This is a genomic window from Streptococcus sp. ELY_90 (assembly GCF_058314475.1).
In genome coordinates, this window is the sequence record NZ_JBZFUJ010000006.1 from 1 (window position 1) to 115,343 (window position 115,343).

Sequence of the window (115,343 nt, forward strand, 5' to 3'; positions counted from 1 at the left end):
AAACTCTCATTGCTTCTTAAGTTTGAGCGCTTAACTCGCTTTTGTCATCGCTGACTTATTGTTCTTGACAGGTTACGTCTTCCGTAACCCGCACTTGGTTCGTCTTGTTCAGTTTTCAAAGGGCTTCACCTCTTGCGAGGCAACTACTATATTCTATCAGCTCTTCCCCCCTTTGTCAACTCCTTTTCCTTACTTTTTTTAAACTAAATATTATTTATGAAAAAAAGAAAGACATTTTTGAAAAACGCCAAAATGTCTTCCTATTAATTCATTGAAATCGTTGAATGTTTGTAGCCATAAGTGAAGTAAATCAAAACACCAATCACTGTGCTGACACCAAATGCAATCCAGGTAATTGTCATATACTGGCTCATCAGCGCTAAGCATATAATTATCGAAACAATCGGCAGTACGGGGATAAAAGGTGTTTTAAATTCTCCAGCCTCAGGCTCCCCTTGATCTTTTCTCAGCTTAATGATAGCAACTGCCAGCATAATAAGATAAGCTAAAGTACAAATATTTAGGAATTCTGCAATACTGGAAAGAGGAAATACTCCTGCACAGATCATGGATGCAAATCCTACTAGGAGGGTCGCATTCTTGGGAACTTTACTGTGTTTCGTAACAACACTGAGTTTTTGCGGCAGCAGGCCATCACGGCTGATACTGTAAACCGTTCTTGCCAGAGCGTAAGTCATTGAAATACAAACGGTTATCAGTGTTAAAATAGCAATAATGGAAATGTAGTCAGCGGCCCAATTCAGACCTGTCTGACGAAGAGCATAGGCAACTGCATCAGCTACATTTAATTTTGAATAGTGAACAATTCCTGTCAGTACCAAAGTAACACTGGCATAAAGGACAGTTACAATGGTTAAGGAGGTTATAATCCCTTTAGGAATCGTTTTTTGCGGTTCCTGAACCTCATCAACTGCCATTGAAATAGATTCAAATCCTAAAAAGGCGAAAAACATCAAAGAAGCGCCAGCCATTATGCCTGTCTGGCCGCCGTAAATTTGACCAAAACCAAAAGGAGAAAAGTCAGACCAATTTTCAGGTTTAAGATGAAAAATCCCTACAATGATAAAAAGAGCCAAGGCAGAAAACTTCATGATAACAAGACTGCTGTTAAAGCGCAGAGCAATTTTAGAATTCAAAAGAACAATTCCTGTAACCAAAAGAACTACTAAAACCGGCAGCAAATCAATATAATTGCCTTGATCAGGATTAAAAGTCCCGTTCAAAGCTGCCGGCAGCCTTATATCGTAGCTCAGCAGCAACCCCTTAAGATAGCTCCCCCAGCCCGAAGCAACGCTTGATACCGCAGTCAGAAACTCCATAATAATATACCAGCCGGCCAGCCAAGCAGGAAACTCTCCCAAAGTGGCATACAGATAACTGTATGCTCCTCCATTTGCCGGAATTCTTGACGCAAATTCTGCATAAAAAAGAGCTGAGATGCCAACTGCTATTGCTGCAATAATAATCGAAACAACCAAAGCCGGACCGGCATATTTGGCCGCACCGATACCAGTAACCGTAAAGATTCCTGTTCCTACCATTGAACCCAGACCAAGGAAAATCAGGTCTGTTACTTTGAGATGGCGCTTCATCTCTGTCTTATCTAATTTTGTATTTTTTTTCCTGAAAATAGTCATCATGTCTCCTAATCGTTTTAACAACCATATTAGTTTATCATAGTAGGCGGTCCTTGTAAATTTAAACGGACAAAAAAATTCCTATTACTAGTAATAGGAATTTTGTAACGATCAGTCAGCCTTATCCTCAGTCATTTTTTCTTTGATTTCATCATAAGACAGGGCATGAGCTTCTTCTGAATCATCTTCTGATTTTTCAGGAATCTTGCCTGTTTCATAGATAGATTTGATTTGTGCTGCATCAAGTGTTTCATACTTAAGCAGAGCTTCAGCAATCAATTTATGTGTTTCACGATTGCCATTGATGATATCAGCTGCCTTATTGCGAGCTTCATTAAGGAGATCGCGAACTTCTTCATCAATAAGAAGAGCTGTCTGAGCCGAATAGGTCTTTTCAGGCGCAAACTGACCCGGCATCATTGAATGATTGCCTTCGTATTGGACAGGGCCGAGTTTGTCACTCATACCATATTCTGTTACCATGGCACGGGCTAATTGAGTTGCCTGTTCAAAGTCATTGGATGCGCCGGTTGTTTGAGCGTTAAAGATAATCTCTTCAGCAACACGGCCTCCCATAAGTCCTGCCAACTGCTCTTTCAAATCATTTTTAGACAGAAGGTTCTGATCTTCCTTCGGAAGTGCAATCATATAACCGCCGGCACGTCCGCGCGGAACAATAGTAACTTTGTGCACAACACGGGCATTTGATAGAACGAGTCCTACAATCGTATGTCCGGCTTCATGGTAGGCAACCATCTGACGCTCATGTTCAGAAATCGTTTTATCCTTCTTGGAAGGACCGGCAATAACACGGTCTTCTGCTTCATCAATGTCGCTGGCATCGATCGTTTTCTTATTGCGGCGGGCTGCGACAAGAGCAGCTTCATTTAAAACATTTTCTAAGTCTGCACCGACAAATCCCGGTGTTTGCTGGGCAATAACTTTTAAGTCAACATCTTTGGCCAGCGGCTTATTCTTGGAATGAACACGAAGAATGGCTTCGCGGCCTTTGACATCAGGTCTGCCGACAAGCACCTTGCGGTCAAAGCGTCCGGGACGAAGAAGGGCAGGATCCAGAACATCGCTGCGGTTGGTTGCTGCAATAACGATGATATTTTCATTACCTTCAAAACCATCCATTTCAATCAACAGCTGGTTGAGGGTTTGTTCCCGTTCATCGTTTCCGCCGCCCATTCCGGCTCCGCGCCTACGTCCGACAGCATCAATTTCATCGATAAAGATAATAGCGCGCTCAGCCTTTTTAGCATCCTCAAAGAGAGAACGAACACGGCTGGCTCCGACACCGACAAACATCTCAACAAAGTCCGAACCTGAAATACTGAAGAAAGGAACACCGGCTTCACCGGCAACAGCCTTAGCAAGGAGGGTTTTACCGGTCCCCGGAGGCCCTTCAAGGAGGACACCGGACGGAATACGGGCTCCCAAAGCTTTATAGCGTTTTGGCTCTTTTAAAAAATCAACAACTTCAATAAGTTCCTGCTTTTCTTCTTCTGCTCCGGCCACATCTGAAAAACGTACCTTGACATCACTTTTAGAAGACGAGCGTGCCTTATTTTTGCCAAAGCTCATGGCTCCGCGGGCTCCGCCCCCACCCTGATTCATTATCATAGTGAAGAAGAAAATCATGATGAGAATCGGCAAGAAGCTTATCAGGAAAGAAATCCAAGCACCGCTTGAGCTCTCCTGTTTAACAGAAATTTTTGTTCCGTGATTTTCCGCCAACTTTTCAATTTTATCAATAGAAGTACTGTTAGGCAGAACAATGGATGTAAACTTCTTAACTTTTGCAGTAGCACCGTTAAAGAAGGCTAGCTCATTATTTGCTTTTATTTCTTTAGCTTTTTCATACTCACCTGTTACTTGGAGAATGCTGCCGTTGGGCTGATAGGTAATTGACTTTATATCGCCTGATTTGACATGCTTAACAAGGGTCGTGTAACTGATTTTTTCACTCTGTGAGCCTGTCCCTCTAAAAAAATACTGAAAACCAGTTACAATAGCCAAAATCAGTATAATGTAAACAAAGGAGTTTCTCACAAATCCATTATTTCGATTATTTTTCATGTATTAATTAACAACCTTTTTCTTATTTTGAATAAACTTCTTCTTTCAAGACTCCTACGTAAGGAAGATTACGATAATTTTCAGCGTAATCCAAACCAAAACCGACGATAAATTCATTGGGAACATCGTAGCAGACATAATCAGCATCAATGTCAACAACACGGCCTTCCGGCTTATCAAACAATGTTGCAATTTTAACAGAGTTTGCCTGGCGATACTTGAACATGTCACGCAAATATTTTAAAGTACGGCCGGTATCGATAATATCTTCAATAAAGACAACATCACGGCCTTCAATATTGGTATCAACATCTTTTAATATCTTAACTTCACCGCTGCTTGTGGTGCCGCCATAATAACTTGATACAACCATGAAATCAATTTCAACCTGAGTATCAATATGTTTCATTAACTCAGCCATAAAAGGAACAGAGCCTTTTAAAACACCGACTAAAAGAGGATTTTTTCCTGCATAGTCTTTGGTTAACTGAACACCTAACTCTTTGGTTTTAGCGATAATTTCCTCTTCAGAATAGAGGACCTTTTTAATATCTTGTTCGAGCATTTCTCACCAGTTTCTATTTTGAATATACAGTCTGCCTTTCATTATATCATCTTTAAAATCTTTTCTCAAATAAGTAACATCATCTAAAAGAACAAAAATGATTTCGCCGTCTTGCTCAGCAACAACTGCTTCCGAGCGTTTGGCACAAGGAATTTTCTCATCAATGAACAGGCGCCGCAATTTTTTGGAATAAGAGCCCAGCTGAATTTTATCCCCTGGCTTGCGTTTTCTGATTACAACAGGAGAGTCGGTCTTTAAAGGAATCCCTTCTTTAGAACCTGACTCTCTCTGAAAAGAAAAAGTGTACTGACCATATTTGACCATACCGCCATATTCTAGCACTCTTTCCTCGTCATCTCCATCCGTCTTGAGACCTATTTTGTTAATTTCAAAGGTTTTAGCATCTTTTTTTAAGTAATAACCATTTTTCAAATAATGATGATAGCTGCTCTTTCTTCTAAGGATATGCAGGAGGTTGTTAAACTGTGCCTTACTTATATTTAAATCAGGAAATTTTTCGAGGTAATCCTGCAGCAGAAAATACTGAACTGGTTCACTTTGTTTTTGAAAAACCTGACAGTCCTGAGGGTCTAAATGTTCACTTAAATCACTAAAAGCCTGAAAGAGTTTCTCTGTTTCTGCACCCAAATCAATTAAATGCCGGGCCAGCTGAGGATTTTCCTGCTTTAAAGCCGGCATATAGGTATTTCTGATTCTGTTTCTTAAATAGCGGTCTTCATTGTTTGAACTGTCGTCAAAATGAAAGATATCCGGTAAATCTTTTTTAAAAAAGGTTAAAAAAGGGCGAATCAGCTGACCGCCGGCAAAAGGCTGAACTTCCTTTATACCAGTTAAATACCGCAGACGCGACCCTCTCAGTAAACGCAAGAAAACCGTTTCAGCCTGATCGTCAGCATGATGAGCCGTTACAAGCCCTGTATAGCCATCTCTAAGCATAACCTGCTTAAAAAACGCATAACGAAAATCACGCGCTTTTTTTTCAGAAAATTCTCCTTTATAAGTGTCGCTGTAAAAAGGAAGGGCTTCTTTTTCAGCCCAATTTTTAAGATAGGCCTCCTCTTCATCAGACTGCAGCCGCTGTTTATGATTGATGTGTGCCAGACCTATTTTGATATTCAGCGGCCTTTGATAAGCATGCAAAAAGTGCAGCAGATTCATGGAATCTACTCCACCTGATACAGCTATTAAAACTTTGTCATGCCTGTCAAAAAATTTTTTTTGACAAACGTATTTAAAAATCTTGTCGTAGGTCATTTTAAGATACCATATACATCATCAGCAATTGCTGAGATATTATTATAGGATGCTTTATCTGTAAAAATAGATAAAACAAAGGGTTCACCGGCATAAATAACAGCTACATCATGCTTATAGTCATAGGCATCCCCGATTTTATGAGCGACAGGAACGGCAATATCACGGGAAATACGATTGCTGTCAAACTCAGTTGTTTTTAAGTAATTTAAGGCTGAGCCGCGCTGATTGTAAAGAGCTTCCATAACATTTGCTGCTGTTCTTGATGACACTTTTCGATTGTCCATATTCCACTGGGATTCAGCAGCTCTTTCAATCGTTTCTTGGTAAGCTCTGTCATATTTATGGGCAACATAATAACCTAGAATATTGCTGGCAACGTTATCTGAATGCTGAGTTACCGCTTTTAATAAAGCATCTACTGTATAAGCCTTATTATCAGCTTTTTTAGGCATTTTACCGCTGCCTTCTGTCTTATAAGCTCCCTTAAATTCATTGACTTGTTTGGTATAAGTCAGCTTATCCGTTAATTTTACCTTTCCGTTTTTAATTTGTTTTTCAACAAAATATAAAATAGGGAGTTTTGTAACACTGGCAGAGTACATTGCTTTGTCTTCGTTGATTCCGGCTGTTTTTTGCGTATCCAGCTGCTTAACATAGATGGAATAATTAGCTTTATTATATTTACGGTTCAGCAGAGCCTGAACTTTTTCCATACGATTGTCCTCGGGCTCTAAATCGTTTTTATCAATCCAGCCTTGACCGTCAGCCTTTAAATAGATTCCATGTCTGGTAACAGCTGTTTTGGAAACATGCACTTTTTGATAGCCTGTAAGTTTTGTTTTGACTTTTTTGACGCCTGTCACATAAGGACTTTGATAGATAGTGAAGCTTTTTTTGAGCCAATAATTTTTGGAAAAATAATCCTGCCGAAGAACAATATCGGCATAGACACTGTCCTGACTGGCCTTTATAAAGCGGCCGTCTGACAGCTTAAAGACCGGTGTCTCGACATTTTCTGTAATCAGGGCTTTGATTTTCAAAGCAGAATTCGGTTTAATCTTTTGAGCTTTTCCTGTCAGATCAGCTTTTGGATAACTGGAAACAGCACGATAAACATTAGGATTTTCCGGAATGCCGGTAAAGAATTCTCCGGGTTCTTTTTCCGTACTGATTGCCAAAATAGGAGCAGAAAAAACAAACATTAACATGACGGCTAATAGTTTTTTCATTTTGCTCCTCCTACTTTATTTTGATTCTTCGTTTTATTAGACGGCTCTTCTTTTAAAGCCTGATTTTTGTGAGCCAATTCTTCCAGTTTGTCATCAGAATAAGCTAAAAATTTTTCAACTGTTTCAATTAAATGTTCCATTATTTCGGTAATAAACTTGGTGCAGGGTAAATATTTTCTCCATCGATGGAATAATAATATTTAGCGCGTGCATACTTTTCAACATAACTGTCATCTTTCAGACGCCGGGCAAATTTTTGTTCAGCCTCTGTTTTTTCATTTAGCTGCTCTTGCTGTTTTTGCAGTTTAACAATCTGCTCTTTTTTCTCCTGTAAATTCATATAACTGGCAACAAGATTATAGGCCGGTAAAATAAACAGCAAAATGATAAAGACCAGTATCCAGCCGATGAAGCGATGGCGCCGCCTCATCTCTTCTTCTTCATAACGCTTTTTGCTGTTTTCATCATTAATGTATTTATTATTAAGCTGAACAATGTTAGGCTTCTCCATCTGGTTCAATCCTCGACTCACTTATGATTTCATACATATTGGTAGCATCGTCTTTTTTGGTGCTGTCTTTCATTTCTAAAACACGAACTGTCAGCAATTTATTGCCAAAGCGTATTTCAATAGTATCATTAATTTTTAAATCTGTTGAACTTTTAGCCAAAATGCCGTTGACTTTGATACGTCCTTTATCAGCAACTTCTTTGGCTACCGGGCGGCGTTTGATAATACGGGATACTTTCAAATACTTATCTAATCTCACCTAATCACCTCAAATCTATTTTTTTATTCTATCATTTTTCTTTTTAAAAAGATAGGAAGAGCTTGGCTGTAGGCCTGTATTTTTCAGTTACTGGTCATTAAAAATCTGTTAATAATAACTTACTGACTGGTTTTTCTCATTTTAATCTCATTTAAACCATCTCCAAATTTGAGCAGCTCTTCTAAAATTTCGTAATCTTTCTTTGCTTTTACATTAAAGATAATCTTAATTTGGCCTTTTTCTTCACTAATCTGGGCTTTAAGATTCGTCTTGGACAGAGCTTCAAAATAGTCTTGAGTCAGGTAAAATTTCTGAGAGGCTTTTTCGAACAAAACATTGATTTTATCGGCTTTTTTCTCCAATAAAGCTACAAATGCTTTGTCCATATACGATTTGACAAGACCAATTTCCAGCAGATAGGCTACCTGATCCGGATACTCCCCAAAGCGGTCTATCAGCTCATCTTGAAGCTCCTGATAATCTTCATGGCTGTCAATTTCACGGATTCTCTTATAAATTTCTATTTTTTGCCGTTCATCAGTAATGTAGACATCCGGCAGATAAGCATCAATTTGCAGATTGAGTTCTGCATTGCCTTTGGAACGTGTCTGTGATTTTCCTAATTTTGACGCTATGGCTTCCTCCAGCAGCTGTGAATACATTTCAAAACCAACAGAATCAATAAAACCGCTCTGTGAGGAACCTAAAAGATTCCCGGCGCCGCGGATAGATAAATCCCGCATGGCAATTTTAAAGCCTGAGCCAAGCTCTGTAAATCCTTTAATTGCTTCCAAACGTTTTTCTGAAACCTCAGTTAATATTTTATCAGGGTGGTACATCAGATAAGCATAGGCAATGCGGCTGCTGCGGCCGACACGTCCCCGAAGCTGATACAGGGTTGACAGTCCCATGTGATCAGCATTTTCAATAAAGAGTGTATTAACATTTGACATATCAACACCTGTCTCAATGATTGTAGTGGTCACTAAAATATCATATTCTCCATTGATAAAGTCCATCAATGTGTTTTCCAGCTGAATTTCACTCATTCGTCCATGAACAAAACCAATGCTGGCTTCAGGAACCAGCTCCTGAAGTTCTGAGACTTTCTTGTCAATTGTGTCAACCTTATTGTAAACATAGAAAACCTGGCCGCCGCGGTCAATTTCACGGATAATCGCCTCACGAATGACTCCCTGATTATTCTCCATAACGTAGGTCTGCACGGGATAGCGATTAGTTGGCGGCGTTTCAATGACTGATAAATCGCGTATGCCAAGCATAGACATGTGTAAAGTTCGCGGAATCGGAGTTGCTGTTAAGGTTAACACATCAATTTTTGTTTTGAGCTTCTTCAGAGTCTCCTTATGTTTCACTCCGAACCGCTGCTCTTCATCGATGACAAGAAAGCCTAAATCTTTAAAGCTAACATCTTTGGAAAGCAGGCGATGTGTTCCAATAATAATGTCAATTTGGCCTTTCGCTAATTTTCTCAGCGTTTCCTGCTGTTCTGCTTTTGTTTTAAAACGGCTCATGACATCAATGTTGATTGGAAAATTTTCAAAACGCTCTTTGAAATTAGTATAATGCTGCTGAGCTAAAACAGTGGTCGGAACCAAAACAGCTACTTGTTTACCGTCATTAACAGCTTTAAAAGCTGCCCGCATGGCAACTTCTGTCTTCCCAAAGCCAACATCGCCAACAAGCAGCCGATCCATAGGCTGCTCTTTTTCCATGTCTTTTTTGACTTCCTGAATAGACCTCAGCTGATCTTCGGTCTCAACATAGGAAAAATGATTGTCGAATGCTTCCTGACTCTCATCATCCGGAGAAAAAGCAAAGCCTTTTAACTGGCTGCGTTCAGCGTACAGTTTTAAAAGGTCCTCAGCAATATCTTCAACCTGCCGTGATACTTTTTGTTTAGCCCTTTGAAAACGGCCGTCATTCAGCTTATTGATTTTGGGCTCTTTCCCATCACTGGCAACATATTTTGACAGCAATTCTATCTGTTCGACAGGAATGGAAATCCGATCAGAATTTTGATATTGGATAGTTAAATAATCACGATGGATACCTGAAACCTCAATAGTCTCAATGCCCAGAAAGCGGCCGATTCCATGAACATTGTGAACAACATAATCCCCTTTTTCCAGCTCATTGTAATCTTTCAGGCGTTCGGCATTGCTGACAGCAGTTCGGCGAATTTTTCGCTTAACCTTTTTATGAAAAATCTCGCGCTCAGTGATAAGAGCAATTTTTTCATCAGCAAAATAAAAACCGCTTGACAGATTTCCGATAACCAGCTGTGCTTGATTTTCAAGGAGCTCGTCAGGTTTACTAATTGGTAAGGTTAAATGATACTCCTGTAAAGTTTCTTGTAAACGTTCTTGACTAAGCTGTGAATCTGTCTGCAGAAGAACTGTGGCGTCCGATTTTTGATAACGCTCGATTTCACTGACTAGTAAAGGAAATTGATTAAAGAACTCCTGCATAGGGTATTGTGTGAAGTTATAAATACCGTCAAACTTCAGATTTCCCAAACCCTTGTGGAAATTGGAAAAGAAAGTAGCTGGCTGGTACTGCCGTAGATATCTGTAAGTATCGGCAAAATAAGATAAACTTGACACTGCTTTACTATTTTGTAAATCCTCTGTCAAAAGACCGGCAGCGTCCAAATCAAAACGGCTGTTACGATCCAGAATCTTTTGAAAATCATCAAAAAAGATTGGTGTCTGCTTGGGCAGATAATCCAGCAGTGTCCACTCTTTTTGATAGAAAAAAGATAAAAATTTTCTAATATACTGATGCCTGTGACGGTCTTTTGTAACTGCTAAAACTTCTTTTAAATAGGATTTCAAATTCTCACCAGCAGTAATAGGAACTTTCTCCAGCTGTCGGCAGGCACGCTCAAAATCATTTTCAGTAAGAACAATATCATCGGACGGTGTTAAAATGAAAGAATCAATATTAGCAAGGGATTTCTGGCTGTCAACATCAAAAGTTCGAATACCATCTATTTCATCACCAAAAAATTCCAGACGATAGGGAAGTTCCTGCTCAACTTCATAGATGTCTAAAATATCTCCTCTTTTGCTGAATTCTCCTGGATTATAGACCTGAGAGACTTGTTCGTAGCCAATATTTGACAACTGCTTTACAAGATTGTCAAGGTCATATTCGTCGCCAACAGTTAGTTTTAATCTGGCAGCTTGATAGTTTTTGGGATTGGGCAATAAAATTCTGGTTCCTGCAATACTGGTAACCAGAATGCCTCCTTTTTGCTGATCCAAAAGAAAATTTAAGCTCTTTACTCGAAAAGTTGTTTTGTCTTGTGAAGCAAAAATGAATTCAGCTGCTGCTGCATCGTCAGCAAAAAAACGATAGACGTTGTCATCACCAATAAGAGCAGATAAATCGTCAGCTAATTTTTCAGCTTCATTTTGAGTTGAGGTAATAACTAACAATTTGCCTTTTTGACTGCTTTCAGCTGCTGCTATTGCTAAGGCTTTACTGGTATTGGACAAGCCCATTATTAACTGCCTGCCGGAATCAGATAAGCACTCAGTCCACTTTTTGATATTGCTGTTTTGTTTAAATAAATCTATTATATTCATTTTATCCATTGAATTTTTGCATTGTCATATTGAAATCTTTAGTCTGTAAATAATACTTTACAGCTTCGTCAACTTTAGCGATTGTCGTCTGAATAGTCAGACGGTCCTCTTTGTCAAACTTCCCAAGGACATGCTGAACAACACTGACGCCGTTTTTTGGACGGCCAATTCCAATTTTAACACGGTCAAATTCCTGTGTTCCAAGTTCTTTAATAATGCTTTTAATGCCATTATGCCCCCCGGCAGAGCCTTTCTGCCGAAAGCGGATTTTTCCTACTTCCATATCCAGATCATCGTAAATAACAATCAAATCACTTGGACTCAGATCATAGTAAGCTAAAAAAGCTCTGACCGCAAGTCCGCTGGCATTCATAAATGTTGTCGGTTTGATAAAATAAATCTTCTCACCATCCATAAACGTGCTGGCTGCTTCTGCTTTGAAAACTTTATTCTCTGTAAAGTTAATATTTAAAGAGTTGACAATACTGTCAACTGCCATAAAGCCAACATTATGTTTTGTATCCTTGTACTTGCTTCCCGGATTTCCTAATCCAACAATTAATTTTGTCATTTTTTCCTCTCAAAGACCAAAAGGGAGCTGGGAAAATTTCCCAACTCTTTTTAGGTTATACGCCATTTTTAGACATTTTCTCACGTGCTTTTACACATTAAACCGAAATTCCATGATGTCGCCATCCTGAACAAGGTAATCTTTTCCTTCTTCACGCAGGCGGCCAGCTTCCTTAACAGCCTTTTCAGATCCATAGTGAATTAAATCATCATAAGACATCGTTACGGCACGGATAAAGCCCTTTTCAAAGTCAGAGTGGATAATTCCTGCTGCCTGAGGTGCTTTGATGCCACGTTTGAAAGTCCAGGCACGCACTTCTTTTTCTCCGGCAGTAAAATAAGTTCCAAGCCCCAAGAGATGGTAAGCAGCCCGTGTCAGCTTATCAATGCCTGACTCTTCCAATCCCATCGCCTCAAGAAACTCTTGTTTGTCATCATCATCAAGCTCTGAAATTTCTTCTTCGGCACGCGCTGAAATAACAACAACTTCTGCATTTTCAGTTGCAGCAAAATCACGAATCTGTTTAACATAGTCAATACTGTCCGGATCTGCTACCTTATCTTCATCCACATTAGCCACGTAAAGTACCGGTTTTGTTGTCAGTAAAAACAGACCCTTGACAATTTTTTGTTCGTCTTCTGTAAAGTAGATCGTTCTGGCAGATTTGCCATCCTCAAGAACCGGTTTGATTTTTTCAAGAACATGAAACTCAGCGACAGAATCCTTATCTTTTTGTGTTCTTGCAATCTTTTCAACACGCGCATAACGTTTGTTAACTGATTCCAGATCAGCCAGGATCAATTCTAAATTAATCGTTTCAATATCTGCAATGGGGTCAACAAAATCAGACTCACGGCCTTGCTCACGCATGACATTTTCATCATCAAAAGCACGCACAACATGGACAATGGCATCTACTTCACGGATATTGGCTAAGAATTTATTGCCCAAGCCCTCTCCTTTCGAAGCGCCTTTAACAATACCCGCAATATCGGTGAATTCAAAAGTTGTCGGAACTGTTTTTTTAGGTTTTATCAACTCTGTCAGTTTTTGGAGACGTGCATCCGGCACTTCAACCATGCCGACATTTGGATCAATAGTGGCAAAAGGATAGTTGGCAGCCTCTGCTCCTGCCTTAGTGATTGCATTAAAAAGGGTTGATTTACCGACATTAGGCAAACCAACGATACCTGCTGTTAAAGCCATATTTTATTCTCCGTTACATTTATTAAGTCCACACCATTATATCATAAAAAAACCTGCCATAAACAAGCTTTTTATCTTACGAAATAAAAACAAGTAAAAGATACACAGCAATCAGAAAAGACAAAACTAAGTTTTTCTGTGATTACAAGACTTTTTTTATTTTTCGTTCAAAATCATGCCGGCTCATCATGACAACATGGTCACAATTGGTACAGCGAATCTTAATATCTGCTCCCAAGCGCATGACTTCCCAGCGATTAGCCTTTTTGCCTGTTGACTTAATCGTGCAGGCATGAGGTTTTTTCATTTCAACAAAACTTCCTAAATCATACATTTTATTTTCCCTTTCAACGATATATTTTTCTCTCTTGGCATGTGAAGGTCTCACTGGAAAATTCAGCCAGTTCACCGTCAATCTGAGCAGCTGTCGGTTTATAGCAGTCCAAGGTTAATGCCGTGTAAGACTCATGTTTTAAACGAGCACTTTTTTTATGTTTTTTCAGGACTAAAGCCAGCAGTCCTTGGATATTTTGAAAGACCGTTCCTTTCTTCAGATAAACCAATTCAAGCTGCTGCCTTTTGGCGGAAGCCTCCGGCCAAGTCATAATGCCGCCTCCAAAATAAGCAGTATTGGCCACAACAAACAAAAACAAATCAGATAGCTTTTGGGAACGCCCTTTAGCATCCGTAAGTGTTAAGGAAACGCTGTCGCGGCTGAAAGCAGAGCGAATGCCAAACAATAAATAGGTCAGCTTTCCCAAATAAAGCTGGTTTAGACGTCTTTTCAAAGATGAGTTTTGCGAATAAGAGATGACACGCGCATCAAAACCAAAACCCAGACTGTTTAAAATCAAATAGTCATCCGATCGAAAGACAAAAATCGTTTCTGTCCTGCGCTTTTGCAGTGCCTCCATAACTCTTTTCGGGCTCGCCGGCAAACTGCGGCAAAAATCATTGCCCGAACCCGAAGGCAGATAGGCAAAAGGGATTTCTTTTGGCAAGGCAAAAAGAACTTTTGACAGCGTACCGTCTCCTCCGACAATCAAGAGCTGGTCTTGATCAGATTGGTAATCAGCCAGAATTTTAGTCAATTGGTTAATCTCATCACCAGCACACTGCGTCAGATAAATCGCTGTCCTAAACTGTGGATAATTTTTTTGAATTGTTTTTGCTTTTTTTAAGCCGCTTTTATCTCCTGCATTAGGATTTACCAGAATATAAAGCATAAAATCATTATATCATATTGCAAAAAAATAACGCTCAAGGCGCTATTTTAATTGGTACGTACAGGTGTAATCAGCTGAATAAAGTTTTCACTGTCATCGCCCGGTGTCAAAGTAAACGGACGGATCGGTGAAATAAAGCGAATCGTTACGGTTTCGCTCTTAAGCGCTTTAAGTGCTTCAATCAGATAGGTTGGGTTAAAGCTAATGGTTAAATCACTGCCGGAAATCTTTTCAGTATCCAATTCTTCATTAACTTTACCAACTTCAGGAGAGTTAACATGGGCAGTTACTTGATTGTTGTCAATTTCTAATTTTACCGTACCGTTTTGGGTTGCATTGGAAATAAGATGAGCCCGTTCCATGGCGTAGCGCAGCGAATTAGTATTAAAGACAACCTCAGTTTCAAAGTTATTTGCCAATAAACGGTCAGTATCCGGATAATTACCTTCTAAAAGGCGCGTGTAAAAGCTAATAGTCTCGCTTCTGAAGAGAATTTGACTGCTGGAGAAGAAAACTTCTACCGATTCCACATCTTCTGTGAAAACAGCTGAAAACTCACGCAAAGAACGGCTGGGGATGACAACATCGAAATCATCTGTTGAATTGTCCAAAGTCAGTTTACGCTGACTCATGCGGTGAGAGTCTGTAGCCACAGCTTTAAATTCTTTATGATCCGTTAAAACGAGATGGACACCTGTTAAAATCGGACGGCTTTCTTGTGTACTGGCAGCAAATGCTGTTTCTGAGATAATGGTTTTCAACAGCTTTGTTTCCAAAATCAAAGGATTGTTGGTGATAACTTCCTGCAGACGCGGATACTGTTCAACATCTTTTCCTTTAAGAGTAATTTCTGATTTACCACTGTTTAAAACGACTTGATGCTGTTCGATTTCTTCAAAATCTAAGGTGACATCCGGTAAACTTGAAACAATATTAATAAAGAAATTAGCCTCAAGCAGGATTGACCCTGGAGAAGTAATTAACAGTCCTGCATTTTCATCATCAGCTGAAATAGTATTTTCAATAGAAATTTGTCCGTTAGAACCTGTTAAAACAATTGATTGGGAATGAACTTCAATTTTTAAACTGGAAAGAATAGGAATAGCATTTTTAGAACTGATTGCTCGTTTAGTGGCATTTAAAGCTTGCAAGAAGAAGGCTTTATTGATTGAGAATTTTATCATGGAATACTCCTTTATTTTATAAGTATTAAGTTAGTGGTAGTAGTAGGTCTTGTGTATAGTGCGGATAAGTATCAGAATTTGAGGTACTGTCTGGCTTAAGAGTTGTTCACAAGCTGTGGATAAAAAGTTACTTTTACGAGACTTATGCACAGAGCCTATTTTATTTTATTTTTGATGGTCTCTAATTCAATTTTCAGACTGTCATCCTGAGCCAGCATATTTTTTATTTTATTATAAGCATGGAGAACTGTTGAGTGGTCCCGTCCTCCGAATTCTTTTCCGATTTTTGGAAGGCTGTTGTCAGTCATTTCACGCGCCAAATACATGCCGACCTGACGTGCCAGAACAATATTTTGCGTCCGTTTGGTTGATTTAATTTCTTTGACTGTTACGCCGTAGAATTTTCCGACCTGCTTTTGGATTTCTTCAATAGGAATAACAATCATCTTAGGACTGCTGTCTTGCTTTCTGGCTCTGATTGCTTCTGCTGCTACCTCGACGGTTATCACGTCAAGATTTCTGTAATTGGCTACCAGACTGATGTCTTTTAAAGCCCCTTCCAAATCCCGAACATTGGAGTCAAACTGTCCTGCCAGATATTCAATTGTTTCTGATTGGAAACTGTAATTGTATTCTTGAATTTTATTGTTCAAAATGGCGACACGTGTTTCAAAATCAGGCGGTGTAATGTTGACCGTCAGTCCCCATTTAAAGCGTGTAACCAAGCGCTGCTCCAAGTCATTGAGATCATCCGGCGTTCGATCGCTGGTTAGAACAATTTGTTTATTATTGTCGTGAAGAGCATTAAAGGTATTGAAAAATTCTTCTTGTGTGGCAGCCAAACTTTTCTTGGCCAAAGATTGGATATCATCAATCAGCAGCAAATCTAAGTTGCGAAATTTCTGCTTAAGCTCATCCATATTCTGCAGCCTGATGTGGACAACAAATTCGTTTATGAAGTTTTCAGCAGAGATATACTTGATTCGGGCCTTAGGATTATTAGCCAAGACAGCATTGCCAATGGCATTTAGCAGGTGGGTCTTACCTAAACCGGGTCCTCCGTAAATAAAAAGAGGATTGTAGGTTGTTCCCGGAAGGTCTGCCACAGAAACAGAAGCTGTAAAGGCCCAGCGGTTTTCATCACCAATTACAAAATTATCAAAACTGTATTTTGGATTAAGATCGTTTTGCACAATTGGCAGAGGCTGGGCGGACGGTCCGGATACCGCAGTTTGGAAATGTGTGTCCGACTGCAGCTCTTCCTCTTCAGAAACATAGTCAATGGAAATTTCAGTATTGAAAACTTCAAAACCGGCTGTCAGCACAACAGGCTGCAAATTTTTTTCCCAGAACAGCTTTTTCATATCGTCAAGCACAATGGTTGCGGTACTTCCTTCAACTTTTTGCAGTTTAGCATCTGAAACAAAAAAATCAAACGTTGCTTGTTTTAATTGACTTTGTGCAAGTTCTAAGACCCTATTCCAAAAAATTTCTTCATTTTTTGTCATAGTGTGCTCCTATCAAGATTTGTAATAAGAAAATTTTACCACAAAAAGCAAAAGTTTTCCACAGCTGCAAATGAAAAATCCACATAGTGGACAAAAGTTTTCCACAACTTGTGGATAAAGAGATAAAAACTGTTAATTCAGCTATCTGAGCTAGTTTTAGCTGTGGAAAAAAGTGCCAGAAAAAAATGAAAATAAACAGGCTAAAAAAACCTGTTTATTATTCTGTTGAATTCTTCCTCTGAAGAAAAGGAAATTTTCAGCTGCCCCTGATGCTGTTTACTGTAGGAAATAGAAACAGGGAGGCCCAGAAGCTGACTGATTTCCTTTTCCTTTTCTGCAATAAAAATATCTTTTGCTGGTTTTTTCTTTTTTTCTTTCTTTGACAGGTTTTTCAAAGCTTTTTCAAGCTGACGGACACTTAACTGCTGATCAAGGATGCTGCGGAACCACTTATCCTGCAGCTCCTGTTTATCGATGCTTAACAGCAGACGCGCGTGCCCTTGAGAAATTACCCCTTTTTCAAGAGCCTGTTTGATGTCAGACGGCAGATTTAAAAGTCTGACGCTGTTGGTAATATAGGGTCGGGATTTTCCGATTGCCTTGGCGATATCGTCATGGGTCATCTGACTTTTACTGATGAGATTTTGATACGCCTTAGCTTCTTCAATCGGATTAAGATCAGAGCGCTGTAAATTTTCAATAATGGCCTGCTTCATACTGTCTTTATCGGAAATATCTTTGACAATGACAGGAATTTTATTCAAACCAGCCAGTTTCACGGCTTTTAGCCGCCGCTCCCCTGCAATCAAATCATAGCCGAAAATATCTGATTTTCGGACAATTACAGGCTGAATCAGACCGTTTTCTTTGATGGACTGCGCCAGTTCTTCCAGTTCTTTGGTCTTAAAGCGGAGCCGTGGCTGATAAGGATTGGGATTAATATCTTTAGGATCAAGGTATTTTAATTCTTCAGGCATAACTAACTCCATAAAAAAGGGAAGGACAAAATGTGCCTAAGTTCAAAAAAGCAGCTTTTTTGCCCATCCCAGATACAGTTGAAACATATCTTTAGCAGTGAAGATTTATTGTCAAAAGCGGCAACATTTAATCAAAAGGCTTCACAGTCAGTCTTTTAAGTCAGTTTTAGCAGCATTTGCTGCTTGGTGGGATTTGTGCGATTAATTATTTAAATCCTGACTTGTCTTTGTCAGCTGAATATCAACTGTCTTTTTATCTTTGCCGCGGTAGAAGGTAATCTTAATAGTATCACCTTTTTTATGCTTGTAAAGAGTACTTTGAAGATCGCTGATGGAAGCTACTTTTTTGCCGTCAATTTCTGTGATGACATCGTATTTTCTCAGTTTACCGTCAGCCGGCATGCCATTTTGAGTTGAAAGAACAACGATACCGCTGGTAATGTTACTTGGAAGTTTTAAGGACTCTCTGCCGCTGGTAGATGCTTCGCTCAGATTAGCCATTGAAATACCGAGAGCCGGTCTGATAACTTCACCATTTTCTTCTAATTGGTTAATGATGGAAACCACATCGTTTGATGGAATGGCAAAGCCCATTCCTTCAACAGAAACACCGCTGCTTGAATTGCTGCTGGATGCAATTTTACTTGAACTGATACCGATGACCTGCCCTTTGATATTGATCAAAGCTCCGCCGGAATTACCCGGGTTAATAGCCGCATCAGTTTGGATAGCATTGGTTGAGATGGTTTCGCCGTTTTCATTTTGTGTGGTTACTGTTCGGCTGAGGCTGGAGACAATGCCTTCTGTTACCGAATTAGCATAGTCGCTTCCCAGAGGACTGCCGATGGCAATAGCAGGTTCACCGACCTTAATCTTATCTGAATTTGCAAATTTTGCAACAGTGCTGACTTCTTTAGAGGAGATTTTCACAACCGCTAAATCAGAATAGGTATCGGAGCCGACTAATTTCCCGACGACTTTTTTTCCGTTAGCCAGCATGATTTCAAGCTTTTCAGCATCTTTTACGACGTGATTGTTGGTTATCAGGTAGGCTGTATCACCGTCTTTTTTATAGATAACGCCTGATCCCTCACCGTAGACATTTAAACCATCTTCGGATTGATTTTCGTCCTGTGAGTCACCGTAATTATTGTAGTAGCTGGTATCCGTGTCTATTTTTTGGTAATTGATGACCGAAACAATAGCATTTTTAACATCTTTGACAGCTTCAGTGGTGTCAGACTTGGTGTTATAGACGACATTGCTGACAGTTGTTTTTCCGCCGTCAGAAATGGACTTGCTGCCTGATACCCAGTAAAAGACCACTGTTGAGATAATCCCTAAAATAAAACTTAAAAAAATAAGCAGAAAAGGGATAAACCATCTTAGGAAGGTATGGGGTTTTGCATTATTCACTTTTAGGACCTCCGAATTTTCAATAATTAGTCTGGAACAGTCTAAGAAATTTGACTTAATTATACCTTAAAACACTAAAAAAAGAAAGAATCCACAAGTTGTGGAAAACTTTCTGAAAATGTTGATCTCTTTCTGCAAACAGCTGCTTTTTTTAAAAACAGTTTATTTTAAAAACTGTGGATAAGTCTGCTGAAAAAGGTGTTATAATAGAAAATATGAAAGTAAAAATAATAGCAATCGGTAAAATTAAAGAAAAGTATTTAAAAGACGGTATTGCTGAATACAGCAAGCGTTTAAGCCGTTTTACTAAGTTTGAAATACTAGAGCTGCCGGATGAAAAAACACCTGACAATGCCAGTCAGGCGCAGAATCAGCAGATTCTTGAAAAAGAAGGTCAGCGGCTTATGTCTAAAATTTCCAATCGGGATTTTGTCATTGCTTTGGCCATTGAAGGCAAACAGTTCTCATCTGAAGCTTTCAGCAAGGTTTTGTCTGATGCAAAAGTAAAAGGTTACTCCAACCTTACCTTTATTATTGGAGGAAGTCTCGGGCTTTCTAAGGAAATAAAAAACAGAGCTGATCTGCTTGTTAGCTTTGGTCTTATGACCCTGCCTCATCAGCTCATGCGTTTAATACTAACTGAGCAGATTTACCGAGCGTTTATGATTCAGGAAGGAAGTCCTTATCACAAATAGGAGACATGATGACTTATTCTGAAATGTTTAAATTGTTTGAAGAGAATTCTGATTCAGAAAAAGCTGCAAAAATGGCTAACTATCAGAAAGACCATTTTGCATTTTATGGGATTCCAACGCCTTTGCGGCGCCAATTGTCTAAGACATTTTTGAAAGAGAAGTCTTTAGAAGAGGCTGTTGACTGGAAATTTGTTTTTGCAATGTGGCAGGAAGACTGCCGTGAATGCCAATATCTAGCCTGCAATTATCTCCAGATGCCAAAAATCAGGTCAAAATTGATTCTGTCTGATCTAAATAAAATAAAGGAGCTCATTGTCAGCAAATCATGGTGGGATTCTGTGGATAATTTGGATGAAGTTGCCGGAGCTATTGTTAAAAATGATTCTCAAGCTAAAGAAATTATGTTAGAGTGGTCTTTAGCCGATAACTTTTGGCTGCGGAGAGTGGCTATCGATCATCAGCTGACTTTTAAAAAAGCTACTGACGAAAATCTTTTGGCAGTTATCATTGAAAATAATCTGTCGGGTTCTGCCTTTGCCAAAGAATTTTTTATCAACAAGGCTATCGGCTGGGCCTTGCGGGAATATTCAAAAACCAATCCTATTTGGGTTCATCAGTTTATTGAACAACACAAGGAACAAAAGAACCGTTTATCTGTCCGAGAAGCCAGTAAATATCTGTAAGAGCGTTTCACGTGAAACAAAGGGAGAAAGTTTGAAAAATGACAAAAAATTATCAAAATTTTGAAGGATTGAGAGTGGCAATGCTGTTAACTTTTGTCAGCGGCTTTATTGATGCTTATACTTTTATCACTCAAGAAGGGCGCTTTGCCAGCATGCAAACGGGAAATTTGCTGTATATGACAATCAATCTTGCAGAAGGGCATTTAAAAGAAGCCGTTAGTTTTTTGATTCCCATCATCTTTTTTGTTTTAGGTCAGTTTTTCTATTATTTTCTTAGAAAATGGGTGACGCCTAAAGATGTCGGTTGGCATAAGCTAAGCACTTATGTGATGCTGTTTTTGCTGGCAGCAATAGCTGTTGTGAGTCCTTTTTTGCCTTCTATTTTTACGATTGCCGGTTTGGCATTTTTTGCTTCCATTCAGCTGGCAACTTTTAAGCGGGTCAGAGGTTATACTTACACCAATACGATGATGACAGGAAATATAAAAAACGCCGCTTATCTTTTTCTTAAAGGAAGTGTCGAAAAAGATAAGCAGATACTAAGACAGTCGATTTATATCATTACGGTTATTGTTACTTTCATGGCAGGTGTTTTGCTGTCTACTGTTATGTGCCGCTATTTAACTGAAAACAGTCTTTACGTCTTGCTTTTGCCTATGTTGGTACTGGTGTATTTCTTAAATATAGAAAGAAAAGAAAAAGACCTCAAGGACTTGTGAAACTGCTTTTGATGACTAACGTTAAAATACAGCAATAAGAAAAGGATCGGTAGTTGCCCGATCCTGTTTTTGATCCCAGCAGGATTCGAACCTGCGACCGTTCGCTTAGAAGGCGAATGCTCTATCCAGCTGAGCTATGAGACCTCATAACTTCATTATTTTACCAAAAGTTATAGGCTGCTGTCAATCTTTACAAGCATAAGTCTTGTTAGTTTGTCCTGAGTTTTTTTCTGGCAGCATGGAGGGAATATTCTTATAATTTTTTTGAAAAAAAGCTAGACAAATAAAAGATATTTGTTATAATAATAAGAGTGTTATGGTCCGTTGGTCAAGGGGTTAAGACACCGCCTTTTCACGGCGGTAACACGGGTTCGAATCCCGTACGGACTATCCATTCCGGCATAGCTCAGTTGGTAGTAGCGCATGACTGTTAATCATGATGTCGTAGGTTCGAGTCCTACTGCCGGAGTGATAAGACACTAATCCTGCAATTTGTGCAGGGTTTTTTATTTGATGAACTTCAGTCCGTTTAGCGGTCTTTGGTACAAAGCAAATAAACCAGCTGAAGTCAGAGTGTGTGTGACTTGCGATTACGTTACAATTTTTGATATGGACTAAAGGTGTCTGCGCAGATATTATATTAAACGTAAAAAGAGCCTGTAAATGGCTCTCTTTTTAGTATTTTGAGGTTTTAGCGGCTCTGTTGGATTTTTGGCAGTAAAATTGATACAGCATAAAAAGAAGGACGCCAAAGGCAGAAATCAGAATTCCCAGATACAGGCCTTGAGGAAGAAATGTCATGGTCAGTTCGCCTCGGCCTTTTTTAACATTAATTTTCATAAGGCCGTTTTGAGCTTTTTTAATATCCAGTTTTTTCCCGTTCTGTTTTGCTGACCACCCTTTGTCATAAGGGAGAGTATAAATCAGTGAGCTTTTCTTTTTAGCTGTGTAAGATGTAAAAATTTGATTTTTTCGAACTGAAACTTTGGTTGTCGCACTTTTTAATTGTGCTGCTGCTTTTTGGTAGGCTGTTAAATTTAAGGCATAAACCTGCGGTAAATCATAACTGACTGTTTTATTATCAGGAAAACCGACTGTGAAAGTCAGCAGCTCTTCTTTTTTATAATGGCCTAAATTAAACAAATAATAACTGTTATCCGCAATTTGTTTTGTCTTTCTGCCCTTAACGGTTAATAAAATATTTTTTTCGTTTTCACTGCTAAAACTGATATTAGGAAGATTGATATAAAGCTGGCTGTTAGCAGGAACCTTTACAGTATAGTAAACTTTTGCTTGACTTCCCTTTAAATCAGTAACAGCTGTGCGGCCGTTTAAAACCTGACTGTTTTTACTTGAAAGAATGGGAACTTCTGTAAAGAAGGAATCTGTTATTCCTGTCAATTCTTTGACAAATTTTTCCTGATTGGCAAGCGGATCAGAATCTAAATTGACATCCTTGTAAAGGCCGTTTGCCATAAGTGCCAAGGGCAGCTGATAAGAATTTTTGTAAAGACTGTAATGGCTGCCCTTTTGTTTGAGCTTAAATCCGAATTTATGGGGATTTTGTGTGCTGATATTGTAAGCAACTGAGAAAAGGCTGTCCATTAAAATGGTGTTGTTATGGTAGCTGATGAAAGCATGATTGCCTTGGGAGTAATAGCCTAAAGCGTTTAATAATTCGGCAGACAGCGTGTTTTTGACGGATGAAAATTGAGAAATGCTGTTATAGTTGAATTTCATGCCGTCATTTAAAGTCTGGTGAATCAGTTTTTCCAGACGGAAAAAACTAGGTGTTTCTTGGTCAGCTAACTTGACATAATTGTCAACTTCTTTTACATTATCGTCGTAAACCGTTCTGGAAGGAAAGTTCCAGTCATTTTCAATACCTTCGATTTGAAAAAAGCTGTTGAAAGACAGTTCAAAAATAGTAAAGATAAATGTAAAGGAGAAGATTAATTTTTGAGAAGCCCCCTTAGTGAAAAAGAGGAAGAGAACTAAGCCGTACCCAGTCAGAAAAAGGCCTGTCAGAATGAAATGTGCCGGTGTCAAAAAGTCATAGTTCTCCCTAAAAAAGAAAACTCCCGTAAATCCAAAGATCAATAAAATAAAGGCCGGGAAAAAAGCGTTAAAGGTCAGCTGCGCTATTCTGGACAAAGTTTCAGCTGCCATCATGATTATGACAGTGGATAAAATCCAGGAATAACGGTGAAGAAACATGTTGGGAGCATGCATACCCTGCCAGAAAAGATCAAGCGGCTGAAAGAAAAAACCGGCAATGATAAAAATGACAAGAAGCAGATAAGCCAGCTTGACTTGATGCTTAATGGTTTTAACAAAAAAGAAAGTGAGAGCTAAAAGTAGGGGTAATAATCCGGCGTAAACTGTTGGAATAGAGCCATATTTTGTGGTATCGTAACTGCCAACAATATTTTTGGCAAAGAGATCAAAGATCCCCATTTCTGGGGTTAATATGCTAAAATGTTCAGCTGTTTTTTCTCCGTGGCTGCTTAAATCAAGCAGAGCCGGAAGGAGCATAAAAGCGCTGGTAAATGCTGAAAAAACCGAAACCAAAGCAAAATCAGCAAATCTTTTTATTCTTTCCCTGAAATTCCATGATGTCTGGACAAAAAACCAAAGCAATAGAAAAACAGCCGTCATAAACCCAAAAAAGTAATTCTGGATGAACAAGCAGCTTAAGCTAAGAAAATAAAGCGACAGTCCTTTTTTATTAAGTAAGCGATCGAGCCCCAGTAAAATGAGAGGCAGTAAAATGAAAATATCCAGCCAATTATTTAACTCCAGCTGACTGGTGGTAAAACTCATAAGAGCATAGGATACTGACAATATCAGAGTCAAGTATCTGTTTAAATTGGGATAAATCCGGTCAAGACTGTAAAAAGCTGACAAGCCAATCAGGCCGAATTTAATCAAAGTAAAGAGGTAAAAGGCATCGGCCATGTTTTGGACATTAAAAAAATAAGTAAAGGGTGTCAAAAAGCTCCCTAAATAATAGCTCATAAGGGCAAAAACATTAAACCCCAGTCCGCCTTTAAAGGAGTAAAACAGACTGTCAGTTCCATGGAGGATATTGCGAATGAGCGTATCAAAAATGACGTACTGATGAAAGCCGTCACTGGCTAAAAGGGTTGTGTCGCTGCCCCAATAAATGTTTTTTGAAAATAGGACAGTAAACATGATAAAAGCGGGCAGTATAAAACTAATGCTATAAAAAGCAAAGCTTTGTTTATGGTTTCTCAAATAGTTCATCATAATTTTTCTTTGTAAAAAAATAAAAAGCGTTTCCGCTTTTTATTGCCAGAGCTTGGCAACTTTTGCCTGGACTTCTTCATTTTCAAGGAATTCATCATAGGTCTCATCGATACGGTCAATAACACCGTTTTTAGAGATGACAACGATGTGGTTGGCCAATGTTTGAATGAATTCATGGTCGTGGCTGGCAAAGATGATGGATTCTTTAAAATCTTTGAGACCGTCATTGAGGCTTGAGATGGATTCTAAGTCCAAATGGTTGGTAGGATCGTCCAAAATAAGGACATTAGATTTAAGCAGCATGAGCTTGGACAGCATCACGCGCACTTTTTCCCCTCCTGAAAGGACATTGACAGACTTGTTAACCTCATCGCCTGAAAAGAGCATGCGCCCTAAGAAACCGCGAAGAAAGGTATTATCGTCTTCTTCTTTGCCGGCAAACTGCCGCAGCCACTCTAAAATAGATTCGCCGCTTGCGAAATCACTGCTGTTGTCCTTTGGAAGATAAGAGCGGCTTGTCGTAACTCCCCATTTGATTGTGCCTTCGTAGTCAATGTCTCCCATCAGTGCCCGCATAAGTGCTGTTGTCTGAATGTCATTTTGACCGATAACAGCGGTTTTATCTCCCGGATTTAAAATAAAACTGATGTTGTCAAGAATGGTTTCACCGTCAATTTTAACAGAAAGATTTTCGACAGTTAAGAGATCGTTGCCGATTTCGCGTTCTGCTTCAAATTTAATAAACGGGTATTTACGGCTTGAAGGAACGATTTCTTCGAGTTCAATTTTATCCAGCATTTTTTTGCGAGAAGTAGCCTGCTTGGACTTAGAAGCATTGGCTGAAAAGCGAGCAACAAACTCCTGAAGTTCCTTAATCTTCTCTTCTGCCTTAGCATTGCGGTCGGCCTGCAGTTTTGCAGCCAGTTCGCTGGATTCTTTCCAGAAATCATAATTGCCGACATAAAGTTTAATCTTACCGAAATCAAGGTCAGCCATGTGAGTGCAGACTTTATTAAGAAAATGCCGGTCGTGAGAAACAACGATGACTGTATTTTCAAAATCAATAAGAAAATCCTCCAGCCAATTAATGGACTGGATATCAAGACCATTAGTAGGCTCATCAAGCAAGAGAACGTCCGGCTTGCCAAAAAGAGCTTTGGCAAGCAAAACCTTGACCTTATCGCTATTGGTCAGCTCGCTCATATTTTGATAGTGAAGATCCTCAGCAATATTAAGATTTTGCAGCAGCTGAGCTGCTTCGCTTTCTGCTTCCCAGCCTCCCAATTCAGCAAACTGACCTTCTAACTCAGCAGCACGGACACCGTCTTCGTCGGAAAAATCAGCTTTCATGTAAATAGCGTCTTTTTCTTTCATAATGTTATAGAGCTCTTGATTGCCCATGATAACAACATCAATAGCCCGCTCTTCTTCATAGTCAAAATGATTTTGACGAAGAACAGACAAACGCTCATTAGGACCCAGTGCCACATGGCCTGTTGTGGGTTCAATATCACCAGCTAAGATTTTTAAAAAGGTTGATTTTCCGGCCCCGTTAGCCCCGATCAAACCATAAGTATTTCCCGCTGTAAATTTAATATTGACATCATCAAAAAGTTTACGATCGCTGAAACGCAGCGATATATCTGATACAGTTAACAATTTTTCACCTCATCTTTTAATACTACTACATTTTACAGGAAAAGCCCTTATTTTTCAATTAAATCCCTCAGCTGTAAATTTTTGACTGCTGCTTTGTCCTCCTGCTCTTGATAATTATGTTATAATTGAACTAATTGTAATTTAGGAGAATAGAAATGACAAAACCTATTATTTTGACAGGTGACCGTCCGACGGGAAAACTGCATCTGGGGCATTATGTCGGCAGCCTGAAAAACCGTGTTCTTTTGCAAAATGAGGACAAGTACCGCATGTTTGTTTTTTTGGCAGATCAGCAAGCTCTAACCGATCATGCTAAAGAATCTGAAATCATCAAGGAGTCTGTCGGCAATGTTGCCCTTGATTATTTGGCAGTAGGCCTCAATCCGGAAAAGGTGACGATTTTTATTCAGAGTCAAATTCCTGAACTGGCTGAACTGACCATGTACTATATGAACCTGGTATCACTTGCCCGTTTGGAGCGCAATCCGACGGTCAAAACAGAAATTGCTCAAAAAGGTTTTGGTCAATCTATTCCGACAGGTTTTTTGGTCTATCCTATTTCACAGGCCGCTGATATCACAGCTTTCAAGGCTGATTATGTGCCTGTCGGCAATGACCAAAAGCCAATGATTGAGCAGACACGCGAAATCGTCCGTAGTTTTAACCATACTTATAAGTGTGATGTTTTAGTCGAGCCGGAAGGCATTTATCCGGAAAATGAAGCTGCAGGCCGCCTGCCGGGACTTGACGGCAATGCTAAAATGTCCAAATCTCTGGGCAACGGTATTTATCTGTCTGATGATGCGGATACTGTTCGCAAAAAAGTGATGAGCATGTATACGGATCCCAATCATATCCGTGTGGAAGATCCCGGTTCTGTCGAAGGCAATATGGTTTTTCATTACCTTGATGTTTTTGGCAAACCTGAGGATGCCGCTGAAATTGCTGCTATGAAAGAGCATTATCAAAAAGGCGGTCTTGGTGATGTGAAGACCAAACGCTATTTGCTTGATATTTTAGAGCGGGAACTAAAACCTATTCGTGAACGGCGTTTGGAATATGCCAAGGACATGGGCTATGTTTTTGAAATGCTGAAAAAAGGCAGCGAGAAAGCCCGCCAGACAGCTTCAAAAACATTGGACGATGTCAAAAAAGCTATGGGCATCAATTATTTTTAAAAAGTTCCGTATAAAAAAAGCAGAGGAGATGCTGTAAAAATCAGCTTTTTTCATCTGTTTTTTTCTTGGGCAAATTTCCCTGAATTTATTGACAAATGATTTTAGCGTGTTATTATAGTAACAATTAAACTAGCCGACCGGCAAAAATGTATAGAAAAGAGGATTAGATAATGTCAAATTGGGACACTAAATTTTTGAAAAAAGGTTATACCTTCGATGATGTATTGCTTATCCCGGCTGAAAGCCATGTTCTTCCAAATGAAGTTAATCTGCAGACCAGATTGGCTAAAAATTTGACATTAAATATTCCAATTATCACAGCAGCTATGGATACTGTTACTGACAGTAAGATGGCGATTGCTATTGCGCGTGCAGGCGGTCTTGGCGTTATTCACAAGAATATGTCCATTAAAGAGCAGGCTGAGGAAGTTCGGAAGGTAAAACGTTCAGAAAACGGGGTTATTATTGATCCTTTCTTCTTAACGCCTAAGCACAAAGTTTCTGAAGCTGAAGAATTGATGCAGCGCTATCGCATCAGCGGAGTTCCAATCGTAGAAACGCTTGAAAATCGTAAATTAGTCGGTATCATTACAAACCGCGATATGCGCTTTATCTCTGATTATGATACACTGATTTCAGAGCACATGACCAGTGAAAAGCTGGTGACAGCTCCGGTCGGAACAGATCTTGAAACAGCAGAGCGCATCTTGCATGAACATCGTATTGAAAAATTACCTTTGGTTGATGAAACGGGCCGTCTGTCAGGTCTCATTACAATTAAAGATATCGAAAAAGTTATTGAATTTCCAAATGCTGCTAAAGATGAGTTTGGCCGTCTGTTAGTTGCCGGTGCTGTCGGTGTCACTTCTGATACGTTTGAGCGTGCAGAAGCCCTTTTCGAAGCCGGAGCAGATGCCATTGTTATTGATACAGCTCATGGTCATTCTGCCGGAGTTCTTCGGAAAATTGCTGAAATCCGCGATACTTTTCCTGATAAGACTTTAATTGCCGGAAATATTGCTACTGCTGCCGGTGCCAGAGCTCTTTACGATGCCGGTGTTGATGTTGTTAAAGTGGGAATCGGTCCGGGCTCTATCTGTACAACCCGTGTTGTTGCCGGTGTCGGAGTTCCTCAGATTACAGCTGTCTATGATGCTGCCGGTGTTGCGCGTGAGTATGGCAAAACCATTATTGCAGATGGAGGGATTAAATATTCCGGAGATATTGTCAAAGCACTTGCTGCGGGCGGCAATGCTGTTATGCTCGGTTCAATGTTTGCGGGTACTGATGAAGCACCCGGTGAAACAGAGATTTATCAAGGCCGCAAGTTTAAAACTTACCGCGGTATGGGTTCCATTGCAGCAATGAGGAAAGGTTCAAGCGACCGCTACTTCCAAGGTTCTGTCAATGAAGCTAACAAACTTGTCCCGGAAGGTATCGAAGGGCGTGTAGCTTATAAGGGTGCTGCGGCAGATATTGTTTTCCAAATGCTTGGCGGTATCCGATCCGGTATGGGCTATGTAGGGGCTGCTGATTTGCAGGAACTTCGTGAAAATGCCCAGTTTATGGAGATGTCAGGGGCAGGGCTGATTGAAAGCCACCCACACGATGTTCAAATTACAAACGAAGCGCCTAATTATTCTGTACAATAAAGAATCAAAAAAGAAACTGCCGTCATTAAAACAGTTTCTTTTTTGATTTTTCTAAAATTGAAGTCTTCTTTAAGACGGGAATTCGACTGTAGACCATCACTTGACAATAGATTTAATTATAAATGCTTTAAAAACAGTGTTTGTTGACATGCTGTTTACACTTTTTGTAAAGAAAATTGACAGATTTTTTACAAATGTGTTAATCTGTGGAAATTTTTCCCTGACGGATAGTAAAGAGTTTTAAATCCTCAGGAAGCTGCTGAAGGTGCTCAAGGCTGGTTGTGGTGATAAAGGTTTGGACATTTTCCTTAATACCTTCTAAAAGTTTGGTTTGTCTGTGATTGTCAAGTTCACTCATAACATCATCCAGCAAAAGGATAGGGTAGTCTCCGGTGACAGATTTGATGAGTTCGATTTCAGCTAACTTTAGCGATAAAATCAAACTGCGATGCTGTCCCTGGCTGCCAAAACTGGCATTCATATCATTAATAAAAAATGACAAATCATCACGATGAGGTCCCAAACCAGTATTCTTCTTAAAAATGTCTCGCTGACGATTCTTTTGCAGCTGGGACAGGAAATTTTTCTCAATGTCTTTTTTATCATCAAATTTAACGGAAGACAGATAAGAAATGCTTAAATGTTCCTGCTGATTTGAAATGGTAAAATGATGTTTATCGGCTTCTTTGGCCAGATCACGGATAAAATCAAAACGATGCCTGATAACTCTGGCTCCGTAATCCGCCAGCTGTTCATCTAAAACGCCTAAAAAATCGGAATCAACTTTGTCAGCTTTTTTTAGATAGGAATTTCGCTGTTTTAAGACGTGATTATAATTTGATAAATCAGCCAGATAGACAGGTTTAATCTGCCCTAAATCAATATCAATGAACTTTCTCCTAAGGCTGGGAGAGCCTTTTACCAACTGTAAATCTTCCGGCGCAAAAAGAACAACGGTCATCATGCCGATATAATCTGACAGTTTGGATTGCTTCAAATGGTTAATTTTCGTTGTTCTTCCTTTGTCTGACAAGGTGATTTCCAAAGGAATTTTACCATTGATGCGATTGAGTGTTCCTAAAACATGCAGTTCGTTTTCGCCAAAGCGAATCAGCTCCTTGTCTGAGCGTGTCCGGTGGCTGCGTGTCAAAGACAGAAAATAGACAGCTTCTAAAAAGTTTGTCTTTCCTTGGGCGTTCTGACCGACAAAAACATTAAGTTTTGGAGAAAATTCAGCTTCAAGATTCTGGTAATTGCGATAATTTGTCAGTTTAATTTTTTCTATCCACATAGTTAAGTGCCGGGAAATTTAACAGCCCGTTTAGTTTTAGAGACTGTTTTTGGTCCTTTATGCTGATTGGTTTTCTTGTTCTTTTGGCTCAATTCTTTGACGAGAGCTGCCACTCTTTCTTTTTCCGCCAGCTGGCTGAGATGCTCCGCTTTTTCTTCAGGCGAAGGTTCAACAACAGTAATAACAATGTCCGATGCCGGAATAGCAACTTGATCTCCTAAGCGAATCTTTTTTCCGCGGCGGGTCTCTGCCTGGCCGTTAAATAGAACTTGTGTGCTGGCTAAATAAGACTTGACAGCTCCTCCGCTTGAGATAATGCCTAAATTTTTCAAGAGTGCCTGCAGTGTAATATAGTCTCCAAAAAGTTTGTATTCCATAAATTCCTCAACTTTCTCTAAGGATAATTATAGCATAAAATGATATAATTGAACGGAATAACATATTGAAGGAAGTCCCATGAAATTAGCCCAAGATGTACATTTACACTTGATTAAAACGACCAAATTTAAGACTAATCATATTACCTTTCGGTTTTCCGGAGAATTAAACAGCAAAACGTTAGCCCGACGTGTTCTCGTTGCTCAAATGTTAGCCACAGCGAATAATGCCTATCCGACGCCGCAGGCATTCAGAGAAAAATTAGCCGATCTTTACGGAGCTCGCTATTCAACGCAGGTTTCGACGAAAGGACGGGTTCATATTGTTGACATCGATATTTCTTTTGCAGCGGATCAGTTTATACCGGAAGGCGGTTCTGTTTTGGGGGAGATAGTCGCTTTTTTGAGAGAAGCCCTATTCAACCCTTTAGCGTCAGTAGAGCATTATCAGAGTAAGACTTTTGATCTTGAAAAGGCAAACTTAATGAGGTATTTAGAAACTGATAAAGAAGATGCCTTTTACTACAGCCATTTGGAGCTGCAGAAACTTTTTTTCAAAGAAGAAATTATGCAGTATGCAAAGGATGCGACAGCTGATTTAGTGGCTGCTGAAAATTCTTATACTGCCTATCAGGAATTTCAAAAAATGCTCAAGGAAGACCGCATTGATATTTTTGTTTTAGGCAGTTTTGATGACTATCATGTTTTACAGTTGATTGAAGAATTTCCTTTGAGAGATCGGCAAAAAGAATTGACCTTTTTTTATCAGCAGAATTATTCAAAAGTTGTTCAGGAAAAGGTTGAACAAAGAGAAAACCAGCAGTCTATTCTGCAGCTGGGCTACCATTTGCCAATAACCTATGGTGACAGCAATTACTATGCTTTGCTTGTTTTTAATGGCATTTTAGGCGCTTTTCCGCATTCAAAATTGTTTACTGAAATCAGGGAAAAACAAGGCCTGGCCTACAGCATCGGCAGTCATTTTGACAGTTTCAGAGGTTTACTGCAGCTTTACACTGGGATTGACAGCAAAAAAAGGCCCCAGACATTTCAGCTAATCAATAAACAATTTAATGATTTGAAGTTAGGGCGTTTTTCCGGCCATTTATTAAATCAGACCAAGAAAATGCTGATCAGCAACATTCAGCTGTCAGAAGATCATCCTAAAAGTATGATTGAACATAATTACCATTGTCAATTTTTAAAAGAGCGCTGCTTAGAAACAAAAGAATGGATTGACAAGATTGACAAAATCAGTAAAGAAGATGTTGTCAAGGTGGCTAACCTTATTAAACTACAGTCTATCTATTTTTTAGAAGGAGAGTAAATGGCTGCAACGAGATTAAAAAGGCGTAAATTTCCGGATATCGGTGAGGAATTTTACTTCAACCAGCTGGATAATGGCATCACTGTTTTTTTGCTGCCTAAAAAAGATTTCAAAGAAACTTTTGCTCTGATCAGCAGCCAATTTGGTTCAATTGACACAGAGTTTACAGCAGACGGTAAGTCTAAGAAGTATTCAGAAGGTATTGCTCATTTCTTAGAACACCAGCTGTTTGAAATGGAAAACGGTAAAGACGCTTCTTATGAATTTACAAAATTAGGCGCGGACAGCAATGCTTATACAGATTTTAATAAAACAGTCTATTACTTTTCGGCAGCTGACAGGATTAAAGAGAATCTTGCCTTACTGCAAAATTTTACAAGTAAAGTTTCCTTTACAGCTGCGTCAATCGAAAATGAAAAAGATATTATTGCTCAGGAAATTGATATGTATCAGGACGATGCCGATGATTTTTTATACCAAGGTATTTTAGCTAAGCTTTATCCTGAGACACCTCTGGCAAAAGATATCGTTGGCAGTCAAGAGAGTATCGGCAGCTTAACTCAGCATGATCTGGAAGAAAATTTTCACTATTTTTACCATCCTTCCAATCTTGTTCTTTTGGCGGTCGGGTCTTTTGATGTCAAGCAAGTTTACAAGGATATTGTCACTTTTCAAAAAGAGCTGCCTCAGGCGAAAGCACCTCACATTGAACGATCAAATTTAAAACTGCTTCCTGTTGCAACAGCAGGTTCACTGCAAAAAGATATTACACTTCCAAAATTGGCTGTAGGCTTTCGTTTTGATTTTATTGGAAAGAAAACCAAATCTTTATTGAGGGAAAAACTGCTTTTGAAGCTCTTTTTCTCCCTTTTGTTCGGCTGGACTTCTCAGCGCTATCAAAAATGGTATGCAGATGGGAAGATTGATGATTCGTTCGATATGAAAATTGAGGTGTCGGCATCTTACCAATTTGTTGTCATCATGCTTGACACAAAAGAGCCCATTGCCATGTCCAATCAGATCCGTCAGGCAGTCAAAAAATTTGAAGCAGATGAGAATTTATCAGAAAGCCATTTACAAACGCTGCGAAATGAGCTGTATGGTGATTTTATCAGCAGCTTAGATAATGTCGATACACTTGCCAACCAATTTATTAACAACCTGTGGGAAAAAGAAACTTACTTTGATTTTCCAAAAATTTTGCAAACTCTGGAAATAAAGGATGTCATGGAATTTGGGCGAAAGATCATGGCAGACATGCAAGTGACAGATTTTACACTATTTCCAAAATAAGCAGAAAAACAATCTAAAATTTGTTATAATAAACAGGATTAGTAGAGACGGAAAGGACTGAGGTAAATTAAAATGAATAAAATAGGGGATATTTTACGTGATGCACGGGTTGAAAAAAAACTGAGCTTTGATGATGTGGTTGATAAAACAGGCATTGCGCCTCATTACATATTGGCTATGGAGCTCGATCAGCTCAAATTATTACCGGAAGGAAAGACCAACGAGTATTTAGAAAAGTACGCTCAGGTTGTCGGTTTAGATTCGGTTTCTATCATTCACGGCTATCGCAATCAAGAGTCAAATGATGACTTAATTCTTCCTTCTTCAGTAGATGAACCTGCGCTTTCTTCATCTTCAGCAGATACAGCTATTGAAGATGAGGCCAACCTTCAACATGAAAACGACGAAAAGCAGGCAGAAACGCCTCAGGATCTGTCCATTGATTTAGATGTTACTCAAAATATCAGTTTGACAGCAGAAACGCCGCAACTGGCAGATACCGCAGAAGAACCCGAGAAAACCACTGCTGCAGTCGAAAAAATACCATCTCGTCTCAGTAAGTATGATTATGATGAAGAACCCGGCAGACGTTTTCCTTGGGCGCTGATTTTGCTGGTGCTGCTGGCTTTGGCTATTGTCAGCTATGTAGGCTATATTGCTTATAACCAGCTGCATAATGATTCTAATAATACCGAGCTCAGCACATCTTCTAAACAAAAAGATGATACGACCAGTGAATCAACTTCAACGACTGCGCAAAGTCAGACAAACGTTACAACAGATTTCGCAGAAGGCGGCAATAATGTCACTTTGAGCAACACAAACGGCAAGGTAGAAATCACTTTCACCCTGACAGGAGAAGAAGAAAGCTGGGTTTCAGCTACCAATACCGATACCGGAGAATCCGGAACAACGCTGACAGCAGCTGAAAAAACCTATACCGTAACTTTAGCAGAAGGTTCAACAACTTCTATGCTGACAGTTGCCGTGCTTAACGGTGTTGATATAACCATAAACGGTCAAAAACTGGACACGTCTAATCTCATTAATGCCGGTTTGACGAACATTAATGTGGCAGTCCAATAAAGGAGTTTTTAATGACTAAAAAAGAAAATATTCCCAATTTACTAACGCTTATTCGCATTTTACTGATACCGGTTTTCTTGCTTTTAACCTCTGTAACCAGCAGCACAGCCTGGCATATTGTTGCAGCAGTTATCTTTGCAGCAGCAAGTTTGACGGACTATCTGGACGGATACTTGGCTCGTAAATGGAAGGTTGTGACTAATTTTGGTAAATTTGCTGACCCTTTAGCAGATAAGATGCTGGTTATGAGTGCATTCATCATGCTTGTTGGTCTTGATTTAGCACCTGCCTGGGTTTCAGCTGTTATCATCTGCCGCGAATTAGCAGTGACCGGTTTGCGTTTGCTTTTGGTTGAAACAGGCGGGGAAGTCTTGGCTGCTGCTATGCCCGGAAAAATCAAAACAGCAACTCAGATGTTTTCCATCATCTTTTTGCTCTGCCACTTTGAACTCGCAGGAACTGTTTTGCTGTACATCGCTTTGTTTTTCACTCTTTACTCAGGTTACGATTATTTCAGGGGAGCGGGCTTCCTTTTCAAGGATACCTTTAAATAGATAATGGCAGATAAAACGATTGAATTAAAAAACGTTACCTTTCGTTATGATGATCATCAAAAAGAACCGACCTTAAATAATATTTCGTTTCACGTGAAACATGGAGAATGGTTAGCTATTATCGGCCATAATGGCAGCGGCAAATCAACAGCTGTTCGTTTGATTGACGGACTTTTGGAAGCTGAATCCGGACAAATTTTCATAGAGGGCGAAGAGCTGTCAGACAGCAATATTTGGGATATTCGCCATAAGATTGGCATGGTTTTTCAAAATCCGGACAACCAATTTGTTGGTGCCACTGTTGAAGATGATGTTGCTTTTGGACTGGAAAATCAAGGTGTGCCTCTGAAAGAAATGCAAGAACGTGTCAGAGAAGCGTTAAGTCTTGTCGGCATGCTTGATTTTAAGACACGAGAGCCTGCCAGACTATCAGGAGGCCAAAAACAAAGAGTGGCTATTGCCGGTGCAGTAGCTATGCGGCCGAGTATCATTATTTTGGATGAGGCAACCAGCATGCTGGATCCGGAAGGCCGTCTGGAATTGATTAAGATTATTCAAAAAATTCGTGATGACTACGGCATGACGGTAATATCCATTACTCATGATTTAGACGAGGTTGCTTTGAGTGACCGGGTTTTGGTGATGAAGAAAGGTCAGATAGAATCCAGTTCAACCCCGCGAGAATTATTTTCCAGAGGAGATGAGCTGCTGAGTTTAGGGCTTGATATTCCTTTCACCTCAACGATTATTAAAGCTCTTGAGCAAATAGGTTTTACATTTAATGAAGATTATTTGCTAGAAAAGGAATTAGAAGAAAAGTTATGGGCATTATTCTCCAAAAAGTAAGTTATACTTATCAAGCGGGAACCCCTTTTGAAGGGCGTGCCCTTTTCGATGTTGATTTGGAAATTAAAGATGGCAGTTTTACGGCTTTTATTGGCCATACAGGCAGCGGTAAATCGACTATTATGCAGCTTTTAAACGGGCTTAATACACCGACTGAGGGAACTGTTTATGTTGATGATGTGGCCATCAAGCCCGACTCAAAAAATAAGGATATCAAAAGTATTCGTAAAAAGGTTGGTTTGGTCTTTCAATTTCCGGAAAGTCAGCTTTTTGATGAAACAGTTTTAAAAGACGTTGCTTTTGGGCCGCAAAATTTCGGTATTTCTCAGGAAAATGCTGAAAAAACAGCCCGTGAAAAATTGGCTTTAGTTGGTATTGATGAAGATTTATTTGAAAAAAATCCTTTTGAATTATCCGGCGGTCAGATGCGCAGGGTAGCTATTGCAGGTATTTTGGCTATGGAGCCGAATATTTTAGTCTTAGACGAGCCTACGGCAGGGCTTGATCCCAAGGGTCGGCGTGAGCTGATGAATTTGTTTGAAGAGCTTCACCGGCAAGGGATGACTATCGTATTAGTCACTCACTTAATGGATGATGTGTCTAACCACGCAGATTGGGTTTATGTTTTGGAAAAAGGGATGATTGTTCTGTCGGGCAGTCCTAAATCCGTTTTTCAGGAAATTGACTTTTTAGAAAGCAAGCAATTAGGGGTTCCTAAAATTACTCAGTTCGCTGCCAATTTAAGAGAAAAGGGAATGGCTTTTGATTCTTTACCCATCACCCTAGAAGAATTTGTGGAGGCTGTTAAGAATGAATAATCTTATCCTTGGCCGCTATATTCCGGGTGATTCTTTCGTTCATCGCCTGGATCCGAGAAGCAAGCTGCTGTCAATGTTTATTTTCATTATTATTGTTTTTTGGGCCAATAATGCCATCACCAACCTCTTGATGTTCGTCTTTACAATGGTTTTAGTCGTGCTGTCTCGCATCAAAATCAGCTTTTTTCTAAAAGGATTGAAGCCGATGATAGGACTGATTCTGTTTACGACTTTATTTCAGGTTCTGTTCACTCAAACAGGAGAAGTCTTGGTTCAATTGTGGATTATCAAAATCACTGATTATGGTCTGGGGCAGGCAGCGCTGATTTTTATGCGCTTTGTGCTGATTATCATATTTTCTACGCTTTTGACCCTGACAACAACTCCTCTTAGTTTGGCGGATGCAGTAGAATCTCTGCTGAAACCTTTAGAACCTTTAAAAGTTCCTGTGCACGAGATTGGTTTGATGCTGTCATTGAGTCTGCGCTTTGTACCGACACTGATGGATGACACAACGCGTATCATGAATGCTCAAAAAGCGCGCGGTGTTGACTTCGGGGAAGGAAATCTGATTCAAAAAGTAAAGTCTATCATTCCTATTTTAATCCCCCTCTTTGCTTCCAGCTTTAAAAGAGCTGATGCTTTAGCGACAGCAATGGAGGCACGCGGCTATCAAGGCGGATCGGGCCGCAGTAAATATCGATTGTTAAGATGGACCTATAAAGACAGCCTGGCCATTATTGGTATCTGCTGTCTGGGTTTAATATTATTTTTATTAAAAAAATAAGAAAAACGTTTGACTGATGCGGAAAGGTATAATGATTTAACAAAGGTTGAATAGTTGCCAACAAAGCAAAAGAAGGCGTTTTCTTTTTTTAATTAAAATCTAATTGTAATATATTTAACCTTACTCTAAAAAGCAAGTAATATATCTACTGTATGATGGGTAATATAACGCTAAAAGGAGTAAGTTATGTCATTAAAAAATATTTTAGAAAATAAAAGTAAAACAGTAAAAACCGGCTTTGCAGGACTTGCCACAGCTGCCAGTCTAATCTTGCCTATTGCAGCGCATGCAGAAAGCTATACCGTAAAATCAGGAGACACTTTGTCAGGGATAGCTTCAGCTCATGGAACAACAGTCAAAAAGCTTGCTAAATTGAATAAGATTAAAGATGTCCATCTTATTTATGTTGATCAGGTTTTAGAGCTAGATGAGAAAGAAACATCCGCACAAGCGCCTCAAGCATCAGAAGCACCAGCACCGGCTGCTTCAGAAGAAACATCTGCGCCGGCAGTTTCTGAAACGACTCAAGCCCCTGAAACTACGACAGCTGTGCCTGCTGCCCCTGCTGAATCGCAGACAAGTGAGGCCACAACAGTGGCACCTGCAGAAACACAAGTGAGCGAAGCGACGACAGCAGCTTCTTCGCAAGCCGCCTCTCAAACTACTGAAGTGACGACAGCAGCCCCTGCAGAAACACAGACAAGTGAGGCCACAACAGCGGCATCTGCAGAAACACAAGTGAGCGAAGCGACAACAGCAGCTTCATCACAAGCCCCTCAAACCACTGAAGCGACGGCAGCCGCCCCTGCTGAATCGCAGACAAAAGAATCAACATCATCGGCTTCAACAACCGGCAGCAGTTTGAGTGCATCAGATGCAGCAGCGAAAGAATTTATTGCTCAAAAAGAATCAGGAGGCAGCTACAGCGCCCAAAACGGGCAGTATTACGGCCGTTATCAGTTGAGCAGCTCTTATTTGAATGGCGACTTGTCAGCTGAAAACCAAGAACGCGTGGCAGATGCATATGTTACCAGCCGCTATGGTTCATGGACAGCAGCTCAGGCCTTCTGGAATGCTAATGGTTGGTATTAATTTTAAATAGATGTCTAAAATGCTCAAAATTTCAATAGTTTTGGGCATTTTTTATTTACTTTAAATCTAATTGTAATATTTTTAATATAAAAATAAAGCTAAAGTAACAATTAACCTATATGATAGAGAACGAGATAATGAAAGGAAACAAATTTTTTATGTACAGTAGAGTCAAAAAATCGAAATTCAAAAAAGTTGTTAAAAGCCAATTTTTAGTTTTACCTTTTTTTGTAGGATTTGCGACCCTTTTTACAGGAGAATCTGTAAATACAGAAGCACATATTAAGAAATCAGAATCTGTTCTCGCTCAAGCTGCAGTGGTGGAGCCTCAAAATACTGAACAAACTCAGGTTCAGACTGTTGCGGCACCTGCAGAAACTCAGCCTGCTGCTGAGGAAGTTTCTTCTGCAGAGACTGTGACAGAAACAGCGGCACCAGATGCAGCAGCTGTTCAAAATACAACCAATGCAGCAGCTTATGACACTGCCTATGCTTCACAGCAAGCTCAAGCATCCAACGCCTCCAATACAGTTTCTAACGGCAGCCTTGCTAATGGCAATACTGCAGGGGCAACTGGGTCAGACGCAGCGGCAAAAATGGCATCAGCCACCGGTGTTCCGCAGTCAACTTGGGAATACATTATTGCCCGTGAATCAAACGGCCAGGTAAATGCGGCTAATGGTTCAGGAGCTTCAGGACTGTTCCAAACGATGCCTGGCTGGGGCTCTACAGCAACCGTTCAGGATCAAATTAATTCTGCCATTAATGCATATAATGCTCAGGGCTTATCAGCTTGGGGCATGTAGATTTTAATTTTTAGTAAACAGAAAAGTCATTAGTGAACTGATGGCTTTTTTAGTGTTTTATACAGCTGTTCATGATGGCCTTTAAAGGATTAGAAACAGGTATAAATATTACTTGACAATATATTGACAGGAATTAAGCCTTGCTAAAGTTGTTTTTACAAGATATTGGTCTTAATGTATTGACAGGACTGTCAATTTCCTTAGTTGGCTAAATCTACAGGAGAAAGAGTTTTTCTTGAAATTATCTGCTGGTTATTAGGGCCTGTTTTGTGATATAATATGTTTTGCGCCCAGGCGCTTCAAAATCGACCTTCAAATCGACTTTTGAAAACTAGACCCTTCAAGTCTATGTTAGAAAAATTGACTATTAGCGAAGCTTCAAAAATAATAGCGGCCGAAAGATCAGTATTTTCTGTCAGCGTTCTATTTTTATCGAGTATTTTAGCTAATATATCTTAAAATTTGATGGGAGGATTATCTATGAATGATAATTCAAAAACACGTGTTGTTGTCGGCATGAGCGGCGGCGTTGATTCATCAGTGACAGCTCTTCTTTTGAAGCAGCAAGGTTACGATGTTATCGGTGTTTTCATGAAAAACTGGGACGACACAGATGAGTTCGGTGTCTGTACAGCTACTGAAGATTATAAAGATGTAGCTGCAGTAGCTGATCAGATTGGTATACCTTATTACTCTGTCAACTTTGAAAAAGAGTACTGGGATCGCGTTTTTGAGTATTTCTTAGCAGAATATCGTGCAGGACGTACGCCAAATCCAGATGTCATGTGCAATAAGGAAATCAAGTTTAAAGCTTTTCTGGACTACGCTCTGACCCTCGGTGCTGATTATGTAGCAACAGGGCACTATGCTCAGGTCGAACGCGATGAAAACGGCCTTGTTCACATGCTTCGCGGCGCTGACAATAACAAGGATCAAACCTATTTTTTGAGTCAGCTGTCACAGGAACAGCTTCAAAAAGTGATGTTTCCGCTGGGACACCTTGAAAAACCGGAAGTGCGTAAAATTGCAGAAGAAGCAGGCCTTGCTACGGCAAAGAAAAAGGACTCTACTGGGATTTGTTTTATCGGTGAAAAGAATTTTAAAGAATTTTTGAGCAACTACCTGCCAGCTCAAAAGGGCCGCATGATGACTGTTGATGGACATGATATGGGAGAGCATGCCGGACTTATGTATTATACTATCGGTCAGCGCGGCGGTCTGGGTATTGGCGGTCAGCGCGGCGGCGATAACGCTCCTTGGTTTGTTGTCGGCAAAGATTTGAGTCAAAATATCCTCTATGTTGGACAAGGCTTTTACCATGAATCGCTTATGTCAACCAGCTTGACAGCTAGTGAAATTCATTTTACGCGGGATATGCCTGAAGAGTTTACAATGGAGTGCACGGCAAAGTTTCGTTACCGTCAACCTGACAGTAAAGTAACTGTCAAGGTATCAGGTGACAAAGCAGAGGTTGTCTTTGCTGAACCTCAGCGTGCTATTACACCGGGTCAAGCAGTTGTCTTCTATGATGGAGATGAATGTCTTGGCGGCGGTCTCATTGACAATGCTTATCAAGAAGAGAAGGTTTGTCAGTATATTTAACTTGACAGTTTTGTCAACGATCTTTTAATAACAGGTTTAAGGGATTATTGACAAATTGTCCTAAAGTGTTAAAATAATTCTAACAATAATCATGATGGTCAAAGCTCATGAGAATTGTGCGTCTTTTGACGTACAATTTTCGAGGGTTTTGGCTGTTTTTGTGTATGGACACAATTTACAGAAAGGAAATAAATACGGTCAGAAAACGTTGAGAAGAATCCAACTCTTTTTGTTTTCTTAGTACCCTTGTATCTTAATAATTATGACACACGAATTTACTGAAAACTACGACGTAATCGTTATCGGCGCCGGTCATGCCGGTGTTGAGGCTGGCTTAGCAACAGCTCGCATGGGCTGCAAGACTTTGCTTGCAACCATCAATCTTGAAATGCTGGCTTTTATGCCCTGCAATCCTTCTATTGGAGGGTCTGCCAAAGGAATCGTGGTTCGCGAGATTGATGCTCTTGGCGGTGAGATGGGGAAGAATATTGATAAATCTTATATTCAGATGAAGATGCTCAATACCGGCAAGGGTCCTGCCGTACGTGCGTTGAGGGCGCAGGCTGATAAGGCACTTTATGCTCGCAACATGAAGCATACGGTTGAGCAACAGGAAAATCTGACTCTTCGCCAGTCTATGATTGAAGAAATTTTAGTGGAAGATGGCAAAGTTGTCGGCGTTCGGACCGCTACCAATCAAAAATTTTCGGCCAAAGCTGTTATTGTCACGACAGGGACAGCCCTGCGCGGAGAAATTATTCTGGGGGAACTCAAGTATTCTTCCGGCCCCAATAACAGCTTAGCGTCTATTGGGCTTGCAGATAATTTGAAAAACTTAGGTCTTGAAATCGGCCGCTTTAAAACAGGAACACCTCCGCGAGTGAAGGCTAATTCTATCAATTATGAAGAAACCGAGATTCAGCCCGGAGATACAAAACCGAATCATTTTTCTTTCATGTCAAAAGATGAAGACTACCTGCAGGATCAAATTCCCTGCTGGCTGACTTATACCAACCAAACCAGCCACGATATCATTAATAAAAATCTCTACCGTGCGCCCATGTTTTCGGGTATTGTTCAAGGGGTGGGTCCGCGCTATTGTCCGTCTATTGAGGATAAGATTGTACGGTTTGCAGATAAGGATCGGCATCAGCTGTTTTTAGAACCTGAAGGGAGGGAAACAGAAGAAGTTTATATTCAGGGGCTGTCAACCAGTCTGCCGGAGGATGTCCAAAAAGATTTGGTTCATTCCATTAAAGGGCTCGAACAGGCTGAAATGATGCGTACGGGTTATGCGATTGAATATGACATTGTTTTGCCGCATCAGCTGCGGGCAACCTTAGAAACCAAAAAAATTTCCGGACTTTTTACTGCCGGACAGACCAACGGAACCTCAGGTTATGAAGAAGCTGCCGGTCAGGGAATTGTGGCAGGAATCAACGCTGCTCTTAAAATCCAAGGAAAACCGGAACTCATCCTCAAGCGCAGCGATGCCTATATCGGTGTTATGATTGATGATTTGGTGACCAAAGGGACCCTGGAGCCTTACCGGCTTTTAACATCGCGTGCGGAATACCGCCTCATCTTGCGTCATGACAATGCAGACATGCGTCTGACAGAAATCGGCCATCAAGTTGGGCTTGTTGATGAGAAGCGCTATCAGCAGTTTGCCGTTAAAAAGGCTCAGTTTGACAATGAGCTCAGCCGATTAGATTCTTTGAAATTAAAACCGGTGCCTGAAACGAATCAGATGGTTGAAGCATTAGGCTTCAAGCCTTTAACGGATGCTGTGACAGCGAAAGAATTTATGCGTCGCCCAGAGGTAACCTATGCTGATGCTGTCAGCTTTATCGGTCCGGCAGCAGAAGATTTGGACAGCAAGCTGATTGAACTTTTAGAAACAGAAATCAAATATGAAGGCTATATCAAAAAAGCGCTCGATCAGGTTGCTAAAATGAAACGTATGGAAGAAAAGCAAATTCCTAAAAATATTGACTGGGATGCGATTGATTCTATCGCAACTGAGGCGCGTCAAAAATTTAAGAAAATCAATCCGGAAACAATCGGGCAGGCCAGCCGTATATCCGGCGTCAATCCGGCGGATATTTCAATTTTGATGGTCTATCTTGAAGGAAGAAGACACTCGGCTAAAAACTAACCAATAGCAGGCCGGCAACCTTCTTTACCCCCTATATTTTATAAAGCTTTTATGGTATAATTAGGGCTTAAGAGGTTTAGATAATGAAAAGATTTCGTTTTGCAACCAGCCACCTGATCATGATAGGCATGATTTTATTTGGAATTTTGGCTATCAGTACCCGTGTTTTTCCGGATTCTCCGCTGCTGATGTTCATTGTTTTTTTAACGTGCGCAGCTATCGTCATATTACTTTATTATCAAAAAAGTGTCTATGAACTTTCTGAATTGGAGCAAATTGAACTTTTAAACAGCCAGACGGAAGGCAAGCTGATTACGATGCTTGATCAAATGCCGGTGGGTGTTGTTCAGTTTGATCCTGAAACAGACAAGATTGAGTGGTTCAATCCCTTTGCAGAATTGATTTTTACCAAGGAAGACGGTGAATTTGACAGTGACTTTATCATGTCTGTCATCAAAAGTAAAAAAGAAGGCTCCGCTGATCAGACAATGGAAGTCGGAGATAACAAGTATTCTGTCTATTTAGATGTAACTAACGGCATCTTTTATTTCTTTAATCTATCCAGAGACAATGACAGCCAAAAGCAAGGTCCGGATTTGCAGCCTGTCATCGGTGTTATTTCCATTGACAATTATGATGACACCGTCGAATCTTTGGCTGATGCAGAAGTGTCTCAGATTAATGGTTTTATTGCTAATTTTATTTCTGAATTTGCTCAGAATAACGGCATCTTTTACTGCCGTGTCAACATGGATCGGTTTTATTTCTTTACGGATTACGGCACTTTAAATCAGCTGATTCAAAATAAATTTGATGTGCTGGAACAATTTCGCAAAGAAGCTCAGGAGCGCCAGCTCCCTTTGACCCTGAGCATGGGAATTTCCTACGGCAGGACCAATCATGATCAGATTGGCCAGATTGCTCTTAAAAATCTTAACATTGCTCTGGTTCGGGGCGGCGACCAAGCTGTTATCCGTGAAAATGAGGACAATAAAAGGCTGCTTTATTTCGGCGGCGGCAGCGTTTCAACCGTAAAACGTTCTCGAACAAGGACACGCGCCATGATGACTGCCATCTCAGATAAGATAAAAACAGTTGACAGTGTCTTTGTGGTCGGACACAAAAATCTGGATATGGATGCTTTGGGAGCTTCTGTCGGCATGCAGGTTTTTGCTAATAATATCATTGAGCATGCTTATGCCGTTTATGACGATGACAGTATCGGCCACGATGTCAAAAGAGCAGTTGAGCGTTTGCAGTCTGATGGCAATACACAGCTGCTGACTGTCAAGGAAGCCCTTGAACAGGTGACGGAAAATTCTCTTCTTGTCATGGTTGATCATTCTAAGCTGCAGTTGACGCTGTCAAGAGAGCTTTACGATAAGTTTACAGAAGTTATTGTTATCGACCACCACAGAAGAGATGATGATTTCCCGGAAAATGCGACACTAACCTTCATTGAGAGCGGTGCCAGCAGCGCCAGTGAGTTGGTGACAGAGCTTTTACAGTTCCAAGACAGTAAATACCGCTTGAGCAAGATTCAAGCCAGCATTGTCATGGCAGGAATTATGCTTGACACTAAGAATTTTTCTACACGTGTGACTAGCCGTACTTTTGATGTTGCCAGCTATCTGCGGACACTGGGAAGCGACAATGTGGAAATTCAAAACATATCGGCTCTTGATTTTGATGAATACCGATCCGTTAATGAGTTAATTTTACGCGGCGAACGTATTCTGCCGAATGTCATTGTGACAGCCGGATCAGAAGATGCCAGCTATTCTAAGGTTATCGCCGGCAAGGCCGCTGATACTATGCTCAGCATGGCAGGTATTGAAGCTACATTTGTCATTACCAAAACCTCTGAAGGGTTTGTCTCTGTGTCAGCACGGAGCCGCAATAAAATCAATGTTCAGCGGATTATGGAAGAAATGGGCGGCGGCGGCCACTTTAACTTAGCTGCTTGTCAAATACAGGATATGACTGTTAAAGAGGTTCGCGAGCTCTTGTTAGAAAAAATTAAAGAAGAATTTAAAGAAAATAAGGAGTCTTAGTGATGAAAGTTATTTTTTTGGCAGATGTCAAGGGAAAGGGTAAAAAAGGCGAAGTCAAGGAAGTTCCTACAGGCTACGCTCAAAATTTTTTAATCAAGAAAAATTTAGCCAAAGAAGCCACCAAACAGGCCATCAATGAGCTTAAGGGCAAGCAGAAGTCCGAAGAAAAAGCTCAGGCAGAACTGTTGGCTGAAGCTAAGGCCATCAAGGCAGAGCTGGAAAAAGAAGCAACTCTTGTTCAGTTCACAGAAAAAGTCGGTCCGGACGGTCGAACGTTTGGTTCTATCACAGCTAAAAAAATCTCTGAGGAATTAAACAGACAGTTTGGAATTAAGCTTGATAAGCGCCATATTAAGCTTGATCACTCTATCCGTGCGATTGGGGTTATTGAGGTGCCTGTAAAGCTTCATAAAGATGTTGACGGTATTATCAAACTTGAGGTTAAGGAAGCCTGAATTCATGATCAGACAAAATAAGGTTAGGGGGTGAGAAGTTTTGCCAGAAGCTCCGGAATTACGAGTTCAGCCTCAGGATTTGGTAGCAGAACAATCTGTCTTAGGTTCTATTTTTATATCGCCTGATAAACTCATTGCTGTTCGAGAATATATTGAGCCTGAGGATTTTTATAAATATGCGCATCGAGTTATTTTTAAAGCGATGATAAGTCTTAATGACCGAAATGACGCTATTGATGCAACAACTGTCCGCGCCGTTCTTGACAGTCAGGGGGACCTGCAAAATATTGGCGGAATCTCTTACCTTGTTGAATTGGTCAACAGTGTGCCAACCAGTGCCAATGCTGAGTATTATGCCAAGATTGTGGCTGAAAAATCTATGCTGCGCCGGATTATTGACCGCTTAACAGAAACGGTCAATCAAGCCTATGAGGGAGCGACAGATTCTGAAGAGATTATTGCAGGTGCTGAGAAAGCTCTGGTTGATGTCAATGAGCGCAGCAATCGCAGCGGTTTTCGCAAAATTTCTGATGTTTTAGCCATCAATTATGAAAATCTTGAACTGCGGTCAAAACAGACTTCAGATGTTACTGGGCTGCCAACAGGTTTTCAGGATCTTGATAAGATTACAACAGGCCTGCATCCGGATCAGCTGGTTATTCTGGCTGCCAGACCGGCAGTCGGTAAGACAGCCTTTGTTCTTAATATTGCGCAAAATGTCGGAACAAAAAGCAACCGCCCGGTTGCCATTTTCTCGCTTGAAATGGGGGCGGAAAGTTTAGTTGACCGGATGCTTGCATCAGAAGGTATGGTAGATGCCCATCATTTGCGGACCGGTCAGCTGAGTGAGCAGGAATGGCAAAACATTACGCTGGCTCAGGGAACTCTTGCTGAAGCTCCCATTTACATTGATGACACCCCGGGGATTAAAGTCACAGAAATTCGGGCGCGTGCCCGCAAACTTGATCAGGAACTTGAAAATGGACTGGGTTTGATTGTTATTGACTATCTTCAGCTGATCACAGGAACACGTCCGGAAAATCGTCAGCAGGAAGTTTCTGATATTTCCCGCCAGCTAAAAATACTTGCTAAAGAGCTTAAGGTTCCGGTTATTGCCCTCAGCCAGCTGTCTCGCGGTGTTGAGCAGCGTCAGGATAAAAGGCCGGTTCTGTCTGATATTCGGGAGTCAGGTTCTATTGAACAAGATGCTGATATTGTTGCTTTTTTGTATCGTGATGATTATTATGACAGAGGTGACAAGGAAGACGGACAGGATCAGCTGGAGGACAATACTATTGAGGTTATACTGGAAAAAAATCGGGCAGGTGCCAGAGGAACAGTTAAACTGATCTTCCAGAAGCAGTATAATAAATTTTCGACCATAGCCCCATTTGAGGAAAGATAGGAGAGATACATTTAATGAGTGATGCATTTGCAGATGTCGCAAAGATGAAAAAAATTAAAGAAGATATTAAAAATCATGAAGGTCAGTTGGTTGAACTGACGCTTGAAAACGGCCGTAAACGGGAAAAAAACAAGGTCGGCCGTCTGATTGAAGTTTATTCGTCATTATTTATTGTTGAATATAAGGATGAAGCAAGTATTCCGGGTGAAATTGACAATACCTATGTTGAATCGTATACTTACTCGGATATTTTGACGGAAAAAACGCTGATTCACTACTTTGATTAGATCCATGGCAGGCTTGATCTTTTATGGTTGACAGAAAATTGACAAAGTTGTAAAGTTTGCAACAAGTCTGCCAACACGGTACAGATTTTAAATCGCGCCCTGCAAAACACCAATGGCTAGGTCTATTTGAGACAGTTAAGCTTTGGACTGCGATTAGGCTAGAAAGCACCTTGCAGGAAAGGCAAGGAGATTTTGCCAGATGGTAAAAGCCGATAATTGGTTTTAGCTGCTTTGTCACAATAAAATATTATGCGAAAAGGCTTTACAAAGCCTTTTTTCTGTGTTATACTATCGTTTGTGTGAAATAGCAGCAGAGCAAAATAAAGCTCGTCAACAGGTGTCCCCGGTGGCTGTTTGCACTGCATACATTGCTTCTTAGGCTAAACTTTTATTTAATGTTGCCTTCGTGCTTTGTTTTTCGGTACAAATGATCTACTAACTTTTATCAGTAACCTTTGCTGTTTAGGCGAAGGGCATCTGCACGAATTAGGTTTGCTTAAAACGTTATTTCCTACAAAATATTTATTTTATAGGAGGACATCAAATGTCACGTTATACAGGTCCATCATGGAAACAATCCCGCCGTCTCGGTTTGTCACTTACAGGTACAGGTAAAGAACTGGCACGCCGTAACTACGTACCGGGTCAGCATGGTCCAAACAATCGCTCAAAACTGTCTGAGTACGGTTTGCAGTTGGCTGAAAAACAAAAACTGCGCTTCTCATACGGCCTTGGTGAAAAACAATTCCGTAACTTATTCGTTCAAGCGACTAAAGTCAAAGAAGGAACACTTGGTTTTAACTTTATGATTCTTCTTGAACGCCGTCTTGACAATGTCGTTTACCGCTTAGGTCTTGCAACGACGCGCCGTCAAGCACGTCAGTTTGTCAACCACGGACACATTCTTGTTGATGGCAAACGCGTTGATATTCCTAGCTATCGCGTTGAAGTGGGTCAGGTCATTTCAGTTCGTGAAAAATCAGCCAAGGTTCCAGCTATCCTGGAAGCAGTTGAAGCTGTTGTCGGACGTCCGGCATTTGTTTCTTTTGATGCTGATAAATTGGAAGGTTCACTGACACGTCTTCCCGAACGTGATGAAATCAATCCGGAAATCAATGAAGCCCTTGTCGTTGAATACTACAACAAGATGCTCTAATATAGGATTATTGCTTATCAAAAGGCTGGAACTAATCGTTTCAGCCTTTTATAATGGTTCTTTTTAATTAATTAAAGGTAGATCAGTCAGCTTATAATAAAAAGGCAGGTACGGCTTCACGATAAAAAAAGCGATTCAAATCGAACCGTTTTTTTGCTTTTAAGAAGAATTAACATACGTTAATGCATCATTTTAATAATAAAATCTGTCATCTGTTCAGGGCTTTCAACCTTACCGCGGGCAATCCACATTTGGCAGACGCCAAAGAGGGCATTGATAATATAGATTGTTCCGTATTCTCTTTCAACATCCGTCAAGTTTTTGTTTTGAAAATTATTTTGAATGGTGATGGAAAGACCGACTTGCAAATCTTGAGTGATTAACAGCCGAAATTTGTTTTTCAGGAATTCCTGAATTTCTTTGGTGCCATTCTCAGACAGCAAGGCTGCAAACAGCGGTTCTCGATTGAGAAATTCAAAGACTTCTAAAATAGCTCCTTCCTGGTTGGCTGAATTTTTGTCAAAAATATACTCCAATTTGCTGAAGAGTGTCTGCTGATAGATGTCAATCATTTCATATTTGTCTTTATAATGCGTGTAAAAGCCGCTGCGGCTGATATGGGCTGCTTTGGCTAACTCAGTTGTTGTAATATCGTTAAAACTCTCTTTTTCTAATAAATGAGCCATAGCTGTTTCCAAGGCTTGCTTTGTTTTTTCTTTTTTTAGAGATTTTGTCATGGTCAAACTCCTTTTGAACAGAATTATACACACTGTCTAAAATTCTGATTTTTATCTTGTAAAATGCTTATTTATGAGTATAATCTATTATATCAAATATTTAGACATAATGTATAAAAAGGAGAGAAAATGTTAGCGGAATTAAAAGCAGTCTTAAAAAAGCCTATGCTTTGGATTACAATGGTGGGGATAGCCCTTGTTCCTGCTTTATATAATATTATTTTTTTGCGTTCAATGTGGGATCCTTACGGCCATGTGTCAGACTTACCGGTTGCTGTAGTTAATGAAGATAAGCCGGCATCTTACAACAATAAAGAAATGACCATTGGTGAAGATATGGTTGACACCATGGCGCGAAATAAGAATCTGGATTATCATTTTGTCAGCAGCGAGAAGGCCCAAAAGGGACTAAAAGAAGGTGATTATTATATGATTATTACTCTGCCGCACGATCTGTCCCAAAAGGCAGCCAGTGTTTTGACAGATGACCCCAGACAAATCACCATTTCCTATCAGACGTCTAAAGGGCACAGCTTTGTTGCTTCTAAAATGAGCGAGACGGCTGCTAAAACTTTAAAAGCATCTGTCTCAAAAAACATTACAGGAACCTATACAAAATCTCTTTTTAAAAATATGTCAACTTTAAAAACTGGTCTTGGTGAGGCCAGTACCGCCAGTCAAAAGATAGCAGGAGGATCCAGCCAGCTGGAAAAAGGAAGTCAGTTGATTGGCAGCAATCTGGCAACCTTGGCTAATTCCAGCCAAACATTTAATCAAGGGGCTAACAGCTTGTATTCAGGTTTACAGACCTATACAGGAGGAGTGGGGCAGTTAGCTGCCGGGACAAGTCAGCTTAACAGTAAGTCACAGGAACTTCTGGGGGGAGTGTCTCAATTAAGCAATGGTTCAGGCCAGATTCAGCAATTGGCCAATGCTGCCAGTCAGCTCAATCAGGGACTGGCTGCTCTCTCAGCCAAGACAAACCTCTCAGCCCAGCAAAGTCAGCAAATTACTCAGCTGATCGGCTCTTTAAATGGCCTCAATACAGCTATCCAAAATTTCAGTGCGGCTCCTGCAGCAGCGCCCAGCAATGTCAATATCAGCAGCTATCTGTCAGCTATAACGACAGCAGCACAGAATATTGTCAATTCGGCCGGTACGACTCAGCAGACGCCAGCAGGCAGTCAGCAGCAGAATCCTTTAACTGCTGTGCAGGCGACCAGCGCTTACCAAAAGCTGTCTGCATCAGATCAGTCTGAAATTGCTGCTGCTTTAGCCAATACAGGTAATTCAACGGCAGCGACAGCAACAGGTCCTGATGCGGCAACCGTTTCTCAGGCAAAGGCCATTTTAACCAGTGTTCAAAGTATTCAAAATTCACTGCCAAACGGACAGACTGCAGCAAATACTGACAGCAATCCCAGCGCAGCTTTAACTCAATTAAAACAAACAGCAAATCTGGTGCTGCCGAGTGCATCTGCAAGCTTAACAACTTTGTCACGTGGATTGACACAGATCAATACGGCTTTAAATACACAGATTATCCCGGCCAGCAGCTCGTTAGCTAACGGCGCAGGTCAGCTTGGGAACGGTCTGTCAGCAGGAACTGCTGCATTGACAAAGGGGTTAAATGCTTATACCAGTGCAGTCGGCACGCTTAATAACGGTGCTAATACATTGGCTGCAAGCAGCAGTCAATTAACTGCTGGAGCCAGCCAGCTGGCTAGCGGTGCCAGCCAAATTTCTACAGGAGCCGGTAAATTGTCAGAGGGAAGCAACACCTTGACAAAGAACTTGACAGAACTGTCAAGCGGAAGCAGCCAGCTTTCTAAAGCTTTATCACATGCAAAGAATAAACTGTCAATTGTATCGGTTGCTGATACTAACGCCAGCACTTTAGCAAATCCTGTTTCTATCAAGCATCAGGATAAGGATCACGTAAAGAATAACGGTGTAGGGATGGCTCCTTACATGATGTCAGCAGCCTTGATGGTTATGGCCCTATCAACCAATACGATCTTTAGGGAGGCTCTTTCAGGTAAAAAGGCAAAAACTCTTAAAGAATGGCTTGAGCAAAAACTTGCCGTTAATGGTTTAATTGCTGTAGCAGGAGCCGTCATCCTTTATGCTGGAGTCCGTATGATAGGTTTGACGTCCAATTTTGAGCTTAGGACTCTGGGCTTGACTATTCTTACAAGTATCACTTTCATGACGCTGGTAACAGCCTTAGTAACCTGGCATGATAAATTCGGTGCCTTTGCGTCCTTAATTTTACTCTTGCTGCAGTTAGGATCCAGCGCCGGAACTTATCCTCTTGATGTAACAGATAAGTTCTTCCAAAACGTCAATCCTTATTTGCCAATGAGCTACTCTGTATCTGGCCTGCGAGAAACAATTTCAATGGCTGGTACAATCGGCAGTCAGGTCTTGGCTTTAGGCGTATTTTTCGTCATCTTTGCTGTTCTGGGGCTGATAGTCGGAAAACGAAAAGTTGTTTTGCAAAGAAGAGCGGCCTGAAAAGGATAAACAGAGTTTGACAGCTTACCCTTTTAATTGACTGAATCAAAAAACGAAAAAGATTGGAAAACCTGACTTCCAATTTAATTGACTGAATCAAAAAACGAAAAAGATTGGAAAACCTGACTTCCAATCTTTTTTACTGTTAAATTAAATGGTAGTGTGCCAAGGCATGCTTAATTCCGTCTTGATCGTGATGGTGAGTTATAAAGTCTGCTATCTCGCGAACTTCCTCAACGGCATTCTCCATTGCAATTGAATAATCAGCAGCCAAAAGCAAAGGAATATCATTTTTACCATCTCCGAAAGCATAAGTTGGAACATGCTGCAGATTGAGAATATCCTTGACGATATTGACACCTGTTCCTTTGTCAAATCCCGCCTTGGTAACGTCAATAGAATAAGGGCTGTTTCTGAAAAAATGGAGCTGAGGGATGGCTTTTTGATATAGGGCATCATGGCTCTTATCAAGACTGCCGACTAACAGCATGTTGACAGAGTTGTCAAGATAAAAATGTTCATTAACTGGCGGCAGTTCCTCATTAAAATAAGTAAAATGTTCTTTCAAGCCTTGGGAATTGCCTGACAGGCGGATGTCAAAGGGCGTGTAATAGGCGATTTCCTCTTCAAAACTGCGAGCCAAATCCAGCAATTTATCAGTAATTTCGCTGTCAATGTTTTGTGAAAAGACTTCTCTTCCTTCAATATAGATAGACATACCGTTCATCATAATAACAGATGTGATGCCTGACTGTTCAAGCACCCCGTTAAGCTCCTTTATCGAACGTCCGGTAGCAATAATAGGAAGATAGCCGTTTGCAGTCAGCTCCTTAAGAGCCAGCTGATTCTCAGATGAAACTTGTGACTGCTTGTTCAAAAGCGTCCCGTCAAGATCAAAAAATACTAAACCTTTATAATTCATGGTAATAGTTTACCATAAAACCTGCATATAGAAAAGCCTATAAAAGATAGGTATCTGCTGACAGGTTGACAAATTTGTAAAAAAGTAAACTTGTAAGGCTAAATTAGAAGAGCTCACTTGATCTATTAATATCGAGTATCAGGCTGAAGAGAGTGTGCTTTTTTATACATGGCAGGTTGACACAATTGTAAACAAGACTGACCGCTGCAGCTGATACCTGTCAAGCAGAAAAAACCTGCCTGATCCTACTGGATTGACAGGGAAATTTATTTTTAGCTGTCAGTAGCCTTGCTGTGAAACAAGAACTTTAGATAGTGAATAAAGACGAAGAGAACCAGCAAAACAGCCAGTATCTCCTCGAGTTTAACCAAGAGTTGAAACAAAGGATGCTGCACATTCAGATAAAGACCGGTCGCACGCAGTGAAGTGATGGATATGACAAAGGGAAAGGTAAAAGCGGAAAATCCCGGGTTGAAATCTCGTTTTAAAAGAACAGGTAATTGGACAACAACAAAGAAATAAAGGAGCTGTGAGGCTAAGAGTAAAAACCAGACAATCTTGATATTTGGATGTTGTCCGTCTGGGAAAGTTTTCAAATAGCCCGCAAGCAGGAGCGATAAAGGAGCACAAAATGTAGAAATATTAGGTTTGGCACTCTCAGGAAGCCCGATGCGGTAGGCTTTAATCGTCATAAAAGGCAGGACCAGCAGAGTCAAAATCAAGCAAATCCAAAAGATCATTTGCCCCAGCAAATACTGTCCGCTGATAGGAGCTGTCAGAGCAGCTACCGCAATGCCGACATAAAGAACTGACCATGAAGGAAAGACGTAGTCCCAGCTGAAATGCAGGACAAATGTAAAAGTAAAATAAATGATTAAGCCGGCATTTCCCAAGAGGGCCAGCCACCAGACAAGCCGGCTGGCGGCAGTAATCCAAGAACCCAGTCCGGAAAAAATTTGAATATAACCTGCAAGCAGCATGCCTGACATAAAAAAGGTCGGAAAGACGGAAGCAACCAAGGGCTGCTGCAGCTGCTCTCTTGCCTGAGAGAGATTTCTCAAAATCCCAATGATTAAAAGCAGATAAATAAAGACGGCAGCTATCCCCAGCATGTAACGTAAAGCCGGATGGTAAAGCTCCAGCAGATTGCCAAGAGCAAACAAGCCAAGACTCAGACCTGACATCACAAGGGGTGGATTTTTCAACGCTTTCATATCCTTTACACTCTCGCTTCTTTTATAATTTTTCTTATTTTAACATAAAAAAGCCTGTTTTTAGAGAGAAAATTTTCTTAAATGGAAAAAATCGTTCATTAAACATTGAAAAAAGGGGCTATTTATGGGAAAATATAGCCAAATCACTTTGTGAAGGAGAACATAGATGAGAGATGACATCAAAATCAATAAGCGCGCTGCAGCCATCAGCGATCAGCTGATTGAAAAGCTTGAAAAAATATATGACCCGGAGATTGAGCTGGATATTTATAACCTGGGTCTGATTTATGAAATCAATCTTGATGAAGAAGGTTTTTGCAAACTGGTTATTACCTTTACTGAAATTAATTGCGGCTGCGTAGACACGCTGCCGGCAGAAATCATTGATTCTCTGTCAGAAATTGATGGAATTAATAAAGTTGGTGTGGAAGTCGTTTGGTCTCCGGCTTGGAAGATGACTCGGATTAGCCGTTTTGGCAGAATCGCACTGGGTATCAGCCCCAAATAAGAACAGCTTTTTTAAAAGAGTTCTTCTTAAAATGGTTTAAGTGAAGATTATAAAAAAATTCATCGTTTTCAGACGATGAATTTTTTGTATTTCAACAGATATTTGTTGAATTATAGATTTTGAAAGGCTATTTTTTACCGGTTTCTTCGGGTTTCCAGAAGTCTGTTACAGCACCTTTGGAAGCGGAGGAAACGATATGAGCGTATTTGCCTAGAACTCCGCGGGAATAAAGCGGCGGAATTTCGGTTTCAGCCTTGCGGCGTTCCAGCTCTTCTTCTGAGACGTCCATGGTGATTTCTTTGGTATCTTGATCCACAATAACTGTATCACCGGTACGAAGGTAGGCAATTGGTCCGCCGTCCTGAGCTTCAGGGGCTATATGTCCGACAACCAGACCGTAAGTACCGCCTGAAAAACGGCCGTCAGTGAGCAGGGCAACCTTGTCTCCTTGACCTTTACCGACAATCATAGAAGAAAGAGAAAGCATTTCCGGCATACCTGGTCCGCCTTTTGGTCCAACGTAACGTACGACAACGACATCGCCGTCAACAATCTCATCTGTCAGTACTGCTTCAATGGCAGCTTCTTCTGAATCAAAGACCTTAGCCGGTCCGACGTGACGGCGGACTTTAACACCTGAAACTTTAGCAACAGCACCTTCCGGAGCGAGATTGCCGTGAAGGATAATCAGCGGGCCGTCAGCACGTTTTGGATTTTCCAGCGGCATGATGACTTTTTGTCCCGGTGTCAAATCGTCAAATTCGGCTAAGTTTTCAGCGACGGTTTTACCGGTACAAGTGAGGCGGTCGCCGTGGAGGAAGCCATTTGCCAAGAGGTATTTCATCACTGCCGGTACGCCGCCGACATTATAAAGATCTTGGAAGACATATTTGCCGGAAGGTTTCAGGTCAGCCAAATGAGGAACTTTTTCCTGAATGACATTGAAATCATCAAGTGTCAGCTCAACATTAGCTGCATGGGCAATCGCTAACAAGTGGAGGGTTGAGTTGGTGGATCCGCCCAGAGCCATGGTTACCGTAATGGCATCTTCAAAAGCTTCGCGTGTCAGGATATCTGATGGCTTAATGCCCATCTCCAGCATCTTCACAACAGCACGGCCGGCTTCTTCAATATCTGCTTTTTTCTCAGGAGATTCGGCAGGATGCGAAGCAGAGCCCGGAAGGCTCATTCCCAAAACTTCAATGGCTGTTGCCATGGTGTTGGCTGTGTACATACCGCCGCAGCCGCCAGGGCCGGGACAAGCATTGCATTCGAGAGCTTTAACTTCTTCTTCGGTCATGTCACCGTGGTTCCAGTGGCCGACCCCTTCAAAGACAGAGACAAGGTCAATATCTTTACCGTCTAAATTACCGGGAGCAATAGTACCGCCGTAGGCAAAGATAGCCGGAATATCCATATTGGCAATGGCAATCATGGAACCTGGCATGTTTTTATCACAGCCGCCGATAGCGACAAAGGCATCGACATTGTGTCCGCCCATAGCCGCTTCGATCGAATCAGCGATAATATCGCGTGATGTCAGCGAGAAGCGCATTCCTTGGGTTCCCATAGCAATACCGTCTGAAACTGTAATGGTTCCGAATTGAACGGGCCAGGCTCCCGAATCTTTAACCCCGACTTTTGCCAGTTTGCCAAAGTCGTGCAGGTGAATATTACAGGGTGTATTTTCGGCCCAAGTGGAAATAACGCCAACGATAGGCTTTTCAAAATCGTCATCCTGCATGCCTGTTGCTCTGAGCATAGCACGGTTAGGTGATTTAACCATTGAATCGTAGACAGAACTGCGATTTCTTAAATGTTTAAGAGTTTCTTTGTCAGTCATTTGACCGCTTCCTTTCATCTCATATATAGTTATCTGAAGCAGAATGCTATAACTTTATAAAACATTATAGCACAAATCTTGCTTGTAATCAGTATAATTGTTGCAAAATTCTATTATTTTCTGAAAAATTCTGTATCAATTTAAAGCTCATGTGTGCGAATGCTTTCTGAGCCAGACCTTGCGAATTTCTTCCAAAGCAAGAATAGGAAGCGGGCAGCAAATCAGGTAAAGCCAGTTCACTGCTTCTAAAGGGGCTGTATTAAAAATATGGTTAAAAAGAGGCAGGTAGCTCAAAAGGATAAAGAGCAGGATTTCAGCCAGCATTCCCAGATTGATATAAGAATTTGAAAAGAGTTTAAGATCAAAGACAGACTGCTTAGTTGTCCGGCAGTTTTGCACCATGCCGATTTGGCAGAATATGATAGCTCCCAGCGTCATGGTTGTGGCTTCTGCATAGTAGGGGCCGCTAAAAGCAAATCCCTGACCGTGAATCAGATAGGTGAAAAAGAAAGCTCCCATGGCAAGAACAGCTTCCAGCAGACCGTACCAGACAAAGGCTTTAACCAGCAGCTTTTTAGTGAGGAGCGGATCCGATTTGCGTCTGGGCGGTCTTTCCATAATATCTTTTTCAGCATTTTCAATACCCAGACCTAAGGCGGGCAGCATGTCACTGCCAAGGTCAATAGCGAGAATCTGCATAACGGTTAATGGCAGAGGAATGAACCCGCGGGAGAACAGAAAGGTGGCTGAGGGCACTGCTTCAGAGGTATTGGAGTTGAAGATGTAGGTTAGAAACTTTTTAATATTTTGATAGACTGTCCGTCCTTCTTCGATAGCATTAACGATGGAGGCAAAGTTATCATCGGTTAAAATCATGTCAGCTGAGGATTTGGCAACATCTGTTCCGGTAATTCCCATGGCAACGCCAATATCAGCTTTTTTCAGGGCGGGAGCATCGTTGACACCATCGCCGGTTACGGCAACAACATGGCCTAGTTCCTGCAGATTGGTCACGATGCGGTATTTTTGTTCAGGAGCGATACGGGCAAAGACCACTTCGTCTTTAAGAATCGTCTGAAGGTCACTGTCAGAGAGCTCTCCTAATTCCTGACCTGTGACCAATCGGGGGTTGTTTCCTTGAACAATGCCGATTTTCTTTGCGATGCTGAGAGCTGTCAAACCATAGTCGCCGGTGATCATGATAATTCTGATATTGGCTTTATGGCATTTTTCAATAGCCTTGGCAACTTCCATACGCGGGGGATCCTGCATGACAAGGAGTCCCATGAAGATGAGGTCTTGTTCAATGATTTCAGGGGTATAATCCGCGAAATCCTTCGGCAGGTCAGCTGTTTGATCAAGCTGGCGGCAGGCCAGAGCCAAAACGCGCAGCCCGTCTTTGGCATATTGGTCATTGGCATTTAAAATGTCAGCTCTTTCCTTATCAGTCAAGGGCCTAATCTGATTTTGGTCGTAAATTCTGCTGGACAGCTCTGCGATTTCTTTAGGCGCACCCTTGGTAAAACTAATCAGATGGTTACCGGCCAGCGCTGTTTCAAGCTGGTGAACGGTTGTCATGCGCTTACGGTCAGAATCAAAGGTCAGCTCATGGAGCCTTGGAGCTGTCTTTTCATTGTCGGTTAGGTCAATTCCAGCTTTTTGAGCAAGGACGTTTAGGCAGGCTTCGGTCGGATCGCCAAGGACAGTGTAGCGTGTTTGATCCCCGTGAGGCGGTTCAATGGAAGCATTGCCGCAAAGAGCAGCTCCTCTGATAAGCCAGTTTAGACTGGGATTGTCACTGACTTGGACAGCTTTTTGATTAGCCTCAATAGTACCTTTGGGAGCATAACCCAAGCCGGTCACCTCATATTCTTGCTGCGGCGTCCAAATATGATTGACCGTCATTTCATTTTGGGTCAGTGTTCCGGTTTTATCAGAGCAGATAACGGAAGTTTCTCCCAAAGTCTCTACAGAAGCCAGCGTTTTGACCAGCGCATTTTTCTTAGCCATCTTTTGAACAGCCATGGCAAGTGACAGTGTCACGGTTGGCAAAAGACCCTCAGGAATAAAGGCCACAATCATGCCCAATGCAAAGACAAAGGCCTGTGCCAAGGGTTCTTTAATGAGTAAAACGGACGTGAGCAAAAAGAAGATACCGACCGATACAGCGATCAAGGAAATCTGCTTGGTCAGACGGTTGAGTTCTTTTTGCAAAGGACTGGTGACATTGCTGACGCCTTGTGTTAAATGGGCAATCTGTCCGAATTCTGTTGCCATACCGATATTGGTGATTAGAACTTTAGCATTGCCCTTGCTGACAGATGTGCCGGCAAAGACAAGATTGTCCAAACTGAGAAGATCGGGATCTTTCTCAAAAATAGCACGGTTATTTTTATTAACGGGATTAGACTCGCCGGTAAGAGCAGACTGATTAACCTGAAAATCATCTGTAGCAGAAATAATACGGGCATCGGCAGAAATACTGTCGCCTTCTTCAATCATCATCAAATCACCCGGCACCAGCTCTTGGGCAAGAATTTTTTCTTCTTGATTTTGCCGCGTAACGCGGGCATAGACAGGCAGCATGTGCTCAAGTGCTTCTGTTGCCTTGCCGGCCTTGTATTCTTGGAAGAAAGAAAAGCATCCGTTGATAATGTTGACCAGCCAGATAGCTATTCCCAGCTCAGGTGTTCCTGCAAAGAAGAAGGCGACCGCTCCGCCAATCCAGAGCAAAATTGCCATCAAAGACAAAAAGTTTTTGGCAAATTTGATGATTAAGGGTTCTCCTTTGATTTTTTCCAGTTGGTTAGGGCCGTATATTTCCTGCCTTTTGGCAGCTTCATCAAAAGAGAGTCCCTGAGGACTAGTCTTTGCCTGTTCAAAGACAGTCTGTATATCGTATTGGTATAAATTAGGCTGTCTGTTAATGTTTTGCTGATTGCCTTTTCTAATCACGAAAAACACTTCCCATCTAATGTAAGCCTTTTACTTTATAAGATGATTATACGCCTATTTTCAGAAAGTGGTGCAAAAAAAGTTTAACTTTTCTGGAAAATACAGGCAAATAAAAAAACTCCTAAATGCAAGCGCATTTAGGAGTTCAGAAAACGTCAGCTGACTTTATTGATGAGGCGTGAACACAAGGTGTTCGTTGACGAAAGCATCAAATCCAAGATTGCTGAGTTCGCGGCCGTAGCCTGAGTTTTTGATACCGCCAAACGGAACTTCCGGATGAGATGTCCAGCCGGAATTGATGAAGGACATACCTGTTTCAACTTTAGCAGCAACTTCTTTGGCGTGCTCAAGATCTTTGGAGAAGACAGTACCGCCCAGTCCATAACTGGAATCATTAGCGATAGCGATAGCTTCTTCTTCGGTATCCACTTTGTAGATAGATGCCACAGGGCCAAAGATTTCTTGGTTGTAGATTGGGTTGTCTTTAGTAATATCAGTCAAGACAGTAGGCATGATAAAGTTTCCCGGATGGTCAATCGGTTCATTGCCATAAACTACATGCGCTCCATTATCTACCGCCAATTTAATTTGGCCAAGAACATCTTCTTTGGCTTCAGCAGATGACAGCGGTGCAAGTGTTGTTTCAGGATCCATTGGGTCGCCCCATTTAGCTGTCTTAAAGGCTTCAACAACGATATCAACGAATTTCTTATAGTTGTCATCGCCAACAACGATAAAGCGTTTCGATGATGTACATACCTGACCGGCATTGTAGAGACGGGCAAAGAAGACAGTATTCTTCAAGAGATCAAAATCAGCGTCTTCTAAGATAAGGAAGGCATCGTTACCGCCAAGTTCAAGTGCAGATTTTTTCAGATTTGCTCCTGCTTCGGCAGCGATTGAAGCACCGCCGCGTTCAGAACCGGTCAAGGCAACACCTTGAACCCGAGGGTCTGCAATAGCATTGTTTACTTGGTCATAAGTGAGGAAGAGGTTCTTGAAAGAGCCCTCAGGAGCGCCTGCTTCCCTAACCAAGTCTTCAAATGCTTGGGCAGAACCCGGGCAGATAGACGCATGTTTTAGGACGGTCGGATTGCCGATCATAAAGTTAGGAGCGAACACACGCATTACTTGATAGAATGGGAAATTCCAAGGTTCTACCATAAAGAGCACGCCGACTGCCTGTTTGATATAATAGGCATCTCCGTGGATAGGTTCAAATGACTTAGGCTGCAGGAATTCTTCAGCTTTATCAGCAAAGTAGTCGGCAATTTCTGCACATAAATCAACTTCCCCTTGAGCTTCTGTAAAAAGTTTACCCATGTCTTTGGTCATCGCTTCAGCATATTTGTCACGGTCCCTGCGAAGAAGGTCAGCTACTTTATGCAGTTGAGCTTTGCGTTCTTCCAGACCGCCTTCAGCACGCCATTTTTTATAAAGAGCGTGTGCTGTTGCCAATGCCTTTTCCAAATCTGCATCACTGTTGTTTGCAAATTCTTGTAAAACCTCATTCGTATACGGGTAGGTTGTCTTATAGGCCATAGTTGTTCCTCCAATTTTTATTTAATTAAATTCATTATAGCACTTTTGAAACCGATTTCAAGAATTGCGCGTGTTTTTTTGCTGTCCCTTGCAAAACAAATCTTACTTAAGCCTTGACATGTTATAATAAAGCTATGCTAACAAATGAATTTAAGCAGTTAATGGAAACAGACACCATCGGCACAGCCAAAGCCTTGCTGGGCATGCAGCTGTGTTTAAATGGTCAGCTGCTGGGCAGAATTGTAGAAACAGAAGCTTATTTGGGCAGCAAGGACAGTGCCTGCCACAGTGCTAAGGGGCGGCGAACGCCGAAAAATGAAGCCATGTATCTGCCGGCAGGGCACTGGTATGTTTATCAGATTTACGGCCATCAGATGCTCAACTTGGTGACTAAGGAACAGGATGTTGCAGAAGCAGTTCTTATCCGGGCTCTGGAACTTCCTGACGGTGAACTTTTGGCCAACGGTCCCGGGAAATTAACAAAGTTGGCAGGGATTGATAAGCGTTTCAATGGAGATTTTTTAGAGGCTTCTCACCTGCAGCTGCTAAAGGACAAATTACCGCACCGTATTGCCGTAAGGCCCCGCATCGGTGTGACCTGCAGCGACAGCTGGCGCACAGAGCCGCTTTGTTTTTATGTAGCCGGCAACCGGCACGTCTCTAAAATTTCTAAAAAAAGCCTCTTACCGGATGAAGAGACTTGGTTAGACTGACAGCTGCCTCATCAGGCAGCTTTTTTATTGATGTAATTTTTGCTTCTGTTTGTGCACGTAGCTGTAAAACAAATAAACCACCCGTTGGCAAACGGATGGTTATGAGTTTAACGGTTGGTTGACATACCTTTTGGTTCCAAATAGTGCTGGATAGCTCCGAGAATTAAATCGGAGACAACAGCCATAAAGGCGGTTGGCAGGGAACCTGCAAGAATGATAGCACCGCCGTTGGTTGCATTGGTACCGCGTATGATAATATCTCCAAGACCGCTGCCGCCGACAAAGGCTCCGATAGCCGTAATCCCGATTGCCAGCACCAAGGCATTGCGGATACCGGCCATGATGACAGCTAAAGACAAGGGCAGCTCAACCATCAGCAGTTGCTGTTTACCAGTCATTCCCATGCCCTTGGCAGCGTCAACTAGGTCAGCATTGACATTTCGAATACCAGCATAGGTATTGCCGATAATAGGCAGCAAGGAGTATAAAAAGACGGTCGCAATAACAGTTTTGGTGCCCAGACCCAAAGCCAGCATGATAATGGAAATCATGGCTAAAGAAGGAATGGTTTGTATGACATTGGCGATGCCCATAATAAATCCTTTGAGCTGCCCCTTCTTAGCAATCAGTATTCCTACCGGAATTCCTATAAGGGCAGCAAGCAGCACGCCGTATATAGAAATGAGGAAGTGCTGCAGGAACTGTGTCAGAACATAGCTGCTGTTGTGCTGAAAATAGTAAATCAGCTGCTCTGTAATACTCATATGACTCATTATTAATCCCCTCCTTCACGGAAGTAATGATGTTTTTTCAAAAAATTATGTGCAACGACAGATGGCTCCAGCAGTTGGTCATCTACTTGATAATTGAGCTCTTGCATGGTCTCAAGGTCGATCTTTCCGTCTAAGCGGTGCAAAAGCGGCTTTAATTCAGGATACTGTCTTAAAATCCGGTTGTTAGCAACCATAGACGCATCGTAAGGCGGGAAGAAATGCTTATTGTCTTTAAGAATGGTAAGGTCATAGCTTTGGATGCGGCCGTCTGTGGAATATCCCAGAACCACCTGCATCTTATCATTTTCAACAGCGTCGTAAACAAGGCCTATCTGCATCGGATAGATGCTCTTAAAGGAAAAACCGTAGGTGCGGCTGAATTCCTTGTAACCGTCGCCTTCGCGTCTCATCCAGGTACTGTCAACACCCGCCTTAGCAGTCGTTGCGATTCTTTTTAAATCCGCTACGGTTGTAAGATTGTTTGCCTTGGCAAATTTAGTTGTCACCATAAAAGCGTAAGTATCGGCAAAACCGTAGCTTGGGAACCAGGTTTGATCAAAGCGCTTGGTGAATTCTTTTTTGATAATTTTGCTGGCCTTGATATTGTCCTTTTCAGCCGGCAAATTCAGCGTTCCTGTCAGGTCTGTTCCTGTATAGCGGGTTGCTGCAACATCCGCGTCTTCTCGCATCAGCGCCTGATGGACTACATTGGTGGAGCCGAGGTTGGAAATCAGGGTCGTTTTATAGCCCAATTCATGAGTAATCAATTCGCTGATCATATTAGCCATAATACTGGATTCCGTCGTACTTTGTGCGGCGATTCTTATATTAGCATCGTCCTTATTTTTCGCATTGTTGCTTTTGCTGCAGCTGGCTAAAGCAATTAGTGGAATTATTGTAAGGATTGCTAAAAAATATAGTCGTTTTTTCATGTCATAAATTCCTCTTTTGTCGCGGTGTCAAATGATCTTCAAGGCGCCCGAGCAGATAATCAACAATTAAAGAAAGGAGAATAACAGGAATGGTTCCCCCGATAATTAAAGAAGGCTGAAAGAGGCTTAAACCGCTGAAAATAAGATCTCCAAGGCCCCCGGCACCGATATAGGACGCCAAGGTAGCCCAGGCAATGACATAAATAGCAGACAGCCTGATTCCTGTCATAATAACCGGCACTGCCAAGGGCAACTCAACTTGAAAAATTGACTGAATCGGGGTCATTCCCATGCCCTTCGCACTGTCTTTTAAAATGGGGTCCACACTGTTCATTCCGATATAGGTATTTCTCATGATTGGCAGCAAAGAATAAATGAAAAGAGCGATGATTGCAGGCGTTCTTCCAACACCAAACAAAGGAATCATCATGGCTAAAAGAGCCAGACTGGGAACGGTTTGCAGGATACTGGCCAGACCGATAAAGAACTTAGCCAGTTTAGGAAACCGTGTCAGCGCAACGCCGATAGGAACAGCGACAATAATTCCCAAAAACAGAGCCATTGCCGAAATATAAATCTGTTCCCAAGTCTTAACGATTAATTCACTGCCGTATTGTGCTAAAAAGTCACTCATAGCGTGTCCTCCGTATCTTGGCTGCCCCAGATGATATCATAGAGCATATCAACCAATGATGCCCGCGTTACAATTCCCTTAAGGTGGTGTTCTTTGTCAACCACCGGAACATATTTTAAGCCGCGCTTTAAAATACGGTGGGCTGTATCGCGCAGGAGCTGGTCTTCTTCTAAGTAGAAAGTAACTTTGTTTAGGATATCGCCGACAGAAAGATCCTTCTTATAGTTGTTGTTGAGGGTTTCAATATCAATCAGGCCGAGCAGTTTATTGTCCTTATCTGTGACTAAAAGAGAGTCAACACGTCTTTGTCTCATCAAGGAAACGGCTTCATGCAGGGATTGTTCGGGCATAATGGAAACCGGATCTTTTAACATGATTGTCTTAACAGGCGTGACATCAGCGCGTGCCTGAATCAGGCGGTCTTCCCCAATCATCTTTTGCACAAAAGGTGTTGCTGGGTGTCGCAGCAATTCAGTAGGACTGTCCTGCTGAACAGTATGGCCTTCATCCATAACAACAATTTTGGTTGCAAGCTTTAAGGCTTCATCAATATCATGGGTAACCAAGACAATGGTTTTTCCAGTCTTTTCCTGCAGCGATTTGACAAGATCCTGCAGTCCTTCTCTTGTGATAGGGTCCAAGGCTCCGAAAGGTTCATCCATGAGGATAATCTCTTGATCGGCAGCCAGTGCTCTGATAACACCGATACGCTGCTGCTGCCCGCCGGACAGCTCATAAGGGTAGCGATCCAGAAAATCTTCCGGCAGCTCAACTAATTTTATCAGCTCTTTTGCCTTGGCTTTTTTCTTTTCTTCCGGCCATTTCAAAAGCTTTGGCACCAGCGTAATGTTTTCATAGATGGTCATGTGAGGCATGAGACCGATATTTTGAATGACATAGCCGATTTTTCGCCGCAGCTGGACAGGGTTGAAGTGTGAAATTTCCTGACCGTTGATCAAGATTTCGCCGCTGCTTGGTTTTAACATTCGGTTAATCATACGCAGGATAGTTGTTTTGCCGGAACCACTGGTACCGATCAGGCAGACAAACTCTCCGGGCATAATTTTCAGATTGATATGCTCAACAGCAACATTGTCTCCATAAATTTTATTGACCTCTTTAAACTCAATAACAGGTTCTTTTTCCATACTGACCTCCTTTGGTTGTTTTCGATTATCAGTTTGAACAGTAACAGACGGAGAAAAATTCTCTAGTTACTAGTAGTGTATCAAATTTATGTAAAAAAATGAAATATTTTTATGAATCAAATCATTTTCAGAAAATAGTTTCAATTTATTTAAATGATTATTGGAAAAAAATTAGGAGAAGACTTGACAAGAAACTGTGGTGGCTAAAGATACCAAAAGTCCGTCAAGCTGGAGTTCGGAACAAGCAGCTATCCTGACTGCCTGTCCCGCAGTCGAGTTTTTGTGTGCTGTTCTATCAAATTCCTCTTCTTTTGCGTTATAATAAAGATAGCACCTAGAGTTCACTAGAGGTTGACAGCGGAAGGGGAAAAAATGAAGGAATCAATAGGAGAATTTGCAAAACGCAGCAAGCTCAGTATCCATACGCTTAGATATTACGAAAATCAAGGCTTATTAAAGCCGCAGAGAGATAGTAGCAACAGGCGCTGCTATACTGATGATGATTACCGCTGGCTGCTGTTTATACTGCGTTTGAAAGCTGTCGGCATGCCGCTTAAAGAAATCAAAAGGTATTCTGAACTGAGAGAAAAAGGAGCCGGCACTTATTTGGAAAGAATGCAGTTGCTGGAAAATCATTTAAAAGTACTGGATAAAACGATTCAGTCTCTTTTAGACAATAAAGCTCAGCTGCTTGACAAAATTCAGTTCTATAAAGAGCAGATAGGAGATTCAGCAGACTCTTAAACAAGAGCAGCGATTTAGGTTTTTGTTTATAGTATTGAGATCGGAGGGACAGCCATGGCGCAAACATCTTTATTTGACCAAGATATGGATATGACAGCACCTCTAGCCAGCCGTGTGAGGCCGACCAGTCTGGATGATTTTGTCGGTCAGAAGCATCTGGTGGGAGAAGGAAAATTTTTGCGGGAAATGATTGATAAAGACCAGGTGTCGTCCATGATTTTCTGGGGACCGCCCGGAGTGGGAAAGACGACACTGGCTGAAATTATTGCCAAAAAGACCAAATCCAAGTTTATTACCTTCAGCGCGGTGTTAAATGGCATCAAAGAAATCCGTAAAATCATGAACGAAGCAGAGGAAAACCGCCAGCTGGGTGAGCGCACTATCGTTTTTATTGATGAAATCCACCGTTTTAACAAGGCTCAGCAGGATGCTTTTTTGCCCTATGTGGAAAAGGGCAGTATCATTTTGATTGGAGCGACAACTGAAAATCCCTCTTTTGAAGTTAACTCAGCTTTACTGTCACGCACCCGGGTCTTTGTTCTCAAGCAGCTAAGCGAAAGTGATATTACAGACTTGCTCAAACGGGTTCTCAAATCCCCTCAGGCTTTTCCGGATTTGGAGATTAGTATCAGCGATGAGCTCCTGAAACAAATTGCCATTTATTCTAACGGGGATGCCAGGACAGCTCTCAATACACTGGAAATGCTGGTCATTAACAGTGACATAAAAGATAAAACAGTCACCATCTCCGGTGACCTCTTGGAAGAACTGCTGGATAAGAAAACGGCCTATTATGATAAGGCCGGTGAGGAACATTATAATATCATCTCTGCCCTTCATAAATCCATGCGCAACAGCGATGTGGATTCAGCCATTTACTGGTTAGGGCGGATGATTGATGGCGGTGAGGATCCTATTTATATTGCCCGGCGTCTGATTCGCTTTGCCAGTGAGGATATCGGACTGGCGGACAACAGTGCCCTCAATCTGGCGATTAATGTTTTTCAAGCCTGCCGCTACATCGGACTGCCTGAGTGTGATGTACATCTGACCCAGTGTGTGATTTATCTGTCTTTGGCTCCAAAGTCCAATGCAACATATAAAGCCAGAACAGCTGTGCAAAAGGACATCAAACAAACCATTGATGAACCGGTGCCCTTGCAGCTGCGCAATGCAACAACCAAACTCATGAAAGAAGTCGGTTACGGCAAGGGGTATCAGCTGGCGCATTTTTATAAAGATAAACTGACTACAATGCCGACACGCCCTGAAAGCATAGCTGATCATATTTATTACAAGCCGACCGAAGAAGGCCATGAAGCCAGAATCAAACAGCGGCTTAACTATATCAAAGAATGGAAAGAAAAACACCATACCAACTCTAGTGAAAAGTAAGAAAAAAGCTTTTTTCGGTGATATTTCCTTAGCTCGCTTGCGCTCGTGAAAATTTATATGGTATTTTTGCTTATCAAAATAAGCAAATAGAGGGCTGTCTATAGTCTAAAAGCTCCGGCAAGCGCAGGCCGGAGCTTTTTGTACAGTTGAGGCCTGAGCCTAAAATGCTGCTTCACTGCAGCCTCAAGCTGACAGTAAGAAGATGGTTTTTGAAGGTTGAAACGGATTAAGAGTTAAAGGGATGAGCCTTAACAAAGTCGGCTAAAGCTTCAAGCTTATCCTCAATGCTGTGAAGTGTTTGCAGAAAGACTTGGTCTGGCTGACCTGTGGGATCATCCAAACCCCAATCTTCTCTGTGTTTGCAAGGCAGATAAGGACAATGGACATTGCAGCCCATGGTAATAACAATATCAATGACCGGCAGCTCTTCCAGCAGTTTAGAATACTGTGCGGCCTCCATGTCAATGGCATAGTGCTCTTTCATGATTCGGACAGCATCTTGATTCATATGCGGTTTGGTTTTTGTCCCAGCTGAATAGGCCTCGAAAACATGAGCGTAACGAGACTTGGCCAAAGCTTCAGCCATCTGACTTCTGCAGGAATTATGGACACAGATAAAGGCAACCTTGGGCTTTGAGGTCATGATAATTTCTCCTGAATAATAGCCTTCACGTCCTCGGCAGACAAGACCTTACCAGCAGAAACGACTTCTTCGTTTAAAACGAGAGCCGGTGTGGACATAACACCGTAATTAGCAATTTGGCTGAAATCTTTGACGTGTTCGACAACAGCTTTGAGCGCAGTTTCCTCACAAGCTTGCTTGACATTAGCTTCTAAAGTTTGGCATTTCTTGCAGCCGGAGCCCAGCACTTTAAAAACAGCAGCCTCGCTTTTTGGCGCAGCAGTCTTGTGAAAATCTTGATTTTCTTTTTTTCTGAACAATGACATCGTTATACCTCCTAAAATATGAATGTCTGCAGGATATTAAAAGCATATCCTACTAAGATAATACCAACAGTGCAAATCAGGATAAAAACGGCTAAGAGCGGAGCTTTGACAGCTTTTTTTAACATGATGAGAGAAGGCAGGCTCAAAGTGGTGACAGCCATCATAAAAGATAAAACCGTTCCCAGCTGGGCTCCTTTGCTCAGCAGAGCTTCAGCAATCGGAATAGAGCCGAAAATATCCGCGTACATAGGAATACCAATCAGCGTTGCAAGAATAACGCTTAAAGGATTGTGGCTGCCGAGCACCTGAGTGACCCAATGTTCCGGTATCCAATTGTGGATAAGAGCGCCAATGCCAACACCTGCCAGAATATAAGGAAAGACCTTCTTAAAGGTGTCAGCGACTTGTTCTTTGGCGAAAGACAGCCTGTCAGGCCATGATAAGCTTTCTGCCTCTAAATGAATAGCCTGAGCATTTTTGACGAAATCCTCAACGTATTTTTCCATGCCCAGTTTTTCAATAACAGAGCCTCCGATAACAGCAACTACTAAGCCAAAAATAACGTAAATGACAGCAATTTGACCGCCAAAAATACTCATCAGCAAAATTAAGCTGCCCAAATCAACCATCGGAGATGAAATTAGAAAGGAAAAGGTCACGCCGACCGGCAGACCGGCACTTGAAAATCCCATGAAAAGAGGAATGGAGGAGCAGGAGCAAAAGGGGGTTACCGTTCCCAGCAGGGCAGAGATAATATTTGCTGTCAGACCGTCAAAGCGGCTTAAAATCTTTCGGCTGCGCTCTGGCGGAAAATAGCTTTGAATATAGGAAATGATAAAAATCAGAACACATAAGAGAATGGTAATCTTGATAACATCGTAAATAAAAAACTGCAGACTCCCTCCCAGCCTTGACTCAAGGTCAAGACCGAGTGATGATAGGATTTTGCCGATAAGGCTGTTCAGCCATTTCATGCCGAGAATCTGATCTTGGATAAATGACCACATCATTGGGCCTCCGTTCACGTTTTACAGATAATAGATCAAAAAAATTTGATACATTAGGTTTAAATAAAAGTCATGTTTACGATGACTTTCGCTGGCAATGGCAGGTTTTAGCATGACTGTTGTCAGCAGCGGTTAATTGCCCGAGGCGCTCTATGGCATAGCTAGCGCCCAGACTGCTGATGCTGTAATGTTTCCATTTTCCCTCCTGCCTGCTGCTGACAAGACCAGACTGACACAAAATTTTCATGTGGTAAGAAAGTGCCGACTGGGGAATATCTAAAGCTTCAATCAAGACACAGGCACAGGTTTCTCCCTGCTGTAAATAATCCAATACCTGCAGGCGCTTTTCATCTGCAAGTGCCTTGAAAATTTGAGCATCACGTGTATACTGACCGATTGCAATCACCTCATATCAAAAAAACTTGATGTATAACTATCTTAAGAGTACAATTTATCAGTATTTTTGTCAAAGATTTATCTGAGCAAGCAAGGAAAATTTTTGAAAAGTAAAATTATTAAAATCTTCCTCTTTGATAGTTGACAAAACATTGAATAAAATATATAATCAGGAAAACTGATAATCAAAAGAGGTGATGATTTGAAATTAGAACAATCATGGGGCTATACCCTTAGTAAAGTCGCTCAGAAGATGGATAAACAGTTTTCCAAATCTCTCTTGATATATGGTATCGATTCGAGAGGGTATGGTGCTTTGGTCACGCTTAGTAACAATGATTCTATTACGCAAATAAAAATCGGGGAACTCATGTCAATTGATAGGACCACGGTTGGGCAGCTGATTGATACGCTGGAATCAAAAGGACTTGTGAAACGCCAACAAAATCCTAAGGACAGACGGCAAAACCTAATCGTCTTAACAAATGAAGGTAAGAAGTTAGTGACTAAAATGTGGGAAGAAATGCACCAAATAGAGCAAGGTGTCATTGCTAATCTGGCTGATTGGCAAAAAGAAGTGCTTGACAGCATCGCAAATGCAATGGGAGGAAAATAAGATGGATAAAGTTGAATTTTTAGAAATGTACTTAGAACTTTATATTAACCACTTCACCGTTTTAGAAGCTATGAAGAACGGGAATGAAGACTATGTCGTCCTTGATATCCGCAATGCTCCGGCGCAAATGAAAAAAGAACAAATCAAGGGAGCAAAGGCTATACCAGCCAAAGATCTGCACGAGCATTTAGCCAATCTTGATAAAAGTAAAACCTATGTGGTCTATGATTGGAATGGCGGCACAATTCTGGGCAAACAGGCCTTACTGACCCTTTATAAGGCTGGTTTCAAAGCCTATGAGCTTGCAGGAGCCTTTGAAGGCTGGAAGGGCATGAACCTGCCAACCGAGCCGGCGTTGTAACATACTAAAATTCTTTGAGAATAAATAATTTAAAAGATTTTTAACATTGATGATTAAGGGTATAAACAAAAAAGTATCGCCTGTATATTTGTCTAAGCTACAGATTGTAACCAAGTATCTGCTATTGCTGCTTTTACATTAATCAGCAGCACCAAGCATCATTATTCTTTTTACGTTTTCCTGGAAGGAACAGAAATCTATGGGAAAGTAGTTGCTGCGCTTGATTTTACCGCCAGAAACTATCGCTATGTGGAAGAAGAAGGCTTATTAGATTGTCTTTTAGCGCATGCCAAAGTATTATTTGAAGACAATCAGTCATTTAAAAAGGGATTTCAGCCTAAGTTTAGGTGAACTCCCTTTTTACTTTATCCTTTTAAGAAAAAATGGTTTAATCATCTGCAAATTGATTGCAGTCATTGGCAAAAGGACAGATTAGCCGTCATTAAGCCATTTGACAAAGATATCCAACTTTTAGAAGAAATTATTTCTCTTGCTGGAAAAGCCATTCCATCATGGCAATGGAGCGGTAGGCGTAGTCAAAGCTGGCCATATGGTAGGCTGAGCTGCCGCCCATGCCCGAACTGTCAACCTCGATACTGCCGGACTTCCAGGAGATGAAGTAAGCCTTATTGCTATTGGCGGTCATTTTTTTACTAGCTTGGCTCAGCTGATCAGGTGTCCAAGAGCCGTCCCATTGGGCGTAGGTATACGATTCATCATCTTCATCATACATGTCCATGACTTCCTGCATACCAGCCCAGGCATTTTCATCGTCTTCTGCAGCGAAATAAACAATGTTTTGACCTTCCAGTCCTGAGAGCTTACTGATGTCCCACTGCCCATCAACAATCATGATGCCTGCATAGAGGTCAGTGTATTGGCTAGCAAGGAGCAAGGTAGTCATGGCTCCCATAGACTGACCAGTACCGTAGATACGGTCAGTATCAACAGCGTACTTTTCGCTCGCATAGTCGATAAAGCGCTTGGTCAACTCGACATATTCAGTCGTTGTATAACTGCCGTGATCATCCAAGATGGTCTCAGGGTAGCTTGGCACGAGAACGATAGCTTCATTGACTGACTGCCAATCATCACTGGCCCAAACGTTAGCTCCCAGACCTTGCGTCAGAGACTTGGTCGCATCATCACCGGTTGTGCTGCTGTCGCCGATGAAGACAACGGTCGGATACTCTTTGTTTTCATCGTAATCTTCTGGCAGGTAAACATTGTAAGTGATGGTTTTACCGGTCTCTTCATCAGTGTAGTCAACTTGCTTGAATTTAGACGCTGTATCACTAATGAGAGCATCTTCGTCTTCAGCCAAAGCATTGTTGACTTGATCGATACTAGATTTAGCTGTTGATGAGGTGGTAGTTTTTGCAGTGGAACTTGATTGGTTAGAGATGTTGGTTGACCTAAAGGTAAAAAATCCAACGGCTAAAAGGATAACTAGGATGAAGGTGATCAGGGGGATTAAAAGTTTTTTCATAATAATAACCTCATTTCCTTGTGGATAGGCTTAGTTTACGGTAAACTAGACTAAAAAAATATAGTTTAGACTAAGATTTTAGAGGATTTATGAAAACTTTAAGCCATTATTTTGCACTGGGAACACGGATGACTTTCAAAAAGGGAGATTATATCAGTACATCTGACGAAGACGGCAGCACTGAAGCTATTTACCTTCTTGCCTCTGGGACTTGTGCTTTGCTGTCGAGTTCTTTTAGCGGGCGGGAAAAAGTCTATGCTTATCATTCAGGACCCAAGGTAATCAATTTTGCGCCGTTGCTGCACCATCAGCTGGTCAAAACCGATGTTTTTTGGTCTTCTTTCAGTATTCAGGCGCGTACGGTCTGTGAGGTTTACCGGTTGAGCCATCAAGTCTTTAAGAATCTCCTTACTGATAATGACTTTTTGAAAATTGTAACCCAGACTCTGACGGAAAATAATATTAACCTCATCCAGCACTTTAAAAGCTTGATGGACGAGCCAGTCGCTTTACGCTACTGTCGCTTTTTGCTGGAGTACAGCCAGCCCATCAACGGTCGCTATGAATTACCTAAGTTCTTCAAATATCAGGAAATTGCTGATTATCTCGCTATTCATCCGGTCACAGTCGCCAAGCTAACTAAGACTCTGGCAGTCCAAAATATTCTGAGCAAATCAGGGCAACAAATCATCATTCGAGACCGCCAAGCTTTGGCCAGACTCTTAGCTGATCAGGTTGATTTTGATTATTAAAACATTAGAGAGTAAGACAAAAATCGGTAAATCATGGTAAAATTACCCTATCTGTCATGGTCGCACTAATATTGTTAGGATATTTTGCTGCTTCAAAGTTAAACTTTTATGTATCAGCATTTAAGCAGTAGTTATCCTAATGCTTAAACAGCGGCGGGCTCAGGTGGAAGCTGAAATCTGTTACATCAACTAAGCCAACCACCTCATCACTCTTGTAGAGTTGAATGAGGAAATCAGCCATCTCTTGAGCAGTATGGTATTGTTTAAACTCTCGGTTGTAATCGTATTGCCTGGAGTCAGTCGCTACCCTGCCAAATTCGGTCTTGGTTGCTGCCGGAGCAAGCACCTTTGCCCGCAGTTTATGGTGCTGGCTTTCCATCTCTAGGGCCAGTCCTTCGGTGAAAGCACTAACGTAAAATTTTGCAGCACAATAGCTCACGGACTTATTGACCAGCATATAGCCGCCGCGAGATGATATATTGATCAGCTGACTGCCCTCGATATCTTGATAATCCCTAACATATAAAGTTGATAAGATTGTTAAGGCTTCAATATTTAGATGAATCATAGCAGAAATTTTCGTGAGGTCTTGGTCGGCGACACTATCATAGTTGCCAAAACCCGCATTATTAATCCAAACAGAGATGTGATAATTCCTTAAGTCTTCGTATAATTGATAGACGTTATCTGAGCTACCTAGGTCAACGCTTTTGACAACAATATCCAGGCCGGGATAAGTGTGCAGAATTTCTTGCTTCAGCTCCTCTAATGATTCTTTTCGTCTGGCTGCCAGAATGAGATGGAATCCGAGATGAGCGAAAGCTTTGGCTGACGCTCGTCCGATGCCGGAACTGGCGCCGGTGATGCAAACGTATTGATTAAGATTGGCTGTCATTTTTAATTTCCTCCTTTTTAAGTTATACTTATTATAATTTCTAGAGTTAACTCTAGGTCAAGAGGAAATAGGAAAAATGTCAGCTTTAAGGAATTTTATTATTCAGAGTTTGAGATGCTGTAAAAAGGAAAATATATAGAAATCCATATTTAGGTAGTTTTGTGATTTAGATAATATTTGAAGAACTATATCGTGAAAAGTTAGTTCTTTTCTTTATTTGGCAAATCTAAAGTTTGTTATCCTTGTGAAACTGAAAATAACTAAAACGAGAGTAATTCCCCAGCCAATTCGAGTGGCTAGTAGTAGATTGTTCGACCAAAGATTTAAGCAAGTTGAGCCAATAGCTGAACCAGCTGAAATGGCAACATTTTGTACCATTCGCTGTAAAGCTCCTGTGCTTCCTTGCATTTCCATAGGGCTGGCTTGCATAATACTTGCGATATTGGCAGGTTGAAAATAGCCTCCGCCAATACCATAAATAAACAATCCTAAAGTTAAGAAGAAATAAGGCCAGTTAGGAGTGAGAAGTAAGAGGAAAAGCAAAGAAGCAATAATAATTCCGAGACCTAAATGACTAAAGGCTTTATTTTTACTGCCGTCATTGATTTTACCAGATATTCTTGAAAAAAGGACCAAGCCTGCAGGTGCTCCTAGTACAAGAAAGCCAGTTTGTCCCACTCCTAAATGATATAACTGTTCAAAAATAAAGGGAGGAAGTAAAAATATCATGGCAGAGGCAAAACCAAAGGCGACCGTTTGAAAAAGATAGGAGATTACCTGAGGATTCTCCCTTAGTCCCTTGACATTTACAAGTGCATTCTTTTTATCAAGCTCAGTACGATAAAACAAAATCCCAATCAATAAACTGACTACTATTAAAGTAAGGCTCATAGCTAACAAATGAGGTTTACTTAATAAAGATAATCCTAATAAAAGAAAAACTAACATCAGAGCATTTATAACAATTCCAAGATTATCCAATGTTCGTTCGCTAGTCTCCTCAGAGAGCGTATTAAGAAGATAATGGTTACATACTATTGCGAGGATTGCAAAAGGAACATTTAGCCAGAAGATAAAGCGCCAAAGATTTAAAGAAAGTAATATGCCTCCTAAAGACGGACCAAGGACAGGCCCTAAGCCAATCATAACGCCTAAAATGCTGATAGAGCTGTTCTTTCGTTCTTCAGAAACTAAAGTAGTAATCAAAGCTGCTGACGTAGCTTGTAGAGCTGCCGCTCCCATGCCTTGAATAATCCGTCCGATAATAAGCCATCCTATACTATTAGCAAACCCACAAAATAGTGAACTCAGTCCAAAAAGTACAAATCCTAAGTAGGAAATCTTTAACTTTCCAAATTTATCACTTAATACCCCTAAAGGCAGGATAGAGATAGCTAAAGCTAACGTATAGCCGGTTATTGTAAAAGATGCAATACTAGTTGTCGTTTGAAATTGCCCCTTCAAAAAGGATAATGCAACATTGATAATACCTGTATCAAGAGTAGATAATAACATTCCCATACCTGCGATAACTGTTATCAGTAAATCCTGAAACCGTTTTGTCATTTTCGTTTCCTCCTTTATCTCAAACTATGATACAATGAAGATAATCTATAATCAATCAATTCTAGAAATATCGAATCGTTTGGAGATATCATTTATGGCTATTACTGTTCAATTCAGCAAATATGCTCTGAAAACAGATGAAACGCTGACACAAAGGATACAATTTGTATATTCCCCACTAAATGAGCTTTTTAGAAGTTTACATGTTTTATTGAATCCTCGTCACCATGGAACAAATGTTGATTGGGTCATTGGGATACAAAATAAACTTACTAAGGAATTCTATGAAAACCTTCATTATTTTCAACTATTTTATGAACTTGGTGTTTCCCCTATCTTGCTTTGTAATTTTCGCTATCATGCGACAACGATTGAAGAAGAGATACAAAATTTAAAGAAATTTTTTGATGAGCTACCAACTACTCAGTTAATTGAGCATTTGGAGAAAGTGACAAATGACCGAGAAAACTCCTTCATTCCGACATTAGCAAAAGGACTAGAATGGAAAGATTTTTCTTTGCATAAGGACAATCAGTTACTTAGTGACTTGAGAAAGGATGCTTCCAGTGTTTATCAACATCTTTTTTCTTTTATAAATTGGTATCGACGAGAAATATTTGATAACACTTGGGAAGAGAAAGCCATTCAGCAGAAACTGCTAGATGAAATTCAGAAGCAATCTTCTTTTTTAAGAAAAAACGGTTTAATCGAAATGTTTAATCATTTACAGGTTGACCGCATCCATTGGAAAGAGGATGAGCTGGTCATTATTAAACCGTTTGACCAAGAAATCCAACTGCAAGACAGTGATTCTATTATGCTATTACCAAGTTATTTTATTTGGCCTCACCTCTTTGTTGAAACTTTCGACCAAGGACTTGCCATTACTTATGATATTACTGAGCAGCCAAGTTACTATAATTCTACTCCGGAAAGCCTCATCACTATTTTTAAAGCTTTGAGTGACCCTGTCCGTTTGCAAATTATGAATTATGTCATTGATAAGCCAAGTACAACACAATCTTTGGCTCAAGTTTTATTAATGAGTAATTCCAGCGTGTCCAGACATTTGCAGATTCTAAAAGAGGCTAAATTATTAACAACAACAAAAGCTAAAAAATTCGTCCTTTATGAGCCAACACAGCTCGTTACACAACTGATGCCAAACTTTTATCAATTCTTTAAGAATTGAGGCTTTAGTCATTAAAAAGGTGGTGAATTACTATGCCAATGTCACAAATTATTTCGGTTTTATCAGCTAATCGTTTTCTAACTCAAATTGAAATTGAAAGAATTCTAGGGCATTCTTTGTCGAAAAATGAAGTTACTTTTTTAAAATCTAGTCCTGAAATAGTCTTATTTAACTTCTACGGGCGAGTTTATTATAAATTAAATAATGATAATATCTCCATCACAGAGCAAGGAAGACTAGCCGTCAAAAAACTAGCCAGCCGTCCTCAAGCAATTAAGCTTGGGGAAGCACGAACATGCTTACACCATTTAGCAGGAAAAGCAGGAGTTACAATATTTGAGTGGTTTATTCAAAATAAATTAATGAAACAAGAATCCCCTATCAACTATTCTTTGACGCAAATAGGAATTAATACTATGCAGCAATGGCTGGGCTATCAGCCTAATCCTAATATCAAATTATGTTTAGATTTTTCTGAAAGAAAGTTTCATATTGGCGGAGCATTAGGAGAAAAGATATTAGAAAAGCTAATTCATGAGAGAAAATGTCAATTAACTCAAAGCAGACAGATTGTTTTAAAAACTGATTTAAATGATTTAATGAAGGATTTTTTATAAGTAAATCTCTATCAAATTTTTATTTGAATTGATTATTTGTTTTGAAAGTATTGTGTTATGTCAGGATTTTATTTTTTGATTTTTAATCAATAAAAAACGCTCTAGTCAGTTGTAAAACTAGAGCGTTTTTCTTATGTATTAATTCGTATTGAATGTCTACTTAACCTCAGTGAGGGTTAAATATTTTCTATTTTAGCATCTTATAAACGCTGTTAAATCAACGTTTACAGTTGTTTACTCTTGAATTTTCAAGAAAAGGTAGTGATGAAGGTAGTGATAGGCGACTTAACTTGTTAACTTAGCAATCTTATCAAGATATAGGTCAACCGCTTGAAATTGCTTTTGTGGAGCTAATTCTGCATAGGTATCCATAGTAGTCTTGATTGATTTGTGTCCCATTCTGGTTTGTAGTTCTTTCCAGTTTGCCCCGGAATTCAGCATTAAACTTGCATGGGTATGTCTGAATAAGTGGAAACCATAGTCTGGAAGGTCTAAGCTCGCCAATCGTTTTTTGAGTGTTGCCCGTTCATTTCTATCACACATGTAATTCCCATAAATTGTTGGGAAAATAAGTTTTGATTTCGGTAAGCTATGCTTTTCAAAGTAGGTATTCATTTCTTCATGAAAAGCTTTCAACTCAAGAAGAATATCCTCAGGGACAGGTACTTTGCGATTTCCCGCATCTGTTTTCGGTGTTAATTTACAGACAACCTCTCCTTTTGTACGGCTCTTCTTATTAGCATTTTTCCACATCAATGTTTTACTGACTTTAATTGTGTTGCTTTCAAAGTCTAAATCGTCAATTTCCAACGCTAATAATTCATTGATTCGTAATGCAGAAGCTAGAAGTGTTTGACAGATGATTTTAAACCGGCGATTAGCTCGTGTATTTTGCAAGCTGTCCAAATAGTCTAGCCAAACAGACAAATCTTCATCGTGAAGCACCATTATCCTTTTCTTTGGTGATTTTGGCTTCGGAGGAATTTTGACAGATTTTGAAGGGTTATGAGTTAATCCAGCATTCGTGATGCCATAATCGAAAATATCACTTAGCTTGTGAACCATTGCTCCAAAATCCTTAGCGCTACCTTTTCTAGCTCTAAGCACGCCTGATTCAACAGATTTCTTGGCTCTCTTAGCTAGTCTATTCACCCAAAGTTGGATATCAGAAGCTTCGATTTTATTTATTTTATAGTCTCCAAACTGTGGGATAATGTAGTTGTCTAGGTAACCACGAACACGGTTAATTGTGTTTTGTGAAGTAACCCAGTTAACGAAATTTGAAAACCATTCCTCTGCTAATTCTTCAAAAGTAGTTGCTTTTAAAACTTCTTTGACTGTTGAGCCATTTTCTTCAAACTCAATCTTTGTTTCGACAATTTTTCTATCTAATTGTCGTAAAGTTTTTGCTGAGAGTGAGGCTGTGACTCGTTTTCCTGTCTTCACATCAGTCCCAATATACACACCTTTTAGGGAATAGCTGACTTGTCCATTAAGTTTTATCTTCTTAGTGACTTTCTTACCGTTGTAATCGATAATTTCGGTTTGTGTTTTCTTTTGCATTTTTTGCCTTTCGCATTCGGATAATCAAAAGGCTAAAATAGTACCCTCACAATCAATTTTGATGATACTATTTTAGCACATTTTGCTTACGTTAGGAGTCAAAAATTTGATGACGTCTTCTAATTGATAGAATACCGTGCGAGTTCCCTCAATTGGAGGTTCAAGTCTTTGGAGCCCTTTGTTTTCCCATGCTTTCAAAGTGTTTGGGGAAATACTCAAGAACTCTAACAGTTCTTTCTGTGTCATCAATAAAGCTTTATTGGAACTATTTTGCCTATTGATAGTTTCAATTAAGACAGTCAATAAAGTTTCGATTTGCTGTAGCTTTTCTCTACTCATTCCGAATTCCTTTCTTTGTTTGATTTCGTTGTGGGTTACATCGTCGTGAATCAAGATACTTAGCGAAAAAGTAAGTACGTTCGATGATAAGTCCGAGTAGAGGTGTATGGTTTGCACGGGCGTACCAAACCAATTCTTCAAACTCAGTGAAATCATTTTGTTCGATGATATCTACGACTTCGAGCATAAACTCATCTGAGTTCAGCTCTACAAGAAACTTATCAAGGTTGAAGCCGCAGCCTACTTCAATATCATTCACATCATACTGAGTTTTATCCTTGTTTTCAGCGTGGGTAAAGTAATCGAAGAGCCCTTTAGGAGATTGGACAACCTCTACATGAGCAGGGCCGTTCAGCTTATCTTTGATTAACTCAGATACCTGTTTGTAACTCTTGAGAGAATCAAAGAAGAAAGCTCCGTGCTTGTGAGCTTTTTTCAACTCACCTGTTTGTCTGTTAATGTCCTTGTCATGCCATGGACTCAAGATGAATGGCACGTGTAATTCTTCAAGAATCTCAAAGTAGTCAGCAGGGGCACTCTCTTTGTAGAAAAGGAATGTCCATTTGCTTGAGCGTTGCTCTTTTGTCATAGAGTGTTATACCTTTCTGATTATTGATTATTGGATAATTGGGGGGTCGTAGTAACCCCCAATTACCTTGTCATAATTGAAAAGAGGAAGCTATTTGGCTACTGCTAAACGCAAGCCATAGCCCCCTCTTTTACCGTTTTTTACCAACTAACCATAGGGTGTTTCTTACCCGATTAGGGGCAGAAAAGTAGTAATTGGGATGTTGGCTAGAGACCTCTTCTTTTAATTGAGAAGTCATGTCGCTTAAAACTTTTTGTCCCTGTTGGTCTCGTGGGACTTTGATGAAGATGTTGACTTCGTCTTTTCGGATGTCTACAACACTCTTATGAGCACAGCGATTGAAGCTACCATTTATTGGGTTGTAGGTTGTGATAGTTTGGTTATCTATCGTTGTAACTTTTTCTGACTTCTCACGTTGTGTCAGGAAGTTGCGAAACTTGAAAGTGTGGTAGATAGATTTGAAATAGTTGATAAGATTATCAAGTCGAACTCGCTTCACGATTTCAAGTATTACTGATACTGCCAGAATGGATAAGCAGATGACCATACTCAAGTAACAATAATGACTTCCTAAAACTAGGTAAAGATTTACCTGAGATAAGTCAAGTGAAATGGGCAAAGGCTGACTTAGGGTGGTTACTAGAAAACTTAGTGTCCATCCAAGAAAACCTGATAAGACAGAGAATAGAATTAGATTGATGTTGAGGTTGAATGTCCTCATAAAGAACGACTTTTTCATCTTAGAGAATCCCTTTCTTTGTGTAATAGGTTGGGCAGAGTAACGGAAGGACTTGATAAGGATGTTCATTATCAATCACTTGAATCAAGCCTGTCCCGTGTCCAATTGGAATGACGATACCTTCTGGGTCAAGGTCGGGAAAGAGAAATTGCGTGGTCTTTTTATTGATATTTCCAATCTGAATGAGAACATTGAGCTGCTCACGTACCGAAATCGGAATAGTCGTGTGGTCAAAACGTTGACTGACCAAAAGCAAATGAATCTTAGTAGCTCGTCCAAGTAGGGCAATTTGTGACAAAAGTGAGAAAAAGGATTCTTTAATCGTCTTGTTAACGCCTTCTGAAAGAGCCAAGACCTCATCAATAACAATGGTGAGATGAGTAAACGCATGGCGAGGGTTGTCATACAAGATAGCTTGTCGTTTTTGAATCAAATCAAGGCACTGACTTAGTTGTTCATTGATTTCTGATACAAAGTCAGATTTGGAACGATTCTCGACGGGATGAATCACCGCAATTTGATGTTCACGAGCCCATCTACTAGGGGTGTCAAATTTGGGGTCAACGATAATTAAATCAGATTGATTTTTGAGTACAGAGAGCAGGTAGGTGAGGGCGTAAGATTTGCCAGAACCTGAGTTTCCGCAGATAGCGATGTGATTGACCTTATCAAGATTGAGAGCAAAATTTTCCATAATTGGAATCTGATTCTTTGGTAAGTCAGCAGTGTACTTATCAAGGTCAGGAATAACCAAGCGCTCAGAAATCCCCATCTTCCATGGAAAGAAGAGACCACGTTGGACATGGATATCATCTGTCTTGAGTGGGACAAAATAGGTGGAGTTCTGTTTCAATAGCGTGTAATGCGGATAGAGTGAGGCATTGGCAATCAAGAAGATTTTATTGTAGAGTTCATCATCCAGGATATAGGCACATGGGAGTCTAGGGATGAAGATAAAGCCATCCTCTTGAATCACAATATTAAAACTGTTTGTATAGCTTGTTTCACCCTGCATCAGAGCTCCTAGAGCCATGTTTAGGCTCTGGAGCAAGTAGGATTGCAGGATGGCATCTGATTTTGTTACCATTATTTGACCTCCTTGAAGCCATCTGCTTTGAAGTAGACATTGTAGCGGACTTCTACAGCCTGAAGGTTGTCGAATTGGACTAAGCTGAGAAATTCGGGCAGTTTGACCTTATCTTCAAATTTGACTTGAAAGGGTTCAAGCCCTTCCTGAACAAATGTTGCCTTGTAGGAAACAATCTCACCGGTTGGTTTGCCATCTTCAAAGAGCTGTTGAGCTTCGAGTTCAGTACTCAAACTGTGAATTGGTTTATCTGGCTTGATATATTCAGATGCGGTTGTGGTAGAGTACCCACTTTGTTTGTGTCTTGTTTTAATTGCCATAATTTTGACCTCCTTATGGACTTGTTTCTTTTTTATTAGGTTGACATTGCTCGGTTTAGGTCATGAGCTGGACTGTCTTAGCTAAGGACACCACTATGATAATTGATTTAGCCTTACCTCGATTTCAAGAATTTTGAAAGTATCGCACTTAAAGTTGTGATACGAGTGTCACGAATTCGATTAGCCATTCAGCTAAGCTATCAGCGATTTGATAAGAAGTTTCTTCCTCGGGGAAATCAGGGAAGAAATTATATAAGGCAGTTGCCAAAGTTGAAAGATTTTGTTGGATGTCTGTCTCTTTTTCTTGAAAGAGTTGTTTTGTGGAACTGAATCCATCAGTGAGAATTAGCTCTGTAAGATGGATAATGAGAGATTCACAAAAATCAAGGTTTGGGAAGAAGACACTCTTGACATTAGGAAGTTCCAAAGTTTCTTGCAAAGCGTCTACAGTTTCTATGCTAATGTTTCGTTTGCCTTTAAGAATCTGGCTGATAGTTGGAGCAGAAATCAATTTGACATCATCATCAAAGTAGTAAGAGATTTCGTTTTGCGGAATTTCTTGTTCAACCAGTTGTTGCTTGAGAGTTTTTCCAAGAGATTCACAGTAGAGGGTTCTGATTTTAGTTTTTAGCATGATTGTCCTTTCCAGCCCAAAGACGGAAAGAAACAAATGAGCGATTACAGTTACCGAATGGATGCAAAAAAGTACAACGAAGAAACGGTGAAACAGTAATATGCAGAATCAGCCTGTTAGTGACTAATTTTCATATTGCTTCAAACCGTCCTTGGTGCACCTTTTGGACTTCTTAAAAAAATTACAAGAATTATCTTGTACTCACATTCTAACTGAAGGAGCGGGGAGTGCCCATGAACTGAGAGTTCATGACGAAAATGTCTGGTTCCATGCATTTTTGTTAAATTTATGGTTGGAAAAACTATTAAAAATCTCTTGAAAAATGCACTGAGAGTGCACAAAAGCACGTGACTTTTTCAAAAATTTTTTGAAGTGGTATAATAGAGGTAATAAAATTGACTAGGAGAATTAAAGTGATACAATCCATCAGCACAGCACAGCACAGCACAGCACAGCACAGCACAGCACAGCACAGCACAGCACAGCACAGCACAGCACAGCACAAGGTAGTTTCTACCTTTTTTCAGCACGTCAAAAAACACCCTCAATTTTTGAAAATGGGGGTGTTTTATAATGGCTAAGAAAGCAGTTGAGAAAGAAACAACTCTTGAACAGATTCTCTTTAATTGCCGTAATGCTCTTCGTGGTGCGGGTGGTACTGAAAAGAATCGTGATGCAGTAATCGGTTTGGTCTTTATCAAGTTTGCTAGTGATAAGTTTGAAAAACGCCGTCTAGAAATTATTGAACAATACGGTGAGAACGATGTTTTCCTGAATAACAAGAACTTCTACACAGCTGAGAATGTCTTTTATCTCAAAGAAGAAAGTCGTTGGTCGTACATTGTTCAAGAAGCGAGTTCAAATGATATTGCCGTAAAGATTGATAAGGCCATGTCTGAACTTGAGAAAGAAAACAAGTCTCTAGAAGGAGCTTTGTTGAATGGCTTCTATGCTAATTTAGGAGTTGAAATCCGCACCCTTAAAAACTTAATTGATGAAATCAATAAGATTGACCCTGAAAAGTTTCATGAAGATGATTTGATTGGTCGTGTTTATGAATACTTCATGCAGTCTTACGCTGTGGCAAGTACCAAGGAAGAGGGGGAATTCTATACTCCACCTTCAGCAGTTAAACTAATTGCAGAGTTGATTGAACCATATTCTGGACGTGTCTATGACCCTGCTTGTGGTTCTGGAGGGATGTTTGTGCAATCAATGAAATTCATTGAACAGCATCATGGTAACAAGAAAAATATCTCTATTATTGGTCAAGAGAAAAACCCTGATACCCGTCGCCTTGCTAAGATGAACCTAGCAATTCGAGGGATTTCATATAATTTGGGTAGTAAACCTTATGGTGAGTCTTCTAGCTTTACAGATGACCAACATAAAGATATGAAAGTCGACTATATCATGGCTAACCCGCCGTTTAACCTGAAAAACTGGCGTAGTGATAATGAGTTACTAGATGATTCCCGTTGGGAAGGCTATCAAGTTCCTCCTGTTTCCAATGCCAATTATGCTTGGATTCTTCACATGCTTTCAAAACTTGATGTGACAGATGGAGTTGCAGGCTTTTTACTGGCAAACGGTGCCCTGAATGCGGATGGTGTGGAATACGAGATCCGTAAACAGTTGATTGAAAATGATAAGGTGGAAGCGATTATCGTTTTACCTCGTGATATGTTCTATACGACTGATATTTCAGTGACACTTTGGATTGTCAATAATAATAAAAAAGGTGGCGAAAAAAATGGTCACTTACTTCGTAATCGTGAGCACGAAATTCTTTTTTGCGACTTGAGACGCTGGGATGACCATGTCGAGAAGTATGTTTATGAAAAAGGAAAAAACAAGAAAAAGACTGTTCTAACCGACGACCAAATTGCTGAAGTTAAAAGGATTTACCATGCTTGGCAAACAGGTCAAGGCTATGAAGATGTGGCAGAACTCTGTCAGTCAGCCACTCTTGAGGATGTCCGAGAAGCTAATTACTCACTTGCTCCATCTAAATATGTGGAATTTATTGACCATGATTTAGACATTGATTATGGTGTAGAAATGGCACGCATCCAAGCTGAGATGAAAGAAGTTTTATCGCTAGAAAAAGCCTCTCAAACAAGTTTGGAAGAAGCCTTTAAGGGGATTGGTTATGACGTTAACTAAGCTAGGAAAATATCTAGAAACTTATGATGAGAGGAATCAAGATAGACTGGATGCTAGTCATGTTGTAGGAATTTCCACAAGTAAAGAGTTCATTACGACAAAGGCGAAATTGGACGGTGTTAGTTTGAAATCTTACAAGGTTGTTCCACCGAAACATTTTGCCTACGTGTCTGATACATCAAGACGTGGAGAAAAGATTTCTCTTTCATACAATGCTTCTAATGAAGAATATCTAGTGTCATCTATTTCAACTGTCTTCAAAGTTAAAGATGTCGAAGAATTATCGTCTGAGTTCCTCTTCATGTATTTCAACCGTCCAGAGTTTGACCGTTTTGCAAGGTATAATTCATGGGGCTCTGCTCGTGAAACCTTCTCATGGGATGATATGTGTGATATCGAAATTGACCTCCCTCCACTAGATATCCAAGAAAAGTATGTTGCTGTCTATCAAGCCATGCTGGATAATCAAAAAGCCTATGAGAATGGGCTAGAAGATTTGAAGTTGGTGTGTGATGCAACAATTGAAAAGCTCAGACGTGAGATACCGAGTGAAGCGATTGGGAAGTATATTGAACAAATCGATAGAAGAAATTCAGATGGTACTGTTAAATTGGCTCAAGGAGTAAGTGTAGATTTAGAATTTATTGATGCTAAACGTGTAGCAGAAAATTTTAAGTCTGGGAAAATAGTTCATGATGGCGAATTTGCATATAACAAAGTTATGAAAGCGAATGGAACAAAATTTCCTATTGCGTTAAGAAAAGGGGAAGCTTGTTTTATTTCAGGTTCCTATCAAGTTTTTAAAGTCTCTGATGAAAGTAAACTAATGTCAGAGTATCTGATGATGTGGTTATCTAGGCCTGAAATTCAGAGATATGCAGGATATATTTCGTGGGGCTCAACTCGTGATATTTTACAGTGGGAAATTCTAGGTGCAATTGAAATCCCTATCCCAGACATACATATTCAGAAGTCAATTGTTGATATTTACAATACCTATATTACACGTAAGGAAATCAACGAGAAACTGAAACAGCAAATCAAAGGCCTTTGTCCTATTTTGATTGCAGGAGCTATTACGGAGGCGAAAGCCAATGGCTAAATTTACTGAAGCACAGCTTGAAATGGCGATTGTTGAGCTATTTAAAGAAATGGGTTATACCTACATTGATGGTCAAGAGCTGAATCGAAAAAATGATGAGGTTTTGCTTGAAGATGACCTTAAAGATTTCTTGACATGTCGTTATCCTGAATTGACGGCTGTCGAGCTTGAAAAAGTCATCTATAAACTTAAATACCTTCCAAGTAAGCCTATTTACACAGCAAATAAACAAGCCTTCTATCTCATCAATGAAGGATTCAATTTAATTCGAGAGGACGCCCAGAAAGAAGCGGTTCATATTGATTATGTTGATTATGACAACCCAGAGAATAACATTTTCAAGGTTGTTAATCAATTTACCATTCAAGATGAGCGTGAGCGTCGTCCAGACATGCTCCTGTTTATCAATGGGATTCCTGTCTCTATCTTTGAATTTAAGACAGCTATTCAAGAAACGACGACTATTCATGATGCTTGGAAGCAGGTGTGTATCCGTTACAAACGTGATATCCCAACCCTCTTGAAGTATTCCTTCCTATCTGTCATCTCCGATGGCGCTAATACGAAACTAGGGTCTATTTTCACCCCCTATGAATACTATTATTCATGGAATAAAGCCAATGATGATGAAAAAGTAGCCAATGGCATTTCAGCTCTATTAACCATGATTCATGGCGCTTTTGCAAAGGATAGGGTTATTTCTATCTTACGTGATTTCATCTACTATCCTGATTCGGATAAAAAAGAGACAGCCATTGTCACTCGTTATCCTCAGTTTTTCGCTTCTGTCAAGATGCTAGAGAGTATCAAGGAGCACATGAGACCTCATGGTGACGGTAAAGGTGGGACTTATTTTGGCGCAACTGGTTCAGGGAAGACAAATACGATGCTTTTCCTTTCACGGTTACTTGGAACTCACGATAGGGAAATTTTTAAATCTCCAACGGTCATTATCCTTGTTGACCGTGAGGATTTAAGTTCTCAGACCAGCACCTTATTTGAAAATTCAAAGCGATATTTGAAGACGGATAATGTTAAGACTATTGGTAGTCGTGCTGAGTTGAAAGAAGAACTGTCGCTTAATCAAAGTGGTGGCGTTTATATTACAACTATTCAGAAATTTGAGGAGGCTACGGGCTTGCTTTCAGAACGAACCAATATTATCTGTATTTCAGATGAAGCACACCGCACACAGACTAATATTGGAGCAAAGCTCAAATACACAGATCAAGGTGTAGAAACCACCTACGGCTTTGCTAAGTACTTGCGCGATAGCTTCCCTAATGCAACCTATGCTGGATTTACTGGAACGCCAATTGACGAAACGCTTCGTGTCTTTGGTGAAGTAGTTGAACAGTATACCATGAGAGAGGCTACGGATGACGGCATCACAGTGAAAATCTCTTATGAGCCTCGCCTAGCTCGTGTTATCACGAATCAACAGCAGGTAGATGAGATTGATAATTACTACAAATCTGTTGAAGAAGAAGGAGCAAATACGGAGCAGATTGAAGCCAGTAAACGTGCCATGGCTAATATGACTCAGATTTTGAGCCATCCTGACCGTATACGAAAGGTTGTTGAAGATATTGCTGAGCACTATGAAAAAGTAGTCAGTGAAAAGCCTGATATTGTTCAAAAAGCGATGATTGTATGTTCAAATCGTGAACATGCTTACAAAGTTTACAAAGAGCTTGAAAAAGTTCGTCCTGAATGGTTTGTTGCCAAGAAAACTGAACGTGATGGTTTATCCGAAAAAGAGCTTGAAAAATTAACGGCTCTTCCTAAGGTCAATATAGTTGCAACTCGTGGCAAGGATGACGAAGAAGATATGTACAATCTTCTCGGAGATGCCGAACATCGTAAAAGCTTGGATAAAGCCTTTAAGAATACTGATTCAAATTTCCAAATCGTAATTGTAGTTGATATGTGGATTACAGGTTTTGATGTTCCATCTCTTACTGTGATGTATATTGATAAACCTTTAAAGAAACATACCTTGATTCAGACAATTTCCCGTGTTAACCGTGTTTTTGAAGGCAAAGACCATGGTTTGGTTGTTGACTACATTGGTATCAAACGTTCTATGATGGAAGCCATCAAGATGTACGGAGGCGAGCAAGAAAGTCCGGTTGATGAACTAGGAATTAGTTTAAAAGTGTTTAGAAATCAGTTGAGTCTGATTGATGAATTAGTGGGGAAATTTGATGCAACAGATTTCTTCAATGGAACGCCTGCAGAACGTCTCTTGTGCTTAAATCGAGCTGCTGAATACGTACAGATGCTTAAGGACATGGAATCTCGTTTTATGTACCTTTCCCGTAGAATGAAGAGTGCTTATGAGATAGTTTATCCATCAGGTGAACTAACGGATAATGAGGTAGAAAAAGCTCAATTTTACCTTGCTATTCGCTCAATCATTTACAAGCAGACTAAGGGAACAGCACCTGACGTTGAAACTATGAACAAGCATGTTCAAAAAATGATTGAAGATGCCATCGCTTCTACAGGTGTTGAAGATATTGTCAATAACAATAAGTTAGAACTATTTGACGAGAAATTCCTCGAACAATTGGATGAATTAGAAATGCCAATTACAAAATTCAATGCTTTGCTGAAACTCCTAAAACGAGCTATTGACCAATATGGAGCAACTAACTTGGTTAAAGCTATTGAATTCTCAAAACGTTTGTCCAAAGTTGTTGATAGCTATAATAACCGTGATGAATTGGTATTCTCATCTGAGGAAATGGCTCAATTCGTTGACGGCTTATCAGATGAAGTGATGAAAATCTTGCAAGATCTCCAAGCTGATATGAATTCCTTCCAAGATATGGGCGTTTCTTATGAAGAAAAGGTTTTCTATGATATTTTGGTGAAGGTTCGTGATGAGCATGAATTTGAGTATGCTGATGACAAATGTGTTGAACTTGCTAAAGTTATCAAAGAGATGGTGGATGATAAATCACAGTATGCGGATTGGTCGAATCGTGAAGATATAAAGGCTCAGCTGAATGTGGATTTAACAATATTGCTCTACGAGAATGGTTATCCACCACAATGGAATGAAGAAGTCTTTGAAGAAGTCTTAGGACAAGCTTCAAATTTTAAAAAATCAATAGACTAGAAAGGGTATATGGCATCACTTAAACAATATATAAATGACCATTATTTTTCTGAACTCGAAAAAGTAGGTGGAAAATATCTTGTAGAGCATGCTAGAGAGTTAGGAATCGATGTTGATTGGTACACAGGAGACCTTGTTGTTCGATATTCTAAGATTCAATATGTTTACGCAGGTCAAAGAGATGATAACCTGATTGATATTGATGTGTTGCTAGATGTCTATGCTGAAAATAGTTGGCTAGATGGTCAGCTTGATAAATATACTAGTCTTCATAATAGATGGTTTCGGATATCGTGTACAGCCTTAGTTGAAGATGGTCTAAAACATTTTATGATTCATAATGTAGTACCTTATCAACGAGGCACAAATAGTCTTTTTGAACATAAGCTAGATGATTCGCTTCTTCCATACCTGAGGGATACTTTTGAAAAAGAGACTGAAAAAATAGCAGAAAGGATTCTAAACCAATATTTTCCTAACTTTTTGAACGAAACTCAGGCAATCAATCCTTTTGAGTTTGCTTCTCTTCTAGGTCTAACAATCGAATATAGGAAGATAACAGATGATTTATCTGTATATGGTCGCATCTATTTTGAGGATGATATCTTTAATAATGTATCTGCTAAAACCATTGTAATTGACAATGAGTTGGTAGAAAAAAGAAATCGGTCAACTGTAAATATTGCCGTTGTTCATGAGTGTATTCATTGGGTTTTACACCGCTTAGCTGTCGAACTTGAAAAAGGAAACAATGCTGTTTCAGATGATAATAATCTTATCAAATGGATGGAACAGCAAGTTTGGACGATTGCTCCCAAAGTTATGATGCCAAAGACAGTTACCCAAAATCTTGTTAAACACTATTTTGAAGAGTGGAGAAGTGAAGATTCTAGTATTCAGGTTTCAGATATAATAGATAAGTTAATTATAAGAATAGCATCTACTTTTGGAGTTCCTGTTATTTCTGCTAAAAAACGATTAGCAGAACTTGGGATTGAGGAAGCTCGAGGAGCATTGGAATATGTAGATGGTCGTTATGTTCCTAAACATAGTTGGTCTCAAGGGTTCTTAGGAATAAATCAGACATTTACGATTGGTGCTTATGACCTAGCTAAGTTGTTAAAGCATAATGAAACACTACGAAGCCGTCTTGAAAATGGTAGCCTTGTCTATGTTGAGTCACATATTTGTTTGAATGATACACGATATGTAGATTGCACGGGAACTAAAATTCAACTAACTTCTTATGCTAGAACGCATATGGATGAATGCTGTTTAGTTTTTGACAAGAACAGGGGGACAACAAGTAGTCAACAACGTTTTACCTTGGTCAAGTTGTTGAATAATGCTCTTGAGCCTAGGCTAGCTCCTCAATATCAGTATCAGAGCAGCCCTTCAAACTTAGGAATTGAAGAAGAAGCGAGTTTGTTAATGAAACAAGGAAAAGTGATTCGAAAAATTAAAGCTGAATTACCTAGAACAAGTTTCGGGGATTGTCTGAAATATTTGAGAAAATGGCGAAAAGTTAACAATGAAGAATTAGCAAAAGATGCCCTCCTGTCAGCTACTTATATCTCTCGTTTACAAAATAATAAGGTGAAGGATATAACGCTTAGAACAGTTGTGGCTCTATGTATTGCGATGTCTTTACCTTATGAAGTTTGTGTTGAGTTTATCTCTATTTCAGGGCGAAGTCTTCGCACACTTTCAGAAGATGAAGATATGCTTTATAACCTCTTCTTGATGACGACTGAAAGTTATACAGTTGAACATTGTAATAACATTTTGACAGAGTGCAAATTACCTAAACTAACAGAAAAAAATGAAATTCATTGATTAAATCAGTCGAGAGAATGGATGGATGTATTATGCTTTATAAATTATTTTCAGATGATTCAGAATGGGATATTTTTCAAAATATTCTTGCTACGGAAAGTGCTATATTTGCTAAGTCAAATGAAGAAAAGTTACTATTTCAAGATTTGCAAAGTACAGAGTGGAATGACAATACTAGCACTAGACCAGATTTTATTTCAGATAAATTCATGATTGAGCTATTTGAAGTTGATGATATTGTCAGTAAGAAAAAAGGGAAAGATAATCCTCAAAGAAAAGCTGATGCTAGAGCATTAAGAACAGTCAAAGATTATATGAAACAATTTCCTGAGGGAACTTTTTATGAAGATGTAAAGATTATTGTTCATGGGGATACTAGGTATAACCCAGTCAGCGATACATGTACTCCTGATGATTCAATAAATCATCACAATTATCGAGCTTATCATAATAACTTCACTAGAATTGTTCAAAAGCATCTTGACAGCATTCCAGCATATCGAGATAGCTTCCCAAATAAGAAATTGGGGTTTATGATTTTAGACGATTCAACATATTATATACCTGAGACTTACCTTAAAAGTAAAGCAACAGTGAAACAAATGCTACAACAGATGCCTTTCTTTGATAAACATTTCATGAAGTTATTCATAAAATCTGATATTGATTTTTTAATCTGGGCATTTAACAATAAATATGTGTATACAGATAAAGATAGGTTCGGTTCACAACCACTTGTTCCACGGTTGGCAATCATAAGCAAAGAAAACTTTTATACCAAACATTCAAGATACTTCTTTTTGGACAACATGGTCTCCTTAGAAGAATAATTAAAAATAAGAAATAAGGCAGGTGTTTGCACCTGCCTCAGACCGAAGACAAACTTCTTTTTGGAGGTTTGTCTTTTTTGGTGTCTCTTATCTTTGAGATGAAAAATGGATAAGAAAGCTGAAGCTGTCCAAAATAAAAAGGCCTTCCTGCCATCATTTTTACTAGCTTTTTGAGATTTAAACACGCTAAAATCAGCCCAACCTTGTCTTCCATTTTGGACTTGCCAATCTCTCTCGTATATCTGAGATTGTGATATTCTTTAGCTGTTCCAAAGAGGCGTTCAATGGTTTCTTTTCGATGTTGGTAGCGTTCCCTCATCCCTCTTTGATAGCGAATGTCCTCACAAATCTCCATATCCTCTTTCCAAAGATGTCTCGTGACGACTTTTTGATGCTTCTGACTCTCTGTGCAACTCCCTAATAAAGGACAAGTGGCACAAATCTTGGCCTTACTCTTATACTCCCGATAGCCCTCACGAGTCGTTGTACAATACTCTAACGTCTGATTTTCGGGGCAAAGGTAACAATCATAATACTCATCGTAAACAAAATCCTTAGGCTGTAACAGCCCTTTCTTTCCTTTCGGTCTGGTATAAGGAAAAACAGGGGTAATGTTTTTATCCAGCAAGAATTTAGCGATAGAAGGCGTTTTATAACCTGAATCAGCGATAAGGAAGTGAGGACTGAAGGGCTCAAGTTTGGCAAACAGCGCAGGAAAAGCTTGGCTGTCATGGACATTCCCTGCTTCTACACTATAGGCTAATGCCCAGCCATGTTTATCGCAGGCAACCTGAGCATTATAGGCAAAAACTTCTTTATGCTCACCTTTATGAAACCAACCGCTCTCCGGGTCAGTCGTTGAGACTTTCTTTTCTTTAGCCTCGCTTTTTGTGGCGGGCTTTAGCGACTTTTTTGCGTGTTTTTTCCTGTCCAAATCAATTTCAAGTGCCAGCTGGTCACTCATAAATTTAGCCTGTTGTTCCACCATTTCCTTGCGATACTTGTGATTGTTAGCTGCGGCTTTGACGTGAGTGCCGTCCACGAAAATCTCATTGGGGTCAATCAAACCAGCCATCAGAGCTTGATGCAGCACCTGATTAAAAATTTCAGAAATGACCTGTTTGTCTTGGAAACGCCGACTGTAATTCTTACCATAGGTCGTAAAATGAGGCACCTTATCGTCCAAAGTCAACCCCAGAAACCAACGGTAAGCATTATTGACTTCAATTTCTTTAATGGTCTGACGCATGGAGCGAATACCATAGAAACATTGAATGAGAGGGATTTTGATGAGCATCACAGGGTCTAAACTCGGACGCCCATTATCACAAGAGTAAGTCTCCTCAACTAAGTCATAGATGAAGTCAAAATCAATCACAGTCTCAATCTTACGTAGAAAGTGATCCTCAGGAACAAGCTGGTCAAGCGTATAGAATCCGTACTGATGGCGGTTATAGTCTGGCTTTTCTTTGTGAAACATGGCCTTACCTCACAAACCGTTTTCTTTTAGTATACTCCTAAACAGAGCAAAAAGCTCTTAGAAATTCAATTCTAAGAGCTTTGTCTTCAGTCTGAGGCAGGTGTTTGCACCTGCCTTTTGGATTCCTCTGCTCAATCGAAAAGACTTCACTATTTCGATAATTTAGAGGAATGAAAGTTGTTTTTGGTAGTGATGGTAAAACATCAAAAGCCTGACAGAAAGTGTCAGGCTTTTGATTATCCGAATATATCTTATTTCAAAAAGGTAGTGAAAAAGGTAGTGATTCGGATGATTTTTATTGCAATGTACTGAAATTCAAAATTTCAAGAATCGCATAAAATCAAGGTTTCTAACGTCTATTGACGTGTAGTGAATCCCTATTTCACCTCTGTAAAAATCACGTGTTTACGCAATTTTGGTGAGTATTTTTTCAGTTGCAGACGGTCTGGGGTGTTACGTTTGTTTTTTGAAGTAAGGTACAAGCGTTCACCAGATTCTTTGTGTTCAAGTGTAATATTTACGCGCATGGTATCTCCCTTCTATTATTCCGCAGCCTTAGCTTTAGCGATTTTACGTCCTTTGTAGTATCCTTTGAGGGATACACGGTGAGAACGTGAGTAATCTCCGGTTGTTTCATCAAATTTCACAGTTGGAGCTGTCAAATTGTAGTGTGTGCGGCGTTTGTTTTTCTTCGCTTTTGATGTGCGACGTGCAGGTACTGCCATTTTTTCTTTCCTCCGTAAGATATAAAGGGCTTTTAGCCCGTATTTATTTTTTGGGTTAATGTGACTTGCGTCAACTTTAACAGTATATCAAAAGATTTTTGTAAAGTAAAGTTACTTGACAGATTTTTTAGAAAAAAGCTCTGCTATCTTTCAAAAATGTCCTAAAAAATGGTAAAATAGATAAGGATTTTATCTGTATAGAAAGGAAGGACAAAAGGCGAAAAGCGTTTGTGCTGGAATTAAACACAGGCTAAGCGCTGGGCAAAAAAAGATAAGGTGTCTGGGAAATCAGAATTTTCTGCCGCCTGCCTGCTTTTGCTGGGTGCTTAACGTCTTTTGTATCATAAAATATGAAGCTTCAGAAGCCTAAGGGAACACAGGATATACTGCCTCAGGAAACGGTTAAATGGCAGTATGTTGAAAACATGGCGCGTGAGACCTTTAAAAAATACCGCTATGGTGAGATCAGGACGCCGATTTTTGAACACTATGAAGTCATCAGCCGTTCGGTCGGCGATACGACAGACATTGTCACCAAGGAAATGTATGATTTTTATGACAAGGGAGACCGTCATATTACGCTGCGTCCGGAAGGGACAGCACCGGTTGTGCGTTCTTATGTAGAAAATAAATTTTTTGCACCGGAAGTGCAAAAGCCGGTCAAGGTTTTCTATATTGGCTCCATGTTTCGCTACGAGCGTCCTCAGGCGGGACGCCTGCGGGAATTTCACCAGATTGGTGTAGAGTGCTTTGGATCCGGCAATCCGGCGACTGATGTTGAAACGATTGCCATGGCCTATCAGCTGTTTGCTGAGCTTGGTATTAAAGATGTGGTTCTGCACCTCAACAGTCTGGGAAATACTGAAAGCCGCATGGCTTACCGCCAGGCTTTGATTGATTATCTGACGCCAATGCGGGAGAGCTTGTCCAAGGACAGCCAGCGCCGTTTAGATGAAAATCCGCTGCGTGTGCTGGATTCTAAGGAAAAAGAGGATAAGGCGGCGGTGGAAAACGCCCCTTCCATTCTTGACTATCTGGATGAGGAATCACAGGAGCATTTTGCAGCAGTGCGAGAAATGCTTGAAGCGCTTAGGATTCCCTATGTTATCGATACCAATATGGTACGCGGGCTGGATTATTATAACCATACGATTTTTGAATTTATCACGACGGTTGATCAGTCTGAATTGACTATCTGTGCGGGCGGCCGCTATGATGGTCTGGTAGAGTATTTCGGCGGACCGCAAACAGCTGGTTTCGGCTTTGGACTGGGTCTTGAGCGTCTGCTGTTGGTTCTTGAAAAGCAAGGCATTGAGCTGCCGCTTGATGACAGCTTAGATGTCTATGTCGCTGTTCTTGGCAGCAGTGTTAACGGGAAGGCCTTGGAACTTGTTCAAGCAATTCGCAGACAGGGTTTTGCTGCGGAGCGTGATTATCTCGGCCGTAAAATTAAGGCTCAATTTAAATCGGCAGATGCCTTTAAAGCTAAAACCGTGATTACTCTTGGCGAAAGTGAAGTTGAAGCCGGTCAGGTCACCATCAAAAATAATAAGACACGCGAAGAGATGACGGTAAGTTTTGATGCCCTTATCAATGATTTTGCCTCTGTTTTTGCTAAAGTGAACTAAGGCAAAACATTTTATCTCCAAATGGCTTTGCTGCCAAGACCTGACAGCAAGAGGGTACATACTGTCTGTTTAAAGAGCAGCTCAGCTATTCTTAAAAATCGTGAAAAACTCCTCCTATATGGGTGGGGTTTTTGTGTGCTTTTTGCTATAATAGATGGGAATGAATAAATGATATATGTTGAAAGGAAATGAATTCGGGCAGGAAAGCTTGAAAACGGATCAGCTGTTTAACAAAGAAAAATGTCATGCCAGCTGTTTCTGAGTTTTCAGTTGTTTTTTGCTGCGGCCTTCTGCTGCTTGGGATAGTCTTTTACACTATTTCAACGATTCAGGTATCTTAAGTTATGAAGCGTTCTATGTATGCTGGCCGTGTTCGCAGCGAACACATCGGAAGTGAAATTACTTTAAAAGGCTGGGTTGCTCGTCGCCGTGATTTGGGAGGGCTTATTTTTATTGATCTGCGTGACCGTGAAGGCATTATGCAGCTGGTCATCAATCCTGAACAAGCCGCAAAAGAGGTTGTCGAAGCGGCAGAGGCTCTGCGCAGCGAATATGTTATTGAGGCAACCGGTCTTGTTGTTGAGCGTGCTCAGGCCAACGATAAATTGCCGACCGGTCAGGTTGAACTGCAGGTTGAAGCTTTGGAGATTTTAAACCGTTCTAAGACAACACCTTTTGAAATCAAGGATGGTGTGGAAGCTGCTGATGAAACGCGCCTGCGTTACCGTTATCTTGACCTGCGCCGCCCTGAGATGTTAGAAAACTTTAAACTGCGTGCCAAAGTGACGCACTCGATTCGCAATTACCTTGATGGGCTGGAATTTATAGATGTTGAAACCCCGATGCTGGCTAAGTCAACGCCGGAAGGGGCGCGTGATTATCTAGTACCAAGCCGTATCAGCCGCGGTCATTTCTATGCCCTTCCGCAAAGCCCGCAGATTACCAAGCAGCTTTTGATGAATGCCGGCTTTGACCGCTATTACCAGATTGTTAAGTGCTTCCGTGATGAGGATCTGCGGGGAGACCGCCAGCCTGAATTTACACAGGTGGATTTAGAAACTTCATTTCTGACGGATCAGGAAATTCAAGACATCACAGAAGGCATGCTTGCCAAAGTAATGAAAGACACCAAAGGTTTTGATGTGACTCTGCCTTTTCCGCGGATGACTTATGATGATGCCATGAATCATTATGGTTCGGATAAGCCGGATACTCGTTTTGACATGCTTTTGCAGGACGTGACAGAGCTTGTCAAGGGTATCGACTTTAAAGTCTTTTCGGAAGCCCCTGCTGTGAAAGCTATTGTTGCTAAGGGTGCGGCTGATAAGTATTCCCGAAAAGCTATTGATAAGTTGACAGAACTTGTCAAGCAATTTGGCGCCAAAGGCTTGGCTTGGATCAAGTACAGTAAGGGAGAGCTGACCGGTCCGGTTTCTAAATTCCTTTTGCCGATTGCAGATAGGTTGACAGAACGTTTACAGCTGGAAGAAAATGATTTAGTCCTTTTTGTAGCAGACAGCTTAGATGTGGCAAATAATGCCTTGGGAGCACTGCGCAATCACTTAGGCAAAGAGCTGGGGCTTATTGATCCGTCCCAATTTAATTTTCTCTGGGTAGTTGACTGGCCCATGTTTGAATGGTCAGAAGAAGAGGGCCGCTATACCAGTGCCCACCACCCTTTCACTCTGCCGCAAGAGAATACAGCTCAGGAACTTGAAGGAGACCTGAGCAAGGTTCGGGCCGTTGCCTATGATATTGTACTCAACGGTTATGAGCTTGGCGGCGGAAGTCTGCGTATCAATCAAAGGGAACTGCAGGAGCGCATGTTTAAAGCTCTGGGTTTTACAAAAGACAATGCCCAAGAACAATTTGGCTTTTTGCTTGAAGCCATGGACTACGGTTTTCCTCCTCACGGCGGCTTAGCGCTCGGACTTGACCGTTTAGTCATGCTGCTGGCCGGCAAGGACAATATCCGTGAAGTTATTGCCTTTCCAAAGAATAATAAAGCTTCTGACCCGATGACTCAGGCTCCAAGCCCCGTGTCTGATCAGCAGCTTGATGAACTTTCCTTAAATGTATTGGACTCTTCCGAAAAATAATGACTAAAAATAAATTTGCTATTATTTTCAAGCACCGGCTCAAACGGCTGGCCAAGCGCTATCAGCTCATCCATGTTCTCTCGTCTATTTCTCGGGAGAAGTACGGTGAGCGGATTTCCGGTTCTATTATTTATGCTTTGCTGTCCTCTATTGCGGTTAATTTTTTCTTTCAGCCGGGGAAAGTCTATGCCAGCGGAGCTACCGGTTTGGCACAGATTGTGTCTGCCTTGTCAGCTGAGTATGCCGGTATCACTGTTCCCGTTTCAGTAACCTTTTATGCTGTTAATATACCGCTCTTAATTATGGCTTGGTACACTATTGGACATAAGTTTACTGTTTTCACCTTTATTACAGTCACTCTGAGCTCGCTGTTTATTCAATTCATCCCTCAGATTACGCTGACACCTGACCCGATGATGAACGCCATCTTTGGCGGTTTGGTCATGGGGGTGGGCATTGGCTTTGCGCTTCGCAACAATGTTTCAAGCGGCGGAACGGATATTATCAGTCTTTTAGTTCGTAAAAAAACAGGGCGCAAGGTTGGAACAGTCTCTTTGGTGGTCAATGTTTTGATTATGGCTGTGGCGGGCATGACCTTCGGCTGGCAGTATGCACTTTATTCGATGGTTACCATCTTTGTATCCAGCCGAATGACGGATGCTGTTTTCGTTAAGCAAAAGAAAATGCAGGCCATGATTGTTACCGGCAGGCCCAACCGCGTGATTCGCATGATTCATAAGAAGCTCAATCGCGGCGTGACTATCATTAATGATGCCGAAGGAACCTATAATCATGAACACAAGGCTGTTCTTATCACAATCATCACGCGTGCCGAATTTAATGATTTTAAGGACATCATGAAAAAAACAGACAAGGATGCTTTTGTCTCTGTTGCCGATAACGTCAACATTATCGGCCGTTTTGTCGAGGACGATTAAATTTTATTTTGTGATTTAAGGAGCTCCGATGAAAATAGATTATACGCTGCATTTGAGGAATTTTATTTTTATTGCGATAGGAGCAGCCATTTATGCCTTTGGTTTTGTCAATTTTAACATGGCCAACCATATTGCTGAAGGCGGCATTACAGGGCTGACACTGGTTTTTCATGCGCTTTTGAGGATTGACCCGACCTATACAGGTTATCTGATGAACTTGCCTTTGTTGCTCCTTGGTGTCCATGTGTTTGGGCGCAGAGCAATGCTGTATACGATATACGGCACAAGCGTGATGTACCTGTTTGTCTATGCTTTTCAGAGAATTCCGCTTTATATTGATTTACAGCATGACTATTGAGTTATTGCGCTGGTAGCCGGCATCTGTTCAGGTATTGGCAGCGGGATTGTCTTTCGTTATGGCGGAACAACCGGCGGCTCTGATATTATTGCCCGCATCATAGAAGATAAGTACGGGATCCAGCTGGGTCAGGCCTTGCTGGGGTTTGATATTTTTGTTATGCTGCTGTCTTTGACCTATGTATCCATCCCTCAGATGATGTATGCGCTTATCGCCAGCTTCATGTTCAGTCAGGTTGTCATTTTAATTCAGAATGGCGGTTATTCTGTTCGCGGGGTCTTGATTATTACAGACAAGCATGAGGAAGCAGCTGAGGCCATTCTCCAAGACCTTAACCGCGGAGTCACTTACCTGAAGGGTCAGGGGGCCTATTCCGGGAAGGAGAAAAACGTCCTTTATGTTGCTTTAAATCCTGCGGATGTCAGGGCTCTCAAAGAAATCATGGAAGAAGTGGATCCGGATGCTTTTATCTCTATTTTAAATGTGGAAGAGGTTGTCAGTCCGGATTTCGTTATCAGCAGGCGTGAGCGCAGAAAGGCTTACAGATAGGCTGTTTTTAAACTTGGAAATTGTCAAAGAAAATTTTCATATTGAATTAATAAAAAGCTGAGATCAACAAGAATCTCAGCTTTTTGCTTATCTTTTTTACATTTCATCCGGAGCTTCTACACCGAGCAGACGCAGGGCTTCTTTGAGAACCGTTGCTGTCGCATAGCTGAGTGCCAAGCGGCTGCTGCGTTCTGGACCGTCATCAAGAATGCGGGTATGGGCATAGAATTTATTGAAACTCTGTGCCAAGTTGATGGCGAATTTAGCAATAACAGAAGGATCGAAGTGATCTGCTGCCTTGACAATCATGTCCGGGAAGGCTTGAATGAGTTTGATAATCTCCCAGCTCTCAGCATCATTTAAACTGTAAACGGCCTTTACATCAGGCTGGAAGTTAGCTTTTCTAAGAATGGACTGAATGCGGGCATGGGCATACTGGACATAAGGCCCGGTTTCGCCTTCAAAGGAAACCATGGCTTCAAGATCAAAGTCATAGCCGTTATTGCGGTCTGTTTTCAAATCGTAAAATTTAATGGCTCCGACTCCGACAGCGTGGGCGACGTCTTCCTTGTTGGCCAAATCGGGATTTTTAGCATCAATTTGTGCCAGAGAACGCTTGACAGCCTCAGCAATAGTCGGCTCAAGCAGGATAACATTGCCTTTGCGGGTTGAGAGTTTTTTTCCGTTTTTAGTTACCAGTCCAAAAGAGACATGCTCGATGTCTTGCCCCCAAGCAAATCCCATCTCCGTAAGAACAGCCTTTAACTGCTTAAAGTGGGCTGCCTGTTCCTGCCCGACAACATAGACAGCCTTGGCAAAGTCGTACTCCCGTTTGCGGTAGAGCGCGGCAGCCAAGTCACGGGTAATATAAAGCGTGGCTCCGTCAGATTTCTTAATCAGGGCAGGATGGTCAATGCCGTATTTTTCAAGATTGACAACCTGAGCTCCGTCAGATTCTTCTAAAAGGCCTTTTTCGGTCAGGAGCTCAACAATTTCATCCATTTTATCGTTATAGAATGCTTCGCCGTTGTAACTGTCAAAGCTAACGTTTAGTTCTGTGTAAAGCCGGTTGAATTCAATCAGGCTTTCATCACGGAACCATTGCCAGAGAGACAGCGCTTCTTTGTCGCCGTTTTCTAACTTGCGGAACCATTCGCGGGCTTCTTCATCAATTTCCGGATGCTTTTCGGCCTCAGCGTTAATGCGGACGTAAAGTTTTAAAAGCTCGTCAATAGGATGAGCTCTGACAGCTTCTTCATCTCCCCATTTTTTATAGGCTGCAATCAGCAGGCCAAATTGCTTGCCCCAGTCACCCAGATGGTTGATTTTGATGGTTTTATAGCCCAGTTTTTGAAAAATGTTGGACAGAGCATCCCCGATAACAGTTGAGCGCAGGTGCCCAACTGAAAATGGTTTTGCGATATTTGGGCTTGAGAGGTCTATGGCAATTGAGTGGCCCTGCCCGATTGTTTTTTGAGCATAGCTGCTGCCTTGGTCGATAACATCTTTCAGGACCTGTGCTGAAATTTCTGCTTTGTTAAGAAAAAAGTTGACGTAAGGACCTACAGCTTCGACTTTTTCAAAATGATCGGCGTCAATCTGTTCAGCCAGTGAAGCGGCAATCATTTGCGGTGCTTTGCGCATGGTTTTAGCCAGACTGAATGCAGGGAAAGCCAAGTCGCCCATATCGGATTTTTTAGGCTTTTCCAGCAGATCTGAAATGCTGTCAGTATCTAAATCACTAATGACTTTAGCCAGTTCTTCTGCAACTAATTGTTTGTTATCCATTTCTGTCTCCTCAAAAGTAATCATTTTATTTTAACATAAATTACCATGCTTTTGCTGAAAATTGCAAAAAATCTACAATCTTTCCTGTCAGCTGCTTTTGACAATCAAAGGATGAAAAAAGCCTTAATTTTTGATATAATTTTAGAGATAATCAGATAATTGAGGAAACTAATGAATAAAAAAGACCGTCAGCAGCAGATAAAGCGTATCATTCAGGCTAATCATATCGGCACTCAGGAAGAAATTAAAGCCCATCTTCAAAAAGAGGGCATTTCAGTAACACAGGCGACTCTTTCGCGCGATCTGCGGGAGATTGGTTTGCTAAAACTGCGGGATGAATCAGGACGGCTTTACTATACCCTTTCAGAAGGAGATTCTTCTTACTTTGATCCTTTGATTTTGAGCTATGTTTTAAGCGTTGCCCGTGCCGGTTTTATGCTGGTTCTGCATACTAATCTGGGTGAGGCAGATGTTTTGGCCAATTTGATTGATGGCAGCAAAAAATCTGAAATTCTGGGAACCATTGCCGGTGCAGATACTCTTTTAGTTATCTGCAAAGACGTAGATACTGCCAGCCGTTTAGAAAGCGATATTCTGTCAAGCTTATGAGCTCATTTGAAAAAGCCCTTGAAGCTTTGATTGCCTTGCTGCGAAAACACGACAGTGTCTTAGCTTATCAGGCTGCCGAAAAAAAACTTAAGTCGCTGCCTGAGCTCAGCCATTTGGCCCATGAAATGAAGGCCTACCAGCAAGATGCTGTGCTCTTTCAGAAAATTGAAAAGTTAAAAGCTCAAAAAAAAGCAGACCAGCAGGCGCAGAAACTGGGAAAAGATTTAGACGGCCTTCCGATTGTCCAAGATTATCGAGCTAAAATGCAGGATGCCAGTGATCTCTTACAATATGTTACAAAGGCGCTGGAAGATAGGATAAATGAGGAGTTAGGAAATGACTAAGGAGAAGCTCTCTCCGGGAATGCAGCAGTATTTGGATATTAAAGAAGATTATCCGGATGCTTTTTTGCTTTTCCGCATGGGGGATTTTTACGAACTTTTTTATGATGATGCTGTCAAAGCTGCCAGGATTTTAGAGATCAGCCTTACCAGCCGCAACAAGAATGCAGACAATCCTATTCCTATGGCAGGTGTTCCTTACCATTCGGCTCAGCAGTACATTGATGCTTTGGTTGAGCTTGGCTACAAGGTTGCTATTGCAGAGCAGATGGAAGACCCCAAAAAAGCTGTCGGTGTCGTTAAACGTGAGGTTGTTCAGGTTATTACACCGGGGACACTGGTGGATTCCGGAAAACCTGACAGCGCCAACAATTTCTTGGTTGCTTTGGATACGGATGGCAGCCGTTTTGCTTTGTCTTATATGGATTTATCAACCGGAGAATTTTATGCGACGACCTTAGCAGATCTAACCGCAGTCAGAAGCGAAGTGCTTAATCTCAAGGCGCGTGAGCTGGTCCTTGGTTTTGAGCTTGATGAGGCAGCAGAGCAGATTTTCCGCAAACAGATGAACCTGCTTTTATCTGTTGAAAAAACAGTCTATAAGGACCTTCATTTGCTTGACAGCCAGTTAACTGATTTGGAGCTTGCCGCCGCCGGTAAGCTTTTGCAATATGTGCACACTACTCAAAAACGAGAACTGAGCCATTTACAAAAGCTTGTCCACTACGAAACCAAAGATTACTTGCAAATGACCTACACCACAAAATCCAGTCTGGATCTCTTGGAAAACGCCCGCAGCGGAAAAAAGCACGGCAGTCTTTACTGGCTTTTAGATGAAACAAAAACAGCCATGGGAACACGGCTGTTACGGACCTGGATTGACCGCCCTTTAGTCAGCCGTGAGTCTATCTGTAAGCGTCAGGAAATTATTCAGGTCTTTCTTGATCACTTTTTTGAACGCAGCGATTTGAGCGACAGCCTGAAAGGTGTTTACGATATTGAGCGTTTGGCCAGCCGAGTTTCGTTCGGGAAAGCAAATCCTAAAGATCTCTTGCAATTAGGTCAGACCTTGGGTCAGGTTCCGGTTATTAAGGCTATTTTAGAAAGCTTTGCAAGTCCTGCTCTGGAAGATTTGGCCGGTCAGATTGACCCGCTTCCAGAGCTGGAAGAGCTGATTCGCTCAGCCGTTGATCCTAATGCACCGATGACAATTACTGAAGGCAATATCATTCGCGAAGGTTTTGATGAGACCTTGGATAAATATCGTAAAATCATGCGTGAAGGAACAAGCTGGATTGCTGATATTGAGGCCAAAGAGCGCCAAGCAAGCGGTATTTCTACCCTGAAGATTGACTACAATAAAAAAGACGGCTACTATTTCCATGTCACCAATTCCAATCTCCCTCTGGTTCCTAAGCACTTCTTTCGAAAGGCTACCTTGAAAAATTCTGAACGCTTCGGCACAGAAGAATTAGCTAAGATTGAGGGAGAGATGCTGGAAGCGCGTGAAGAATCGGCTAATTTAGAGTATGATATTTTCATGCGGATCAGAGCACAGGTTGAAACGTATATCAAGCGCCTGCAAACCCTGGCTAAAAGTTTAGCTGCGGTGGATGTTTTGCAGAGCTTGGCAGTGACTGCAGAAAACAACCACTATGTTCGCCCCGTCTTTAACGATAATAAAGTCATCACTATTGAGAAGGGCCGCCATGCGGTGGTTGAAAAAGTTATGGGTAGGCAGGAGTATATTCCTAATACAATCCATCTGGATCAAAACACCAATATCCAGCTGATTACAGGCCCCAATATGAGCGGTAAGTCAACATACATGCGTCAGCTTGCTCTGACGGTCATCATGGCGCAGATGGGTTCTTTTGTAGCAGCAGATTCAGCTGATCTGCCAATTTTTGATGCCATTTTTACTCGTATCGGTGCAGCAGATGATCTGATTTCGGGTCAGTCAACTTTTATGGTCGAAATGATGGAAGCCAACCATGCTATCAAGGCTGCTAATGAAAACTCTTTGATTCTTTTTGATGAACTGGGCCGCGGAACAGCAACTTATGACGGAATGGCTCTGGCACAGGCTATCATTGAGTATATTCATGATAAAATCAAAGCGAAGACGATGTTTGCCACTCACTATCATGAGTTGACAGATCTGTCAACCAGCTTGACACATCTTGTCAATGTTCATGTTGCAACTCTGGAAAAACACGGCGAAGTTACTTTCCTGCATAAGATAACAGATGGACCGGCAGATAAGTCTTACGGGATTCATGTCGCTAAAATTGCCGGCCTGCCTGAAGATTTATTGAACCGTGCAGACCATATTTTGGTAGACTTGGAAAACACCAGTGCTGCCGTTTCGGTTAATCTGAAAAATGATAAAACCCCTGATCAGCCTGCCCAAGAACAGCTGTCGCTTTTTACTATCACTGATGATCACAAAGATTTGCTGGAAAAACTAAGGCAGCTGGATGTTGTCAATTTAACCCCAAGAGAAGCGATGAATGCTCTTTTTGATTTAAAAGATATGCTGTAAGAAGGGAGTTATCTCAATTGAGATTGCTCCTTTGTTTTATGTTATAATAGACACACATTTCAGTGAGGTAACTTATGTCAAAAATTATTGAACTACCAGAAATATTAGCTAATCAGATTGCTGCCGGTGAAGTCATTGAAAGACCGGCCAGTGTCGTAAAAGAATTAGTAGAAAATGCTATTGATGCAGGCAGCAGTCAGATTACAATCGAAATTGAGGAATCAGGGCTCAAAAAGATTCAGGTGACGGATAATGGCCAAGGAATGGAGCAGGCTGATGTAGCTATGAGTCTGCACCGCCATGCCACCAGTAAAATCAAGAGTCAGGCGGACCTTTTTAGGATTCGCACGCTGGGTTTTCGCGGTGAAGCTCTTCCTTCTATTGCTTCTGTCAGCCGTTTGAGTATCAAAACTGCCAGTCAAACAGAAAACCACGGGACTTTCCTCCTAGCTAACGGAGGCAAGGTTGAAAAAGAGGAAGCTGCCAGCACACCGGTTGGAACAAAAATAACCGTCGAAGATCTTTTTTTCAATACTCCGGCTCGCTTAAAGTACATGAAGAGTCTGCAGGCTGAGTTAGCCCACATTATTGATGTTATCAACCGTCTCAGTCTTGCTCATCCAGAAATTTCCTTTACCTTAATCAATGATGGCCGTGAACTAACAAGAACTTCGGGAAATGGTGATTTACGCCAAGCTATAGCAGGCATTTACGGCCTTAATACAGCTAAAAAAATGATTGAAATTTCTAATGCTGACCTTGATTTTGAGGTGTCCGGCTATATAAGCCTGCCGGAGCTGACAAGGGCAAACCGCAACTATATCACGATTCTTATCAATGGGCGCTATATCAAAAATTTTCTGCTTAACCGAGCTATTTTAGATGGTTATGGTTCCAAGCTGATGGTAGGGCGCTTTCCAATTGCGGTTATTGATATTCAGATTGATCCTTACCTAGCAGATGTCAATGTCCACCCGACTAAGCAGGAAGTTCGCATTTCTAAAGAAAAAGAGCTGATGCAGCTTATCAGCTCAGCCATTGCTGAGAGTCTCAGGGAGCAAGACTTGATTCCTGATGCTCTGGAAAATCTTGCCAAAGCAAGTACCCGGCACAGTCAAACAAGGGAGCAGACTTCTTTACCCTTAAAGCAGCCAACCATTTATTACGATAAAGAAAAGCATGATTTTTTCCGTAAAGATACAACGGTAGCAGAACAATCAGCAGGGTTTACAGAAGTTGACAATGCTGTAAAGCAATCTGTTGACAGTAGAGCACCTGGTGCTGTCAGATATGCCGAGCGTCAGACAGACAGACAAGAAAACAAAGACCATCCTGATATTGTTTTAAATGATAAGAGTCAGAAGCGGCAGTTCAGTAAACTTGTTAAAAATTTGGAAAATGAAGAAGCCTCTTCTTTTCCTGAATTGGATTATTTCGGTCAGATGCATGGAACTTATCTCTTTGCTCAGGGGGAAGGCGGTCTTTACATTATTGATCAGCACGCTGCACAAGAGCGCGTAAAATATGAGTATTACCGCGAAAAAATCGGTCAGGTTGACAGTAGTTTACAGCAGCTTTTGGTGCCTTATCTTTTTGAATTTCTAGCCAATGATTTCATGACTCTGCAGGAAAAGATGCCGATTCTCAATGAAGTTGGCATCTATCTGGAAGCTTATGGAGAAAACACCTTCATTCTGCGAGAGCACCCGATCTGGCTGCAGGAAAAAGAAATCGAATCTGCCGTCTATGAAATGTGTGACATGCTGCTCTTGACAAATGAAGTGTCTGTAAAAAATTATCGTGCAGAGCTGGCCATTATGATGTCCTGCAAACGATCGATCAAGGCTAATCATGCCTTAGATGACTATTCCGCCAGAGACCTTTTGAATCAGCTGTCACAGTGCAAGAACCCCTACAATTGTCCGCACGGCCGGCCGGTTCTGGTCAATTTTACCAAGTCCGATATGGAAAAGATGTTCCGTCGGATTCAGGAAAATCATACCAGTCTGCGAGAATTGGGCAAGTACTAAATGACCTGACCCAAAGAAAGAAATATAATCCATTTGATATTCCGTCAAAACAGAGTTCTAATTAGTTTTATCAGTTTCTTTTGCCTCTTGGTTTTTTGCTGATGGCGACGGTATTTGGCTCTGTAAGGACGATTATTTAGGTAGCAGCTCCTTTGAAAATTGATAAATTATGCTATACTGATAGGGATTAAAGAGAGGTAAAAAAACATGTTCGATTATATCAAAGGGAAATTGACAAAAATCACAGCAAAATATATTGTTGTTGAAGCAGGCGGTTTGGGTTATATCATTAACGTTGCCAACCCTTACAGCTTTTCAGAACAGATGAATCAGGAACTGAGAATTTACCTGCATCATGTCGTGCGCGAAGACGCTCAGCTCCTTTATGGCTTTCATACAGAGGACGAAAAATCGGTTTTTCTTAATCTCATCTCTGTCTCAGGAATTGGGCCTACGTCAGCGCTTGCCATTATTGCAGCTGATGATAATGACGGCTTGGTAGCTGCTATTGATAAGAGCGATGTGACTTACCTCATGAAATTTCCAAAGATTGGGAAAAAAACCGCCCAGCAAATGGTTTTGGATCTGGCCGGTAAGTTTGCTGATGCCAAACAGCCGACAGCTGGCACAAAGAGCAAATCTTCGGCTCAGGATAACAAGGACCTGGAAGAAGCTATGGAAGCTCTTTTGGCACTGGGTTATAAGGCTAAGGAACTGAAAAAAATTCGGACATTCTTTGAAGGAACGACTGATACGGCAGAAAATTATATCAAGTCATCTCTAAAAATGCTTATAAAATAAGGGCTGAGCTTTGCCGTTTTCATTACAGGAGGTTATTATGCAGCGCTGCGGCTGGGTTAAGGAAAACAATCCTTTATATATTGCTTATCACGATGAAGAATGGGGGCAGCCGCTCCATGATGATCAAAAACTATTTGAATTACTGTGCCTAGAGACCTATCAGGCAGGCCTGTCCTGGGAGACAGTCCTCAATAAACGTACCGCTTTCAAAAAAGCTTTTCATAACTATGATGTCCAAAAAGTGGCTCGCATGTCCGATCAAGAACTGGATAGGCTGCTTGCCAACCCTGAGATTATTCGCAATAAGCTCAAGATTTATTCTACCCGTGCCAACGCGCTGGCCTTTTTAAAAATTCAAGAAGCGTATTCCAGTTTTGATGCCTATCTTTGGTCCTTTGTCCATGGCAGAAGCATTAATAATAAGGTGGAAGACTACCGAGAAATACCAAATAAGACAGCTTTATCCGAGATACTTTCGAAGGATTTAAAAAAGAAGGGCTTTAAATTTGTCGGACCTGTCTGCATTTATTCCTATTTGCAGGCGGCCGGTTTAATTAATGACCATGAAGCAAACTGCGATTTTAATCCCAATAAAGCAAAGGATTAACGCCGAGGATCGGTCTGCTAAATCTGCAGATGTCAACGACAACAGACAACAGGCAGGGCAAATAAATCACCATGAAAAACAGGGACAGCAGTCCTTGTCTTTTTTATTGTCAGAGAAAGGACTTTCTGATTTAGAATGGTACAAGCAGAGTAGGCTGGGTTGCTGTTTGGCCCTTAGCAAATTTAGCAAAAATGAGAAATTAAGCTTATTTTGTGATAAAATAAAGCGATATTACGAATAGATAAAGTAGGTAACAATATGAAAGCTGAGATTATTGCTGTAGGAACAGAGATTTTGATGGGACAGATTGTCAATACCAATGCGCAGTTTTTATCGGAAAAACTGGCGCAGTCCGGCATTGATGTTTATTTTCAGACAGCCGTAGGTGACAATGAAGAGCGGCTTTTGTCGGTTTTGAACATCGCTAAAGGACGCAGTGATTTAGTAGTGCTCTGCGGCGGTCTGGGACCTACTGAAGATGATTTGACCAAGCAGACCTTGGCAAAATTTTTAGGAAGAGAGCTGGTTTTTGATAAGGCTGCTCAGGTTCGTCTGGATGAATTTTTTGCTTCTCGTCCGGCCTCAGCACGTACGCCCAACAATGAACGTCAGGCACAGATTGTTGCAGGAAGCCGACCGCTCCCTAACGCGACCGGCTTAGCTGTAGGCGGTATTTTAGAAGCTGAAGGAGTGACTTATATTGTACTGCCTGGACCGCCTAGCGAATTGAAGCCCATGGTTAACCAGGAACTCCTGCCTTATTTGTCTGAGACATCCGAGCAGCTCTACTCGCGCGTGCTGCGCTTTTTCGGCATTGGTGAGAGCCGCTTGGTGACCTTGCTGCACGATCTGATTGACAGTCAGACCGATCCTACTATTGCTCCTTATGCCAAGACCGGAGAAGTAACGATTCGGCTGTCAACAAAAGCCCACAGTCAAGAAGAAGCGGATGTTAAGCTGGATCAGGTGGAAACAGAGATTTTAGCGATTGACCGTCTGTCTGACTATCTTTACGGCTATGGAGAGGATAATTCATTGGCGCAGACTGTGTTTGAACTGCTTAAAGAGCAGGGAAAAACAATTACAGCAGCCGAAAGTTTAACTGCAGGGCTGTTTCAAGCAAGACTGGCAGATTTTGCAGGAGCTTCGGATATTTTTAAGGGCGGCTTTGTGACTTACAGTATTGAAGAAAAGGCTAAGATGCTGGATATTCCGATTGAAGAATTAAAAAAACACGGTGTTGTCAGTGACTTTACCGCTCAAAAAATGGCGGAGCAGTCACGGCTTCTGACCGGAGCAGATCTGGCTGTTTCCTTGACCGGAGTAGCCGGTCCCGATCAGTTGGAAAATCAGCCGGCCGGGACAGTCTTTATCGGCCTGTCAAGTGCCCAGGGAACGCTGTCACGCAAAGTTTCAATCGGCGGACGCAGCCGTTCGGATGTGCGTTATATTGCCGTTTTACATGCTTTTAATTTAGTACGTCAAACTTTATTATCTGATAAAAATTTAGTATAATAAAATGACGGTCTTGGAACTTTAAAAAATAGGAGAAAAAAGATTGGCAAAAAAAACAAAAAAGACAGAAGAAATTACCAAAAAATTTGGAGACGAGCGTAAAAAAGCGCTTGATACTGCCTTAAAAAACATTGAAAAAGACTTCGGTAAAGGTGCTGTGATGCGGCTTGGCGAACGAGCTGAACAAAAAGTTCAAGTCATGAGTTCAGGCAGTCTGGCGCTTGATATTGCTCTGGGTGCCGGCGGCTATCCTAAAGGACGTATTGTTGAAATCTACGGTCCGGAATCATCAGGGAAAACAACAGTAGCCCTTCATGCTGTTGCTCAGGCGCAAAAAGACGGCGGAATTGCTGCTTTTATTGACGCAGAACATGCTTTGGATCCGGCCTATGCCGCAGCTTTGGGCGTTAATATTGATGAACTCTTGCTGTCGCAGCCGGATTCAGGGGAGCAGGGACTGGAAATTGCCGGTCAGCTGATTGATTCAGGTGCTGTTGATTTAGTCGTTGTTGACTCGGTTGCGGCTCTTGTACCGCGTGCAGAAATTGACGGTGATATCGGTGACAGCCATGTCGGTCTTCAGGCACGGATGATGAGTCAGGCTATGCGTAAACTGTCGGCATCAATCAATAAAACAAAGACTATTGCTATTTTTATCAACCAGCTGCGTGAAAAAGTCGGAGTGATGTTTGGAAATCCTGAAACAACACCCGGCGGGCGTGCGCTGAAGTTCTATGCCTCTGTGCGTCTGGATGTTCGCGGCAATACTCAGATTAAGGGAACAGGCGATCAAAAAGACAGCAACATTGGTAAGGAAACCAAAATTAAGGTTGTCAAAAATAAGGTTGCTCCGCCGTTTAAGGAAGCCTTTGTGGAAATTATGTACGGAGAAGGGATTTCCCGCACGGGTGAGCTGGTCAAGATTGCCAGTGATTTAGGCATTATTCAAAAGGCCGGTGCATGGTATTCGTATAACGGCGAAAAGATTGGTCAAGGTTCAGAAAATGCCAAAAAATTCTTGGCCGATAATCCTGACATTTTTGATGAAATTGATCATAAAGTCCGTGTTCAGTATGGTTTAATTGAAGACAGTGAATCTGATTCAAAGCAGACTTCTAAAGAAGAAAATACCGATCAATCTGATCAAGATCTCGTTCTTGAACTTGATGATGCTATCGAATTGGAAGATTAAGTAAAAATAGGTCCAGAGACCGACTATTTATTTAATGAATTATGCTAAGATAGTATTATCCTGTAAGGAAAGAGAGGAGAGATTGAAACATGATTAAAATTTATACAATTTCAAGCTGTACAAGTTGCAAGAAAGCAAAAACATGGCTTAATGCTCACAAACTCCCTTATAAAGAACAAAACTTAGCAAAAGATATACTGACCAAAGAAGAAATTCTCAATATCCTTTCGAAAACTGAAAATGGGATTGAAAGTATTGTGTCCTCGAAAAATCGCTATGCCAAGGCTCTCAACTGTAATATTGATGATTTGAGCCTCAACGAAGTTATTGATTTGATTCAGGAAAATCCACGAATTCTTAAAAGCCCTATTTTGATTGATGATAAACGTCTTCAGGTCGGCTACAAAGAAGATGATATTCGCGCTTTCTTGCCGCGGGCTATCCGCAATGTTGAAAATACAGAAGCTCGTTTGCGTGCGGCTTTGTAAAAGTAATAAGCTGGAGCATGTACTGTACCTTAAAGTCAGATAACAAACTGACGGTTGGCACAGCACAAAGCTCCGGCTTTTTTGTTGCCGTGACTGGCATGCAGCAGCAAGTTCTTGTTTGGGCTTAAAGGATGTTGAAATTGCCGCATGACGATTGGATTTTATGTTAAAAACAGTACAAATAAGGGCTAGCAGTTTATCAGATCATTGCTGCGATTGCTGAGGGCAGACAAAACGATGGGAAAGGGGCTTTAATTTTTTTGATATCCCTACTTTTTTTCCTTTAAATTATGCTATACTGGAATTAAGGAGAAAAAGCATGAGAAGAAGTAACAAAAAACAAAAAAAGTTAGCCCCGTTCTGGCTGTATTATAAAATTGGCCTTGGTCTGGTTTTTATTGTCTCACTGGCTGTGCTTTATTTTTATCGGTCTCAGTGGCTGACCATTCTTCCTTTTGCTTATATATCGGGATTTCTGCTCTTACTGTCCAGAACTAAGTTAAGTGGTTGGTCCTTGGTTGTGCTTAGTTTTGTTCGTTATGCAGCTGTCTTTTTTACGCTGACTTACGGTGCCTTTGTTGTTTTAGATATTAAACAGGGTGCAAGGATAAAAGAAGCCCTGATAGCTCCATATCGCCTGTTTGCTCTCGTTTTTGAGCCGACCATGCCTTTTTCAGGGATATTGATGGGGGTTATAATACTGCTGCTCTTTCTCTTTGCTTACAGAAAAAGAACATAATACCGCTGATAAGGCAGGGGAGATTGAGTATTGATAAAAAAATTAACGCTGTTGCTGCTGACTGGTTTGTTTTTAACCGCTTGTGTTCCGGTACATTTGGTTAAGAATCTGTCTTCAAAGCAAGCAGAATCTGAAAAAATAGTCAGAAAACGGCCTAAAAAGACAAACGAATCTGACACAGCCACAACAACTGAAGACGAAAAAGAGGTTGTCACTGAGGCCTATACCTATACGTATAAGTCTAAAAGTGACATGCCTGATCAAAGGCATACGCACACGCTGACCTATCAAGGCGACAAGTTTCTTACCATTAAGATGGAAGTCATCCAGCCTTATGATGAGCAGACAACAGCAACCTTAAAGAATCACAGTTTAGAAGAAGTACGGGCACTTTTGAAAAAACAAATGGATGTCAATCCGGATATTCAAAAGCTCAAAACTGTCCGAGGCGTAGCCTTGGATATTGATGTTACAGAAAACTACGAAGCAAAGGTAACCTTTACTTTTGATATTCCAAATATTGACAGGGATGCCTTGTCAGCAGTTGGAAGCAGTTTCGGTGATTTATCAAGAATGACGAGACTAACACCAAAACTTTATATCGCTGCTCTCAAAAGAGAGGGTGCAACGAAGATTATTCAACAGTAAGTCTGGAAGAGACGGCTGCTATAGCTGTCTTTCCCAGACTTTGTTTTTTTAAAGATAGTTATTCCAGCGTGATAAACGATCTAAGAATACCTTATCGTTCTGCTGTTTAGATCTGACTGAGACGCTCATTGATTTCTTGGATGTCTTTTTTTTGTGTCAAATAGAGGAAGAGATAGATGAAGCTATAAATGATAGACGCAAGGAGCAAGAATAAACCAAAACTTGCCCAAGCCATTTTAAACCAATGCAGGTAAATACCTGAAAGAACAAGCGGGATAAGGATTAGAAAATAATGAATTGCAGTTGCAGACAGCAGGCTTAATCTTTCATTTTTAAAAAGCCTTCCTGCCGCTCCCTGAAGTATTCCAAGAAGCGCGAAGATTAAAAGCTGAACAGCGCCGGCCTGTGAGGCTGATGAAAACATGTGAGTGAAACTTGGGATTCCCAGAGAGCTGCTGTTTGGAAAAAAGAGGGTAGTGATGAGACAGTTTATGAATGAGCCGATTCCCATTCCAATAAAAGCATAACTGATAATGTGTTTAGCGATTTTCATGGTAGGTTTCCTCCTTAAATTTTTAATTTTTCTTTAAAGCGCTTTAAACTGCGTCTGGATACAAAACTGACAAAGCCGTTTTTTAAAGTGACTTCAATGCTGCCTTTAATGGTCAGATCCAGTTGTTTTATGTATTTGATATTGATTATTTCTCCCTGTGAAATCCGAATGAAATTTGAATTTAAGTGCTGCTCAAAGTAAAAAATTCTTTGTTTGGCCAAATAGGTGTCCGTTAGGGTTTGAATGAAAACATGTTTGTTTTCAGTGAAAATCCGAATGATGTTTTCAGTCTTGATAAATTCCAGCCGCTTGTTTTTGTAGCCATAGATAAAATAAGGTTTTTTCTCGATAAAATCAATAATTTCCTGAGTTTGTAAATCAATCTGCGCTGTGTAAATTTTAATCAGGGTTTCTTTTAGCTGAGCATCCTTAATAACTTCTAGTTTCATATAGCTTTCCTTCCTTTGTCTTTAGTATATAGAATTTTTGAAAGAGAGACCAGCGTTTGCGGCTATGTGGCTTCTAATTTGAGATATGTGGCTCTTATCCTTGTGAAAATACTGAAAATAAGATATAATGTAACATGATATTCCCTATGAGAAAGAAGGTGTTATTGTGGGATTTACAGATGAAACAGTTCGTTTTAACCTTGACGATGGAAATAAGAAAGAAATCAGTGAAACATTGACACATGTTTATCGTTCACTGGAGGAAAAGGGTTATAATCCAATCAATCAGATTGTCGGTTATGTTTTGAGCGGTGATCCTGCTTACGTGCCTCGTTATAATGATGCTCGCAATCAAATCCGTAAATATGAACGCGATGAAATTGTCGAAGAATTGGTACGTTATTATTTACAAGGAAACGGGATTGATTTAGGATGAGAATAATGGGGCTGGATGTTGGTTCAAAAACAGTTGGTGTTGCAATTAGCGATCCTCTGGGTTTCACAGCGCAGGGAGTTGAAATCATCGCCATTAATGAAGCCAACGAAGAATTCGGTCTTGAGCGCTTGGCTGACCTGGTCAAAGAATACAGGGTGGAAAAATTTGTAGTAGGTCTGCCTAAAAACATGAACAATACAAGCGGTCCGCGTGTGGAAGCCAGCAGAGCCTATGGCGAAAAAATCAAGGAACGTTTTGGTTTGCCTGTTGATTATCAGGATGAGCGCCTGACCACTGTTCAGGCAGAACGAATGCTGGTTGAGCAGGCTGATGTCAGCCGCGGCAAACGTAAAAAAGTTATTGATAAGCTGGCAGCTCAGCTGATTTTACAAAATTATTTAGACCGAATGTTTTAGGCCTGACTGCTTAGCAGCTGTCACCAGATGATTTATGTTTTCTTCGCAGGAAGAAAAGCTGTTTAATAAATGAAAGATAATAGGAGGCGATTATGTCACATCATCATGATCATGAGCAAGAACATGACCTCATTACGTTGGTTGATGAGCAGGGAAATGAGACCCTGTTTGAAATTCTCTTAACCATTGACGGAAAAGAAGAATTTGGAAAAAATTATGTTCTTTTAGTGCCGGCCGGAGCAGAAGAAGATGCTGACGGTCAGATTGAAATTCAGGCCTATTCATTTATCGAAAATGAAGACGGTACAGAAGGCGACTTGCAGCCGATTCCGGAAGACGCTGATGCTGAATGGGATATGATTGAAGAAGTTTTCAACAGTTTCCTGGATGAAGACGATAACTAATCTAGAAATGTCTGAGGCAATCAGGCTTTTTCTTTTTGCTTTTTACGAATAGCTAAAAGGGGTGCACAATGAGCAAGAAGAAGGATCTGACTAAAGAGGAAGAATTATTTTTGAAAGCTTACAAAGAGAAGTCCTGCCACCGTTTCAGAGATATTTTGACCTATGCTTTTATCTTAGATAAATTGACTAATAAGTAGATTTTGTTATACTTTTAATAGGAAAATTCAAGGAGAACCAGTTTGGATAAACGACAAGAAAAATACAGCAACGAAATATCAGCAGACCAAAATATTCGTAAGGATTCTGATAAAAGCAACAGCCCTGCAGAAGTTGATTCTCTGCACCGGCTTTATATTGTCATATTCAGCGCTTTTGTCAGCTTTTTTAGTGTGGCTATGCCTGTTTTCACTGATTTCAGCAATGCTGTGCAATCCCAGAATCTCTATACTGGCTTTATGATGGCCCAGAACCATTTGCCTTACAGTGATATTTTTTCGACGGGCGGCTTTGTCTATTATGGACTGATTTCTTTGAGTTATTTATTAGGAAGCAGTTTCTGGCTGATCTTTGTCCAGTTCGCCGCCTTTTACTTTTCAGGGATCTACCTTTATAAGATTGTCTACCATATGACAGATAAAGAAGAAGTAGCTATCAATACCATACTGCTTTTTTATCTGGGGAATTTTGCCTTGGGCTTTGGCGGTCTTTACCCTGTTCAGT

At 40.9% G+C, this 115,343-nt stretch carries 107 protein-coding genes, 3 tRNA genes and 1 pseudogene (1 of these 111 running past the window's edge); 59 read left to right on the top strand and 52 right to left on the bottom strand.

Annotated features, from left to right (window positions below; genetic code table 11):
• Window positions 1-263: 263 nt before the first annotated feature.
• The 17 genes from AC4HAF_RS04875 to AC4HAF_RS04955 all read right to left on the bottom strand — a co-directional run bounded on the left by AC4HAF_RS04875 (window position 264) and on the right by AC4HAF_RS04955 (window position 19,287).
• Window positions 264-1,661: an amino acid permease gene (locus tag AC4HAF_RS04875; protein WP_491096979.1), complete on the bottom strand. Its 1,398-nt coding sequence runs from the start codon at window positions 1,659-1,661 to the stop codon at window positions 264-266.
• 108 nt (window positions 1,662-1,769) lie between these two features.
• On the bottom strand, window positions 1,770-3,743 hold the full coding sequence (gene ftsH, locus AC4HAF_RS04880) for an ATP-dependent zinc metalloprotease FtsH (protein WP_491096891.1): 1,974 nt from the start codon (window positions 3,741-3,743) through the stop codon (window positions 1,770-1,772).
• Between the two features lie 22 nt (window positions 3,744-3,765).
• Window positions 3,766-4,308: a hypoxanthine phosphoribosyltransferase gene (hpt, locus tag AC4HAF_RS04885; RefSeq protein WP_491091945.1), complete on the bottom strand. Its 543-nt coding sequence runs from the start codon at window positions 4,306-4,308 to the stop codon at window positions 3,766-3,768.
• Window positions 4,309-4,311: 3 nt separating this feature from the next.
• On the bottom strand, window positions 4,312-5,583 hold the full coding sequence (gene tilS, locus AC4HAF_RS04890) for a tRNA lysidine(34) synthetase TilS (RefSeq protein ID WP_491096892.1): 1,272 nt from the start codon (window positions 5,581-5,583) through the stop codon (window positions 4,312-4,314).
• The gene (locus tag AC4HAF_RS04895) at window positions 5,580-6,815 is read right to left on the bottom strand and encodes a serine hydrolase (protein ID WP_491096893.1); all 1,236 of its coding nucleotides are present in this window, start codon (window positions 6,813-6,815) and stop codon (window positions 5,580-5,582) included. The genes tilS and AC4HAF_RS04895 overlap by 4 nt, the downstream gene beginning before the upstream one ends.
• On the bottom strand, window positions 6,812-6,955 hold the full coding sequence (locus AC4HAF_RS04900; RefSeq protein WP_491096894.1) for an SP_0009 family protein: 144 nt from the start codon (window positions 6,953-6,955) through the stop codon (window positions 6,812-6,814). Before AC4HAF_RS04900 ends, AC4HAF_RS04895 begins: the two co-directional genes overlap by 4 nt.
• Window positions 6,955-7,326 carry an FtsB family cell division protein gene (locus AC4HAF_RS04905; RefSeq protein WP_491096895.1) on the bottom strand — a complete coding sequence of 124 codons (372 nt, stop codon included), beginning with the start codon at window positions 7,324-7,326 and terminating at the stop codon, window positions 6,955-6,957. Before AC4HAF_RS04905 ends, AC4HAF_RS04900 begins: the two co-directional genes overlap by 1 nt.
• Window positions 7,313-7,585, bottom strand: a complete 273-nt coding sequence (locus AC4HAF_RS04910) for an RNA-binding S4 domain-containing protein (protein ID WP_491096896.1) — start codon at window positions 7,583-7,585, stop codon at window positions 7,313-7,315. Before AC4HAF_RS04910 ends, AC4HAF_RS04905 begins: the two co-directional genes overlap by 14 nt.
• Before the next feature lie 119 nt (window positions 7,586-7,704).
• Window positions 7,705-11,208, bottom strand: coding sequence for a transcription-repair coupling factor (gene mfd / locus AC4HAF_RS04915; RefSeq protein WP_491096897.1), 3,504 nt, complete (start codon window positions 11,206-11,208; stop codon window positions 7,705-7,707).
• Window positions 11,201-11,770 carry an aminoacyl-tRNA hydrolase gene (gene pth, locus AC4HAF_RS04920; protein WP_491096898.1) on the bottom strand — a complete coding sequence of 190 codons (570 nt, stop codon included), beginning with the start codon at window positions 11,768-11,770 and terminating at the stop codon, window positions 11,201-11,203. The genes mfd and pth overlap by 8 nt, the downstream gene beginning before the upstream one ends.
• 90 nt (window positions 11,771-11,860) lie before the next feature.
• Entirely contained in the window at window positions 11,861-12,976 is a 1,116-nt protein-coding gene (gene ychF, locus AC4HAF_RS04925; protein WP_491096899.1) for a redox-regulated ATPase YchF, read from the bottom strand.
• Window positions 12,977-13,118: 142 nt separating this feature from the next.
• Window positions 13,119-13,310 (bottom strand): DUF951 domain-containing protein, encoded by a 192-nt coding sequence (locus tag AC4HAF_RS04930; RefSeq protein WP_491091936.1) that lies wholly within the window; start codon window positions 13,308-13,310, stop codon window positions 13,119-13,121.
• Window positions 13,311-13,323: 13 nt separating this feature from the next.
• Window positions 13,324-14,202 carry a diacylglycerol/lipid kinase family protein gene (locus AC4HAF_RS04935; RefSeq protein WP_491096900.1) on the bottom strand — a complete coding sequence of 293 codons (879 nt, stop codon included), beginning with the start codon at window positions 14,200-14,202 and terminating at the stop codon, window positions 13,324-13,326.
• Between the two features lie 47 nt (window positions 14,203-14,249).
• Entirely contained in the window at window positions 14,250-15,386 is a 1,137-nt protein-coding gene (gene dnaN / locus AC4HAF_RS04940; protein ID WP_491096901.1) for a DNA polymerase III subunit beta, read from the bottom strand.
• A gap of 155 nt (window positions 15,387-15,541) precedes the next feature.
• Window positions 15,542-16,894 carry a chromosomal replication initiator protein DnaA gene (dnaA, locus tag AC4HAF_RS04945; protein ID WP_491096902.1) on the bottom strand — a complete coding sequence of 451 codons (1,353 nt, stop codon included), beginning with the start codon at window positions 16,892-16,894 and terminating at the stop codon, window positions 15,542-15,544.
• A gap of 200 nt (window positions 16,895-17,094) precedes the next feature.
• Window positions 17,095-17,871 (bottom strand): ParB/RepB/Spo0J family partition protein, encoded by a 777-nt coding sequence (locus AC4HAF_RS04950; RefSeq protein ID WP_491096903.1) that lies wholly within the window; start codon window positions 17,869-17,871, stop codon window positions 17,095-17,097.
• A 201-nt stretch (window positions 17,872-18,072) separates the two neighbouring features.
• Window positions 18,073-19,287 (bottom strand): S1C family serine protease, encoded by a 1,215-nt coding sequence (locus AC4HAF_RS04955; protein WP_491091931.1) that lies wholly within the window; start codon window positions 19,285-19,287, stop codon window positions 18,073-18,075.
• A 215-nt stretch (window positions 19,288-19,502) separates the two neighbouring features.
• Between AC4HAF_RS04955 and rlmH the strand changes: the two genes are divergently transcribed.
• Genes rlmH through AC4HAF_RS04970 form a run of 3 tightly spaced genes read left to right on the top strand, consistent with a single transcriptional unit; the run spans window position 19,503 to window position 21,384 of the window.
• Entirely contained in the window at window positions 19,503-19,982 is a 480-nt protein-coding gene (rlmH, locus tag AC4HAF_RS04960; protein ID WP_491091930.1) for a 23S rRNA (pseudouridine(1915)-N(3))-methyltransferase RlmH, read from the top strand.
• A gap of 8 nt (window positions 19,983-19,990) precedes the next feature.
• Complete coding sequence (locus tag AC4HAF_RS04965; protein ID WP_491096980.1) at window positions 19,991-20,665, top strand: DNA alkylation repair protein; 675 nt, start codon at window positions 19,991-19,993, stop codon at window positions 20,663-20,665.
• A 38-nt stretch (window positions 20,666-20,703) separates the two neighbouring features.
• Window positions 20,704-21,384 carry a YoaK family protein gene (locus tag AC4HAF_RS04970; protein ID WP_491091929.1) on the top strand — a complete coding sequence of 227 codons (681 nt, stop codon included), beginning with the start codon at window positions 20,704-20,706 and terminating at the stop codon, window positions 21,382-21,384.
• 70 nt (window positions 21,385-21,454) lie between these two features.
• On the opposite strand, the gene AC4HAF_RS04975 is transcribed toward AC4HAF_RS04970, so the two are convergent.
• Window positions 21,455-21,528: transfer RNA gene (locus AC4HAF_RS04975), tRNA-Arg, on the bottom strand.
• 174 nt (window positions 21,529-21,702) lie between these two features.
• On the opposite strand from AC4HAF_RS04975, the gene AC4HAF_RS04980 reads away from it, so the two are divergent.
• Both AC4HAF_RS04980 and AC4HAF_RS04985 read left to right on the top strand, forming a co-directional pair.
• Window positions 21,703-21,774 (top strand) — tRNA-Glu (locus AC4HAF_RS04980).
• 5 nt (window positions 21,775-21,779) lie between these two features.
• Window positions 21,780-21,853 (top strand) — tRNA-Asn (locus AC4HAF_RS04985).
• A gap of 206 nt (window positions 21,854-22,059) precedes the next feature.
• On the opposite strand, the gene AC4HAF_RS04990 is transcribed toward AC4HAF_RS04985, so the two are convergent.
• Window positions 22,060-24,654 carry a YfhO family protein gene (locus AC4HAF_RS04990; RefSeq protein ID WP_491096904.1) on the bottom strand — a complete coding sequence of 865 codons (2,595 nt, stop codon included), beginning with the start codon at window positions 24,652-24,654 and terminating at the stop codon, window positions 22,060-22,062.
• A gap of 39 nt (window positions 24,655-24,693) precedes the next feature.
• Entirely contained in the window at window positions 24,694-26,313 is a 1,620-nt protein-coding gene (locus AC4HAF_RS04995) for an ATP-binding cassette domain-containing protein (RefSeq protein ID WP_491096905.1), read from the bottom strand.
• A 155-nt stretch (window positions 26,314-26,468) separates the two neighbouring features.
• Between AC4HAF_RS04995 and trpS the strand changes: the two genes are divergently transcribed.
• Window positions 26,469-27,491, top strand: a complete 1,023-nt coding sequence (gene trpS, locus AC4HAF_RS05000; protein ID WP_491096906.1) for a tryptophan--tRNA ligase — start codon at window positions 26,469-26,471, stop codon at window positions 27,489-27,491.
• A gap of 170 nt (window positions 27,492-27,661) precedes the next feature.
• Entirely contained in the window at window positions 27,662-29,143 is a 1,482-nt protein-coding gene (guaB, locus tag AC4HAF_RS05005; protein WP_491096907.1) for an IMP dehydrogenase, read from the top strand.
• Between the two features lie 199 nt (window positions 29,144-29,342).
• On the opposite strand, the gene recF is transcribed toward guaB, so the two are convergent.
• Complete coding sequence (gene recF / locus AC4HAF_RS05010) at window positions 29,343-30,434, bottom strand: DNA replication/repair protein RecF (protein WP_491096908.1); 1,092 nt, start codon at window positions 30,432-30,434, stop codon at window positions 29,343-29,345.
• 2 nt (window positions 30,435-30,436) lie between these two features.
• Entirely contained in the window at window positions 30,437-30,811 is a 375-nt protein-coding gene (gene yaaA, locus AC4HAF_RS05015; RefSeq protein WP_491096909.1) for a S4 domain-containing protein YaaA, read from the bottom strand.
• A gap of 79 nt (window positions 30,812-30,890) precedes the next feature.
• On the opposite strand from yaaA, the gene yfmF reads away from it, so the two are divergent.
• From yfmF to rpsD, 16 genes are all read left to right on the top strand, one after another.
• Entirely contained in the window at window positions 30,891-32,138 is a 1,248-nt protein-coding gene (gene yfmF, locus AC4HAF_RS05020; protein ID WP_491096910.1) for an EF-P 5-aminopentanol modification-associated protein YfmF, read from the top strand.
• Window positions 32,139-33,431 carry an EF-P 5-aminopentanol modification-associated protein YfmH gene (gene yfmH / locus AC4HAF_RS05025; RefSeq protein ID WP_491096911.1) on the top strand — a complete coding sequence of 431 codons (1,293 nt, stop codon included), beginning with the start codon at window positions 32,139-32,141 and terminating at the stop codon, window positions 33,429-33,431.
• A 72-nt stretch (window positions 33,432-33,503) separates the two neighbouring features.
• Window positions 33,504-34,517 (top strand): helix-turn-helix domain-containing protein, encoded by a 1,014-nt coding sequence (locus AC4HAF_RS05030; protein WP_491096912.1) that lies wholly within the window; start codon window positions 33,504-33,506, stop codon window positions 34,515-34,517.
• A gap of 11 nt (window positions 34,518-34,528) precedes the next feature.
• Window positions 34,529-35,071, top strand: coding sequence for a CDP-diacylglycerol--glycerol-3-phosphate 3-phosphatidyltransferase (gene pgsA / locus AC4HAF_RS05035; protein WP_491096913.1), 543 nt, complete (start codon window positions 34,529-34,531; stop codon window positions 35,069-35,071).
• A gap of 3 nt (window positions 35,072-35,074) precedes the next feature.
• A complete protein-coding gene (locus AC4HAF_RS05040) occupies window positions 35,075-35,917 on the top strand; it encodes an energy-coupling factor ABC transporter ATP-binding protein (protein ID WP_491096914.1) in 843 nt (280 codons plus the stop codon).
• Window positions 35,893-36,735, top strand: a complete 843-nt coding sequence (locus tag AC4HAF_RS05045) for an energy-coupling factor transporter ATPase (RefSeq protein WP_491096915.1) — start codon at window positions 35,893-35,895, stop codon at window positions 36,733-36,735. The genes AC4HAF_RS05040 and AC4HAF_RS05045 overlap by 25 nt, the downstream gene beginning before the upstream one ends.
• Window positions 36,728-37,522, top strand: coding sequence for an energy-coupling factor transporter transmembrane component T family protein (locus tag AC4HAF_RS05050; RefSeq protein ID WP_491096916.1), 795 nt, complete (start codon window positions 36,728-36,730; stop codon window positions 37,520-37,522). The genes AC4HAF_RS05045 and AC4HAF_RS05050 overlap by 8 nt, the downstream gene beginning before the upstream one ends.
• A 186-nt stretch (window positions 37,523-37,708) precedes the next feature.
• Complete coding sequence (gene apf, locus AC4HAF_RS05055; RefSeq protein WP_491096917.1) at window positions 37,709-38,614, top strand: aggregation-promoting factor; 906 nt, start codon at window positions 37,709-37,711, stop codon at window positions 38,612-38,614.
• Window positions 38,615-38,772: 158 nt separating this feature from the next.
• Window positions 38,773-39,420: a transglycosylase SLT domain-containing protein gene (locus AC4HAF_RS05060; RefSeq protein WP_491096918.1), complete on the top strand. Its 648-nt coding sequence runs from the start codon at window positions 38,773-38,775 to the stop codon at window positions 39,418-39,420.
• A gap of 480 nt (window positions 39,421-39,900) precedes the next feature.
• Window positions 39,901-41,022: a tRNA 2-thiouridine(34) synthase MnmA gene (gene mnmA / locus AC4HAF_RS05065; protein WP_491096919.1), complete on the top strand. Its 1,122-nt coding sequence runs from the start codon at window positions 39,901-39,903 to the stop codon at window positions 41,020-41,022.
• A 262-nt stretch (window positions 41,023-41,284) separates the two neighbouring features.
• Window positions 41,285-43,180: a tRNA uridine-5-carboxymethylaminomethyl(34) synthesis enzyme MnmG gene (gene mnmG / locus AC4HAF_RS05070; RefSeq protein WP_491091913.1), complete on the top strand. Its 1,896-nt coding sequence runs from the start codon at window positions 41,285-41,287 to the stop codon at window positions 43,178-43,180.
• An 83-nt stretch (window positions 43,181-43,263) separates the two neighbouring features.
• Window positions 43,264-45,234: a GGDEF domain-containing protein gene (locus tag AC4HAF_RS05075; RefSeq protein WP_491091912.1), complete on the top strand. Its 1,971-nt coding sequence runs from the start codon at window positions 43,264-43,266 to the stop codon at window positions 45,232-45,234.
• Window positions 45,235-45,236: 2 nt separating this feature from the next.
• A complete protein-coding gene (rplI, locus tag AC4HAF_RS05080; protein WP_491096920.1) occupies window positions 45,237-45,689 on the top strand; it encodes a 50S ribosomal protein L9 in 453 nt (150 codons plus the stop codon).
• 40 nt (window positions 45,690-45,729) lie between these two features.
• Entirely contained in the window at window positions 45,730-47,094 is a 1,365-nt protein-coding gene (gene dnaB, locus AC4HAF_RS05085; protein WP_491091910.1) for a replicative DNA helicase, read from the top strand.
• A 14-nt stretch (window positions 47,095-47,108) separates the two neighbouring features.
• Window positions 47,109-47,381 carry a Veg family protein gene (locus tag AC4HAF_RS05090; protein WP_491091909.1) on the top strand — a complete coding sequence of 91 codons (273 nt, stop codon included), beginning with the start codon at window positions 47,109-47,111 and terminating at the stop codon, window positions 47,379-47,381.
• A gap of 544 nt (window positions 47,382-47,925) precedes the next feature.
• Window positions 47,926-48,537 carry a 30S ribosomal protein S4 gene (gene rpsD, locus AC4HAF_RS05095; RefSeq protein ID WP_491091908.1) on the top strand — a complete coding sequence of 204 codons (612 nt, stop codon included), beginning with the start codon at window positions 47,926-47,928 and terminating at the stop codon, window positions 48,535-48,537.
• 179 nt (window positions 48,538-48,716) lie between these two features.
• Here the strand turns inward: rpsD and AC4HAF_RS05100 are convergent, their stop codons facing one another.
• Window positions 48,717-49,274: a TetR/AcrR family transcriptional regulator gene (locus tag AC4HAF_RS05100; RefSeq protein ID WP_491091907.1), complete on the bottom strand. Its 558-nt coding sequence runs from the start codon at window positions 49,272-49,274 to the stop codon at window positions 48,717-48,719.
• Between the two features lie 129 nt (window positions 49,275-49,403).
• On the opposite strand from AC4HAF_RS05100, the gene AC4HAF_RS05105 reads away from it, so the two are divergent.
• Window positions 49,404-51,791 carry a YhgE/Pip family protein gene (locus AC4HAF_RS05105; RefSeq protein ID WP_491096921.1) on the top strand — a complete coding sequence of 796 codons (2,388 nt, stop codon included), beginning with the start codon at window positions 49,404-49,406 and terminating at the stop codon, window positions 51,789-51,791.
• 145 nt (window positions 51,792-51,936) lie between these two features.
• Here AC4HAF_RS05105 and AC4HAF_RS05110 read toward each other — a convergent pair whose 3' ends face one another.
• Both AC4HAF_RS05110 and AC4HAF_RS05115 read right to left on the bottom strand, forming a co-directional pair.
• Complete coding sequence (locus AC4HAF_RS05110) at window positions 51,937-52,713, bottom strand: Cof-type HAD-IIB family hydrolase (RefSeq protein ID WP_491096922.1); 777 nt, start codon at window positions 52,711-52,713, stop codon at window positions 51,937-51,939.
• A 272-nt stretch (window positions 52,714-52,985) separates the two neighbouring features.
• A complete protein-coding gene (locus tag AC4HAF_RS05115; RefSeq protein WP_491096923.1) occupies window positions 52,986-53,927 on the bottom strand; it encodes a TDT family transporter in 942 nt (313 codons plus the stop codon).
• A 166-nt stretch (window positions 53,928-54,093) separates the two neighbouring features.
• Between AC4HAF_RS05115 and AC4HAF_RS05120 the strand changes: the two genes are divergently transcribed.
• The gene (locus AC4HAF_RS05120) at window positions 54,094-54,435 is read left to right on the top strand and encodes a metal-sulfur cluster assembly factor (protein ID WP_491096924.1); all 342 of its coding nucleotides are present in this window, start codon (window positions 54,094-54,096) and stop codon (window positions 54,433-54,435) included.
• Between the two features lie 127 nt (window positions 54,436-54,562).
• On the opposite strand, the gene ilvD is transcribed toward AC4HAF_RS05120, so the two are convergent.
• The 3 genes from ilvD to AC4HAF_RS05135 form a co-directional block, all read right to left on the bottom strand.
• A complete protein-coding gene (gene ilvD, locus AC4HAF_RS05125) occupies window positions 54,563-56,278 on the bottom strand; it encodes a dihydroxy-acid dehydratase (RefSeq protein WP_491091903.1) in 1,716 nt (571 codons plus the stop codon).
• Between the two features lie 147 nt (window positions 56,279-56,425).
• The gene (locus AC4HAF_RS05130; RefSeq protein WP_491096981.1) at window positions 56,426-59,206 is read right to left on the bottom strand and encodes a cation-translocating P-type ATPase; all 2,781 of its coding nucleotides are present in this window, start codon (window positions 59,204-59,206) and stop codon (window positions 56,426-56,428) included.
• Between the two features lie 192 nt (window positions 59,207-59,398).
• Complete coding sequence (locus AC4HAF_RS05135; protein WP_491096925.1) at window positions 59,399-60,775, bottom strand: NAD-dependent succinate-semialdehyde dehydrogenase; 1,377 nt, start codon at window positions 60,773-60,775, stop codon at window positions 59,399-59,401.
• Window positions 60,776-60,909: 134 nt separating this feature from the next.
• On the opposite strand from AC4HAF_RS05135, the gene AC4HAF_RS05140 reads away from it, so the two are divergent.
• Window positions 60,910-61,488: a DNA-3-methyladenine glycosylase gene (locus tag AC4HAF_RS05140; protein ID WP_491096926.1), complete on the top strand. Its 579-nt coding sequence runs from the start codon at window positions 60,910-60,912 to the stop codon at window positions 61,486-61,488.
• A gap of 107 nt (window positions 61,489-61,595) precedes the next feature.
• Here the strand turns inward: AC4HAF_RS05140 and AC4HAF_RS05145 are convergent, their stop codons facing one another.
• Genes AC4HAF_RS05145 through AC4HAF_RS05160 form a run of 4 tightly spaced genes read right to left on the bottom strand, consistent with a single transcriptional unit; the run spans window position 61,596 to window position 64,975 of the window.
• Window positions 61,596-62,261, bottom strand: a complete 666-nt coding sequence (locus AC4HAF_RS05145; RefSeq protein WP_027974934.1) for an ABC transporter permease — start codon at window positions 62,259-62,261, stop codon at window positions 61,596-61,598.
• Between the two features lie 2 nt (window positions 62,262-62,263).
• Window positions 62,264-63,193: an osmoprotectant ABC transporter substrate-binding protein gene (locus AC4HAF_RS05150; protein WP_491096927.1), complete on the bottom strand. Its 930-nt coding sequence runs from the start codon at window positions 63,191-63,193 to the stop codon at window positions 62,264-62,266.
• Between the two features lies 1 nt (window position 63,194).
• Window positions 63,195-63,827 carry an ABC transporter permease gene (locus tag AC4HAF_RS05155; RefSeq protein ID WP_491096928.1) on the bottom strand — a complete coding sequence of 211 codons (633 nt, stop codon included), beginning with the start codon at window positions 63,825-63,827 and terminating at the stop codon, window positions 63,195-63,197.
• Window positions 63,824-64,975, bottom strand: coding sequence for a betaine/proline/choline family ABC transporter ATP-binding protein (locus tag AC4HAF_RS05160; RefSeq protein ID WP_491096929.1), 1,152 nt, complete (start codon window positions 64,973-64,975; stop codon window positions 63,824-63,826). Before AC4HAF_RS05160 ends, AC4HAF_RS05155 begins: the two co-directional genes overlap by 4 nt.
• 372 nt (window positions 64,976-65,347) lie before the next feature.
• Here AC4HAF_RS05160 and AC4HAF_RS05165 point away from each other — a divergent pair, with 372 nt between their 5' ends.
• Complete coding sequence (locus AC4HAF_RS05165) at window positions 65,348-65,719, top strand: MerR family transcriptional regulator (protein WP_027974930.1); 372 nt, start codon at window positions 65,348-65,350, stop codon at window positions 65,717-65,719.
• A gap of 54 nt (window positions 65,720-65,773) precedes the next feature.
• Window positions 65,774-67,114, top strand: coding sequence for a replication-associated recombination protein A (locus tag AC4HAF_RS05170; protein ID WP_491096930.1), 1,341 nt, complete (start codon window positions 65,774-65,776; stop codon window positions 67,112-67,114).
• 226 nt (window positions 67,115-67,340) lie between these two features.
• Here the strand turns inward: AC4HAF_RS05170 and AC4HAF_RS05175 are convergent, their stop codons facing one another.
• The 4 genes from AC4HAF_RS05175 to AC4HAF_RS05190 form a co-directional block, all read right to left on the bottom strand.
• Window positions 67,341-67,757 carry an arsenate reductase ArsC gene (locus AC4HAF_RS05175; protein ID WP_491096931.1) on the bottom strand — a complete coding sequence of 139 codons (417 nt, stop codon included), beginning with the start codon at window positions 67,755-67,757 and terminating at the stop codon, window positions 67,341-67,343.
• Window positions 67,754-68,062, bottom strand: a complete 309-nt coding sequence (locus AC4HAF_RS05180; protein ID WP_491096932.1) for a thioredoxin family protein — start codon at window positions 68,060-68,062, stop codon at window positions 67,754-67,756. The genes AC4HAF_RS05175 and AC4HAF_RS05180 overlap by 4 nt, the downstream gene beginning before the upstream one ends.
• Window positions 68,063-68,073: 11 nt before the next feature.
• Window positions 68,074-69,069, bottom strand: a complete 996-nt coding sequence (locus AC4HAF_RS05185) for a permease (protein ID WP_491096982.1) — start codon at window positions 69,067-69,069, stop codon at window positions 68,074-68,076.
• Window positions 69,070-69,145: 76 nt separating this feature from the next.
• Window positions 69,146-69,475, bottom strand: coding sequence for an ArsR/SmtB family transcription factor (locus AC4HAF_RS05190; RefSeq protein WP_491096933.1), 330 nt, complete (start codon window positions 69,473-69,475; stop codon window positions 69,146-69,148).
• A 192-nt stretch (window positions 69,476-69,667) separates the two neighbouring features.
• Between AC4HAF_RS05190 and AC4HAF_RS05195 the strand changes: the two genes are divergently transcribed.
• Both AC4HAF_RS05195 and AC4HAF_RS05200 read left to right on the top strand, forming a co-directional pair.
• A complete protein-coding gene (locus AC4HAF_RS05195) occupies window positions 69,668-70,081 on the top strand; it encodes a MarR family winged helix-turn-helix transcriptional regulator (protein WP_491096934.1) in 414 nt (137 codons plus the stop codon).
• Window position 70,082: 1 nt separating this feature from the next.
• Window positions 70,083-70,442: a rhodanese-like domain-containing protein gene (locus tag AC4HAF_RS05200; protein ID WP_491091891.1), complete on the top strand. Its 360-nt coding sequence runs from the start codon at window positions 70,083-70,085 to the stop codon at window positions 70,440-70,442.
• A gap of 481 nt (window positions 70,443-70,923) precedes the next feature.
• On the opposite strand, the gene AC4HAF_RS05205 is transcribed toward AC4HAF_RS05200, so the two are convergent.
• Window positions 70,924-71,931 carry a carboxylesterase family protein gene (locus tag AC4HAF_RS05205; RefSeq protein ID WP_491096935.1) on the bottom strand — a complete coding sequence of 336 codons (1,008 nt, stop codon included), beginning with the start codon at window positions 71,929-71,931 and terminating at the stop codon, window positions 70,924-70,926.
• A gap of 89 nt (window positions 71,932-72,020) precedes the next feature.
• Between AC4HAF_RS05205 and AC4HAF_RS05210 the strand changes: the two genes are divergently transcribed.
• Entirely contained in the window at window positions 72,021-72,683 is a 663-nt protein-coding gene (locus AC4HAF_RS05210; RefSeq protein WP_491096936.1) for a Crp/Fnr family transcriptional regulator, read from the top strand.
• 136 nt (window positions 72,684-72,819) lie between these two features.
• On the opposite strand, the gene AC4HAF_RS05215 is transcribed toward AC4HAF_RS05210, so the two are convergent.
• Together AC4HAF_RS05215 and AC4HAF_RS05220 are read right to left on the bottom strand one after the other, a co-directional pair.
• Window positions 72,820-73,578: an SDR family NAD(P)-dependent oxidoreductase gene (locus AC4HAF_RS05215; RefSeq protein ID WP_491096937.1), complete on the bottom strand. Its 759-nt coding sequence runs from the start codon at window positions 73,576-73,578 to the stop codon at window positions 72,820-72,822.
• Between the two features lie 213 nt (window positions 73,579-73,791).
• Window positions 73,792-75,144, bottom strand: coding sequence for an MFS transporter (locus AC4HAF_RS05220; protein ID WP_491096938.1), 1,353 nt, complete (start codon window positions 75,142-75,144; stop codon window positions 73,792-73,794).
• A 94-nt stretch (window positions 75,145-75,238) separates the two neighbouring features.
• On the opposite strand from AC4HAF_RS05220, the gene AC4HAF_RS05225 reads away from it, so the two are divergent.
• Together AC4HAF_RS05225 and AC4HAF_RS05230 are read left to right on the top strand one after the other, a co-directional pair.
• The gene (locus AC4HAF_RS05225; protein WP_491096939.1) at window positions 75,239-76,336 is read left to right on the top strand and encodes an ArsR/SmtB family transcription factor; all 1,098 of its coding nucleotides are present in this window, start codon (window positions 75,239-75,241) and stop codon (window positions 76,334-76,336) included.
• A 362-nt stretch (window positions 76,337-76,698) separates the two neighbouring features.
• Window positions 76,699-76,953, top strand: a complete 255-nt coding sequence (locus AC4HAF_RS05230) for a transcriptional regulator (protein ID WP_491096983.1) — start codon at window positions 76,699-76,701, stop codon at window positions 76,951-76,953.
• Between the two features lie 285 nt (window positions 76,954-77,238).
• On the opposite strand, the gene AC4HAF_RS05235 is transcribed toward AC4HAF_RS05230, so the two are convergent.
• The 7 genes from AC4HAF_RS05235 to AC4HAF_RS05265 all read right to left on the bottom strand — a co-directional run bounded on the left by AC4HAF_RS05235 (window position 77,239) and on the right by AC4HAF_RS05265 (window position 82,224).
• Complete coding sequence (locus AC4HAF_RS05235) at window positions 77,239-78,516, bottom strand: tyrosine-type recombinase/integrase (RefSeq protein WP_491096940.1); 1,278 nt, start codon at window positions 78,514-78,516, stop codon at window positions 77,239-77,241.
• A gap of 72 nt (window positions 78,517-78,588) precedes the next feature.
• Window positions 78,589-78,855 (bottom strand): MerR family transcriptional regulator, encoded by a 267-nt coding sequence (locus AC4HAF_RS05240; protein ID WP_491096941.1) that lies wholly within the window; start codon window positions 78,853-78,855, stop codon window positions 78,589-78,591.
• The gene (locus AC4HAF_RS05245; protein WP_491096942.1) at window positions 78,848-79,444 is read right to left on the bottom strand and encodes a replication protein; all 597 of its coding nucleotides are present in this window, start codon (window positions 79,442-79,444) and stop codon (window positions 78,848-78,850) included. Before AC4HAF_RS05245 ends, AC4HAF_RS05240 begins: the two co-directional genes overlap by 8 nt.
• 130 nt (window positions 79,445-79,574) lie before the next feature.
• Entirely contained in the window at window positions 79,575-80,183 is a 609-nt protein-coding gene (locus tag AC4HAF_RS05250) for a hypothetical protein (RefSeq protein WP_491096943.1), read from the bottom strand.
• Between the two features lies 1 nt (window position 80,184).
• Window positions 80,185-81,270, bottom strand: a complete 1,086-nt coding sequence (locus AC4HAF_RS05255; RefSeq protein ID WP_491096944.1) for an AAA family ATPase — start codon at window positions 81,268-81,270, stop codon at window positions 80,185-80,187.
• A complete protein-coding gene (locus AC4HAF_RS05260) occupies window positions 81,270-81,590 on the bottom strand; it encodes a hypothetical protein (protein WP_491096945.1) in 321 nt (106 codons plus the stop codon). Before AC4HAF_RS05260 ends, AC4HAF_RS05255 begins: the two co-directional genes overlap by 1 nt.
• A gap of 148 nt (window positions 81,591-81,738) precedes the next feature.
• Window positions 81,739-82,224 (bottom strand): helix-turn-helix domain-containing protein, encoded by a 486-nt coding sequence (locus tag AC4HAF_RS05265; protein WP_491096946.1) that lies wholly within the window; start codon window positions 82,222-82,224, stop codon window positions 81,739-81,741.
• Between the two features lie 413 nt (window positions 82,225-82,637).
• Here AC4HAF_RS05265 and AC4HAF_RS05270 point away from each other — a divergent pair, with 413 nt between their 5' ends.
• The 6 genes from AC4HAF_RS05270 to AC4HAF_RS05295 are packed head-to-tail and all read left to right on the top strand — an operon-like array spanning window position 82,638 to window position 91,285.
• Entirely contained in the window at window positions 82,638-82,805 is a 168-nt protein-coding gene (locus AC4HAF_RS05270; protein ID WP_491096947.1) for a hypothetical protein, read from the top strand.
• The gene (locus AC4HAF_RS05275; RefSeq protein WP_491096948.1) at window positions 82,798-84,390 is read left to right on the top strand and encodes a type I restriction-modification system subunit M; all 1,593 of its coding nucleotides are present in this window, start codon (window positions 82,798-82,800) and stop codon (window positions 84,388-84,390) included. The genes AC4HAF_RS05270 and AC4HAF_RS05275 overlap by 8 nt, the downstream gene beginning before the upstream one ends.
• Window positions 84,377-85,492, top strand: coding sequence for a restriction endonuclease subunit S (locus AC4HAF_RS05280; RefSeq protein ID WP_491096949.1), 1,116 nt, complete (start codon window positions 84,377-84,379; stop codon window positions 85,490-85,492). The genes AC4HAF_RS05275 and AC4HAF_RS05280 overlap by 14 nt, the downstream gene beginning before the upstream one ends.
• The gene (locus tag AC4HAF_RS05285; RefSeq protein WP_491096950.1) at window positions 85,485-88,619 is read left to right on the top strand and encodes a type I restriction endonuclease subunit R; all 3,135 of its coding nucleotides are present in this window, start codon (window positions 85,485-85,487) and stop codon (window positions 88,617-88,619) included. The genes AC4HAF_RS05280 and AC4HAF_RS05285 overlap by 8 nt, the downstream gene beginning before the upstream one ends.
• A 9-nt stretch (window positions 88,620-88,628) precedes the next feature.
• Window positions 88,629-90,455, top strand: coding sequence for a helix-turn-helix domain-containing protein (locus AC4HAF_RS05290; RefSeq protein WP_491096951.1), 1,827 nt, complete (start codon window positions 88,629-88,631; stop codon window positions 90,453-90,455).
• Window positions 90,456-90,487: 32 nt separating this feature from the next.
• Window positions 90,488-91,285, top strand: coding sequence for a hypothetical protein (locus tag AC4HAF_RS05295; protein WP_491096952.1), 798 nt, complete (start codon window positions 90,488-90,490; stop codon window positions 91,283-91,285).
• Window positions 91,286-91,322: 37 nt separating this feature from the next.
• On the opposite strand, the gene AC4HAF_RS05300 is transcribed toward AC4HAF_RS05295, so the two are convergent.
• The 3 genes from AC4HAF_RS05300 to rpmF form a co-directional block, all read right to left on the bottom strand.
• Window positions 91,323-92,765, bottom strand: a complete 1,443-nt coding sequence (locus tag AC4HAF_RS05300; RefSeq protein ID WP_491096953.1) for an IS1182 family transposase — start codon at window positions 92,763-92,765, stop codon at window positions 91,323-91,325.
• Window positions 92,766-93,142: 377 nt separating this feature from the next.
• On the bottom strand, window positions 93,143-93,292 hold the full coding sequence (gene rpmG / locus AC4HAF_RS05305; protein WP_002262412.1) for a 50S ribosomal protein L33: 150 nt from the start codon (window positions 93,290-93,292) through the stop codon (window positions 93,143-93,145).
• Between the two features lie 15 nt (window positions 93,293-93,307).
• A complete protein-coding gene (gene rpmF, locus AC4HAF_RS05310) occupies window positions 93,308-93,490 on the bottom strand; it encodes a 50S ribosomal protein L32 (RefSeq protein ID WP_003079131.1) in 183 nt (60 codons plus the stop codon).
• Window positions 93,491-93,840: 350 nt separating this feature from the next.
• Between rpmF and hisS the strand changes: the two genes are divergently transcribed.
• The 4 genes and pseudogenes from hisS (at window position 93,841) to AC4HAF_RS05330 (ending at window position 99,062) form a co-directional block, all read left to right on the top strand.
• A complete protein-coding gene (hisS, locus tag AC4HAF_RS05315; RefSeq protein WP_491096954.1) occupies window positions 93,841-95,118 on the top strand; it encodes a histidine--tRNA ligase in 1,278 nt (425 codons plus the stop codon).
• A gap of 344 nt (window positions 95,119-95,462) precedes the next feature.
• Window positions 95,463-97,217 (top strand): aspartate--tRNA ligase, encoded by a 1,755-nt coding sequence (gene aspS / locus AC4HAF_RS05320; protein ID WP_491096955.1) that lies wholly within the window; start codon window positions 95,463-95,465, stop codon window positions 97,215-97,217.
• Window positions 97,217-98,155, top strand: a complete 939-nt coding sequence (locus AC4HAF_RS05325; protein WP_491096956.1) for a YitT family protein — start codon at window positions 97,217-97,219, stop codon at window positions 98,153-98,155. Before aspS ends, AC4HAF_RS05325 begins: the two co-directional genes overlap by 1 nt.
• Window positions 98,156-98,183: 28 nt before the next feature.
• Window positions 98,184-99,062 (top strand): annotated as a pseudogene (locus AC4HAF_RS05330) (YitT family protein).
• A gap of 96 nt (window positions 99,063-99,158) precedes the next feature.
• Here the strand turns inward: AC4HAF_RS05330 and argS are convergent.
• Window positions 99,159-100,850, bottom strand: a complete 1,692-nt coding sequence (argS, locus tag AC4HAF_RS05335; protein WP_491096957.1) for an arginine--tRNA ligase — start codon at window positions 100,848-100,850, stop codon at window positions 99,159-99,161.
• A 171-nt stretch (window positions 100,851-101,021) separates the two neighbouring features.
• On the opposite strand from argS, the gene argR reads away from it, so the two are divergent.
• The 11 genes from argR to AC4HAF_RS05390 all read left to right on the top strand — a co-directional run bounded on the left by argR (window position 101,022) and on the right by AC4HAF_RS05390 (window position 112,365).
• The gene (gene argR, locus AC4HAF_RS05340; protein ID WP_491096958.1) at window positions 101,022-101,459 is read left to right on the top strand and encodes an arginine repressor; all 438 of its coding nucleotides are present in this window, start codon (window positions 101,022-101,024) and stop codon (window positions 101,457-101,459) included.
• Window positions 101,456-101,803, top strand: a complete 348-nt coding sequence (locus tag AC4HAF_RS05345; RefSeq protein ID WP_491096959.1) for a YlbF family regulator — start codon at window positions 101,456-101,458, stop codon at window positions 101,801-101,803. Before argR ends, AC4HAF_RS05345 begins: the two co-directional genes overlap by 4 nt.
• Window positions 101,796-104,345 (top strand): DNA mismatch repair protein MutS, encoded by a 2,550-nt coding sequence (mutS, locus tag AC4HAF_RS05350; protein WP_491096960.1) that lies wholly within the window; start codon window positions 101,796-101,798, stop codon window positions 104,343-104,345. The genes AC4HAF_RS05345 and mutS overlap by 8 nt, the downstream gene beginning before the upstream one ends.
• Window positions 104,346-104,419: 74 nt before the next feature.
• Window positions 104,420-106,375, top strand: coding sequence for a DNA mismatch repair endonuclease MutL (gene mutL, locus AC4HAF_RS05355; RefSeq protein ID WP_491096961.1), 1,956 nt, complete (start codon window positions 104,420-104,422; stop codon window positions 106,373-106,375).
• A gap of 207 nt (window positions 106,376-106,582) precedes the next feature.
• Window positions 106,583-107,176 carry a Holliday junction branch migration protein RuvA gene (gene ruvA / locus AC4HAF_RS05360; protein WP_491096962.1) on the top strand — a complete coding sequence of 198 codons (594 nt, stop codon included), beginning with the start codon at window positions 106,583-106,585 and terminating at the stop codon, window positions 107,174-107,176.
• A 37-nt stretch (window positions 107,177-107,213) separates the two neighbouring features.
• The gene (locus AC4HAF_RS05365) at window positions 107,214-107,783 is read left to right on the top strand and encodes a DNA-3-methyladenine glycosylase I (protein ID WP_491091869.1); all 570 of its coding nucleotides are present in this window, start codon (window positions 107,214-107,216) and stop codon (window positions 107,781-107,783) included.
• A gap of 258 nt (window positions 107,784-108,041) precedes the next feature.
• Complete coding sequence (locus AC4HAF_RS05370) at window positions 108,042-109,298, top strand: competence/damage-inducible protein A (RefSeq protein WP_491091868.1); 1,257 nt, start codon at window positions 108,042-108,044, stop codon at window positions 109,296-109,298.
• Window positions 109,299-109,341: 43 nt separating this feature from the next.
• Complete coding sequence (gene recA / locus AC4HAF_RS05375) at window positions 109,342-110,490, top strand: recombinase RecA (RefSeq protein WP_491091867.1); 1,149 nt, start codon at window positions 109,342-109,344, stop codon at window positions 110,488-110,490.
• 89 nt (window positions 110,491-110,579) lie between these two features.
• Complete coding sequence (spx, locus tag AC4HAF_RS05380; protein ID WP_491091866.1) at window positions 110,580-110,978, top strand: transcriptional regulator Spx; 399 nt, start codon at window positions 110,580-110,582, stop codon at window positions 110,976-110,978.
• Between the two features lie 319 nt (window positions 110,979-111,297).
• Window positions 111,298-111,717, top strand: coding sequence for a hypothetical protein (locus AC4HAF_RS05385; protein ID WP_491091865.1), 420 nt, complete (start codon window positions 111,298-111,300; stop codon window positions 111,715-111,717).
• Window positions 111,718-111,747: 30 nt separating this feature from the next.
• Window positions 111,748-112,365, top strand: coding sequence for an SP0191 family lipoprotein (locus tag AC4HAF_RS05390; RefSeq protein ID WP_491096963.1), 618 nt, complete (start codon window positions 111,748-111,750; stop codon window positions 112,363-112,365).
• 106 nt (window positions 112,366-112,471) lie between these two features.
• Here AC4HAF_RS05390 and AC4HAF_RS05395 read toward each other — a convergent pair whose 3' ends face one another.
• Together AC4HAF_RS05395 and AC4HAF_RS05400 are read right to left on the bottom strand one after the other, a co-directional pair.
• On the bottom strand, window positions 112,472-112,918 hold the full coding sequence (locus tag AC4HAF_RS05395) for a DUF3021 domain-containing protein (RefSeq protein WP_491096964.1): 447 nt from the start codon (window positions 112,916-112,918) through the stop codon (window positions 112,472-112,474).
• Between the two features lie 14 nt (window positions 112,919-112,932).
• The gene (locus tag AC4HAF_RS05400; RefSeq protein ID WP_027975236.1) at window positions 112,933-113,367 is read right to left on the bottom strand and encodes a LytTR family DNA-binding domain-containing protein; all 435 of its coding nucleotides are present in this window, start codon (window positions 113,365-113,367) and stop codon (window positions 112,933-112,935) included.
• Window positions 113,368-113,533: 166 nt separating this feature from the next.
• On the opposite strand from AC4HAF_RS05400, the gene AC4HAF_RS05405 reads away from it, so the two are divergent.
• From AC4HAF_RS05405 to AC4HAF_RS05425, 5 genes are all read left to right on the top strand, one after another.
• Window positions 113,534-113,803, top strand: a complete 270-nt coding sequence (locus tag AC4HAF_RS05405) for an IreB family regulatory phosphoprotein (RefSeq protein WP_003089901.1) — start codon at window positions 113,534-113,536, stop codon at window positions 113,801-113,803.
• Window positions 113,800-114,219 (top strand): Holliday junction resolvase RuvX, encoded by a 420-nt coding sequence (gene ruvX, locus AC4HAF_RS05410; RefSeq protein WP_491096965.1) that lies wholly within the window; start codon window positions 113,800-113,802, stop codon window positions 114,217-114,219. The genes AC4HAF_RS05405 and ruvX overlap by 4 nt, the downstream gene beginning before the upstream one ends.
• A 92-nt stretch (window positions 114,220-114,311) precedes the next feature.
• Window positions 114,312-114,623 (top strand): DUF1292 domain-containing protein, encoded by a 312-nt coding sequence (locus tag AC4HAF_RS05415; RefSeq protein ID WP_491091860.1) that lies wholly within the window; start codon window positions 114,312-114,314, stop codon window positions 114,621-114,623.
• Window positions 114,624-114,691: 68 nt separating this feature from the next.
• The gene (locus AC4HAF_RS05420) at window positions 114,692-114,820 is read left to right on the top strand and encodes a hypothetical protein (protein WP_491096966.1); all 129 of its coding nucleotides are present in this window, start codon (window positions 114,692-114,694) and stop codon (window positions 114,818-114,820) included.
• Between the two features lie 75 nt (window positions 114,821-114,895).
• Window positions 114,896-115,343, top strand: the beginning of a protein-coding gene (locus tag AC4HAF_RS05425) for a glycosyltransferase family protein (protein WP_491096984.1). It continues 1,085 nt past the right edge of the window; only the first 448 of its 1,533 coding nucleotides appear in the window; it begins with the start codon at window positions 114,896-114,898; the stop codon falls past the right edge of the window.

Coding starts and splice junctions, on each gene's coding strand:
- AC4HAF_RS04875 (WP_491096979.1), bottom strand. CDS start 1,661: ATGATGACTATTTTCAGGAAAAAAAATACAAAATTAGATAAGACAGAG.
- ftsH (WP_491096891.1), bottom strand. CDS start 3,743: ATGAAAAATAATCGAAATAATGGATTTGTGAGAAACTCCTTTGTTTAC.
- hpt (WP_491091945.1), bottom strand. CDS start 4,308: ATGCTCGAACAAGATATTAAAAAGGTCCTCTATTCTGAAGAGGAAATT.
- tilS (WP_491096892.1), bottom strand. CDS start 5,583: ATGACCTACGACAAGATTTTTAAATACGTTTGTCAAAAAAAATTTTTT.
- AC4HAF_RS04895 (WP_491096893.1), bottom strand. CDS start 6,815: ATGAAAAAACTATTAGCCGTCATGTTAATGTTTGTTTTTTCTGCTCCT.
- AC4HAF_RS04900 (WP_491096894.1), bottom strand. CDS start 6,955: ATGGAACATTTAATTGAAACAGTTGAAAAATTTTTAGCTTATTCTGAT.
- AC4HAF_RS04905 (WP_491096895.1), bottom strand. CDS start 7,326: ATGGAGAAGCCTAACATTGTTCAGCTTAATAATAAATACATTAATGAT.
- mfd (WP_491096897.1), bottom strand. CDS start 11,208: ATGGATAAAATGAATATAATAGATTTATTTAAACAAAACAGCAATATC.
- pth (WP_491096898.1), bottom strand. CDS start 11,770: ATGACAAAATTAATTGTTGGATTAGGAAATCCGGGAAGCAAGTACAAG.
- ychF (WP_491096899.1), bottom strand. CDS start 12,976: ATGGCTTTAACAGCAGGTATCGTTGGTTTGCCTAATGTCGGTAAATCA.
- AC4HAF_RS04930 (WP_491091936.1), bottom strand. CDS start 13,310: ATGTATGATTTAGGAAGTTTTGTTGAAATGAAAAAACCTCATGCCTGC.
- AC4HAF_RS04935 (WP_491096900.1), bottom strand. CDS start 14,202: ATGCTTTATATTCTGGTAAATCCTAATGCAGGAGATAAAAGCGGCTTA.
- dnaN (WP_491096901.1), bottom strand. CDS start 15,386: ATGATAAAATTCTCAATCAATAAAGCCTTCTTCTTGCAAGCTTTAAAT.
- dnaA (WP_491096902.1), bottom strand. CDS start 16,894: ATGACAAAAAATGAAGAAATTTTTTGGAATAGGGTCTTAGAACTTGCA.
- AC4HAF_RS04950 (WP_491096903.1), bottom strand. CDS start 17,871: ATGCCTGAAGAATTAAAATACCTTGATCCTAAAGATATTAATCCCAAT.
- rlmH (WP_491091930.1), top strand. CDS start 19,503: ATGAAAGTAAAAATAATAGCAATCGGTAAAATTAAAGAAAAGTATTTA.
- AC4HAF_RS04965 (WP_491096980.1), top strand. CDS start 19,991: ATGACTTATTCTGAAATGTTTAAATTGTTTGAAGAGAATTCTGATTCA.
- AC4HAF_RS04970 (WP_491091929.1), top strand. CDS start 20,704: ATGACAAAAAATTATCAAAATTTTGAAGGATTGAGAGTGGCAATGCTG.
- AC4HAF_RS04990 (WP_491096904.1), bottom strand. CDS start 24,654: ATGATGAACTATTTGAGAAACCATAAACAAAGCTTTGCTTTTTATAGC.
- trpS (WP_491096906.1), top strand. CDS start 26,469: ATGACAAAACCTATTATTTTGACAGGTGACCGTCCGACGGGAAAACTG.
- guaB (WP_491096907.1), top strand. CDS start 27,662: ATGTCAAATTGGGACACTAAATTTTTGAAAAAAGGTTATACCTTCGAT.
- recF (WP_491096908.1), bottom strand. CDS start 30,434: ATGTGGATAGAAAAAATTAAACTGACAAATTATCGCAATTACCAGAAT.
- yaaA (WP_491096909.1), bottom strand. CDS start 30,811: ATGGAATACAAACTTTTTGGAGACTATATTACACTGCAGGCACTCTTG.
- yfmF (WP_491096910.1), top strand. CDS start 30,891: ATGAAATTAGCCCAAGATGTACATTTACACTTGATTAAAACGACCAAA.
- yfmH (WP_491096911.1), top strand. CDS start 32,139: ATGGCTGCAACGAGATTAAAAAGGCGTAAATTTCCGGATATCGGTGAG.
- AC4HAF_RS05030 (WP_491096912.1), top strand. CDS start 33,504: ATGAATAAAATAGGGGATATTTTACGTGATGCACGGGTTGAAAAAAAA.
- pgsA (WP_491096913.1), top strand. CDS start 34,529: ATGACTAAAAAAGAAAATATTCCCAATTTACTAACGCTTATTCGCATT.
- AC4HAF_RS05040 (WP_491096914.1), top strand. CDS start 35,075: ATGGCAGATAAAACGATTGAATTAAAAAACGTTACCTTTCGTTATGAT.
- AC4HAF_RS05045 (WP_491096915.1), top strand. CDS start 35,893: ATGGGCATTATTCTCCAAAAAGTAAGTTATACTTATCAAGCGGGAACC.
- AC4HAF_RS05050 (WP_491096916.1), top strand. CDS start 36,728: ATGAATAATCTTATCCTTGGCCGCTATATTCCGGGTGATTCTTTCGTT.
- apf (WP_491096917.1), top strand. CDS start 37,709: ATGTCATTAAAAAATATTTTAGAAAATAAAAGTAAAACAGTAAAAACC.
- AC4HAF_RS05060 (WP_491096918.1), top strand. CDS start 38,773: ATGTACAGTAGAGTCAAAAAATCGAAATTCAAAAAAGTTGTTAAAAGC.
- mnmA (WP_491096919.1), top strand. CDS start 39,901: ATGAATGATAATTCAAAAACACGTGTTGTTGTCGGCATGAGCGGCGGC.
- mnmG (WP_491091913.1), top strand. CDS start 41,285: ATGACACACGAATTTACTGAAAACTACGACGTAATCGTTATCGGCGCC.
- AC4HAF_RS05075 (WP_491091912.1), top strand. CDS start 43,264: ATGAAAAGATTTCGTTTTGCAACCAGCCACCTGATCATGATAGGCATG.
- rplI (WP_491096920.1), top strand. CDS start 45,237: ATGAAAGTTATTTTTTTGGCAGATGTCAAGGGAAAGGGTAAAAAAGGC.
- AC4HAF_RS05090 (WP_491091909.1), top strand. CDS start 47,109: ATGAGTGATGCATTTGCAGATGTCGCAAAGATGAAAAAAATTAAAGAA.
- rpsD (WP_491091908.1), top strand. CDS start 47,926: ATGTCACGTTATACAGGTCCATCATGGAAACAATCCCGCCGTCTCGGT.
- AC4HAF_RS05100 (WP_491091907.1), bottom strand. CDS start 49,274: ATGACAAAATCTCTAAAAAAAGAAAAAACAAAGCAAGCCTTGGAAACA.
- AC4HAF_RS05105 (WP_491096921.1), top strand. CDS start 49,404: ATGTTAGCGGAATTAAAAGCAGTCTTAAAAAAGCCTATGCTTTGGATT.
- AC4HAF_RS05110 (WP_491096922.1), bottom strand. CDS start 52,713: ATGAATTATAAAGGTTTAGTATTTTTTGATCTTGACGGGACGCTTTTG.
- AC4HAF_RS05115 (WP_491096923.1), bottom strand. CDS start 53,927: ATGAAAGCGTTGAAAAATCCACCCCTTGTGATGTCAGGTCTGAGTCTT.
- AC4HAF_RS05120 (WP_491096924.1), top strand. CDS start 54,094: ATGAGAGATGACATCAAAATCAATAAGCGCGCTGCAGCCATCAGCGAT.
- ilvD (WP_491091903.1), bottom strand. CDS start 56,278: ATGACTGACAAAGAAACTCTTAAACATTTAAGAAATCGCAGTTCTGTC.
- AC4HAF_RS05135 (WP_491096925.1), bottom strand. CDS start 60,775: ATGGCCTATAAGACAACCTACCCGTATACGAATGAGGTTTTACAAGAA.
- AC4HAF_RS05140 (WP_491096926.1), top strand. CDS start 60,910: ATGCTAACAAATGAATTTAAGCAGTTAATGGAAACAGACACCATCGGC.
- AC4HAF_RS05145 (WP_027974934.1), bottom strand. CDS start 62,261: ATGAGTCATATGAGTATTACAGAGCAGCTGATTTACTATTTTCAGCAC.
- AC4HAF_RS05150 (WP_491096927.1), bottom strand. CDS start 63,193: ATGAAAAAACGACTATATTTTTTAGCAATCCTTACAATAATTCCACTA.
- AC4HAF_RS05155 (WP_491096928.1), bottom strand. CDS start 63,827: ATGAGTGACTTTTTAGCACAATACGGCAGTGAATTAATCGTTAAGACT.
- AC4HAF_RS05160 (WP_491096929.1), bottom strand. CDS start 64,975: ATGGAAAAAGAACCTGTTATTGAGTTTAAAGAGGTCAATAAAATTTAT.
- AC4HAF_RS05165 (WP_027974930.1), top strand. CDS start 65,348: ATGAAGGAATCAATAGGAGAATTTGCAAAACGCAGCAAGCTCAGTATC.
- AC4HAF_RS05170 (WP_491096930.1), top strand. CDS start 65,774: ATGGCGCAAACATCTTTATTTGACCAAGATATGGATATGACAGCACCT.
- AC4HAF_RS05175 (WP_491096931.1), bottom strand. CDS start 67,757: ATGACCTCAAAGCCCAAGGTTGCCTTTATCTGTGTCCATAATTCCTGC.
- AC4HAF_RS05180 (WP_491096932.1), bottom strand. CDS start 68,062: ATGTCATTGTTCAGAAAAAAAGAAAATCAAGATTTTCACAAGACTGCT.
- AC4HAF_RS05185 (WP_491096982.1), bottom strand. CDS start 69,069: ATGTGGTCATTTATCCAAGATCAGATTCTCGGCATGAAATGGCTGAAC.
- AC4HAF_RS05200 (WP_491091891.1), top strand. CDS start 70,083: ATGGATAAAGTTGAATTTTTAGAAATGTACTTAGAACTTTATATTAAC.
- AC4HAF_RS05205 (WP_491096935.1), bottom strand. CDS start 71,931: ATGAAAAAACTTTTAATCCCCCTGATCACCTTCATCCTAGTTATCCTT.
- AC4HAF_RS05210 (WP_491096936.1), top strand. CDS start 72,021: ATGAAAACTTTAAGCCATTATTTTGCACTGGGAACACGGATGACTTTC.
- AC4HAF_RS05215 (WP_491096937.1), bottom strand. CDS start 73,578: ATGACAGCCAATCTTAATCAATACGTTTGCATCACCGGCGCCAGTTCC.
- AC4HAF_RS05220 (WP_491096938.1), bottom strand. CDS start 75,144: ATGACAAAACGGTTTCAGGATTTACTGATAACAGTTATCGCAGGTATG.
- AC4HAF_RS05225 (WP_491096939.1), top strand. CDS start 75,239: ATGGCTATTACTGTTCAATTCAGCAAATATGCTCTGAAAACAGATGAA.
- AC4HAF_RS05230 (WP_491096983.1), top strand. CDS start 76,699: ATGAAACAAGAATCCCCTATCAACTATTCTTTGACGCAAATAGGAATT.
- AC4HAF_RS05235 (WP_491096940.1), bottom strand. CDS start 78,516: ATGCAAAAGAAAACACAAACCGAAATTATCGATTACAACGGTAAGAAA.
- AC4HAF_RS05240 (WP_491096941.1), bottom strand. CDS start 78,855: ATGAGTAGAGAAAAGCTACAGCAAATCGAAACTTTATTGACTGTCTTA.
- AC4HAF_RS05245 (WP_491096942.1), bottom strand. CDS start 79,444: ATGACAAAAGAGCAACGCTCAAGCAAATGGACATTCCTTTTCTACAAA.
- AC4HAF_RS05250 (WP_491096943.1), bottom strand. CDS start 80,183: ATGAAAAAGTCGTTCTTTATGAGGACATTCAACCTCAACATCAATCTA.
- AC4HAF_RS05255 (WP_491096944.1), bottom strand. CDS start 81,270: ATGGTAACAAAATCAGATGCCATCCTGCAATCCTACTTGCTCCAGAGC.
- AC4HAF_RS05260 (WP_491096945.1), bottom strand. CDS start 81,590: ATGGCAATTAAAACAAGACACAAACAAAGTGGGTACTCTACCACAACC.
- AC4HAF_RS05265 (WP_491096946.1), bottom strand. CDS start 82,224: ATGCTAAAAACTAAAATCAGAACCCTCTACTGTGAATCTCTTGGAAAA.
- AC4HAF_RS05275 (WP_491096948.1), top strand. CDS start 82,798: ATGGCTAAGAAAGCAGTTGAGAAAGAAACAACTCTTGAACAGATTCTC.
- AC4HAF_RS05280 (WP_491096949.1), top strand. CDS start 84,377: ATGACGTTAACTAAGCTAGGAAAATATCTAGAAACTTATGATGAGAGG.
- AC4HAF_RS05285 (WP_491096950.1), top strand. CDS start 85,485: ATGGCTAAATTTACTGAAGCACAGCTTGAAATGGCGATTGTTGAGCTA.
- AC4HAF_RS05290 (WP_491096951.1), top strand. CDS start 88,629: ATGGCATCACTTAAACAATATATAAATGACCATTATTTTTCTGAACTC.
- AC4HAF_RS05295 (WP_491096952.1), top strand. CDS start 90,488: ATGCTTTATAAATTATTTTCAGATGATTCAGAATGGGATATTTTTCAA.
- AC4HAF_RS05300 (WP_491096953.1), bottom strand. CDS start 92,765: ATGTTTCACAAAGAAAAGCCAGACTATAACCGCCATCAGTACGGATTC.
- rpmG (WP_002262412.1), bottom strand. CDS start 93,292: ATGCGCGTAAATATTACACTTGAACACAAAGAATCTGGTGAACGCTTG.
- rpmF (WP_003079131.1), bottom strand. CDS start 93,490: ATGGCAGTACCTGCACGTCGCACATCAAAAGCGAAGAAAAACAAACGC.
- hisS (WP_491096954.1), top strand. CDS start 93,841: ATGAAGCTTCAGAAGCCTAAGGGAACACAGGATATACTGCCTCAGGAA.
- aspS (WP_491096955.1), top strand. CDS start 95,463: ATGAAGCGTTCTATGTATGCTGGCCGTGTTCGCAGCGAACACATCGGA.
- AC4HAF_RS05325 (WP_491096956.1), top strand. CDS start 97,217: ATGACTAAAAATAAATTTGCTATTATTTTCAAGCACCGGCTCAAACGG.
- argS (WP_491096957.1), bottom strand. CDS start 100,850: ATGGATAACAAACAATTAGTTGCAGAAGAACTGGCTAAAGTCATTAGT.
- argR (WP_491096958.1), top strand. CDS start 101,022: ATGAATAAAAAAGACCGTCAGCAGCAGATAAAGCGTATCATTCAGGCT.
- AC4HAF_RS05345 (WP_491096959.1), top strand. CDS start 101,456: ATGAGCTCATTTGAAAAAGCCCTTGAAGCTTTGATTGCCTTGCTGCGA.
- mutS (WP_491096960.1), top strand. CDS start 101,796: ATGACTAAGGAGAAGCTCTCTCCGGGAATGCAGCAGTATTTGGATATT.
- mutL (WP_491096961.1), top strand. CDS start 104,420: ATGTCAAAAATTATTGAACTACCAGAAATATTAGCTAATCAGATTGCT.
- ruvA (WP_491096962.1), top strand. CDS start 106,583: ATGTTCGATTATATCAAAGGGAAATTGACAAAAATCACAGCAAAATAT.
- AC4HAF_RS05365 (WP_491091869.1), top strand. CDS start 107,214: ATGCAGCGCTGCGGCTGGGTTAAGGAAAACAATCCTTTATATATTGCT.
- AC4HAF_RS05370 (WP_491091868.1), top strand. CDS start 108,042: ATGAAAGCTGAGATTATTGCTGTAGGAACAGAGATTTTGATGGGACAG.
- spx (WP_491091866.1), top strand. CDS start 110,580: ATGATTAAAATTTATACAATTTCAAGCTGTACAAGTTGCAAGAAAGCA.
- AC4HAF_RS05385 (WP_491091865.1), top strand. CDS start 111,298: ATGAGAAGAAGTAACAAAAAACAAAAAAAGTTAGCCCCGTTCTGGCTG.
- AC4HAF_RS05395 (WP_491096964.1), bottom strand. CDS start 112,918: ATGAAAATCGCTAAACACATTATCAGTTATGCTTTTATTGGAATGGGA.
- AC4HAF_RS05400 (WP_027975236.1), bottom strand. CDS start 113,367: ATGAAACTAGAAGTTATTAAGGATGCTCAGCTAAAAGAAACCCTGATT.
- ruvX (WP_491096965.1), top strand. CDS start 113,800: ATGAGAATAATGGGGCTGGATGTTGGTTCAAAAACAGTTGGTGTTGCA.
- AC4HAF_RS05415 (WP_491091860.1), top strand. CDS start 114,312: ATGTCACATCATCATGATCATGAGCAAGAACATGACCTCATTACGTTG.
- AC4HAF_RS05420 (WP_491096966.1), top strand. CDS start 114,692: ATGAGCAAGAAGAAGGATCTGACTAAAGAGGAAGAATTATTTTTGAAA.